This is a genomic window from Longicatena caecimuris (assembly GCF_004341945.1).
In the GTDB taxonomy this organism is placed as follows: Bacteria; Bacillota_I; Bacilli_A; order Erysipelotrichales; family Erysipelotrichaceae; genus Longicatena; species Longicatena caecimuris.
Map to the genome: position 1 here is coordinate 230687 of NZ_SMBP01000001.1, position 85924 is coordinate 316610.

Consider the following 85924-nt stretch of genomic DNA (forward strand, 5'->3'; position numbering starts at 1 on the left):
ACACTTTCCGTACCTTCACCATAGCTGATCACGCCAGCATAGCCATCATAATCCTTTACTTCAAAGCCTTCCTTACGTCCCAGCTCTAACATATAATCCAAAGCTTTGCGGCACCCTTCGCCAAAAGGAGCACCTGCTCGAGCACTTGCTTTATCTTCTATTGAAGCAATGGCAATCAAGCCTCTTAAATCACGAATAAAATCTTCTTTATATGTTTCCAATTCCTGTAACCAGTTCATGTTTTTCACCTCGCATATTATTTTATCATAAAGCGAATTGAATACCTACGCTTTTTTTCATAAATTTTCATTAAGATGACAAATTGGTTGTAACCTTTGCAGCCCCTTTTTTTGCTGCTTTGTACCTATCGTGTAAGAAATATCCATCCACAAAAAAAGGACAAGTGTATAACACTGTCCTCACGTATTCACCTTATGATTCTACAGCCGGTGTTTCTTCTTTTTTTGTTTCAACCGTTTCTTCTGCAGGTACTTCATCTTTTTTCACAAGCTGTTTTTCTTCTTTTTTAGGTCTTGGCAATAATGCTTTCGCACTGACATTGACACGTCCGCGATCATCGATTTCCATCACCTTAACTTTTATGGTATCACCAATATTCAGCTTGTCTTCAACCTTTTCAACACGCTCATGACAAATCTTTGAGATATGCAATAAGCCATCTGTACCCGGGAACAGATTTACAAAGGCTCCGAATTTTTCAATACGTACAACCTTACCTTCGTAAATATCACCGACTTTTGCAACACGTACAATGTCACGGATCATATTCGCAGCTTTGGTAATAGCCTCGCGGTTCATATGATAGATGACCACATGTCCATCGTCTTCAATATCAATTTTGACCTCATCGCAAGCTTCGATGATCTTATTAATCATCTTACCATTAGGTCCAATGACTTCGCGAATCTTTTCTGGGTCAATATAGAATTGTTCGATCTTAGGTGCATATGTACCAACATCTTCACGTGGTTTATCAATAGCAGTCATCATATTTTCCAGAATCTGTGCACGCGCACCTTTGGCCTGTGACAAAGCTTCTCGGAAGACATCTTCTGTAATTCCAGCAACTTTGATATCCATCTGCAGTGCCGTAATACCTTCACTTGTTCCCGCTACCTTAAAGTCCATATCGCCAAAATGATCTTCCATACCCTGAATATCGGTCAATACGGTATACTTCCCGCTATCCTCGTCCATGATCAAGCCCATTGCAATACCCGCAACAGGTGCCTTAATAGGAACTCCAGCAGCCATCAAAGACATTGTGCCGGCACAAATAGATGCCTGCGAACTAGAACCGTTTGATTCCAAAACTTCCGCTACTGTACGAATCGTATATGGGAATTCTTCTTCACTAGGCAATACCTGTGATAAAGCACGTTCTCCCAAAGCACCATGACCGATTTCACGACGGCCTGGATTGCCCATTCTTCCTGTTTCACCAACAGAATATGGTGGGAAATTGTAATGATGCATAAAACGTTTATATTCTACATCGGTAACATCATCAATGATCTGATTATCATTCATCGGACCTAACGTCGTTACCGATAATACCTGTGTTTCCCCACGTGTAAACAACGCACTGCCATGCACTCTTGGTAAAATATCAACCTGTGAATCCAATGGACGGATTTCATCAATCTTACGTCCATCTGGGCGTACTTTATCTTCAATGATCAAACGACGTACTTCATTTGCCTCAATGCCATGACAGATTTCTTTTACCTGCTTCAAAGCTTTGGCCTTAGCACTCTCTGATGCATATTCTTTTTCTTCAAAGCGAGCTAGCGCTGCTTCTGTTAATTCATCAATCTTACCATAGCGCTCCAATTTCTTTTCAATAGACACCGCTGCGCGAATATCGGCTTCAAAGTTTTCCCGTACTTCCTGATCAATTGCTTCATCTACAGTATACAGTGTTACTTCCATTTTCTCTTTACCGATAGCTGCCGCAATTTCTTCTTGGAAAGCAACTAATTTTTTAATATGTTCATGACCGAACATGATAGCTCCTAGCATAGCGTCTTCATCGACTTCTTTTGCTCCAGCCTCTACCATGTTTACAGCATATTTTGTACCGGCAACAGTCAAGTGAATATCACTTTTTTCTAATTGTTCCGGTGTTGGATTAATGACATATTCGCCATCTACACGTCCAACGATTACTCCGGCAATCGGACCGTTGAAAGGAATATCCGATACACATAATGCCAAAGATGCGCCGAACATTGCAGTCATTTCCGGTGTGCATTCCTGATCAACAGAAAGCACCGTATTCACAACCTGTACCTCATTACGGAAACCTTCCGCAAATAATGGACGAATCGGACGATCGATCATACGAGCCGTCAATGTTGCATGTTCACTAGGTCTTCCTTCTCTTCTTAAAAAGCCTCCGGGAATCTTACCAACAGAATATAGTTTCTCTTCAAATGAAACAGTCAATGGAAAGAAATCGATCCCTTCTTTTGCCTGTTTGCTGGCAGTAGCTGTTGATAAAACAACGGTGTCATTATATCTTACCAGAGCACTTCCTCCGGCCTGTTTTGCTACTTCTCCAGTTTCTACTGTGAGCACCCGCCCACAGAACTCTAAACGAAATGTTTGTTTAGCCACGTTTTTCACCTCTTAATTTTTCTATCTTTTAAATGATATCATAAATTAAACACTTAGGAAAGAAAAAAAGCCGCAAATTCATGCGACTTTCTGTTTCCTTTACTAATAAATTACTTACGCAGTCCTAAGCGAGCGATCAGTTCTTTGTAACGGTTCAGGTCTTTGTTCTTTAAGTATGTTAATAAGTTTCTACGACGACCTACCATTTTCATCAAACCTCTTTGAGAATGGTAATCGTGCTTATGTTCTTTGAAGTGTTCTGTCAGCTGATTGATTCTAGCTGTTAATACAGCGATCTGAACTTCTGGAGAACCTGTATCCCCTTCAAATCTTGCATACTCTTTCATGATTGCCTGTTTTTCGCTTTTTAATAACATGTTATTTCCTCCTGTATTTTCATAATGTTTCATACTGAGTGAGCCGTCGAGGAATACACGTGCAGACCAAGTATAAAACCTTGTTAATAATAGCATACTCCCTACCGTATCGCAAGTGTTTTTCAATATTTTTACACTTCATCTTATACGTCATTGCATTATTTCTTTGCTCTTTGCAAGTATTTTAATACCCTTTTCTGTATTATCTCTTACCTAAAGTAAAAAACGCTTGATTTTCATGCATATCTTATTTATCCATGTGCTTCATCATCACCTAAAAACTCTACCAACACATCATTTAATAGATGAAAGCCTCTTTCACTTGCCCAAATTTTCTCTTCATCTACTAAAAGCAAGCCTTTCTCTTTTTGTTTTTCGATTATTGACCCATATACTTCGCTGATATCCTTTCCAAAACGCTCAAAAAAAGCTTGTCGGGAAATACCCTGTTTCATTCGTAACGACATCATGATCATCTCAAACATCTGAGCCTTCGTATCTAGCTTTTCATATACTGAAGATGCCCCTTGTTGCAGATAGGTTTCTAAATTGCGTGTGTTTTCATAGCGACCTCGCTTGTCTTTTCCACTTGCTCCACAGCCAATGCCATAAAAATCTTCATATCGCCAGTAAACTTGGTTATGTAAAGAGGCATACTTGGGCTTTGCAAAATTGCTGATTTCATATTGTTGAAAACCATATTGTTGTAACAAGGTTATCGCAAGATCATACATATCCGCTTCTATATCCTCATCAATATTCTGTATACCTTGACGACCAAATTCCGAATGAGGTTCTATTGTCAGTCCATACAAAGAAATATGCTGAATGGGAAAGGATGATACGATGGTATGTAAATCTTCCTCCCACATAGCCAAGCTTTGCTTAGGTAAACCATAGATCATGTCAATAGAAATATTATGAATACCATGTGCATGAATACGTTTTATACAAGCAAGGACATCTTCGCTCGTATGATGACGATGCATCTGATTCAGCAAAGATGGTTGCAAGCTTTGCACTCCCAGAGAAATACGATTCACGCCATAACGCTGACATATATCTAACTTTTCATCCGTTAAGGATTCAACATTGGCCTCGATCGTATATTCGTTTACTTCTTTTGTATAAGGAACTAGTAAGGATAATAGTGTTTCCAGTTGATGCGGCTGTAATGCACTCGGCGTCCCACCACCAATATACATCGTCGTTAGCGGTGATAACTTTTTTATCGTCAATTCCTTTGCCATCGCCGCCAACCATTTTTCGGCAAGCCCAACATGATAACGGCATCGAAAAAAATCACAATAGGCGCAGATATCCTGACAAAATGGCACATGTAAATAAGCAGCTTTGCACATAAGGTTCCTCCTTAAAAAGCAATTAATAGGTCAACATCGTTAATTTCAAATGTTCACTCACATAATGAATGATCTGTGAGCAGGTTGGCTTGGTATTATAGACGCAGATTAATTCCGGACAATGACGATACGCATAGGCAATCGCTGTACGCATACATTTTTCAACACGTATTTGGGTCGTAGCATGAACTTTTGCCACCATAGCGTATAAGGTCCCCATCTTTAACTGTAACGGATCTTCCTGCTGTGAAAATAAAATCGCAGCGGTACGTAAATAATTATAGCCTTTTAAGTGCGCCGGCAGGCCAAGTTCTTCCAGGATCCTGCCAGCCACACTTTCCGAGGTCCAGTTGCCATTTTCCACAAGCTTATGATAGCGATTCTTGCTATGGATGGCTTCCATCAATTCATGAGGATTATAAGGTTTTGCTAAAAAAGTATGTAGATCATATTGTGCCATAAGTTGAAAAACATCGCTATCCATTTCATCAAACATCATGATAATTTGCAAGTTCACTAACGCTTCGCTCAGCGCAATTTCTTCTAATAAATATTTCGCCTTTTGCTGGTCGATGGCATAACGCATGATAAAAATATCTGCATCTTGTTGTATGAGTTCTGTGGCAGACTGTGGAATGGATGTGGTAATACCAACGATTTTAAGATCTTGTTCCTCCATGCTCATATCCATAACTTGTTTCAGCAATACAATGTCATCCAGACAAACATACACTCTTGCCATTGTTTTATTCCCCTTTATCAGCTGTTTATATAATACACAAATTTACGACCGACTTTTTCTTTGGTATACCAACCTAAAGCTACCAAGCCATCCATAGAAGTGCGGGCTGTTTCATAACATACATCATGTTCTTGCATACATTGGGCAATCGTATAATAATGATGTGCTTCATGATGCTTTGCATAAAAGGCGGCCTGTATCAAGGACATTGCCGGACATACTTCTTGTAAAGTTTGAGCATCATAGGTAAGAAATTGCCGGCTTTTCCGTTTTAATGATACCATTCTGTTTGAAATTTGCAACTGTAAATCTTCAAGAAACCTTAGCAGCGCATAGGTCAAATCATGTTCCTGATGTTCGATCAGTATATCACGATATAGCGATTGCAATAATTCCCCATCTCCTAAACCACAAAGTCCTTCACAACGCAACATGAGTTCAGCTGCTCGTAAAAGCGATTCCTTATGTTCTTGCAAGAGAAAAAATAAACGTAATATCACATGGATAGATGTATTACAGATCAGCTGTACATACATTTGAGGAATCGCTATATGAAAGCATTTCACTGTTTCTGATATATCACAGGGCCATTGCTGCTCGATATAAAAGCGCTGTGCCTGTGTTAATGTAGATGAATGTGTTGGTTTCTTATGCCGTTGTTGATATTGCAGAAGTAGCCTTTCACAAAAGGAAAGCTTTTGTATTACATATGGGTTTAAGGTAACATAGTATGGTTTTTCTTTATATGGTGTAAAACGAAAGATTCGTCGATATTCTTGAATTTGTTGCCATACGCTTTCCAATACGACGCCTGATAATTCTTTCCTTAATTCCTCTTTCTTGATATATTGATCTTCACTATATGTCCTTGTTGTTTCAAACATACCATCACTCTCCAAGGCAATAGTGTAGCATGTTTTTACAGGAATCCTCAAAGTTTCGACAAAACTAGCGAAAAACAGACCTTTTACAGCCTGTTTTTCTTATCTTCCTCGTATTATGCATTCACATAAGTGATATGTTTGCTTATTTTAAGATTCATCATCCATGGATAGAACCGCCATAAATGCTTCCTGTGGAACCTCCACACTGCCTACCGCCTTCATCCGTTTCTTTCCTTCTTTTTGTTTCTCTAATAATTTTTTCTTACGGGAAATATCCCCACCATAACATTTTGCCAAGACATTTTTGCGCAAAGATTTAATATCTGCACGAGCAATGATTTTCCCATTGATTGCTGCCTGAATAGGAATTTCAAATTGCTGTTTAGGAATCAATTTCTTTAATTTTTCACAAATAGCTCTTCCTCTTGGATATGCAAACTCCCGATGCACAATGCTGCTTAAGGCATCGACAACTTCTCCATTTAACAAAATATCCATCTTCGCTAACTTATTGGGCTGATAACCGATTAATTCATAATCAAAGGATGCATAGCCCTTCGTACAAGATTTCAGTTTATCAAAGAAATCATAAACAATTTCTCCTAAAGGTAATTCATAAATCAGATTCATTCTCGTATCATCAATATACACCATATCCGTATAATTGCCACGCTTGCGCTGACACAGTTCCATGATTGCCCCGACATATTCTTTTGGTGTCATGATGCTGGCTTTGACAAATGGCTCTTCAATATGGTCGATTTTCTGCACATCAGGTAACAGGCTTGGATTATCAATAGCAAGCATGCTGCCATCTGTCAGATAAGCATGATAGACAACTGAAGGCGCGGTTGCAATCAGATCAATATGATATTCACGCTCAATGCGTTCTTGAACAACATCCATATGTAGTAAACCCAAGAAACCACAACGAAAACCAAAACCTAAAGCCTGTGAAGTTTCCGCTTCAAATTGCAAAGAAGCATCATTTAATTGTAATTTTTCCAAAGCATCACGAAGATCATTATATTTTGCCGAATCAATCGGATATAAACCACAATATACCATAGGGTTCATTTCCCGATATCCATGCAGTGGTGCACTAGCAGGATATTCGACATTGGTTATGGTATCACCGACACGCACATCTTGAATGGATTTGATTGACGCACATAACCAACCAACTTCTCCACATTCCAAACTGTCTTTCTTGACCTCTTTCGGTGTACGTACACCACATTCCAACACTTCATACTCTGCATCACTCGCCATAAAACGCACCTTATCACCAACGCGAATACGACCTTCCTTTACCCGCACAAAGGCAATGACACCACGATAGGCATCATAAACAGAATCAAATACCAAGGCCTGTAAAGGCGCATTAGGATCACCCTTTGGTGCCGGTACATTGGCTACGATATCTTCTAACACATCACGTATATGCAAGCCATTTTTAGCTGAGATCAATGGTGCACAAGAAGCATCCAAACCAATCACATCTTCAATTTCTTTTTTAACGACATCCGGTTGTGCACTAGGTAAATCTATCTTGTTGATGACAGGTAAAATTTCTAAGTCATTATCCAATGCTAAATACACATTTGCCAGTGTCTGTGCCTCAATTCCCTGAGCCGCATCTACGACTAAAACAGCACCTTCGCAAGCTGCTAAAGAACGAGATACTTCATAAGTAAAATCGACATGACCTGGTGTATCAATCAAATGAAAAATATAAGTCTTTCCGTTTAATGCTGTATATTGCAGCTGTACGGCATTTAGTTTAATGGTGATGCCACGTTCACGTTCCAGATCCATCGTATCCAACAGCTGTTCTTTCATTTCTCTTTGCTCAACGGTTTCCGTCAATTCCAAAATACGATCCGCAAGCGTTGATTTTCCATGATCAATGTGGGCGATGATGGAAAAATTACGTATATATTTTTGTTCCACAGGTATCACTCCTAACAACACAGACCTAATTATAACAGAGTTTTAATGGGATGCAAACAGAAATTGTGCAGGCGTTCTTGACGAAAGCGCACAGGCAGTGCTATAGTTATGTTTGTAAAGGATGAGAGAGCATCTCTTACACGAAAAAGAGCCATCTAGCTTGTATGCAGATAGCTCTTTTTTTCTTATTCTAGCAGATGCCTATAATACTCATACAAAGAACTTCCATCCATCATGAATCGATTGATCTATCTTTATACATCACGCACAGGATGAATACATACCCCCTTTGACGAGGCAATGATACATAGATTGTCTTCATCATGGAAGTAACCGGTTTGGACGATAGCAGCAAAAGACATAAGAAAGGTATGTGCCTGTGCCAACGTTACTTGCTTCGGCACGAAAACATCAAGAATATAATGCTGATTATCTGTCAGAAAAGGTTGTGTTTCGGCCATACGCAAACTCGTTTTATAACCATGTTCGTTAAGCATATGGCGCGTATGAGCAAGTGTAAAAGGCAGAACCTCAACTGGCAAAGCATAACAATGACAGTCATCAACCAGTTTTTCATCGTCGCAAATCCAAATCGTCTTATCGGCCCATTGAAATAACATTTTTTCTCTAACCAAAGCTCCACCACCGCCTTTGATGATATCGCCATGATGATTCAAGACATCAAAGCTGTCTACATAAACATCTAATGTTTGTACATACGTATCTGCCAGCAAAGGGATCTGATATTGCTTCGCCCATTGCTGCGTACATAGCGAGCTTGCCATTGCCCGAATTTGTAATCCTTTGGCACATCGTTGTTGCAATGCTTGTAAAAAGTAATTAACTGTTGTTCCACTTCCTAAGCCGATATGCATGCCATCTTTTAGATACGCTATAGCCGCTAGTGCTGCCTGTTTTTTCTTTTCTTCCTTTGTCATAAGATTATTCTCCTTGCGGCTGCATAGTGAAGAGTTCATAACTTGCTTGAGGTCCTTCACTGCCAGATGGATAGATATATACAGGAAGCTGCGCGTTTTCATAACGCTCTTTCAATGCATCGACATAGGCCCAGCTTGTTTCAATTTGATCCCAGCTGGAAAACCAGGATGTATCTGCATGCCAAACTGCCTGCAATAAGCGTTCATATGCTTCTGGTGTATTGATGCGATGAATATCGCTACAACTTTGACAAAAATCCATACTCACTGGCAAAATTTCTTCACTGTTCCCTGGCTTTTTGATGTTAAAGCGTACATAAACTCCTTCGGTCGGCTGAATCTTGATGATTAATACGTTTGGTTCCACATTAGGAAATGGAGCCTTAAAGGTAATGATAACTTCCATTTCTCGTTTATTCAGTTTCTTACCGGTACGAATCAGAAACGGTGTGTTTTGCCAACGTTCATTATCAATATATAAACGCAATGCCGCAAACGTTTCAGTCGTGGAATCATGTGCGACATGAGCTTCTTTTTGGTAACCAAAATATTGACCTAGTACCATAGTATCCTGTATATTCAGCTGATCTACGGGACGTAGTTGTTGTAGAAGCGTAAGCTGCTTCTCATGCAAATCTTCTTGGGTAAAGGCTTCTAAAGGTTCCATGGCGAGGATACTGAGAATTTGAAACAAATGATTTTGAACCATGTCTTTTAATGCCCCGCTTTGATCATAATAGGCACCACGCGTTTCTACTCCGACTTCCTCCATAGCAGATATTTGTACATGGGCAATACATTCATGATTCCAAACATTAGCAAATAATGGATTCAAAAAACGAATCGTTTGAATGTTACGCACCATTTCTTTGCCTAGATAATGGTCAATATGATAAATATGACTTGCCTTGAAGAACGATTCCAATTGTTCATTTAAGCGTTTGGCACTCTTGCGATCTTCTCCAAAAGGCTTTTCTATGACCACTCTGCCTTGTTTTGCATGCGGCACACGAAGCAATCCTTGGGCAATCGTTGAAAAGAATCGAGGAGCGACAGCAAAGTAGAAAATATGCTGTGTATCCTGATGTTGTTTGTAGAAGGCAGCCAGTGTATCATAAGCCTCCTCTTTCGTAAAATCCATACATACATAAGATATCTTTTCACAAAACGATTGAAAAAGGGTTTCACGATATGGTAATCGCGCAAATTGCATTACCCAGTCTTTTATGATCGTACAATACTGTTCATGATCATAGGGTCGTCTGCCAAGCACAACAATCTTCGCATGCTGAAAAGCTTGATTGGCATATAAATTATAAAAAGCCGGTAATAATTTGCGATACGCTAAATCCCCAGTGCCTCCAAAAATCGTAAACGTGACTTGTTCATTCATGATCTCTCCTCCATTCATGATGAAAACTTCCTGACATATCACATCTTTCGAATGTATGTGCACCAAAATAATCACGCTGCGCCTGAATCAGATTGGCACCGCTATGAGATGAGCGAAACATATCCAAGTAACTGACAGCATTTGCCATCGCCGGAATTGCCAGACCCTGTGTGATTGACATGGCTACCATATCACGCAAAGCTTGCTGATGTGTCTGCAATTGTTTGGCAAAGAAAGGATCAAATAGAAGGTGCGATGCTGGATTCTCTTTGGTAAAGGCCTGTTGAATATCGTTCAAAAAACGTGCCTGAATAATACAGCCAGCCCGGAAAATAGCGGCTATCTCACCTAATGCCAGCTGCCAATCATATTGTGAAGAAGCATGTGCTAACAAAGCAAACCCCTGTGCATAGGCAAGTATCTTTCCTGCATATAACGCCTGGCGTACAGTTTCTACAAATGCATCATTTTTTCTTTGCAAAGGTTTTCTGTCGGGATAAAGGATTTGCGCTTGATGACGCTGTGCTAACAAATTTGACATGACACGAGCATTACAGGAAGCCGTAATCATGGAAACATCCACTCCCTGTTTCAATGCTTCTATGCTCGTCCAGCGTCCAGTCCCTTTCTGTGCAGCACTATCTGCAATAACATCTAGCAAATCCTGAGAGGAACGATCATCTGAAGCAAGAAAAATATCTGCTGTTATACGGATAAGAAAGCTCTCTAATTCGCCGGCATTCCATTCTTTAAAAATTTTTGCGATTTCCGTATTTGTATAGCCACCTATATATTTTAATTGTAAATACGCTTCACTGATCAATTGCATATCGGCATATTCAATTCCATTGTGGACCATTTTCACATAATGTCCTGCTCCATTTTCTCCTATATACGTACAACACGGCTTCCCATCACTTGCCTTAGCCGCTATTGTTTCTAAGATAGGGCGTATTTTATCATAGGCCTGCTTATTTCCACCGGGCATAATACTAGGGCCAAAGCGGGCACCTTCTTCACCGCCGGATACACCTACTCCAAAATAATGCAAACCATTTTTGCGTAATGCTTGTTCTCTTCGTATCGTATCCTCAAAAAATGAATTACCACCATCTAAAATGATATCCCCTTCCTCTAATAAATCCACTAACTGTTCTATCACCATATCCACTGCTTTACCGGCCTTTACCATCAGCATTACTTTCCTTGGCTTTTTCAGTGCCGCAACACAATCTTTTAATTCCTTATAAATGTGTATATGAGGATGAGGGTGGTTTTTAGCCATCTGCTCACTAACCGCATAACTACGATTATACGCAGCCACAGCAAAGCCGTGATCTGCCATATTCAACGCTAAACTTCTTCCCATGACGGCTAAGCCGATCACAGCGATATCCTGTTGTTTCATTTAACTTTCCTCCTGTTCAAATACGATACAAACACCTTCCTGTACATGTAATTTTGCACGTAATGGCTGTAATAAACCGCTTTTTTCATCTCTTTCAAAAACACGGATGTCATGACTGAAACGATGTATGACAAAGACAAAACGTCCATCCTTTGACAGTTGCATATCACGAGGATGATCTCCCATAGTCGATAAACGTTGAACGATACGTTTCGCTTTTCTGTCGAATACGATGATCTGGTTGACTTCTCGTAAAGTGATATACAAGAATTTTTCCTGTGCATCTATACGTATAGCGGCAGCTGCTGCTTTTTGATTTTGTGTATCCCAAAGTTTCTGGACAACTTGCACATTCCCTTGCATCTTTTCATTCATATGACACATAAATAACTCATTGCTTAATTCACTGACGACATACAAGTACTTATTCTTGGTAAAGACGCCATGCCGCGGTCCACTATGCGCAGGGAAAGGCAAAATGTGAACACAGGCAAAATCTTTTCGACGATCAAACACATATATGGCATCCAATAATAAACATGGCACGAGCAGATAATTTTCCAGTAATAAAACCTGATGACACCCTGCTGCTTCTTGAATATAAATACGTTTGATCAAAGGCAGATCTTGAACCTTTTTATAAACTGATATCGTACCTTCATGATAATTAGCTGTATAAATATAGCTATCATCCTGCGTAATAAAACACGATGTTTTGGTTTCACTCAAATGTGTCATTGTTTTATCGCAAGAAATGTCCCATAAAGTGATTCCCGCAGCATTTCTATGACATACCGCTGCCAATTTCTTGTTAGCATAAGAGAGATATTTGGCATCTTCAAAGCCAGGAAGCTCTTTGCGCTTTGTGAATTGCTTCGTAGTCTCATCAAAGCAAAACTGTATCAGACATTGGCTTTGTTCACTGGCATAGCTTCCTGCATAACCTTTGATCATCTTACACACTCCTTTCTGTAGTGACTTTACTTTTTAAAGTATCTATCTATATCCTATCATAGTGTCACCACATACACTATTCATATGCTCTGGAAACCTTTACCAGCATCGCATAAAAAAAGATTTCCACTCAAACACAATTGTTGTGCTGAATCGAAATCAATGAATCTTATTATTCGCAGATACAACCGATAAGCTGTTTCCCCATTCCATTATAGAAGGATTTGGCATCTACTTTGGCTTTCCCTTCCATTTGAATCCTATCGACCAGAATATATCCATCTTTTGCCGCAATCGCATAACCATGTTCTAGCCAGCCAATGATTTCACCTGGTGTATAGGAATGGTCACAACGCATCATGCGCACTTTATGAAATTTTATCTTTTTCCCCTTCACAATCGCATTTCCTACTGGGAAAGGTATTAACCCACGTATATGATCGTATACCTTTTGGACATCCTCTTGAAAATTGATGTGCTCTTCTTCTTTTTGAATCGTATATGCAAATGTTGCCTCTTCTTCCTTTTGTTCTACAAAGATGGCACTGCCATCAATAATTTTCGGTATACTTTCACTTAATAAATCAGCACCGGCAACAGCAAGTTTCTCATATAAATCACCGGTCGTATCCTCTTGTGTAATCGCAACACGACACTGTGCCATAACCGCACCGGCATCCATTTTCTTCACCATCCGCATAATCGACATGCCACTTTCCTTATCACCTTCTATAATAGCTTTATGAATAGGAGCTCCCCCACGCCATTTTGGCAATAAAGAAGCATGTACATTTATGCTGCCATAAGTTGGGGCATCCAGTAACACTTGAGGAATAAACTGTCCATACGCACATGTAACAATCAGATCCATATCTAGTTTTAATAATTCTTGATATTCCGAACGAATAGACAATGGTTGATAAATCGGCAAATGGTTGGCAAGTGCACATTGTTTGACCTCTGACATTTTTAACTGCTGTTTTCTTCCGGCTTTTTTATCCGGTTGGGTAACAACTCCAATGACATCATAACCATCTTTTAATAAACGCTTTAACATCACTTGCGCAATGTCCGGTGTTCCCATAAATAAGATTTTTATCATTAACATCACCTCTGCTGTGGGTATTATAGCATGTTTTCAGTTACGTTTCATCTAATTTAGTAAGGAGTCAAACAAAGACGAAAGCACTTCCACTCCACCATGCAACGTATCAACGACAAAAGCACTGCCATACTTCGCCATGCGACTTGCTTTATTATCTTCCTTATCTTGTAAATGTACCTTCGTATTTTTAGGAGTAATCCTTTTATGCTGTGCTATGGTATCCTCAAAAGCTTCAACCTCTGCCTCGATGGAAGGAACTTTTTCATCCTGTTTTTGGACATAGCCTCCTAAGCCTACTAGTATGAGAATCAATATTGCATCCGCTAAAAACCGCTTCATGTTACCATCCCTTCTTCATTAGCTCATCAATACCCTGTGCAACAATACCTAAAGTGTTTTTTACTTCTTCAAATGTATTATAATCACTTCCACATTCCATTAACACGATACCTTTATGGACATATTGATTATAGTAAGCCTCTTGTCTGATCATGACATGCTTCATAATACCATTTTTCCGCTTGTTGACCATGTCGGTTAGTGTCGTTGATATTTTGGTAGCGCTCTTTACATTCGAAGAACTGCCAGCTACGACCATCATTGCCTTTGCATACGTCTTATTGCCAATCTTGATATAGCTATACGCTCTTGGAACACTATCACGATGTAGATCAATGCATAAATCAAAACCACCATAATTCACCAATGCATCATTAAGATATTTATTGGATACGGTATATAGATCATTATAGGTTAACCCATGCGTATTACAATATGCATTAAAATCATTTGTTTCCAAAACAACCTTATATCCCTTTTTTTCTAAATGTCCTGCTAGGATCACAGCTGCATCCATGACTGTTTTACCACCTTGATACTTTTCATCCTGATGGGTATTGTAGATGTATATTTTCTTACCATTTGAAGGGACATTTTGTTTTTTATCCGTAGATGCATCCGAACTATTTTCCTTTTTTTCCTGTTTATTGTCACCAGGTACGATCATAGGATCCTCAAGTGTTGTTTCGACTTTAATTTCATCTTTGGGCAATGTCAAATTCTCGTTATAACTCCAAACATTGAGCTGTTTTTTTAACGAAATATCTTGTGCAACCACCTGTTGATGATAGATCAGATTATGCATGAAATCCTGCGAGTTTTCAAAACAATTTAACAAGCCATCATAAAACGGTGTCACATAAAGAAAGAGAACTAGCATTGCCAGTTTGACTATGATCTTGGCTGTATTTTTCATAAAAAGCACTCCCTTCTCTATACTTTATGAGAAGAAAGTGCGTATCATGTTGGGAAACCATCTTCTAATTTCGACAGTATTTGCTTATAGCTTTAAAAAATCGGGGTGAAGAAAACGATTTAAACTTTGTGATACAATATAGATCAAATGTTTTAATTCATCATCCATTGATTTTGGGGTGACGACAAGATCTAAATGTTTATTGCCATAAACACTTTCCAAAATTGCTTCTCGATTAATTTCCGCTTGATCAAGAGCTTCGTTTAAGATTGCCCCGATACTTGTAACGGTGGCAACTCCAATAGCAATCACTGGCACATGTAAGGAATCTTCATTCAATGCCATGCGATGATTGCCAACACCACTTCCCGGTTGGATCCCGGTATTGTTAATTTGAATGACGCGATTGATACGGTTTAAGTTCCGCGTAGCTAACGCATCGATTGCGATCACCAAATCTGGTTTGTATAAAGCTGTCACACTTTGAACGATCGATAATGACTCCAATCCGGTCTGCCCCATGACTCCTGGCTGCAGCACTGCTACATTACGCGTTCCTTTCAACATTCGCGACGATTGTTGTGCATAAAGATGTGCTGTCACCAGAATTTCATTCGCTACTCCAGGGCCTAAAGCATCACTGGTAATAAAACGATTTCCTAAACCAACAACGAGTATCTTCTTCATCTTGATGTTCATATTGGCACTCATATGTTGTAAGTTTTCCAAAATAGCATCCACCATTTGCTCTCTTATATCGTGATCATACAAATCCTTACATTCAATGGAAACATAATCACCTTTCGCTTTTCCTAATTCATTTTCATCCAGCAATACTTTGATATAATTGCTTTTGATATTGGCATTTTGTTTTTCAATATGTTCATACGTTTTCGATCGGATATCGGCGCTCAATATCTCATCGGCAAAATCGCTACGTATCTGATAACTTTTGCCCATATTCATCACCTCTACCATAGTATGGAAATTTTTATCGTCCTTATTGCTTTTTTAAATTCTTTTTGTTATAATTTACTGGCAATTAGAATTTAGGAGGTGCAATATGCCACAGATCCAGTCTCAGAAAAAACGTGTAAAAACTAATAACAAGAGAAACCTGGCTGTTAACGCTCAGAAATCAGCTCTGAAAACAGCTATCAAAAACGTTCTGTCTGCTGTTGAAGCAAACGACAAGGAAGCTGCAGTTGCTGCCCTGAACACAGCAAACTCTAAGTTAGATAAAGCAGTTGCCAAGGGAATCCAGCACAGAAACTATGCCGTTAGACAGAAATCACGTTTAGCTAAAGCAGTTAACTCCATTGCTGCATAATGTCGATCGTAAGATCGATTTTTTTTATTCTCGAAAAAGAGTTGTACTTTTGCTATCCAGTTTAGTAAAATAGAACTAATGAGGTATGATAAAATCTCATTTAAGAGGAAAGCAATCAGTGAACTCACATCTTCATCTTTTATAAATGATATCAACCGTTATCAACCGCGGTGAGAAAGGTTGATAGAAAGGAAATGTATATTGTAAGTATGACTGCTTTGATGCGTTATGTACAATATATCAAGTGAACGTATATGAAAAAATTAGGCGTCCTATTGTTGTGTGCGGGTTTATTGCTAAGTGGGTGTTCATCAGCTGTTAAAGAGCCAATAGCTGCAACAGCTGAAACCATGAAGATGTATCAATGTGGCAGAGATCATCTGGATAAGAAAATACAACCTTCTTATGATGCTGTCTTACAAGGATATAAAAATTTAGATAAAGAAATTATCTTAAAAAATGTTACGATTTCTGACGTGAATGATATTCATGCAGCTATTAAGATGGATCATCCTGAACTTTATTATCTTGAAGACAGTTTTGATTATGTAACAGATAAAAACGAATATGAAAGCAAAGCTACGTATTTATTCTTAAAACCAAGTTATCGTATGATCAAAAGTGAAATCGAAAGTCGTGATAAAGAAATCAAGCAAGTAACAGAAAAAATAATCAATACTGCAAAAAAGAAAAAAAGCGATTATGAAAAAGTAAAATATGTATATGATTATTTAATCGATCATACCTCCTATGATGAAAAAGCCAAAGAGAATCAAAATATATTAAGCACCTTTCTTGAACATAAAACGGTTTGTGCCGGTTATGCAAAAGGTATGCAATATTTATTGAATCAGATAGGTGTTCCCTGCACGTATATCACCGGTTTTACACGACCGGACAAAGGAGATGTATCTCATGCGTGGAACATGGTAAAAATGGATGGCAATTACTATTATATGGATGTTACCAATGGAGATATGTTAAATAATACAAAAGAATCACGATATATGTATTTTGCTATGACCAAGAAACAGATTCTTGCGGAAAATCGACCATTCACAGATGATTATATGGAAGACACACCTTCCCGCAAAGATTCTTACTTCATGAAAGAAGGAGCTTATTTCACTTCTTGTGATAAGCAGCAGATGACAAAGCTTATCCAAAAAAGTGCAAACAAAGGATATCGTTTGGTTTTCCAATGTTCCAGCAAAGCATTAGGTGAACAACTCGATCAGATGCTGACAGCGAATAACTTTATTTTTAATATGACTGGATATGATTATTATGCTTATTATCGTTACGAAGATACCAACACTTATATTTATGTACCAGATCATCAAAAGCTTTAATCCTTCTATTACACATTCATGATAACACGCATATGAAAAAGGTCCCTACACGCACCGTTTGATGAAACATTGGTGGTTGAAGAGGACCTTTTTTTATGTGATTAGAGAACAACGCACAATACTAGCAATAGAAATCAAAATAAGCGAACTATATCATTCCAGGTTGCTAGCACCATGATACCTACGATCATTAATAAACCAGCCATCATGATAACCGACTGCATACGCTCACTCAATTTTTTCCCTATCAGTGTCTCGATCAGAATGATGAATATACGTCCACCATCTAAAATGGGAATCGGAATCAAATTGACAATACCTACATTTACTGATAATAAAGCAATTAAGGCTAAGGTTGATAATAAACCATCCTGTGTTGTCTGTGCCGTAATCTGGAAGATTCCGACCGGACCACTCAGATTATTTAAACCGACGCCACGAACAAGTTTTCCCAAGGAATCCATAATACTGGTAACAGAGCTAACCATCCGCTGCGTTCCATATGGAATAGCTTCCCAGAAAGAAATTTCTTTAGCGGCACTTTGCGGATAGCCAATACCTAAAATATATAAGTTTTCATCTTTATGAAAGGCGGCTGTTCCTTGTAGGGTTACCTGCTTTCCATCCCGTAGGACGGTATAGGTAATTTCTCCTGGATAATATTGCAAAAACTCCATGATTTCACGTGTAGAATCAGGTGTTAATGTTTCCTTTTTACTTTTGTTTTCTAAACGGATGATTTCATCCCCTACGTGAAAACCGGCTTTCTGTGCAGGTGAATTTTCTACAACACTTGCCACGATTGGCTTTGGCGGTACACTTACACTACCCTGATATGCAGTGATACCGATAAAGATCAGCCATGCCAACAATACATTCATAAAGGCTCCGGCAGCCATCACGATGACCTGTTTCCAAGGCTTAATTCCATTTAAGGTTCGCTCAAAAGGAATATCTAATTCATCTTTTTCATCACTTTCTTCATCTTCTCCAGCCATGGCCACAAACCCACCGATAGGCAAAGCACGAATAGACCAAGCAGTTTCTCCTTTCTGCTTCTGCCACAGCAAAGGACCCATACCAATCGAAAATTCTTTACAATATACACCAAACTTCTTAGCCGCTAGCAAATGTCCAAACTCATGAACAATGACAATTGCGCCTAGAATTAATACAAACCACAATAAATTTACAATACCACTCATTCCATAGCCCCTTTCCACATATCTTTTACAAACCGTCTGGCGGCTGCATCACTTTCTATAATATCTTGCAATGTTGGTTCAGCAATAAAACGTACACCTTCCACTGCCTTAATTACGGATGTTTCAATATCCAAAAAGGCAATTTTCTTATTTAAGAAAAGACGAACGGCCTCTTCATCTGCAGCATTCATAATAGCACCGAGATTTCCACCTTTTTTGCCTACTTCAAATGCCAATTTTAATAAAGGATATCGTTCCATGCTTGCCGGTTCAAAATGCAAGGTAGCAAATTTGCCAAAATCGAATGGTTCATCATTATACATCTTCAAACGTTGCGGATAAGAAAGGGCATATTGAATTGGCAGACGCATATCCGCTGTTCCTATTTGCGCAATAATAGCATGATCCTGAAACTGAACCATTGAATGAATGGCACTTTCGCGATGAATGAGTACATCGATTTTTTCATAAGGGATATCAAACAAATAATGTGCTTCTATCACTTCAAAGCCTTTATTCATCATGGTAGCAGAATCAATCGTGATTCTTCCACCCATATTCCAGTTTGGATGATGCAAAGCTGCTTCTACACTGACGTCTTGCAACTGCTCACGCGTCAGATCACGGAAACTGCCTCCACTAGCAGTGATGATTAACTTATCAATACTATCATGTGTATTGCCTTGTAAACATTGGAAAATGGCAGAATGTTCTGAGTCAATCGGATATAGAGGAACCTGATGTTTCGCTAATGCCGCTTTCACTAGCGGTCCTCCTGCTACCAAGCTTTCTTTATTCGCCAATGCGATAACCTTATGATTTGCGATTGCTGTTAAAGCCGGCAACAATCCACGAAAACCAACAACAGCATCCACAAAAATATCATATTCTGCTAAACCGGCTAACGCTTGCAGACCTTCATCGCCGCTGTACCATTGTTTATCTGGATATTCTAGTCGTAAGACTTCTTTTACTTGTTCATCTGCTACACAAACATGTTGAATCGATGGTATCTTCGCTAACAGCATTTTTAATTTTTCGATATTTTTACCGACGCTTACCGCCACAATGGAAAATTCATCCTTGTGATGCAATACGACATCTATCGTTTGGGAACCAATGGAACCACTTGCTCCTAATAAAACAATTCTCTTCATAATGTTAACACCACCAGTATTAAGTCAAAACAAATAAAATTAAAAACCAAGGAATCTACTCTATCTAATACACCGCCATGCCCTGGTAACAAATCAGAAAAATCCTTAATCCCAAAATTACGCTTGATCGCGCTAAAAGCTAAATCACCGATTTGTCCGGTAATCGTCAATATCAAACTCGCTGCTAAGATTTGTGGCAAAGTCATCGTATCAATTAAAAAGTATGCGAGGGCAAAAGATAAGGCAGCCCCCAATAACCATCCCCCAAAGGCACCTTCCCAAGTCTTTTTAGGAGAGATACGAGGGTTCATTTTATGCTTCCCTAAAAATCTACCACAGAAATATGCACCGGTATCACAGCCATAAGTGGCGACAATGATATACCAGACATATAACGGGTTGCGATCGTATATATGCAAAAAACCTCTAGCAATTATAAAGAAAAAAGTTATATAGGCGATACATAAAAATCCATCTTTCGCATGAAAGCGTTCAGTAAAAACAGGAAGGGATAAAAAGCAAAGGACAAAGATTCCTAACAAAGGAAATAATAAGGCATCTTTTTTGATAAACGTTAATGCAAATACACAGGCGATTGCCAAAGGTTTTATCAGCAAGGGCCATGTTTCGTCCTTCTGCTCACGTAGTGCCATCAATTCCAAACCACCCGCAATAATGATAAATGATAATAAGGCATATAATAATACACCACCAAACACCAAAGGAGGAATGACACAAGCGATGATAAGAAAAGCTGTTATGATTCGCGTTTTCATACTCATAAACCTCCAAAGCGGCGATTGCGATGTGTATATTCATCAATCGCTTCTACTAGACAGTCACGGTCAAAATCCGGCCACGCAACTGGTGTGAAAATCAATTCGGCATAAGCTAGTTGCCATAACAGAAAATTAGATATGCGAAGTTCCCCACTTGTACGAATCATTAGATCAAGTTCTGGCATACCTTCACTCATCATATAATGACCAAACGCTTCTTCATCAATTGCGGCATCAGCTATACCACGTACTACATCAGCCGCATAACGTTGTGCCGCCAAGGTGATTTCTCTTCTTCCGCCATAATTTACGGCAAGACATAAAATAAGTCCGGTATTATCTTTTGTTTGTTCCACTGCCGTAGTAATAACAGAACGTGTCTCATTAGGAAAACGCTCAATTTCACCTAAAAAGGTAACGCGAATATTGTTTTTCTTTAACTCTGCTAAATAGCGTTGAAAGAAAAGTTTAGGCAGTTTGCAAAGATATTCTACTTCACTCTCTGGACGTTTCCAATTTTCTGTAGAAAATGCATAGCAAGTTAATGCTTTTACCCCTAACTCATTACATGCTATCGCGATTTTTCTTATATTCTCCGCCCCCTGCTTATGGCCAGCAGTTCGCGGTAACCCTCTTTTTTTCGCCCATCGGCCGTTTCCGTCCATGATGATGGCAATATGCTGCGGGATGATTCTTCCTTCCATGTCCAGCAACCTCCTATAACTACATTGTATAATTTAACTCTGATATTATATCATAAAAGATAGAAACATTGTATCTATGCGCAGCATTTCATCTAAAAAAGTGTCGAAAACTGCATCTTTTCTTTCAATCTGCAAACAGTCATAAACGGATAATTTCGGATTATTTAATTGTCGCGTTTTCTTATTAAATCACTGAACTTCAAATAATCACAATGTTTGTTTACACTTATACATGAAAAAAAGGAAAGCTATCCGCTCTCCCCTTCGTTACAATTAAACCTTCATAATTTCTTTTTCTTTTTCACTGACTTCTTTTTCAATTTTCTTAGCAAATTCATCTGTTAATTTCTGTACTTTTTCCTGCATTCTCTTCGCATCATCTTCTGTTAATTCTTTATCTTTTTTGATTGCATCATTTGCTTCACGACGCACATTACGAACAGCAATCTTTGCTTCTTCTCCCATCTTATCTGCTTCTTTTGATAGTTGTTTACGACGTTCTTCAGTCAATGCTGGCACATTCAAACGAATGACCTCACCATCACTTTGAGGCACCAATCCGGTGTCACTTGTCGCAATTGCACGTTCAATATCTTTTAAAGTAGAACGATCATAAGGTTTGATCATTAATTGACGTCCTTCTACGACCTTAATACTAGCAACCTGATTGATAGGTGTTTCACTTCCATAATATTCAAAATGTACATGTTCTAACAAAGATGCGTTTGCTACTCCTGTGCGAATCGTTTTTAAATTTTCGTCAAGCTTCTCTACTGCTTTCTCCATTTTGTGTTTCGTTACATCTAACAGTTCCATAGTTTCGTGTCCTTTCTTTTTATCTATGATCTTTTGAAATTACTGTACCCGTAATGTCTCCACGAACAGCTTTCAAAATATTTCCGCTTTCATTCATATTAAATACTACTAGATCAATATCATTATCCATACACATACTGGTAGCTGTAGTATCCATGACCTGCAATCCTTCCTGAATCAGATCCATATAAGTTAAAGCATCATATTTAACAGCCTCAGGATGTGTTTTAGGATCCGCATTGTATACTCCATCTACACCGTTTTTGGCCATCAAAATGACATCAGCACCGATTTCACTGGCACGCAATGCAGCCGTTGTATCGGTAGAAAAATAAGGGTTTCCTGTACCTGCGCCAAAAATTACGATGCGCCCTTTTTCCAAGTGACGTAATGCACGACGCACAATAAATGGTTCTGCCACTTTTTGCATCTCAATAGCCGTTTGCACACGCGTAGGCACGCCTTCTTGTTCCAACGCACTCTGAACAGCCAATGCATTTATGACCGTCGCAAGCATTCCCATATAATCCGCCTGTACACGCTCAATTCCCATCGTTTCTGCCATTTTACCGCGAATGAAATTTCCACCGCCAACAACAATGGCTAAATCCACACCAAGCTCATGAATTTCTTTCAATTCTTTTGCCAACGCTTTTAAAATTTGTGGATCAAATGAATTACCAGGTGAAGATAAAGCCTCACCGCTTAATTTCAATAATACTCTTTTGTACATGTCTACTTCCACCTTTACTTTTGTCGTTTTTTTAACTCTCCACTGTATATTATAAAGAAAAGATTTACAAAAAGGAAGAGCTATTCTCCTTTTTTTCATTTTTCTTTGGATACTTACAGACAAGACTATCATCTTACTGAATAAACTGAAAACCAATCCTCATTTGCGAGCACAGTAAGATCCAACTATATTCCATATCTATGGTAATTGTGTCTACATATCGTCATTCTTTTTTAAGGATATCCCCTTAAAAAAGGAGAAGTCCAATGACCTCTCCCTATCGTTAATTATCCACCAAATGCCTGGCTCATTACTTCTTCAGCAAAGTTATCCTGGCGTTTTTCAATACCTTCACCAACTGCATAACGTACAAAGTTTACAACGTCACAGCCATTTTCTTTCAGGTACTGTGCAACCTTCATGTTTGGATCCAAGAAGAATTCCTGTTCTACCAAGCACAGATCTTTCAAGTTCTTGCTGATCTTACCTTCAATGATACCAGCCAATACTTTTTCTGGTTTGTTAGCCAATTTTTCATCGTTTTTAACGATTTCAGTCTGTACTTTTCTTTCATGTTCTACAACTTCTGCAGGCATTTCATCACGGTTTACATACTGTGGAGCCATACTTGCAATCTGCATAGCGATGTTCTTAGCAACAGCTTCATCAGCTTTACCCTTTAAGGTAACAAGTGCAGAAATCTTTCCGCCCATGTGCATATAGCAACCGAAGAATTCATCATCTGCTTTTTCAACTACTGCGATACGACGTAAAGAAATCTTTTCGCCAATCGTAGCTGTTGCTGTTGTTACAGCGTCTGCAACAGTGCCTTCACTTGCAGCACATGCTAAAGCAGCATCTAAATCAGCAGGTTTGTTTTCAATTAACACAGCCTGGATTTCATCCAACAGACCTAAGAACTTTTCATTCTTAGCAACAAAGTCTGTTTCAGAGTTTACTTCAAATACAACACCGGTATTTCCATTGACAGCTGCACGAGTCAAACCTTCCGCAGCGATGCGGTCATTTTTCTTAGCAGCCTTAGCAATACCTTTTTCACGCAGCCAGTCGATAGATTTTTCCATATCTCCATCACAAGCTGTCAATGCTTTTTTACAATCCATCATACCTGCGCCTGTTCTTTCACGCAGTTCTTTTACCATTGATGCAGTAATCATTTTTCTATTTCCTCCTTTTCGTGATTATTCAGCAGTATTAGTTTCTGCTGGTTTTGCTTCTGTTGCAGGTTTTGCTTCAGTAGCTGGTTTTACGTTTTCACGTTTCTGATAAGGAGCTCTGCCTCCACGTCCACCATTGCGGTTACGATCGAAATTGTTACGACGGTTACGACGTTCTTCATTTCTCTGACGACGACGTCTTTCATTTTCAGCAATCTGCTCTTCAACATTGATGATAACATCTTTCATTGTTACATCTTCTTCGTTTTCATCAACACTGTGTGCTACGCTTAACAATCCGCCTTTTGCTTCTACGATTGCATCTGCCATCAATGTTGTGATTAATTTTACAGAACGGATAGCATCATCATTTGATGCAATTGGGTAATCTACCATTTCTGGATCACAGTTAGTATCTACCATAGCGAATACAGGGATACCTAATTTCTTAGCTTCTGCAACAGCATTGTGTTCTTCCTTAGGATCGATAACAAACAATGCGTTAGGCAGTTTCTTCATTTCCTTGATACCACCTAAGAAGTTTTCCAAACGTGCTTTCTGTTTCTTAACCTGTGCGATTTCTTTCTTAGGATACAGATCTAAAGTTCCGTTTGCTTCCATTTCTTCGATTTCTACTAAACGTTTTACACGTTTCTGGATCGTACGATAGTTTGTTAATAAACCACCTAACCATCTCTGGTTTACGAAGAAACTTCCAGAACGTAATGCTTCTTCTACAACTACAGCCTGTGCCTGTTTCTTTGTACCTACAAATAATACCTTACCGCCTTTTTCAGCGATTTCTCTCATTGCAGCATACGCAGTGTCCAGCTGTTCTAATGTTTTTTCTAAGTTAATGATGTATACACCATTTCTGCTTGCGTAGATGTTTGGTTTCATCTTTGGATTCCATCTACGTGTCTGATGACCAAAATGTACACCAGATTCCAATAATTTTCTCATTGATACTACTGACATGAAAATATCCTCACTTTCCGTTTTTATCCTCCATCACTTCAAACTGCAGCAACTTATCATTGACGCTTACTTAACGCATCTAAAGCACGGGCTGCGGAATCCATGATGTGTGTTGTATGCGAACTTCGTCGCACCGTTGTTTATTATAACATAGAAAAGCCCTAATTCAAGGGCTTTTTTTATTTTTTTACAGAAATTGGTGCCATTGTTTGCTTCACCATTCATAAATATGATCTTACTATGTGTTTTCTTTGCCGGCACGAGGATGTGCATGCTCATATGCACTTTTTAAGCGATCCTGTGTCACATGGACATAGATTTGTGTCGTAGATAAGGAAGCATGTCCCAACAATTCTTGCACAACACGCAAATCAGCTCCATTATCCAATAAGTGTGTGGCAAAGCTATGACGAAACATATGCGGATGAATATGCAGATGCAGATGGCACTTTTTAGCAGCCAATTCCATGCGATATTGCACACCGCGACTTGTTAATGGCTTGCCCTTCTGATTCACAAAGACATATTCATGTTGCAACGTATTCACCCATTTTGGGCGTACATGTTCAATATAATCAACGAGACGTTCTTTTGCCAGATCATAGAAAGGAACCAAGCGTTGTTTATCTCCTTTACCAACGATATGTAAGATATTGTCATGGAAATCAATATCGGATAAGCGTAGATTTACTGCCTCACTGACACGCAAGCCACTGGCATACATCAATTCAAATAATGCACGATCACGAACATCTACCGCTTCATGCAAATCAAACGATGCTAGAAATAATGCAATTTCATCATAAAATAGAAATTCCGGGATCCTGCGTGTTTGCTTGGGTGCTTTGAAATATAAGAACGGATTGTTTTGCACCCCAACATACTCATTCAAGTAACGATAATAGGAACGCAATGAACTTAGCTTACGGGCAACCGTGGCATTTTTCATCGTTCCCTGTCGGCCATCTCGCTCACGCAGATGACTCACATAATTCATCACGATAATGCGATCTACATCATCTAAGCTCATGATATTCTCACTTTTTAGAAAATCCAGAAATTCTGTAATATCACGCTGATACGCATCCTTGGTATGTGCACTCCCGCTATTGACCGTATCTAAATAGTCTAAAAACCGCGTCAGATAAGATTCCATCAGTCAAACAATTCCCGATAGCTGTCAATAACTGCCAATGCTTGTTTGCCAAAGGCTTCTTTACGATCTTTTTTCTTCACCTTGGCTTCTAGCTGCATGATGCCAAAATTCGCATTCATCGGTTGGAAATACTTTGCGGATGCATGCGTAATATAATTGACCATAGAGCCAATTACACAGGTGCTTGGTAAGGTAATAACTGTTTTCCCTCTGATCAGATTTGCCATGTTTAAGCCCGCCAACAATCCACTGGCAGCACTTTCTACATAGCCCTCCACACCGGTCAATTGCCCGGCAAAGAACAAATCATCCCGCGTTATATGCTGATAGGTAGGACGCAACACCTTTGGGGCACACAAATATGAATTGCGATGCATGACACCATAACGCACGATGGACACGTGTTCCAATCCCGGTATCATGGATAAGATACGTTTTTGTTCGCCCCATTTTAAATGTGTTTGAAAACCAACGACATTATACAAGCTGGCAATCGCGTTATCCTGTCGTAACTGGACCACTGCATAAGGCAAACTACCATCCGGTTTTTCTAAACCGACAGGCTTCATCGGTCCAAACAGCAACGTTTTCTCGCCACGGCGTGCCATTTCTTCAAACGGCATACAACCTTCAAAGAAGGTTTTATCAAAATCATGCAGTTCCGCTGTTTCCGCATGTAATAAAGCATCACAAAAAGCATCAAATTCTTCTTTGTTCATCGGACAATTAATATAGGCAGCTTCTCCTTTATCATAACGTGATTTTACATAAGCCTTGGAAAAATCAATGGATTCTTTTTCAATGATAGGAGCTGCCGCATCATAGAAATGGAAATAATCCTCATGGGTCATTTCCTGAATTGCCTTACTTAGAGCATCACTTGTCAATGGTCCACTGGCAATAATCACCGGACCTTCAGGAATCTTCGTTATCTCTTCACGAACAACCTCCACCAAAGGGTGTTCACTTAAAATTTTAGTGATTGTTTCGCTGAAAGAGGTACGATCCACGGCCAAGGCACTACCAGCCGGTACACGGTGAGCATCCGCTGCCTTCATGATCAATGAATCCAAATGCCGCATTTCTTCTTTTAAAATACCAACTGCATTTTGTAATGAATCACTGCGCAAAGAGTTTGAGCAAACAAGTTCTGCAAACTGATCACTGTGATGGGCATCACTGGATTTTAACGGACGCATCTCTACTAATTTCACAGGGATCCCGCGTTTGATCAACTGCCAGCAGGCTTCACAGCCTGCCAATCCGGCACCGATTATGGTTACTTGTTTCATTCTGCTTCCACCTCTGTCGCTTTTTTCTTAACTGTTTTTTTCACGACTTTTTTAGCCGTTTTCTTTGGTACTGCCTTTTTCTTGTCAGTTGTTTCCTCATCACTCTTTTTCTTTTTTGGCTCTTTTTTGATATACCGGCATTTAGGATAATTGCTGCAGCCGATGAAGGTTGTGCCAAAGCGTGATTTACGCTGTACAAGTTCATGACCACATTCCGGACACATTTCACCGGTTGGTACAGGTTCCTCCTTTGGCTTATTACTTTTAATATATTTACAATCCGGGTAATTGCTACATGCCAAGAAAGAACCATAGCGTCCTTTCTTCATGACCATCTTACTACCACATTTTGGACAGACTTCTTCACTTTCCGTATTTTCCTCTTCATTTTCACTTTTCGTGTAACGACAAGTAGGAAAATTAATACAGGATACAAATTTCCCATAACGTCCGATACGATACACCAATTCGCTGCCACATTCCGGACAAGTTTCCCCGGTACGTTCCAGCTCCTTTTTCTCCATATGCTCATAAGCATTTTCCAGTAATGGTTCAAATTCATTATAGAATGTTCGCACTTCTTCAATGTTGTTACGTTTTCCTGCTGCGATTTCATCTAAGTGATGTTCCATGCCTGCCGTATACGAAACATTGATGATGTCCTTGAAGAATTCTTGCAATTTGGCATCCGTCAATTCCCCTTGTTCACTAGGGATAAAGACTTTGGTCTTACTGCCTTCACTTGGGCGTTCTAATGATACATAACCTCTAGCTTGCAATGTATCAATAATAATAGCATACGTTGAAGGACGACCTATGCCCTTTTCTTCCATTTCTTTGATCAAGCGAGCTTCACTATAACGTAAAGGTGGTTCTGTGAAGTGTTGTTTACCTTCCAATTCCACATCCTTTAATTGTTCCTGTTCTTGCAATGGTGGCAACATCTCATCTTTTACTGTTTCATAATCGTGATATACTTTCAAATAACCATCAAATGTCAGAATTGAACCATTGGCACTAAACTCACAGCCATTTGAAACAATTTGCGCATTCACGACATCACTTTTGCTCGGTGCCATTAAAGAAGCCAGCGTTCGTGCATAAATCAGCTTATACAATTTGTACTGATCATTTGTTAAATATGGTTTCACTTTTTCCGGTGTATTAAAAACACTGGTAGGACGAATAGCCTCATGCGCATCCTGTGCATTTTCATTATTTTTCTGGCGTGCACGACCTTTATACTCCTTACCATAAACTTCTTCAATATATGATTCAGCATCTTTCACGAACACGTCTGATAAACGCGTAGAATCTGTACGCATATAAGAGATAAGACCTTCACTCACCCCATCTGCTAAGGGCAGACCTTCATAAAGCTTTTGGGCAATCTGCATCGTCTTTTTTGCTCCGAAATTTAACTTTGTGCTGGCCTCCTGTTGTAACGTCGAAGTGATAAAAGGCATTCTTGCTTCTTTTTTACGAACCTTTTTTTCAATAGCGGACACAACAAAAGCAGCACAGCGTTCAATGATAGCATCTACATCTGCCTGTGTTTTTAATTCTGCCTTTTTGCCATCCACTTTATTCAGACTCGCACTGAATTGTTTGCCATTTTTTTCGATATTTGCTGCTAACGTCCAATATTCTTCGCTCTTAAAAGCGCGAATTTCATTTTCGCGTTCAACGATCAAACGCAAAGCAACAGACTGTACTCGTCCTGCTGACTTTGATTTTATTTTACTTTGTAATAACTTTGATAACTTAAAACCGATGATCCGATCCAGCATGCGTCTGGTTTCCTGACTTTTCACCAGATCCTGATCAATCGTACGGGGATGTTGAAATGCTTCTGTTACAGCATTTTTCGTAATTTCATGAAAGATGATACGATTTTCTTCTTCCATATCTAGTTCTAATACATTTGCCAAATGCCAAGCAATTGCCTCACCCTCACGGTCAGGGTCACTTGCTAGAAAGACATGTTCACTTTTTTTGGCAAGATCTTTTAATTCTTTTACGACTGCACGTTTATCAGAGCTTATCTTATACGTAGGTTCAAAGTCATGCTCCACATCAATGCCTAAGCCACCTTTACCTGTTGTCGCAAGATCACGTATATGTCCCTTGGAAGAAACGACATGATAGTCGCCACCAAGATATTTTTCTATGGTTTTCGATTTGGAAGGGGATTCCACGATTACTAAATTTTTCATTTTTAGCCTCCTAGCCTAAACTACACGTCTTTTATTATTTGTTTTTTTTTAGCATTTGTCAAACATTTTATGCTAAATCATGCGAATATCTTGTTCATCTACTAAAATCATTGCGCCTTGTGCAATTAACGTATTGCTTCCTTTTCCTTCTCGTTGATCCATCGGATGTGGTACACAATAAATTGGTATATCCAGCGAAAGCGCCTCATTAACAGTCAGCATTGTGCCACTTCGCATCCCTGCTTCCACAACGATAACAGCATCACTCAAGGCCGCAATTAAGCGATTGCGCCAAGGAAAATGATAGGGCTTTGGCGGTGTATGGGGTGGATATTCACTTAGGACCAATTGCTTTTTGGCCATGATTTGTTGAATATCGGCATTAACTTTCGGATAATACACATCCAATCCACATCCCGTTATACCGATTGTATGCTGAGCAAGAGCTTCGCGATGTGCAATGCCATCGATTCCCTTGGCAAGCCCGCTCACAATGCAATAGCGCAATGCTAAGATTTTGGTGATTTGTGCGCACATCTTACTTCCATAAGCGGTTGGCTGACGGCTGCCTATGACAGCCACACTTCGCTGTTCACATAAAGCAAGATTACCTTCATAAAACAAAATCCACGGTGGACATTGCAGCCTTCTAAATTTGCAAGGATATGTAGGATCGACAATTGTAACATAGGTACATGAACATGCTGGTAAATTCCATGCTTTATTTTCCTTAATGGCTTCGCGCATCTTATACCAATCCCCTTTATACTGTATCGCATAAGCTAAAATTTGTTCTCGATATTGCATCATTTAAACCTCCTTACTTTTATATACGACACAGATAGGTCTTTTTCGTAAAAGTGCTTTATTTTATCAAATAATATAAAAAGAGCCCTATTTTCATAAGGCTCCCATGCAACATAGTTTATAAGATTGCTGTACGTTCTTCATAAGAATCAGCACGCAACATTAGCAACATGCTTATCAATAACAACAAGATAGCAATTACATTAAACAACAAAGTGCTAGTATGCAGATGTTCAACAAATTCGGCCATGATCTTCATGCATGCTCCAGCTATACCGAAGATGTGTCCGGCATGCAGTTCAAATCGTATGGATACATGTTTTTTCGCATATTGCTTGCGTTGTAGCAAATATACAGCAACAACAAGTGATATACAGACAACATCACTCAAAAGCTGATAAGATTTCCCAAACGCGTAGCTTTGTGGGTACAAAACATACAAGAGCTGAAAGATTGTTGCTATCCAAAAGCTACACGCTATGGCAATTCCCGTTTTGCGATATTTCATGTCCTCTTCCTCAGGACAAATTAATTTTTCTTTTTCAAATCTGGCAGAAAGTCTTTTTCTGCATCGTCAATCAGAATTTCACGAGCACTCGTCAACAATGAGGCCATATTCTGTAATTCACTAGGTACAACGATCTTCGTAGCCTTGCCATCTGCCATTTTTTCATAGGTTTCCAAGCCTTTTAAGCTTAAATATTCCTTGGTTGGATTCGCTGTCTTGATCATTTCAATACCACGTGCCTGTGCCTCATAAATACGTTCCATTGCCTGTGCCTGACCTTCTGCTTCAGCAATCATCGCTTCTTTCTTAGCTGTTGCGCGTAAAATGACTGCTTCTTTTTCACCTTCAGCTGTTAAAATAGCACTTTTCTTTTCACCTTCCGCACGTAAGATGGACTCACGACGTTCACGTTCTGCACGCATCTGTTTTTCCATCGCTTCTTGTATATCGCGCGGTGGGATGATATTTTTTACTTCCACTCGGTTGACTTTAATTCCCCAAGGATCGGTTGCTTCATCCAAAATTGAACGCATTTTCGTATTGATGATATCACGTGATGTCAAAGTTTCATCCAATTCAAGATCACCAATGATATTACGTAATGTTGTAGCAGTTAAATTTTCAATAGCCGTAATTGGTCCGACAACTCCATAAGTATAAAGTTTAGGATCGGTAATCTGAAAATAAACAACCGTATCAATTTGCATTGTTACATTATCCTTTGTGATAACCGGCTGTGGAGCAAAATCTTTCACAACCTCTTTTAACGTTACCTTATTAGCTACACGATCAACAAAAGGTACTAAAAAATGTACACCGGTATTCCAAGTTGTATGATATGCACCTAAACGTTCAATTACAAAAGCCTTTGCTTGTGGAACAATACGCACCAAATAGGCAAACAGCCCAATGACAATCAATGCCACTACTACTAAAATAATAATTGTAAAAATATTCATCATTTACCCTTCTTTCTTTTTTATGTTAAACCGCTTTACGAACAAGCAGTTTAGCACCTTCGATTGCAATTACTTTCACTCTTGCAGCTTTTTCAATTGGTGTACCATCTACACTTATGGCATGCCATAAGGAGCCATTCACCTTTACTTCTCCCCATTCATCTGCCATGATCGGTTTTACCACAACACCAAATTCACCAATGCAGCGATCCGCATTTGTGGCAATTGTATTCCCACGTAAATAACGGGATGCAATTGGTCTTACCACAAGCATACTGACAATAGAAACAATAGCAAAGCCGGCTATTTGTACCCATATAGGAAGATTTAACAGACTAAGCAAAACAGCAATGATACCGCCAACGGCGAACCAGATAGAAACCAAGGCTGTCGGTGTGATTAATTCTACTACCAGTGCCGCAATACTGATGCCAATCCAGATTACTACCATGTTTTCTTCACCCCTCATTCTTGTTGATCAGGTCTTTTAAATCTGCTATCAACATATTTTCTTTTTCATCAAAGCGAGCATTGACTTTTAAACCATCCATCTTCTGATGCGTCAGTAATGCGATTTCCTCCATGATTGCCTTGTTTGTGATTCGGGCATAACCTTTACCCAGTGATATTTTATGCAATTGATCCATTTCTACTAAATGCAAATCTATTTCGCGCTTACTTACCGGACGTATTCCCAATTGACTGTTTTCCGCATCAATACCAATCATGCACCATCGCACATCTTCAAAGTAACTGGCTGCGCTACTATTCAGCGTGATATTACTGGGATATAACGTCAAAATCAGCGTATATACATTACCTTTGACCCATGTAAACATCCTGACACCACCTTTCTTATTTATATTATATTATTTTTCTTATTTTTTTGCAACCACTATTCTTACTTTTCTTATTTTTCTTATAATACAAACAATTTACTCACAGTGTTCTCAAAACTTCTCATCTCAGGTGATGTTCTAATGCAATCGTCTAATGCGATTCTATGCTAACCTTAGTAAAAAAGAAGCAGGCACATACTGCTTCCTTATCTGCTAAAGATCAAATACCAATTGTTGCATAGCCGCAACCGGACCATAACTTTTTCGATAGATATCGTTAATCACTCCATAAGTATGCATTGCCTCAAGATGCCCTTTCGTAGGATATCCTTTATGCTTTGCAAAACCATATTGTGGATACTGTTTATCATACGCGCACATAATACAATCCCTTGTGACTTTTGCCAAAATACTGGCAGCCGCAATACTAACACTTTTCTGATCTCCCTTTACTAAAGATATAACATCCAATGACGCATTGGGCAAGGGCATGGCATCTGTCAAAACACCATCAGCATCATGAAAGCTGTTCGATAATTCCAGCATCGCCAACTGTGTTGCTCGATAAATATTTTGTTCATCGATTATTTGAGGAGAAACAATCTTAATATGATATTCACTAGCCAATTGAATGATTTCTTGAAACAAGGCCTTGCGTTTCTTCTCACTGAGTTTTTTTGAATCATAAATACTTTCATGCGAAAAACCAACAGGAAAGCTGACTGCTGCTACAACCAATGGTCCAGCAATAGGACCACGTCCAGCTTCATCAATACCAATGATTTTCTTTTTACCTTCTTTCCACCAAGCTATTTCATAAGCATTCTCACACTGCATCTGGAACCTCCCAGCTAATTGGACCAAGCTTATCATCACGCAATTCACGCAAAAACGTTTCAATGGTGCGCTTTTCATCGATTTCATGATTACGCATGTAGCCACGCTTTTGCGCAATTCGATTTAACATTTCATAAGGGTCTGAGCACAATGCGATATCATAACGTTTCGTTAATGCTTGCGCATGATGCTGCAACAGATAGCGCATAGCCCAAGCTGCAATTTCCTCTAAAGGCAATATTTCATCTCGGATAGCACCGGTGATGGCCAACAAGATACCAACACGTTCATCTTCAAACTTCGGCCATAAAACACCTGGTGTATCTAATAATTCCAAATCTTTATTGATTTTTGACCATTGCAGCGATTTCGTAACACCCGGGCGATCTCCGGTAACAGCAATTTTTTTCTTTGAAATCTTATTGATAAATGTAGATTTTCCTACATTGGGAACACCAACCACCATAGCACGCATCGCACGCGGTTTCATGCCTCTTCGTATCATACGCTCAATTTTCGCCTGCATCAGTGTCTGTACAGCTTTTACGATCTTTGGCGTAATATTTTCAGTTATGATATCCAAAGCTAAGACCATTGTGGACGCATTGCTCAAAGTCTGAATCCAGGCCTTTGTAATAGCCGCATCAGCCTTATCTTTTTTAGAAAGAATGATGAGTCTTGGCTTTTGCTGAATCAATTCTTCAATCATCGGATTCTTGGAAGCATTAGGAATACGGGCATCTCTTAATTCAATAACCAAATCCACCATCTTCATCTTATCTTGCATTTCACGTTTTGCTTTGGTCATATGACCCGGAAACCATTGTATTCTTATCTTATCATTTTCCATAATTTACATACCTCGCTTGTTCAAAAGGATAATAGACAAACATGCCTTTCGCAAGTATTTGACTTCGCTTAAAAGGCCCCACACTCTCTGAGCGTGAATCCAAAGAATTAACGCGGTTATCACCAACCAACAAATATTCATCTGCTTTTAATGTATGCTTAGGATAATCTGCTGTAAACATACCTTTTTCTTTCTCAATACGTTTTCTATACGTGTTGTCTAAAAAGGGTTCTTTAACCTCTAAATCATTGATAAACAGTTTGTTATCTTTATATTCTACGGTTTCATTGGGCAAACCGATAACACGTTTCACCCATAAATCATCATCAGATGCATGTTTTACTACAACGATATCAAAACGTTTGATATCGCTTAAATAAGATGCTGCAACATTGATAAAAACCTGTTCCCCATCCTTTAAGGTCGGATACATAGATTCCCCCACGATTGTCTTACCTCGCAACACAAAGGTAAACATCAATAAGACGATCAGCATACAGACGGCAAACATTCTCACAGTATCTATAACTTGATAAAATCTATCCCATTTTGTTTTTTTCTTTTGCATGAACTCACCTACTTTGGTATATGTATCTTATGAAAAGGGAAAATGACCAACGCATCCTTTCCTTTGATCTGGCTGCGTTTAAAAGGTCCAAAGTCACGCGAATCACGTGAATTGATCCGATTGTCTCCCATTAGCCAATACTCATCTTCCTGTAAACACACTTCGGTAAAATCTTCCGTAAATGCATCGACAGTATCACGTATGCCATTTGCCCATTCATTATCTAAATACGGCTCATCTAATGCCTTATCATTCACATATACTTTATCATCTTTACAAGATATGCGATCCCCCGGTAAACCAATTACGCGTTTAATGATCATGCGATGCATCTGCTTATTCTCATAAGCTATAACGATATCCCCACGCTCTATTTCTTGAAATTTTGCACTGAACGCATTGCTTAGCGCAAAGTCGCCTTCTTCAATCGTAGGAAACATGCTTTGTCCACTGACGTGAATTGGTCTTACAGCAAAATTAATGGTTAGGTATACAAGCACGAAGCATGCCAAAAAAATCTTCAATAACGATAGAAGATTACTGCCGATAACTCTTCCCAGAGTCTCGTCACGTTCTTGTCTGTGTTTGCTGTTCACAGATTTGTGCATTGCGACTCCTCCACAATCTATAAAAGAAAAAGCCGGAACATATCCCGACTTTTCTCATTCTTAACGAATTTCTTTAATACGAGCAGCTTTACCTGAACGTCCGCGAAGATAATATAATTTATTTCTTCTAACCTTACCGTGACGGACAACTTCAATCTTCTCAACAATTGGAGAGTGGATTGGGAAAGTTCTTTCTACCCCAATCTGGTTAGAAATCTTACGAACTGTAAATGTTTCAGCGATTCCTCCACCCTGACGTGCGATTACCAGACCTTCAAAAACCTGGATACGTGATTTGTCGCCTTCTTTAATCTTAACGTGTACACGAACGGTACTACCAGATTTAAAGAAAGGGATGTCTTTCTTCAATTGAGATTTTGTTACTTCATTAACTAACTGTAAATTCATACTCTCGGCGCTCCTTTTCTACAATATATTTACGTTGGGCTCATAAACAATTAAGACGTCCAGCGGAACCTCGTTTGCCAATAGGCTTATTGATTATAGCACACTTTCGTTTCTCTTGTAAATAGGAATTTGTAAAATTTTACAGTCATTCATGAAGACACTGCTCTTTGGAAAGTTCGGGTTCTTTCCCTTATAATCATACCATTTTTCATGCCCATCTGAAAAGAAATTACATAAATTTCGCAAATTCTTTATATTTCTTAAGATTTATCATTTTTTGTATGCAAATCTTCCTTTGCTTCTTTTCGCACTTCTTCCATCAATTCTTGTTCTTCTTTAGTAAAAACACGTGTAGCCAGCAAATCCGGACGGCGCTCCAGCGTTTTCTTTAAAGACTGTTTTAGCCGCCAGCGTCGGATATTCGCATGATGACCACTCAGCAATACCTCTGGCACCCGCTGCCCTTCAAATTCAATCGGACGCGTATATTGTGGATATTCTAAAAGACCATTTTCAAAAGAATCATCCGCATGACTATCTTCTAAAATCACACCATCCAGCAAGCGAATGATGGCATCGCTCATCACCATTGCTGCAGGTTCACCACCTGTTAAGACAAAATCCCCTAAAGAAAGTTCTAAATCGACATACGAGCGAATGCGTTCATCAAAACCCTCATAATGTCCACAAAGAAAAATCAAATGATCATATGTTTTCACAAAATGATGTGCTGTTGCTTGCGTAAAAGTCTCTCCTTGCGGTGATAACATCACCACATAGGAAGATGGCGTACGAATATCCTTCAGGCAATCAACAATCGGCTGACAAGATAAAACCATTCCCTGTCCACCACCACATGGGGTATCATCAACATGGTTATGCTTATCTTTCGTATAAGCGCGAAAATCAATCGTTTCAAAGGTAACCAATTCACGTTCAATTGCCCGTTTAATGATAGAGGTCGTAACAAAACTGTCAAAAAATTCAGGAAACAATGTCATGACTGTAATCTTCATAATAACCCATCCATCAGCTTAATCACAATGCATTTCTCTTCACGCTTAAATTCCTGCACAAATGCTTTTACATATGGAACTAAAAATTCGCGTTCTTCATTGCGAACACGCAAGATGGCATTGGCACTAGTTTCTAACACCTCGATTACATCTCCTAAATATCTTCCCTCTTCATCCAATACTTGACAATCTTGTAATTCAAAGAAATACGCCTCATCTTCTTCTAATGCATGCAGTTGTTCCTCGCTGATAGAAAGAAGACTGCCTTTCCATGTCTCAACCTGATTGATATCATCATATCCTGCAAACTTCACAATCAACAACTGTTTCGCCCATTTTGCATACTCCACGCAGACATCAAGAAGCTGTTGCTGATATTGAATATGAATATGTTTTCCTTTCGCAAAACGGATATCGACAAAATCCGTTGTAGGTTTCACTTTAACTTCGCCACGTAAACCATGTGTATTTACCAGTATTCCTATGTTGATTTCGTTCATATGATCCTCCTGAAAAAAGGATGCTTTCCTGCATCCTAATAAGATTCGAATTTAATTGTAACTCGTTTATCTTCTTTTCTTGATGCCACAGACATCATCTGACGAATTGAAGATGCCATGCTACCGCGTCTTCCGATCAATCTGGCTACATCTTCACTGTTTGCATATACATACAATAAGATTTCATTTTCATCCAATGTATCCATTTTCTTCACAGAAACACTCGCTTTATCTTCAACCATCGGTGTTACAAGATCCAATAACACTTTTTCGTAATCAATCATACTTACTTAGCGTTTTTTTCTTCGTGCAGACGTTTCATGATGCCCTGTTTAGACAGAATGTTACGTACTGTATCAGAAGGCTGTGCTCCATCTTTCAGCCATTTTACAGCTAATTCTTCATTTACTGTGATAGATGCTGGATTGGTTGTTGGATTGTAAGTACCGATTGTTTCAATGATACGTCCATCTCTAGGTGAACGAGAGTCAGCAGCTACTATTCTGTAGAAAGGTTTTCTTTTAGAACCCATTCTTTTTAATCTTAATTTTACCATGTATTTTTCCTCCTATATTGCGTTATGCTTGTTTATTATACCATATTTTTATAAGGTGTCAAGTATTTTTCCTTTACACCTTTTATTTTTTATACATGTTTCATTCGTTCAACAATAAAATATTGCTTTTAGCCAAAAAGCTATCTCTCGGATTGGCATTTATAAGATTCGCATAGCATCTTCTTCCCCTTCCATAAACGCAAGACAGCTTTCCATTGAGTGATAGACCATATCGCGATTAGAATCATCTGTCAGAAATGCCATATGTGGAGATAAGATTACATTAGGATAACTATTTAAAAGCAACATTTCTCGTGAAGGCAACACTCTTCCCTTTTGTTTTTGATAATAAATACCTGTTTCCCCTTCTACCACATCGAAAGCAGCTCCTTGAATCTTACCCTTTTCAATGCCTTTTATCAGAGCTTCATTATCAATCAAAGCGCCTCGCGCCGTATTAATCAAAATCACACCATCTTTCATCATAGCGATACGTTCTTGATTAATGATATGATAAGTTTCCTCATGCAATGGCAGATGCAGTGTGATGATGTCACTTTTTTTCAACAAAGTTGCTAAATCGCAAAACTGCGCATACGGAAGTAGTTCTGGTTTTATATGTCGATTATAAGCCAAAATATCACATTCAAAACCTGCCAAATGACGTATCAGCGTCGTGCCAATATTGCCGCAACCGATGACCCCTACTATCTTCCCCTTTAAATTTCTGCCTTGTACAGATTCAAAGGAATAATCTTGCAATTCCGTGCTCTTCATAATAAGTTTCATTTTTCTAAGCGTCATCAGAATCAGCATAATTGTATAATCGGCAACACTTTCCGGGGCATAATTGGCATTTCCTATTCCCATACCTACTTTTTTAGCAGCTGCCAAATCAATATGATCATAACCTATCGTACGTGTTGAAATGAAACGCACACCCTTACGATGAAAGGATTCAATAAGGGCCGCATCACAAGGTGTCGATAAGATGCTGATACATGGATAACCACATGCCAAATGAGCATTTTCTAAGGTTGGACGTTTACTGCATGTAGCATACGCAATTCCATATTGTTTTGCACATTCTTCAAAATATACACGTTCTTCTTCTCGAAAACCATAAACAAACACTTTCATGAGACATCCTCCTTATAAGAAAGACAAGGTTCTTTACCTTGCCTTATTTAAAATCTTCTGCCTTTTTTTCCTGCACGCATAGCTTTGTTCATAGCACGCATATTTTTCATGCCTCCCATGGCTCCCATATTAGGCATTTTTCCATTTTTTGACATTGACATCATCTGTTTCATCACCGTCTTCATCTTTTCATATTCGGAAATGCAACGATTTACATCAGCCACCGTAGTTCCACTTCCCTTAGCAATACGATTTTTTCTTCCTGCTCTAAGAATATTAGGATTTTCTCTTTCTTCAGGCGTCATACTCTGGATGATAGCCTTGCTTTTTTTCAATTTATTATCTGCCTTTGCCTCATCAATTTGATTTGCCATCTGTCCCATACCAGGCAACAATTTCATCATGCCGCCTAAAGACCCCATCTTTTCTATTTGTTCATATTGAATTAACATATCACTCAATGTAAATTGTCCACTCATCATACGATTTGCTGATTTGGTGCTAGCTTCCATATCCATTTTTTCCTGAGCTTTTTCTACCAGTGAAAGAATATCACCCATTCCTAAGATACGATCTGCCATACGATCTGGATGGAACACATCCAAATCCTCAATTTTCTCACCTAAACCAACAAATTTTACAGGCACTTGTGTGATGCTTCGTACAGATAAAATACCACCGCCGCGAGAATCACCATCTAGTTTCGTTAAGACAAGTCCAGTAACACTTAGCTGTTCATGAAAGCTACTTGCGACATTCACAATATCCTGTCCAGTCATAGCATCAACGGTTAACAAAATGTCATCCGGATGAACAAACGCTTTAATATCAGACAATTCTTGCATCAATTCTTCATCTATATGCAAACGCCCAGCGGTATCAAAGACAACCGTATCATAGCCTTGTTCTTTGGCATAATCCATCGCTTTTTGCGCTGTTTCTAATGCCTTTGTTTCAACCCCTAAAGAAAACACCTCGACATCAATGCTTTCACCAAGTGTTTTCAACTGTTCAATCGCCGCCGGACGAATTACATCACAGGCAACCAATAATGGCTTACGACTTTGTTTCTTCTTCATAACATTAGCGATTTTAGCTGCCGCCGTTGTTTTACCAGTACCCTGTAAACCAACCATCATGACGGTTGTTATGCCCGTTTTCTTATAATTGATAGGAGCTTCTTCATTTCCTAATAAGGCAACTATTTCATCATGAACGATCTTAACGACCATTTGCCCAGGGTTTAAAGAAGTCATCACTTCAGTGCCCAATGCTTTTTCTTTTACACGAGCGATAAAATCTTTTACAACACCATAATTCACATCAGCTTCTAATAATGACATGCGCACTTCCCGCAACATATCATTCATATTTTTTTCGCTTAATTTACCTTTACCTGTTATATTTTTAAACGCCTTTCCCAGACGTTCACTCAAACTTTCAAATGCCATTCTTCTATTTCCGCCTTTCTTCCTGAATTCTTGTTTATTATATCATAGCCAATTCTTATTTGGAAAGGCTATTTCATGGATTCTTTGCGATACAACGCAATATGAAAAGATATCTGTGTCGTCAATTCCTTGCATTGTTTTAATGCCTCTGCTTGCTGTTTAGGAGTTCTCCAATAATATGGAGTCATTTGAAACAGTGCCCAAATATCCTGAGCATCCTGAATTGTAATGGTATCTTCTACAATTTCTTCATGTAGTAAGGTAAAACCGGAATAACCTGTTTCAATTTCATTTTCATACACATCCGTATATAACAATTGTTTCAGCTCATATAGATGCTTTGGACCAGGCCCTACCTTTAAAAAATAACCACCTGTTTTTAATACTCTATAATTTTCTTTGCTATCCACAGGGGCAAAAACAGACACCACCCCATCTGCACAATGCTTGGCTATTGGTAAATGGAAGATGTTACACACCCCATAAGTTACACCACGATGCGCTTTACAAGCCTCATCAATCGCATGCTTGCTTAAATCAAAGCCATAAATTTGTGTGGCAGGCAATACTTCCTGAAAATAATTTGTATAATAACCTTCTCCACACCCTGCATCTATCAGCGTTTCCAATGCTAATTTCTGTAACATTGTCGCTAATCGTTTTTGCAGAATATGATAATAACCATGGGATAAAAAACGGGTACGAGAGCGTACCATCGCTTTATCATCACCGCTTGCCTTATGGGAACCAAGCACCAGATTAACATATCCGCGACGAGCTATATCATAACTATGCCCTTTTGCACAGCGCCATACGTGTTCTTCTTTTTTTAATTGTTCATGACATTTCGGACATATGAGCATTCGTTCCACCTCATTCTCTTTGTCTTAGGATTATATCATAAATACATGGCAAGTGTAAATGTAGACAACATATCAAAAAGAAAAGCGCAATACTCTAAACAAAGAGTATTTGCGCAAATGTTTGGTTAATAATCATTTAAGCCTGGAACGATCATTTCTTCTACAGCTTCTTTTTTATGTTTTTTATGCACCTTTTTGCTCTTAGGTTTTTCACGCATACGCAGTTGATACCATACTTGTGCAGCAATAAACAAAGAACTTCCAGCACCGGCAATTAAACCGATAAACAAAGCCAAACAGAAGGTGAAGATTGCGTTACTACCCAAACCTAGCAGACAGATAACCGGTAATACAGTCGTAAAAGTAGATAAAATTGATCGTGTTGCCGTATTCTGCAAGGCAATGTTCACAATTTCCTTATATTTTACCTGATCCAGTTTTTCATGTCGGTTTTCTTTAACCTGATCTCGAATACGGTCAAAGACAACAATGGAGTTATTAATAGAATAACCAATGATTGCCAACATTACAGCTATGATTTCCGTATTCACCTCTAAACGGAAGATAGCACAGAAACATAAGATGATAAAGACATCATGTATCAATGCAATGATACCACTTAATGCATAATCCCATTTAAAACGCAGGGAAATGTAAATCATAACACCAATCCATGCCAATACAGAAATAACAATAGCTTTTCTTACTAATTCACGACCGATGACTGGTGTAACAGTACTATCGCTGACATCATGTTTGTATGTTGCCTTCAAAGCCGTTTTCGCTTTTTCCATCGTGCTTGTATTAACCGCTTCCTTAACAAAGACATGTGCAATCTCATTCTTATCACCATTGATCTTCACACTGTTCGCATGAATACCCAAAGATTTTAATTGTGTTTTTAATTCATCAGCTTTGATTGCACTGTCACTTTGTACCGTAATTTTTGTACCACTGGTAAAATCAATACCGAAGTTTAAGATACCATCGCCTTTGAAACCATTAAAGCCCATACAGCCAATGGCAATGACCATAATAGTCAAAGAAGTAAAGATGAAATATTTTGCTTTACCAACAAAGTCAAATCCTTTAAAGCGTCCATAATAGAAACGTGATTCTCCGTTAGCAACGCTTGGAATCTGATTTTTCTTGACACCAAACCAACTCTTCTTATCATCCAATTTGCCACTGTCCACGAGCATCTTCAAAAGGAATTTAGCTACAAAGACAATAACCAGTAATGTAGAAATCGTTGACACGATCAACATGGTCGCAAAACCTTTTACACTACCTGTACCGAAGATGAACAGAATCAATGCGGAAATAAAGGTCGTAAACTGAGCATCAAAAATCGTGACAAATGATTTGGAACTACCTTCGTAGAAGGCTGTTTTGACACTTCTGCCACTATATAAAGCATCGCGAATACGCTCGAATGTCAAAATATTAGAATCGACTGCCATTCCGACACCCAATACCAAGGCAGCGATACCTGATAAGGTAAAGACGGCTCCCATTAGGTTATTAATCAAGAAGACAACAAAGACGTAAGATGCAATTGTAATTGCGGATATAACGCCCGGTAAACGATAATATAAGATCATAAACAACATGATCAAAGCAATACCTACAGCACCAGCCATCATGGTTGTTGAAAAGGCATCAATACCATAATCAGCGGTTACCGCATTGCTATAGGATTCGACCATTTTCACAGGCAAGGAACCTGAATTGATAAGATCCTTTAATTCATTTGCCTCATCTTTGCTAAAGTTCCCACTAATTTGGGCACTCGTACTATTAATTCCCTCTTTTACAGATGCCGCAGAAATATATTTTGGTTTCTCTTTTGTTTTTTCTGCTGCATAAGAATCTGTTGCCTGGTCAAAATCCAGCCAAGCTACCATCAGATTTTGACCATCTCCCATTGCCGCAACCTTTTTGGTAACCTCATAAAATTTACTTTGATCTGCCAGTTTCAAACTAACGACGGGATTGCCATATTGATCTGTTGTAACACTGGCTCCTCCTTCTTTTAAAACACTAGCATCCATCAGCAGATTATCATTCACATCACGGAATGTTAAATTTGCAGTAGATGAAATTACCCTTCTTGCCTGGTCGGCATTTTTCACTCCAGCTAACTGTACACGAATACGGTTATTACCTTCCACCGTAATATCTGGTTCATTAACACCAAGCACATCGACACGTTTGTTTACAGATTCTGCCACTGCGCTCATACTTGGCATCTTTTTTCCATCCAGCGGACTTACTTCATACAGAATTTCAAATCCACCCTGCAGATCCAAACCAAGCCTCATGTTATCTTTGATCATTCCACTGCAAGTGACAATGACTGCCAAAATTGTCAAAACCGTGATGCCAAAAACAACTAAACGCGATTTTTTCATTGCTTATCTCCTCCAAATAAATCTTCAAAGTCATTAATCTTCATTTTTGCGCCAAGTAAAATGGCCTCATTAGATAAATATGCGACCACATCATTAGCACTCAGCTGCATGACATCATTCACCGCATCATGCACACTGTCTACTTTCTCATATTTCCATTTTCCAATTAATGCACTTTCTACATGCTGATATGTTAAGGAAGATAACTGTTCTCGTTTGAGTTCATTGGCCTTTAGGGCGATGGCAAGTTTTATGTATTTATCATCAATCAGACTTTGCTCACTCATAGTTTCCTCCTCAATACCATAACACATATTTTACATCATTCCTTTTCATAAGGCAATATGAAATTCCAAGTAGGGTATTTTTCACATCATTTCAACTTTCTAATGAAAGGCCTAAAAAGCAGCAAGAAAGGTCCTTTATATTGCTGCGAACAACCATCTTTCCACGGTATGCACATGTTTTTTGCATACGTTTCATATACTTTGATACAGACAAGGATGATTCTTATGAAAAAAACATTGCTGCGTTCAACGTTTCTTTTACTGTTGGTTTCCGTGATTGCTAAAATCTTATCTTTTCTTGTACGTATTCTTTTAGCTCGCACCCTAAGTGAGTCTGCAATGAATTACTATACACTCGCTTCCCCAACCATGGTCATTATGATTACCTTAGCGCAAATGGGGATACCTGGAGCTTTGAGCAAGGTCATTGCCCAAAGCAAGGATACGCGTAAACCACTTTTAGCAAGTATCTTTGTTTCCATGATAAATAATATCGTAATTATCGCCGCCTTTTTCATTCTTCTTCCTTTTCTATCTTTCTATATTTTAAAACAGCGTGAAATATTACCGGTGTTATACGCCATTTTACCATTAATTCCCCTTGTGAGCATATCCGGTATATTAAAGGGGTATTTATTCGGGAAGCAACAGCACGTTCAAGCAACTGCCTGTCAATTATTTGAAGAAGGTTCACGTATTCTCTTTTTGCTTGTTATGTTCTCTATGGATCACACGTTAACTAATGTCACAATGGCAAAAATCGCCATGTATTCAATCAGTGTCGGTGAATTATGTAGCAGTTTGTATATGCTGTTTGCTCTGCGTCAGCATAAACATGATATCCGACAATTACCAACCTTATTTCACACATTGCATCGTCAGCAATTTGATGAAGTATTATCCATCAGCATCCCTATGACTGGAAGTCGTTTAATCGGATCTTTAACCTATTTTTTAGAACCCATTGTCATGGTAATCGGTTTAAGTGCCTTACAAAGTGATACGATGATTCATGCCTATGGACAATTGAATGGCTATGTTTTGCCAATCATCACGATGCCTAGTTTTTTAACCATCACCTTAAGTAATTTTTTACTTCCTTCTTTTACGTATCATTATACCCGTGGACATGAAGCGACAGCCCGTCATCAATTTTCTTTTATCTTAGCAAGTTGCTTTATTGTCGGTGCTATCTGCAGTTTCCTATGCTATTTTTTTAATGAAGAATTGTTATTGCTTTTTTACCACAATACACGCGGTGCCCTTTTATTAAAACAACTCGCCATTCCCTTTGCACTGTATTCGCTGCAGCCTCCTTTAAGTAGCATGTTGCATGCGATGTCGCTCAGTAAAAAAACAGTATTCGATACCTTTGCAGGCTCCTTTACCCGCTTATGCTGTGTCGCCTTTTTATCACACATCCTGTTCGCCGATGCATTAAGCATAGCAATCAGTGCTGGTATGCTGGTCACGACTTGTCTTCATGCCATTCGCCTATGGTTCGCTTTTACCAAAAGCAAATAATTATTGCATATTATAAAAAAGATAGAAACATGGAAAAATTTCTATCTATACCATCTAATTTCTTATGGCGACATGATAAAATCAAAACATCTTATTTTGGGAGTCTATTTCCTTCTTAATGATAAAAAAAGCATTTTTCTGCCAGATGCATAAAAAGATATCTTTAACATCTTGAATCCCTTCTTCTTTCATACAGGCTTTCAGCCATTCACTGTCGCGATGCAGATCCTTCAGTGCTTTTTTATTGATAATGCCATCACTGATCAATGGATCCGGATGCTTGACTTTACAGCTTTTTTTCGGCAACACACTTAATTGTCCATTATTTTCCAATACAGCAAAAGCCACTTCATCAGGCGTACATAGATCATGCGAACGTATTTGACTCATCAAATCGTCAATGTTATATCGATTCTTACGCATTGCATCTTGGTTGATGTGTCCATTATGTATTAAAATAACACTTTTACCATCAAAAATATCACGTACTTTTTTGCTTTTTAATAAGATCCAGCTGATAATGATTTGTAAAACGGCCAAGGTAAAAATGGGTACGAGTGATTTGAGAATACTTTCATGTGATTCGGTAATAGAAATAGCAAGCAATTCACTCATAACCAAATAAATAACAATATCAAATACAGATAATTCACCAACTTCACGCTTTCCCATGATTCGTAAGGCAATTATAATGACAAAGTATACGACGAGACATTTTATCATCAATGTGATATATTCTTGCATTTTTCATCCTCCTTGCATAGTCCGACAAACTTTTTCATACATTACAATGAGGTGATTCCCATTGAAATCAAAGTTACAGACTTACCTTCAAAGTGCCGCTATTCTTTTAGCACTCACATTGTTATTTTCTCTTATCTTTGCCGCTTTATACTATTTTACCTGGATTTCAGCTGAAACTTTTCATATTCTGAATTGGATTGGCGGAGCTATTGCTTATGGTTGTGGAGGTGTCTGGTTAGGCATCAAAACAAAGAAAAAAGCGCTGTTCAGCGCTTTAGGAATGATTCTTTTATTTTGCATACCCGTCTTTTTATTAAGCGGCATTTCTTTACTGTCCATTATAGAAATGCTTTCCAAAGCTCTGGCTTTTATCGCTTGCTGTATGCTGATGTATGCGAAGACACAAGCGAAAGCCTAATTATAACTTGAATAACCCTTCTTCCATATCATAACCCAAATGACGATATGCTTTATCCGTTACAATGCGACCACGGGGTGTACGATTTATAAAACCGATTTGTAATAAATATGGTTCATACACATCTTCTAATGTCATAGCTTCTTCACCGATACTGCTAGCTAAAGCTTCCAAGCCAACCGGACCGCCTTTAAATCGTTCAATGATTCCTTTCAAATATTTATGATCAACGTTATCAAGTCCTAAATGATCGACCTTTAACTTATCAAGGGCCATTGCAGCGACTGCCTTATCGATGATGCCATCATTCATAACTTGTGCAAAATCACGCACTCTGCGAAATAAACGATTTGCGATACGTGGGGTTCCACGTGAACGCAATGCTATTTCCAATACGGCTTCCTCTTCAATTTCCGTATCCATGACACGGCTTGTACGCCATATGATCTGTTGCAATTCATCTAGACTGTAAAATTCCAGCTGCGATACTATACCAAAACGATCTCGCAATGGTGCTGTTAGATCTCCAGCTCTAGTCGTTGCGCCCACTAAAGTAAATGGTGGAAGATCCAAACGGATAGAGCGTGTCGTACTGGAATCTTTACCGACTACGATATCAATACAATAATCTTCCATTGCTGGATAGAGCACCTCTTCGACTTGTTTGGGTAAGCGGTGTATTTCATCAATAAACAAAACATCTCCTGCTTCTAAAGTTGATAAGATAGCAGCCAAATCTCCACTTTTTTCAATAGATGGTCCACTGGTTGTTTTAATATGCCCACCCATTTCATTTGCCAAGATATAAGACAATGTGGTTTTTCCTAATCCTGGAGGCCCATACAATAAGACATGATCCAAAGCTTCATTGCGTTGCTTCGCTGCCTGAATAAATACTGCTAGATTTTCTTTTAACTGCGCCTGCCCGATATATTCCTTTAATGTGGAAGGACGAAGTGTATCCTCTTCCTCAACTCCCTGCATTTCATTTGAAAGCACACGTTCCATGCCTTATACTCCCTTTCTTTTTGCCAATATAGATAATGCCTTTCGAATATATTGATCACTAGTCGTAGACTCTTCCATAGCCATTAATTCTTTTTTCACACTGCTAATTTCAGCATTTTTATAGCCTAAAGCTTTTAATGCCTCTATGGCATCCAACAGTTGGGCATTTTCTTTTGCCTCAATTTCAGTTACTTCTTCGACCAATTTATTCTTCAGATCCAAAACAATTTGACTTGCTGTTTTAGCACCAATGCCTGGTAATCCTTTTAATGTTTTGACATCATTATTTTCAATTGCCATGATCATATTTTTAGCAGGACAAACCGCCAACATACCCAATGCTGTTTTAGGGCCCACACCTTTTACACTGATCAATTGCAAAAACAAATCATGTTCTTCCATACTTGTAAAACCAAACAGCGTAATAGCATCCTCTCGAACATGCTGATAGGTAAACAAGGTTACTTCTGTATTCAAACGTACAGCCTGTGGATTTGCGATATATACACGATAACCAATGCCATTGTTATCTATGATCAAAGAATCATTGCTGTAGCTGTGAATCGTCCCACGAATAAATGCTATCATTTTTATCACCTTGTTTTATTTTATCATGCCTAACGCTAAAAAAAAAGAAGGAGTATGAGATTCCTAATGATTCTTCATCAGCCAACCACAAAGGAAAATATCAAAAAACAATGAAAGAGCATTTAAGCTCTTTCATATAATCGTAAACCATTCGTGATTTGCTTAATAACATGTAAACGCAATAAATAAAAGAATCCGACCTGTGGAAACCGTTACTCTTTGTCCATTGCAATTACCTGCTCAATAAAGGTAGGATCATACTTCTCCTTTAACTCCTTTTGCATAGTGATTGTTTCTGTTGCAGAAGATTCATTCCCTGTAGCATCCATATCATAATATTGTGTACTCTCTAAAAACAGACAATACAAACTTACCGCTTCTAAGTGCTGTTCTTCCTTCATGTAAAACGTATACGTGTCTAAAAAACGCTTTACTACGTCGTTTTTATGAATAATTGCCACAACTTGATCATGTTCATAAAATGAATAAAAATGTTTATCTGCCCCTAGCCCTGTTTCATAGATTTGGTAGGTTTTTTCCGGCGTTATAAGTTCATAATATTCCCATCCTGTTTTTACAAAAAGAATTTGTTTTGTAACATGTAGTCTGCTCATGCATTCAGCATATGGCATGCCATCTTTACGAATAACAACTTTTTCAAAACCTTCTGCATTTAGCTCATAATCATGACCAAGCAACTGCATCGTTCCTATCCACGCTTCGGGTAAAACAGTAGTACCTATAAGCTCACCTTTCCGTGTTATCTCATGTTTGCTTAATGGTAAGCGCTCTTTCTGCTCAAAATTTACAATCATAATTTCCTCCATTTTATATTTATATCTGTATTGAGTATATCGTAAACGGTTACATTTTACAACTAAGATTGAAATTAAAATCATGAACAGGTAATTTTTTTGCAAATCTTCGCATCTATCGTTAATTTTTAGAAGGTGATTGGTTATCTTATAATCCCTTTGATTATTTTTGTGAGATGGTCTGGGTTTTCCAGCATTGGCATATGACAACTATCTTTAACAAAAAAGAGTTGTAGTTTCGCCAAAGTATCCGCATCTAAACAAAGATCGTGTATACGATCAGGATATGCAGGCAAGCCACGATCACCATAAACACCATACACCAAGCAGTTCGCCTGCTGCACCAAATAAGCATCATCAAATGTTTCTTGCAGTTCTTTATTTAAGGCATCTAAGTAATAGATGGATTCTTCTTGAAGCATCGACATAAGTTCATCTTTTACTTCACTATTTTTTGCCAAAAGCAAATTGCGATAAAATGCCGCTGTCGGACGTAAATTAGTTTCTATGAAAATAATCCCTTTCACTCGCATTTGAAAGTCTGCACAAAGCTGTAAGGCAATCTTGCCACCCATACTATGTCCTATGATATAATCATAAGATGCTTTTCCATAGCGATCATAAACATCTTTCGTGATATCCATCACTTGTTTTGCCTGTAACAAAACATCATGCGAATACTTTACAAAAACATTGTCTTCTTCTTCCCAATCCTTTATCATGTATCGCCATATTTCCTTTGTACATTTTGCCCCAGGTAACCATAAAATTTTCATACTTCCTCCTTGGCTTTGCAATCATTTTTTAATTTTTTATAAACGGTAAGATACATCGTCAAATAGCTGCAACCACCACCAATAAAATTGGAAATCGGTTCAGCCAGAAACACTCCCATGACCCCCAATTGGTCAACTGTAGGCAGCCATAACGTTAACGGTATAACAATTATAACTTTGCGGAATAAAGAAAAAAAGATAGCTTGTCCACTTTTATTCAATGCCACAAAAACACTTTGCCCACTAAATTGAAATCCCATCATGAAATAACCAAAGTAATACAGTTGGATTGCCGGTATGCCCCATTTTACAATCACTTGATCACTAGAAAAGATATGGAGGAAGAACGTAGGTGTCAAATAGACAAATAGCCACATGAGCAGCATATACGCAACAACAACGACACTCATAAAGCGAATTGCCTTCAAGACGCGCTCATCCTTATGAGCTCCGTAATTATACCCTAACACCGGCTGTGCAGCATTGGTAATTCCACTTGCAGGTAATGTGATGACTTCACGTAATGAATTTATAATGGTCATGATACTGATATACACATCACCACCATACTGTTGTAAACTGGCATTGCATACCACCTGTACAGCACTATTGGTAATAGCCATAACAAAGCCACTCATCCCTAGCATAAGGATCTTTTTTACGTAGCACAATTGCAATTTCAATGCATGTCGCCTCAGCATGATACCACTTTGTTTATGCGCAAGAAACCATAAGATGCAAACAGCCGATGCTAGCTGCGAAAGAACGCTTGCGATTGCTGCCCCCTTTACCCCTAAATGAAAACTGAAAATACATATCGGATCCAAAATGATATTGAGTACAGCACCCAATACTACACTTAACATCCCTATCTTTCCAAACCCTTGGGCATTTATAAAACTGTTCATGCCTAAGGATATCATGACAAAGAGCGAGCCAAACATGTAAATGGTAATATAGTCATCTGCAAATGAAAAAATAGCATCACTTGCCCCAAACAAATATAAGATATCTGTTTTAAACAACAATACAAAAAGGGTTAAAACGATACCAAATACCAGTAAAAGCGTAAAGCTGTTTCCCATAATTTCTTCTGCTTTTTTCGTATTCCCACGTCCTCGCTCAATCGAAAACAAAGGAGCGCCACCCATCCCTGCCAGATTTGCAAAAGCAATGACTAAGGTGATGATGGGAAACGTAATGCCGACTCCGGCAAGTGCATGATCGGCTACATCAGGTAAACGGCCAATGTAAATACGATCAATGATGTTATATAAAACATTGATAAATTGTGCAAGGGTCATAGGCAAAGCCAGTCGTAAAATATGACGGGCTACACTTCCATTACCAAAATTTTCTCCCCCTTTGTGCTTGATCGTTGCTTCTATCTTGCCACGCATAAATCGTATCTACCAACCGAAAGGCTTTAAAAAATGTTCTTCCATATACCATGCAAAGCCATCTTCATCATTGCTTTTCTTTGTTATATCATCCGCAATCGCTTTCGTATCTGCACTGCCATTGCACATACATACACCTAAACCACTGCATGCAAGCATATCATTATCGTTACTTGTATCACCAAATGCCACCACACTTGCGAAAGAAAGCTGATTCATCTCACAGTATTTCTTTAGCGCAAAAGCTTTTGAAACGCGATGATCAGCAAATTCCATTAAGGTTGACTGTGTTTTAAAGCCTTTATAAAACGGTGAAGGATGCTGGGCAACATAGCGTTCAATTGATGGCATAACCTCTTCCGTTACGCGAAACATGATCTTTGCATTCTCTTTTTGATACAGCTGTTCAGGCGTATCCATAACAACAATCTCTTTGTCACTGCTTTTAGCAGAATGTTGCATCATCGCATCATTGCGTCTACACAGTAAATAACCATCATGATAAATAAAGTAGTTTGCATCAAATGGCTCCATCAGCTCAATGATTTCTTTAATCCATTCGGACTTTAATTTATAATAGCCAAATTCTTCTTGTCTTTTTTCATCCCATAATTCAGAACCATTCATACCAATCAAAATATCAAAAGGATAAGAAAATCCCCATTTCTTTGCATTACGCTTTAATTCATCCAACGGTCTGCCAGAAGCGATACCGAATAATACTCCATGTGCATGTAGACGATCAATCACCTCTTTGGTCTTCCATGTCAATCGGCGATCTGTTGTCACCAAGGTACTATCAATATCACAAATAACCAATTGTATATTTTCCATACTACTGCCCCTCTCTTAGAACGTATACTCATTATACTACAAAATGTCAATGGATTTAAATTGCATCCAATAAAGCCCATAAACAATTTAATGAAAAAACATCTTTACTAACACCATAGCCAAAGCTAAGAATAAAAGCAGCTAATGGAAGCATGAGAGCAAGGAAAGCGATAAACCCATCGTTTAATATGGAAGGCAATGTTCCTTGATAGGCAAAATACATGGTTAAGCCAATTAGCACTGCAGACAACACCATAATGCAAGATAAGCGAAATTGCCATTGTTTCACATAAGCACTCTTTACCTGTAAAAAACTTTGTAAATTTTCATATTCACCCTTCTTTCCCAGAGTGATAACACCAATATCATCCACCTTGTGAAGATCAATCGTTTGTTGTGTGAATAATAAAATATGTTTCTGGCGCTGTTTTTTGGCTTTTGCATAACGCACTAATGCAGAAAGAATGTCCTCACCATAAACAACATCGCAGATATACCCATACGTATCCAGATGTTTTGCTTCTTCCAATTCCCAGGCATCTTTTACACAAAGGCGCATTTGCATATGCTTACTTGCAAATAATGCTAACAGCCCTTCCATCGCCTCATCCTGTAATGTTTCATAATCTATATATACATATGATTTTGGTGCAAATGCTATCATAAGAAACCCTCCCTTTATAGTTCCCATTATATGGGATTCAGTAAAAGATTGCAATCGTTATCTTATATTTCTTATTTATCTTATATTTTTGGATATAACATTCTAAAACAAAAAAAGCCGTACCTTCGTACGAACTTTTAAAAGTTAATGTCAAGAGAAACCGGACAATGATCAGAGCCAAATACATCCGTATGAATACTTGCTTCCTGTATCTTATCTTTGGCATCTTCACTCACTAAAAAGTAATCAATGCGCCATCCGGCATTTTTCTCGCGCGCTTTAAAGCGATAGCTCCACCATGAATATATGCCTTCCTGCTCTGGATATAAATAACGGAAAGAATCGATGAAGCCACTCTGTTGAAGCGTTGTCATCTTCGCTCGTTCTTCATCAGTAAAACCGGCATTGCGACGATTGGTCTTTGGATTTTTTAAGTCGATTTCCTTATGTGCTACATTCAAATCGCCACAAACAATCACACTTTTCTTTTCCTTTAATGCATTCAGATATGCGCGGAAATCATCTTCCCATTGCATACGATAGTCCAAACGCAATAAACCATCTTTTGAATTCGGTGTATACACACAAACCAGATAAAAGTTTTCATATTCACAGGTAATGACACGTCCTTCATGATCATGTTCATCAATACCCAGATCATAGGTCACCGCTATTGGCTTTTCTTTGGTAAACACCATTGTTCCACTATATCCTTTTTTATCTGCACTGTTCATATATTGATAATATCCGGGTGTTACAATATCCAATTGCCCCGGTTGCATCTTCGTTTCTTGAATACAAAAAATATCTGCATCTATTTCTTGAAAGAAATCCATAAAGCCCTTTGTCATACAGGCACGGATTCCATTGACATTCCATGATACCATCTTCATAAACATCTACCTCCATCACATAGCATTATGATAACGGATTTCATAGAAAATTACTAGTAGTTTAACCAAACATCTTGCGTTTCCATGTTACCTAAATATATTTTCTTTCATATGAAAAAGTCAGTGATGTAGCAAGACATGAAAGTCTGCAGATCATCACCGACATTCTGTTTATTCCATAAATTCAAATTCAATATTACAGATGACAACGGTATCGCCGTCCTGACATCCCGCATCACGCAATGCTTGGTCAATCCCCATCTTGCGCATCTTACGCGCAAAACGCATGAAATCTTCTTCATTATCCAGTTTGCTCATCTTAAAGCTTCGTTCAATCTCATCACCAACGATTTCCCAATCACCATTTCCAAGATTGCGAATTTCGTACGCTGGTTTTTCGGGTTCAAATTTATATAAGACACCTTCGGCTTCCTCATCCACTTCTGCATCATTGAATAATGGAAATTGTGGTGTAGTTTCTAATAAATCAGCTGCCCGATATAATACCGGCTCCAAACCTTCCGCGATAATCGTCGTCGTTTCAAAAACTTCTACCTCAGGATAGGCCTTTTTAAAACGTTCTAGATTTTCTTTTGCTTTCTCTAGATCCATCTTATTCGCCAAAACAATCTGAGGACGTTCCATCAAACGATATTCATAGTTTGCTAACTCTTCATTTATGATCTTATAATCTTCTAGCGGATCACGGCCATCATGGCTGCCCATATCAACTACATGGATAATCACGCGACAACGTTCAATATGACGCAAGAATTGATGCCCCAATCCTTTACCTTCACTTGCACCTTCAATCAAGCCCGGCAAATCTGCCATAACAAAACTACGTCCATCCGGTACTTGAACCATGCCTAAATTCGGAGCTAAGGTCGTAAAGTGATACTCTGCAATCTCTGGACGTGCCTTTGATACAACGGATAAGAGTGTTGATTTTCCTACAGATGGAAAACCGACCAAACCAACATCGGCTAGCACCTTTAATTCTACTTGGATATCTAATTCTTCTCCTGGCGCACCTAGTTCTGCATATTGAGGAGCCGTATTTTTACTTGATTTAAAATGAAAGTTTCCTTTGCCCTTTTTACCACCTTTGGCAATAACCTCTCGTTGTCCTTTATGGGTCAGATCGGCAATGATCCTACCACTCTTCATATCTTTTACAATCGTTCCTAATGGAACTTTAACAACACAATCCGCACCTCGTGCTCCATGCATTTTCTTTGTTTTTCCCTTGCCTCCTGGCTCAGCCGCAATCTTTTGGTTATAACGAAGATCTAACAATGTTGTTTTCCCTTCATCTACCATGAAGACAACATCACCGCCATCACCGCCATCACCACCGCTTGGCCCACCATAGGCAACATATTTTTCTCTACGGAAAGCAACGATACCATCACCGCCTTTTCCCGCTTTTACATGTACTTTTACACGGTCTACAAACATTTGCACACCTCCTTATCTATTTTTTAAACAAACTTTATTCAAAAATAAAATCCCCATGTGGGGATTTTTTATTCTTAAGCCTGTGGGTAAACTGATACTTTTTTCTTATCTTTACCTAAACGCTCGAATTTTACGATACCATTTACTTTTGCAAATAAGGTATCATCTCCACCTCTCCCAACGTTTGTACCTGGGTGAATTTTCGTTCCGCGCTGACGATAAATGATAGAACCTGCGTGGCAGTATTGTCCATCAGCTAATTTTGCGCCAAGACGTTTTGACTCAGAGTCACGACCGTTCTTTGTAGAACCAACACCTTTTTTAGATGCAAACAACTGAATATCTAATACGAATTTCATACTCACACCTCCTGATCATGTATTGAAATATAGTTATGATAATTTTCTTCCAGAGTTTTTAATTGAATCAGCATCGCTTCTAGTAAAAGCTCTGCCGTTTCATCTCTCTGTTTTAAACTGATTTTTACATATGCTTCTTTCATGACAAGTTCGCACACGTCATGTTTCGTCATTTGGTCCAAAGCATTCAGCATTCCTACCGCGATAGAACTAACTCCGGCACATACAAGATCTTGACCATGTTCGCCATATTCTGCATGATTATGAATCAGCACTTCCTGTAGAAAATCCGACTGTCGTTTAACCTCGACGTTTACCATATTCTTAAGCCTCGATAGATTCGATTGTTAATTTTGTATATGGCTGACGGTGACCCTGTTTACGATGAGAGCTTCCTTTTTTTGCTTTGTACTTGTAAATGATGATTTTCTTAGCTTTGCCCTGTTTTTCAACTTTAGCATTCACCTTTACACCTTTTACATATGGAGTACCAACGCGCAGTGCACGGTTGCAGTAAGCGACAACTTTGTCAAATACTACTGTTTCTCCTTCAGCTACATCCAATTTTTCAACGAAGATTGTTGCACCTTCTTCTACACGGATCTGTTTTCCGCCTGTTTCAATAATTGCGTACATAATCGCACCTCCTTCTTGTTTAAGACTCGCCATGCAAGGTGATGATTTCTCATGCTTAAACCCTGTTTTGAGCGGTTGTAAATCCAAAAGAGGACATACAACATAGATATGTTATCATAAACTCTAATAATTAACAAGAGTTTTTTTCTTTCATGCCTTCCTAATTTTTTCTTTCATTCTTTACTTATCAATTCGATATGACGATGTTAATACGCATGCAATCCATTTTGAGATAATTCTACAATAGTTGCAATCTTTTTAACAAACATAACAAACATTGCGTTTACTTCTGTATCGCCAATCCTTTACTTCCTAACGAATGAAGCTAGCCTTATTCCTCATCCTTCTGTATACGTATTAGTTTCTTGACCAAGCAGGAGGTTTCTTTATCAACAACTCCTTCCACATACAGATAATTCCCCTTGATTAGATCATCAGCATGTAGTTCATAAATATTTGGCATACAAACCAAATCAAACTTCCCTGTTTCATCAGCTCCTACCACAAACATCATTAAATGACCATTCTTTGTACGGAACTGTTTGGTACGCTCAACCATACAAATGAATTTCACATAAGAATGCAAATGTGAGGTCAATGCAATTAAAGGCACCAAACCTTGCTGCATTTTATCACGCAATGCCGTAATCGGATGAGCAGATAAGTAAAAGCCTAGCATCTCTTTTTCACGTTCAGCGCGCTGTGCCGCATTTTCTTTTAAAGAAGTTAATGCCGGCTTGCTTACTAATTCAAAATCAAATAATATTTGATCTTGATCCTCAATCTTCACCAGATCTCCATAACGTATTGCATCATCTAAAGATGCTAACAAAGAACTGCGATTGATCTTGAATTCGTCCAATGCCCCGGCAAATATCAGCATTTCCATTGTTTTTTTACCAAGCTTTTGCCCTTCCATACGCGCCACAAAATCAAAGAAATCTTTGAAGTTCCCACGTTTTTGACGTTCTTCAATTAGGACATTAGATACCGCATTGCCAATACCTTTAATACCAACAAGAGGAAAGCGCAATGCATTGCCTTCTATTTCATACTGGTTACTGCTTTGATTTACTGATGGCAACAATATTTCAATATGTCGTTTTCTTGCTTCAAAAACATATTCACTCGTCTTGGTTTCTGAACCTATCACACTATTCAACAAAGCGGTAAAGAAGTACAAAGGTGCATTGGCTTTCAAATACGCCATCTGATAAGCAATCATACCATAAGCAACAGAATGTGAACGATTAAAACCATAATTCGCAAATTTCATGATCAATTCATAGACACGTATTGCCAAGCTCTCTTCATAACCTTTTTGTTTAGCACCTTCGACAAAATCTTCTCGTAAACTTTGTAATTCCTTACCTTTTTTCTTTGATATCGCCTTTCGCAAGTTATCCGCTTTGCCAAGTGAGAAGCCAGCCATTGTTTGAGCAATCTGCATGACCTGTTCCTGATAAATCATAACGCCATAAGTGTTTTCTAAAATCGGCTTTAAATCAGGATGTAGATAATCTACTTTTTCAGGATGTGTACGGCATTCCAAATAGCGAGGTATATTTTCCATCGGTCCAGGTCGAAAAAGTGCTACCGTAGCCACAATATCTTCAAAACAAGTCGGTTTCATCTTACGGATTAAATTTTTCATCCCTTCACTTTCTAATTGAAAGACTCCGACCGTATCTACTGATCGAATGAGCTGATACGTTTTCGCATCGTCTAAAGGGATATGCATGATATCTAAACGTTTCTCTTTCGCATTAATCTGATGGACAATTTCATCAATAATGGTCAGATTACGCAATCCCAGAAAGTCCATTTTGATAAGTCCCAATTCTTCCAAGTACTCCATCGTGAATTGTGTGGCACACATTCCTTCATCTACATCAATTAATGGACAAACATTAGAAATATCCTCATTGCTTAAAATTATACCGGCAGCATGCAAAGAGGAGTGACGCGGCAAACCTTCCAATTGCAAAGCAATGGCAAACAGCTTCCGCATTTGTTCACCGCTGTTGATCATTTGTTTGAATTTCACACGTTCCTGATAAGCATCCTGTAAAGTTACTTTGGGCCGATTTGGTACTAATTTACATAACAAATCAATCTGTCTTGGGGCAACTTGCATCGCTTTTCCTACATCGCGAAGTACCTGTTTTGCAGCCAAGGTATTAAATGTAATAATATGTGACACATGATGTTCTCCGTATAAATCATGCACATAGGCGATCACTTCATCTCTTCGATCATCTGGAAAATCGGTATCGATATCCGGCATAGAAACACGTTCAGGGTTTAAAAAACGCTCAAACAACAAATGGTAGCGAATCGGATCGGCATGAGTAATTCCTAAACAATAGGCGACTAATGAACCGGCAGCACTACCACGGCCTGGCCCAATGTAAATATCTTGCGTTTTTGCAAAACGGATAAAATCCCAGACTATTAAAAAGTAATCTGCATATCCCATAGAAATGATAACATCCAATTCATAACGCAGACGCTGTTCATAAACAGATGGGATTTTCTGATATTGCATCCTTTTCTCAAGTCCTTTATGACAAAGCCTGCGTAAGAATTCCTCACTGCTCATACCATAACGATTTTTGAATTTAGGTAAAATGGCCTTTGGAAATTTCATTTCAACATGACACATCCGAGCAATTTTATCACTGGCTGCCAGATCATCTTCATCGTATAGTTCTACCATTTCTTCTTTCGAGCGGAAATATCGCTTTGGGCTATAATTCAGCATCTTATCATCTAAAGATACCCCTTGATTGATAGCACATAGTGTTTTATAGCTTTCTTCACCTTTCGCTTCATCAAAATATATACGAGATAAAGCCGTCGTTGGTATTTGCATCTGTTGACATAATGCTTTTAAAAGTCGGTTCTTTTGTCGTAATAACGGGCTGTCGTTACGAGAGATTGCTACATAGAAAGTCGCGAAACTTTCCTTACACCGTTGCAAAAAGGCTGCCAAATGTTCCATCTCTTCTTTTATGAGATATGTTTCCATCTGATTTTGGTCACCATTTGTTAAGACGACACAATCTTTCGTATACGTTAACAACTCTTCCATTGTTAACTGTTCTTTCCGTTCTTTTGTATTTAGCATTGTAGATAATTTCATCAACGCTTGATAACCATCATCATTTTTGGCCAATAGTATAAAGCCAAATATTCCCTCTTCTTCAGCCACCTCTACTTCCATACCAAAGATTGGCTGAATATCAGCTTTCTTAGCCATATGATAAAAGGCCATGGCTCCATGCATAACTTCTTTGTCACAAAGTGCTACCGCATGATAGCCATACCGCTTAGCACTGTCAACGATCTTTTGTATGGTCATCGTACTTTGCAGCAAGGTATAACAGCTGCGCACATGCAGATGTACACTCATGACATCACCTCTTTCATTCTTATATTTTATCATGTATAAAAGAAAACTTGAACCTCTTCCACAGATTTCCTAAAGATTACATTGAGAATATCATTTCCCTAACCATTTAGATTCCCTTTTCATTACATGTATGCACATACTACGTCCTTATAACGTAAGGAATACACATACTTATCTCTACCTTTTCATTTGGCAGGGAATTTCATCATAAGTTCACTCATAAAATGGTAGTTAAATAGTTTCTAAAGTACAGAAAACATGAAAAAAGTCTTATAACTATCGTTATACTACTACATAACAACAGTTTCAAGACTTTTTATTTATTCATCAATGCGTTTTAATAATTCCTGTAATAAGCGATTAATGTCATCCTTCTTTAATCCCTTAACCCCACAGGCAAAGCGATGTCCACCACCATGATAAGTATTGGCAATATCATTGATCGTTTTTTGGCGAGAGCGCAGGCTACCATTATAGATTGCGTTACCATCAGCATCTCGTTCTTTTTCAATAAATAAGGCCCATGCTTCAAATTCCTGTACACCACCCATAACAAATACTTTTTCCTTCGCCTCATCAAACGTCAGTCCATAATGCTCGTAATCTTCTTTGGATACGATCATATAGGCTAATTTCTCTTCTAAGACACTGCAATTCGCACGAATATAATTTTCATAACGATATAGACGCAGACTTGTCGAAAAATTGTCTTCATTTGCCTTAGCTACATCCACACCACATGTTAATAAATAAGCAGCCACGTGGAACGTATCTGGTGTCATGGTTGAAATAGAAAAACGTAAAGTGTCAGCAATTAAACCACCATATAAATATTGTGCACACAGTGCAGATATACGAATACCTTTTTGCATAAACATATCTGCTAATATTTCACATGTAGCACCTTTCAGATCCTGAATAATTTCTACATCGGCAAATGTTTCGACATAAATATGATGGTCTATTTTCAATCGATAGGCAGCGTTTAGAAAGCGTTCATCATCCACGCGGGCACTATTCGCCGTATCCAAGATAATAGCGAGACTTTGTGTTATTGTTCCATCATCTACAACATCCATTGCGGGAAAATTGCCGTCACGTGAACCGCTTCCACTCGACCCTAAAGCATATACCTGCTTTTTGGGATATGTATCTTGAATCCACTGTTTGAGACCAAACTGTGAACCCAAGGCATCACTGTCTGGAGAAACATGACGATATATCGTGATAATGTCATATTGCTCAACTAAATCAAACAGTGCTTGATACATCTTATTCACCTAACAATGCAAAGGTATCACGCGCAATCATCAGTTCTTCATTAGTAGGAATCAACCACACCTGAACCTTACTTTCTGGTTTTGATAATAATAGCTCTTTTCCACGGCTTTTTGCATTCAATTCTTCATCTAAGACAATACCAAATGCATCCTTCAAACGTTCGCATACCAAACGGCGAATATTCGTATCGTTTTCTCCAATACCACCAGTAAAGACGATAGCATCCGCACCACCAAGCTGTGCATAATAGCCACCTACTGTATTGATAACACGATTCACATATACTTCCGTTGTTAAGATGGCACTTTCATTGCCTTCCTTGCAAGCATCTTCAATATCACGTGCATCAGAACTAATGCCCGAAACGCCTAGCATACCTGATTGCTTATTCATAACCGTATCCATTTCATCAGGAGTTAATCCTTCTTTTTTCATGACATACGTAACGATAGCAGGATCAATATCACCGCAGCGTGTTCCCATCATCACACCAGCCAATGGCGTAAAGCCCATGGATGTATTAATAGATTTTCCACCATCTACAGCAGTAATCGATGCGCCATTTCCTAAATGACAAGTAATGATCTTAGTATCCTTCACATCCTTGTTCATTAATTCTGCACAACGTAAGGATACATATTTATGAGAAGTTCCGTGGAAACCATAACGACGAATCTTATATTCATCATAATAACGCATTGGCAATGCATAAATATAGCTTTCTTTTGGCATTGTCTGATGGAATGCCGTATCAAAAACGAACACATGTTTACAGCTTGGCAGGTTTTCTTTGAATGCGTTATACCCAACTAAACCAGCTGGGTTATGTAATGGTGCTAAGTCATTTAAAGATGCAAATTTAGCAACTACATCATCTGTTACAGGTACACTTTCTTTAAAGATTTCTCCACCATGTACAGCACGATGACCTGCGCCAACGATTTCATCTAAGCTATTGACAATCTTATATTCTACCAAAGCTTCCAACAATAAAGCCACTGCTTTTGTATGATCTGGGATAGGCAATGTTTTTTTAATTTTCTCACCATCTACTTTAATGGTAAACATCGCATCTTCAAAACCGATTTTTTCGACGATACCACTCGTTAATACCGTCTCAGATGGCATTTCAAACAACTGGAATTTTAATGATGAACTACCTGCGTTCACTGAAATAATTTTAGACATTTCTGCTTTCCTCCTGCTAATTTTCCAATTTTTCTAATTCCTCAACCAGTGTACAGATTTCTGCATCACCGACTGCTTTTATTTTATCATAGATTTTGATTCTTGTTTCATAATTTTGCACAAGATGAAGTTTTTTCTCATACTCCTGTAAGATCAAAGAACTGCGTTTCATATGATCACTTACTGCTGAGCGCGAAATCGCTAACGTTTCCGCAATTTCCGAAAGTGAAAAATCTTCTTGATAATATAATTTCATCACTTCTGCTTGTTTCTCGGTTAAAAGTGTTTCATAAAAATCAAGCAGTGCGTTCATCTCTTCGGTTTTTTCGATCATTCTTCTAATAATCCTTCACACATGCTATATAAGTAAGAATCAATATCGAACGGACGAAGATCATCCACCGTTTCTCCTAAACCGATATATTTTACAGGCAGACCTAATTGTTCACGTATCGCAATGACAATACCACCTTTTGCCGTACCATCTAGTTTCGTCAAGATAATCCCTGTCACATTGGTCGTTTCTAAGAAAATCTGTGCCTGTGAGATACCATTTTGTCCGGTTGTTGCATCCAACACCAACCATACTTCATGCGGCGCACCAGGAATTTCACGTTCAATAACACGGCGCATTTTCTCCAGCTCTTTCATTAAATTCGCCTTATTCTGCAATCTTCCTGCTGTATCTCCAATCAAATAGTCAATCTGATGTTCTTTCACATAGCGACACGCATCCACTAAAGCTGCACTTGGATCTCCGCCTTCGCGTCCCTTGATACAAGGCACATCTAAGCGTTGGGCCCAGGTTGCCAATTGATCTATCGCTCCTGCGCGGAATGTATCCGCTGCCGCCAAAGCAACACTACTTCCTTCTTCTTGAAAACGTTTGGTCAGTTTAGCCGTGGTGGTTGTTTTCCCACTGCCATTTACACCAACCATTAAGATCACCGTAGGACCATCTGTATTTTTATGAAAAGGAGCGTCCTCTTTTGCACAATACATATCTCGCATAACTTCAATCAGACAATCGGTGATTTCATTAAATTTCTTCAATTTCCGATCCATTGCACGATTTTCTACTTCATCAACAATTTTCTGAGCTGTTTTTATACCGATATCTGCCTCTAGCAAGACAATCATCAATTCTTCTAAGAACGCTTCATCAACACCAGCAAATCCCACTGCTAAACGGCGAATACGTTCAGAAAACGATTTTTTTGATTTATTTAAACCACTTAGATAGCGATCACCATCCTTCTTGGATGAAAATGTATTTTTTAATTTTGATAAAATTCCCATTATGCACTCACCTCTTCTTTATCAATCATATGAATTGCATCCTGCAGCTTAACTTTCAACAGCTGCGACACACCATTTTGTTGCATGGTAACCCCATATAATGCATCACATTGCGCCATTGTTCCCGGACGATGAGTCACTACGATAAACTGACTCTCTCCTCGGAATTGCCCAATGTATTTGGCAAATCGTTCAACATTCGCCTGATCAAGAGCAGCTTCTACCTCATCAAAGATGCACAGTGGCATCGTTCTCGCCTTTAGGATAGAAAAGAGCACACAGATCGCAATCAAACTCTTTTCACCACCAGAGAAAAGGCGAATATTTTGTACGGTCTTTCCTGGAGGCTGGACATCAATATCGATGCCGGTATTTAACACATCCTGTGGATCCACCATGAACAATCTAGCTTTACCACCGCCAAACAAGGCTCGGAAAACATCATTTAACTGCGCATTGATCTTATCAAACATCTCTTTAAACTGTTTGATCATGATTTCATCCATCTCATCGATTGCGGTAAGAATCTTATCCTTTGCCGCCAATAAATCTTCGCGCTGTTTCGATAAAAAGGTAAAGCGTTCACTCACCTCTTCATATTCTTTCGGCGCATCTAAATTTACATTTCCTAACGCCGCAATTTCCTGGCGCAACACGACAACACGTCTGCGAGCTTCCTCCATATCTGTATCTAATTTCATGCTCTGCGCATATTCAAACGTCATTTCATAAGTAGAACTCAAACGCTCCATACTTGTTTCTAACCGTGTTTCAGCTTTAGCTTGTGCGACTTCTACTTCGCGCATTTCATTCTGTAACACATTAAGCTCTCGACGTAATTGGCGAATCTGTCCATCCTTACGTTCCACTTCGTTTCCGGCTTTTAAACGACGTTCACGCTTGCTCTTCATCTGTGAGGTAATATCATCAATCTTAGAATGCACCGCGGAAAGCTTGACGACGATATCATCTTCCATCAGCGCACTATCTGCTAAATCTTCCTGCGGGGCAATTTGCTCGTAATCCGCCTTTAAACGATCATATTTCGCCCATTTTGCCTTAACGATAGGATCTAGCTGCGCACTGGATATCTGCATCTGCACAAAATCGGTACGCAAGCGTTCTTTTTTGCTTTGCAAAGCTGTTAGCTGATTCTTTAAGCCATCAACTTTCATGCTTTGACCATCTAGGCTTTGCAACACCTGATTCAATTCTTTTTGTATCGTTAAAGGAGTTGCTTGATTACGAGTACGTCCACCTGTCATACTTCCCCCTTTATTAACGATATCTCCTTCAAGCGTTACAATCTTATAGCCATAGCGCAACACCTTGGCAATCTCATTCGCATTCACCAGTTGGTCCACCACAATGACATTCCCAAACAATGCATCTCGCAAGGTGTTAAACCGTTCTTCATTTTCAACAAATTCACTCGCGATTCCTAAGAATCCTTCACAGTTTTCAGCCAACATGCGATGTTCTTTATTCATATAGCGTGGTTTCATGACAGTTAAAGGTAAAAAGGTTGCTCTACCTGACTGATTTTTTTTCAAAAAAGAAATTGCATGCCGCGCAGATGCCTCATCTTTTGTTACAATATGATACATTGCTCCAGCCAATGAATTTGAAATTGCCGTTTCATAATTCATCTGCGGTTTAAACAGTTGGGATACTACCCCTAAGATACCATTTAAATTTGCATCTAGTACTGCCTTGACCGCCTGTTGATGATTAAATGGCTGACGCGCTAAATTTTCTAATACATCCTTACGATTCTGCAAGCGATTCAAGATGGCATTCGCCTGTTGATTTTCTTGCAAACAATAAGAAATATCATTATCACATTTCGTCATTTCTTCCTTACGCAATGCCATATCCGTTTCCAAGTCTTGTAAACGGCGAGAACGATCCTCATATTCATAATGAGCCTCTTCCATCATTGCTTTTAATTCTTTCGCTTTCTCTGCATTACTGGCAAATTCCAACGCATATTTACGCTTTTCATCCATTTCGATCTTCCGCGTTTCCAACATACGGGCATCTTCACTTAATTTCGTAAAAGTTTCCTGTAATTTGGTGATTTCACGATCCAACTGATACATCTCATTCCGTAATTCACTATTTTGATTATCTTCTACGGAAATCGTTGTCTCATGCATCGCTTTTTGTGTGTCTAAATCAAAAGATTTCTTTTTCAGCTCTTCCATCTGCGTGTGCAGTTTTTCAATCTCATCCACTAACACACTAACCTCAATCTTTTCTAGTTCACTTTTTTTCTCAATATAAATATTCGCTTTCTTTGCCTGCCGCTTTAAAGGATTCACCTGACGTTCCAATTCCATAATGATATCTTCTAAACGAGACAGATTTTCCTGTGTTCGATTTAATTTGCCTAACGATTCATTTTTACGTTTCTTATACTTAGCCACACCGGCTGCCTCTTCAAATAAAGCTCTTCGCTCTTCAGGCTTTGCATCCGCAAAAGCTGAAATATTTCCCTGTGATATGATAGATAAAGAATCTCTTCCTAATCCAGTATCCATCACAAGATTAACGATATCTTTTAAACGGCATGGTGTCTTATTGATGAAATATTCGCCTTCACCGCTTTGACGATGCAAACGACGGGTAACCTCAACCTCTTCAAAATCGACATTCATAATGTGACGCGAATTATCGAAGACTAAGGTCACTTCGGCCATATTTACCGGTTTTCGTTCTGTAGAGCCATTAAAGATAACATCGCTCATACTTGTCCCACGCAGTGATTTTACGCTTTGCTCCCCCAACACCCAGCGAATGGCATCATTGATATTACTTTTTCCGCAGCCATTTGGCCCTACGATACCAATGACATCAGAATCAAAGGTGATGATGGATTTATCCGCAAAGGATTTAAATCCCTGCAGTTCTATTCGTTTTAAAAACATAGGTGCCTCCATTCAAAAAGTCACGTATTGTCTGATAAATAATCATTACTAAAATACGAATCTGCTTTTTTATACCGTTTTCTATTATATCATGATTTTTCCCTTGTCTTACAAGATATTTTAAGATTCCCACATTTTTTCAATCAGCACTCTTACGGAAATGTGTTTCATATAGAGGACACTTCTTTATATGAGCGCTAAATAAATATTTCTTCGACAACCTTCGTTGAGCTTTTTATACAATTGTGCTACAATAGGTAACAACTTCATGGGAGGTGATGCATTCATGGAAGAAAAATCCATGCGTGATATGTATAAACTGGGATTAGGAGAAGAAGTTGCCAATTGTGTGACCCATGGAATCATGGCATTGCTTTGTCTTATCGCTCTTCCTGCCGCAGCTGTATACTCATATGAACTTGGTGGAACCTTGCGTTCGACAGGTGTTTCCATTTTCATAGTTTGTTTGTTTTTGATGTTTATCGTTTCTACCTTATATCACTGTATGCCTTTTGGTAGCGATCATAAATATGTTTTCCGTAAGCTAGATCATATCTGCATTTATTTTGCGATTGCCGGTAGTTATACCCCTATTGCTTTATGTGTCATCGGCGGTTGGGAATGTATTGCCATTCTTTGTATTGAATGGTGTGCCGTCATCGGCGGTGTCTTATTAAAAGCATTATCTTCAAAATCTTATCCGAAATTGTCTATGACGATTTATATGATTATGGGATGGACAGCACTCTTATTTATGCCTGCAATCATCCAGAATGTAACGCCACTCTTTCTAGGGTTGATCGTAGCTGGCGGTATCATGTATACCATTGGCGCCTTCTTTTATGGCAAACCACAACATAAATATTTTCATTCTTATTGGCATATTTGTATTAATATCGCCAGTATTTTGCATTTCATAGCAATTGTCTTTATTATGTAGGAAAGCATCTGATTCATTAGAAATCAGATGCTTTTTTAATATTTCTTAATGCTAATTTTTCCCTTCTGCTTAGCTGTTTTATTGCATATTCTCGTTTACGAGCACTGGCTGCATCCTCACAGGATTCAAAATAATACAACTCCAATGGGCGATGTGCTTTTGTATACTTTGCACCTTTTTTCATAACATGATCATAAAAGCGTTTCCGTAAATTGGTTGTCCATCCACAATACAAGGATTCATCACAGCAACGCAGTAAATACACATAAAAGCCATCTTCATATGGAATTTTAGGTGATGGAACGGACAAAATCGCGGGCTTTTTGTAAATCCGTTTCATCTGGATGAGTTCTTCCCTTCTCATAATTTTTAAGCTGTTCCTGCATATGTACATCATCGGGATGTTCTTTTATCATTTGACGATAACGTGCAATCACAGATTCTTGTACTTTCCCCTGGCATAAGAAATGCCCATACAGTTTGGCATCTTGAAAATGCGTTTCAATGCGTCGTTTGACCATGGTATAATACTCGGAATTATCAGCAGCCCCTAATGTGCCAAATAAGACAATTTTAGCATTTTGCACATGCTCTGCCAACTTTGCGCTGGCTGCATCTAAATCACCTTTATCCACCCAATAACCTAAATAAAGCATATCAAAGTTTTTTAACATGGATACTTTGACATCTTGAATACTCAGTAATTCTGCATCTTCGATTTCATTAGCAAATACTTCTGCTAATTTTCGTGTGTTTCCAGTAGCACTGGAATAAACAATCAGTGACTTCATCTTAAAGCACTTCCTTTCTTAACGAATCGGTACGACGCTTGCTAAACCGCCAAGACTTGTCTCCTTTAATTCTAAAGCAATCTTACGTCCAGTATAATTCATGGTGTTTACGACCATATCGAAGCTGACCTTATGTTCTCTGACATTGCAGATGCTTTGCGCTAAAATAGCTGCATCCATTGCTCTAAGAACTCCTACAGCATTACGTTCAATACAAGGAATCATAACATATCCGCCGACAGGATCACAGGTTAAACCAAGATGATGTTCAATGCCGATTTCTGCCGCATATTCTATTTGGGAACTGCTTCCTCCGCGAAAATATGCCACCATAGCCGCCCCCATTGAAACAGCAGCACCAATTTCTGCCTGACATCCTCCTTGTGCACCAGATATCGTCGCATTTTCCTTAATTAAATTGCCGAATAAACCAGCAATTTTCAAACCATTACGAATGCATTCACGGGAATACCCCAAATTTTTATGGTAATAGTATACCAAAGAAGGTAAGATACCACTGCTGCCTAGCGTTGGTGCCGTAACGGTAATACTGCCACCAGCATTTTCCTCACTGGCACTATATGCATATGCACACAACAATAATTTTTCTTTTTCCACAGCACTTTTGCATTCATCTGCCTGTTCCTTTAATTCTTTTGCTATGCGTTTTAAATGCAGATCGCCTGGTAAGACATCTTCTTTCTGTAAACCACCATCAACCGTTTTGATCATCTGATCCATGATCTTATCCATATAATCGCCTAAGGGATCAAACATATTGACATACTCCCATAATTCCATTGCATGGGCTTCACAATATTCTAAAATATCTTTTAGAAAATGATGCGGATAAACATCCTTTCCTTCATTACTTGTTTCTCCTTCAACACGAATTGCTCCACCACCAATTGAATACACAATCATATCCCCAATTTCCTGATTCTTTTCATCAAAAGCAATCAAGCGCATAGTATTGGGATGCTTTAAATCTTTTTTATTCTTGAAAAACACCAAACATGCTTTAGGTTTCATCGTTTCCATAATGATAGCATCTGTTAAATGTCCCTTTCCCGTCAAGGATAAAGAACCATAGAGTTCAACTTCATAATGATGTGCCATAGGATAACGTTTCTGAAATAAACGGCAGGCACGCTGTGGTCCTAATGTATGTGAGGAGGATGGTCCTGGACCAATCCGATATAGTTCTTTTAATGACTTCATATTAAGCTCCTTGCAATTCTAATAAAAACATTTCAAATCCCATTTTTTTATCCAGTAAACCGCCTTTTAATTTCTGATCCAGTGTTGCTAACTTTGCCAACATGCTCATCAGATAAGAAGCGGATAAATTCTGCACACTCTGCATAGCTAATTTTATACGGTATGGATGTGCATGTAATATATCTTTGATCCCATCTTTGGATTCCCCTTGCATCATCAAGGTTTTTACTTCAAACAGAAAACGAAATTGAGATGCTAACAGGGCAATCAGATAAATGGCATCAGTATTAACGACACACAAATCGCACCAAATGCGAAAGGCTTTACGAACATCCTGCTCCACCACCGCATTGACCAACTCAAAAACATCCTCTTCTAACGGTCTGGCTACTAAATGAGCAACCACATCCTGCGTGATATCACCACCATAAAGCTGCAATTTATCAAATGCGGAATGAATGGTTTCCATATCCAGTGGTAATCGTTTCAATAATTCTTGCATGGCCTGTGCATCTACATGCAACTGTCGGCGCTGTATTTCCTCTTTCACACAACTTTGCTTACCGAGATCATCCAGCTTGCGAAATTCTAATACCTTCCAATTTTTTTGAATCAGCTTAATGATTTTTTTGCGTGTATCTAATTTCGCGAAATCACCAATCAGAATTAACACCGTACTTTCCATCGGTTGTTTCACATAATTTTCTAATCCATTGGGATCAATTCCTGTATCATTGGCAGCGGATAAAAAATTTGCATGATAAACAAGAATAATCTTATAGGCAGAGAAAAAAGGAATCGTCATAGCATCCTCTAGGATCGTTTCCAGATCACATTGCAAGGCATCGTATTGAACGGTATTTAATTCATCGCCATCTGCTATATATTCTTTGATGATCGTTTGCAATGTTTTTTTCAAACGAAACTGTTCTTCTCCATACAAGACATAATTCATGCTTATCACCTAGGTAATATTATACCAAATTGCTGCTCAGCCGTCTTGAAAAAACGAAAATATTTACAAATTTTTATTGTAACCCCACCATGTCTTGCACTTATAAGTGGTAAGATACCTTCTTTTTCCATAGCATCCAACACTTCTTGATGAGGATGTCCATAAAAATTATGTCGGCCACTGGATATTAGTGCAAGGGCTGGATGCACTTGATGTAAAAAAGCTGTTGCAGAACTAGTCTTACTGCCGTGATGCCCTATCTTTACGACATCCGCCTCTAATTTAGGATATAGCTGCAATAATTTTTGTTCGCCTTTTATACCTAGATCACCCATAAATAAAAAGGAGGTATCATACAGACGCAGCATCGTAACAATACTATTATCGTTTTCATCTTCACCCTCATAATCTAAAAGAAAAAACTTCATCCATGGTGTTTCCTGTTGTTTTGCCAGCTGTTTATGATCGATAATTTCATCAACATGCATTAATTCTTGCAACTGTGCAACACCACCACTATGGTCCATATCGGCATGTGTCACAATGATCTTATCAAGATGATAAATCCCTTGGGCATGCAAATACGGAACAATAATCTCTTTTGGAATATTTTTCTTTTTATGTCCCATAACATCAATCAAGATAACTTCTTTGTGATAGGGAGTAATAATAAGTGTACAATCGCCTTGTCCAACATCCAGCATCGTAACCGAAGCAAACGGCGAAAGGTAGGGACGTAAAAAAAATATAACAAGAAGCAAACATAGGGTAAGACTATCCTTCCAATGTACATAGGAAATATACCGCATTGCTGATAAACACCATAAAATTAACCAAAGGATAGATACACTGCCATACAACGGATAAGAAATCTGCTGTATTAGGCGCAATGCTGCTAACATCCATTGTATCAGCAAAAACAGGTATTCTGTTGCCGGTAGGATAAGCAGCCATGCCAGTACATAGAGAATAGCATAGACTTTACGCAGAAAGGAAAACAGAGCCATTTGCAGCGGATCACATGTATGATAAAACCACATCTGTGCTGGAAAAAGCACCAACATGCCAACTATTTTTTTATTACGCTTTGCGACATGAAACATAAAAACCAGGCGAAAACATACAGGAATCAGTAAAGCAACCTCATAGGCCATAGAAGGCGCTAACAAAATGGTAAAAATCATTGATATACCAAGCGTATCTTTCTCATCAAAATTGGTAAAAAGGCCAGAGATAAGCGAAGAGCAAACTACGCGTAAGATAGAGGAAGATAAAACAGTAAGATAACTCATCCCCATCATTAAAAGAAGTGTAAGCCTATGGGCTTTGGCAAATCCCCATTTGCGTGCCATTCGCTTTGTAAGAAACCGTGATAAAAAAGCAATATGCATACCACTGGATAGCAATAAAAAAGATACTTCTTCTTCATGAATACCATACAGCATGGCTTTTAAAAATTGCTGAATCGCAACATCTTTTGTTTCAATATTGGCATATAATCGATGACGTAACGTAGTCCCTTCTTTAATAAGAGTATAACTTTTTACATTCATACAATATACCATTCCTTTACGTTTTGCCCATGTCGCAAAATGAAACTGTCCCAAATTATGTATACTATCGATTTTCTCATAAGTTCCACGCAATTCTACTACATCATCAAAAGATACCTTTTTCAATCCATATAGTAAAAATCTTCCCTCTTTGTTAGCCCCAATCATATATCCTTGTTTGATTTCTTGTATCTTCACGATACGAGAAGAAATTTCATGCACATCAGACAAACGCTGAATTCTTACAAATACCAGCAAACAAAACACCAGACATATGATTTCTCCTCGATGAAATCGTTTATGAAGAAACCATAGAGCACCCACCAGAAAGAAGAAACTGCTGTATACGGGCAGCCAGCTAAATATAAGGACAATACAGCCAATACATAACCATATGCCCTTCATAAACAAATATGCTCCTTTATTTTATCAAACAATTTATCCCCAATTCCCTTTACCTGTTTCAAATCCTCTAAAGTCTGAAAAGGCATTTGTTTTCGATATTCAACGATACGCTGTGCAATCGAAGGACCAATCCCCGGCAAAGTGTCCAACTCTTCTAGCGTTGCGGCGTTGATGGAAATCTTTGTGATCCTATGTTTTGAGGGTACAACAAGAACACCGTGATGTTCTATACCCATAGTCAGATTTAAACCACTGATATCTGCTTGCTTGGTTAATCCTCCACTTGCTTTTATGGCTTTTTCCACATTCGCATGACGCTCTAATTGGTAGACACCCGGATGCTGTACTTCACCTTTCACTTCCACACTTTTTACAGCACTTTGATAATTACGAACATCTATGACTTCATAACGTTCATAATAAAACAAGAAAAATAAAATACTAAAAAAGATACCTGTCTTTTTCATATAGATCCCTCCATTTAGCTATACGACACAAACAGGCTTTTTCCGTAATAAATTATAAAAAAGATACCCGTATATCTAAAACAGGTATTCTCAATCTTTCAATAGTATGATATAGAAATAGCATTATTATCAAAACGTTCCTATACGCTTAAATTCTTTTATGAAACATAAATGAACCATCTTTTCTGCAGTACTAAAACAGCATAAAAAAAAGCAGAAAACCTGCTTTTTCATACATCGATTACTTCAAATTAACGATTTTAACCTTATAAGGTTCTTCCACATTAGAAACCTCAACAATATCACCCAGCTTATTATCCAACAAAGCAACTGCTAAAGGGGTAATATTGGACAATTTTCCATTTAGTGGATCAGCTTCTATAGAACCAACAATCGTATACGTTTCCTCTTCCTCACTAGAAAGATCTTTAATTGTTACGGTAGAACCTAAACCTACTGTTTTACTACTTGTTTCTTTATCGCCTTCAATGATTTCGGCATTGGCAATCATTGCTTCAAGCTCACGAATTCTAGCTTCTACACGTGCCTGATGGTCACGAGCAGCATCATAATCGGCATTTTCACTAAGGTCACCCTGTGCACGAGCTTCCTGTAATTCTAAAATGACTTCATCACGTACTACATGGATCAGATTATCCTGTTCCTTTAAGAGTTCATCTAACCCTTCTTTGGTTACATAAAACTTTTCGTCTGCCATATTTTCACTCCTATCGTCGCATGGTATTATACCACGTTTTCCTGAATAATACTACTTATTTTCGTCATCAACAAATCAATCGCCACCATATTGTGACCCCCTTCTGGGATGATGACATCTGCATAGCGTTTGCTTGGTTCAATGAACAGATTATGCATATCTCTTACCGTACTTGTATATTGTTCAACAACTGACTCTAATGTCCTGCCTCGCTGTTTTACATCACGCAACAAGCGACGTATAAAACGAATATCTGCATCAGTATCAACAAAAATCTTAATATCGCATAAATTACGTAAATCTTCGTTTTCCAAAACAAACAGTCCTTCAATGACAATAACATCACTTGGTTCTATATGCTCAATGCTATGCGAGCGGGTATGTTGAACAAAATCATAGGTTGGTTTTTCTATAGCCTTGCCCATAGTCAGCTCTTTCAACTGTTTTACTAATAAAGTATTGTCGAAAGCAAAAGGATGATCGTAATTCGTTTTTACACGCTCTTCCATCGTCTTCTCGCTTTGATCTTTATAATAATCATCCTGTCGGATAATGACGACGGACTGAGTGTTCTCATAACGATCTTTCAACTGCTGTGAAATCGATGTTTTTCCTGAAGCACTGCCTCCGGCTATTCCGATTACAATCGTTTTTTTCATCACATACACCTTCTTATTTATTCAAATGGAACTTTTCTTGATTCTGTAACTGTTCCTCATAAGATTTCGCATAATGAACTTTACCATCGCCATATACATCCGCAACAAAATACAGATAATCACTCTTTGTCGGATGCAAAACGGCTTGTACTGCATCTTCTCCCGGATTTAAAATCGGACCGATCGGTAAGCCTTTATACTTATATGTATTGTATAAGGAATCAATATCCGGATTCACTTCACAGTCTTCTCCACTTGTTAGATCATCATACAATGCATAACATACGGTAACACTGGATTGTAACATCATATCTTTATCTAAGCGATTAAAGAAAACACCGGCAATCAATTGCATATCCTCTTTCGTACTTGCCTCATATTGAACCATACTGGCAAGAGTTAGGATTTCATGCATAGTGAATTTACTGGAAACAATATCCTTTTCATATTTCTGATAGATTTTTTGAAAATGATCCAAAAATGTTTTGGTAATTTCCTTTTCATCCGCATCCTTTGCAAACGTATACGTTTCCGGGAACAAATAGCCTTCCAGTTTCACTCGTGTCTTATCGTTTAAGATATCCTTTGTCAAAAAAGGATATGTCTTCATAAGTTCTTTAAGATAGGTATCATCATTCCACAGTTTTAACAAATTCTTTGCATTTACACCTAGCTTGTGTTGCAATGACTGTGCAATATCTTTCGCCCACATACCTTCCTTAAACGTAATCATAACTTCATTTTGCTTTGCTTTTTTAACATCATTCAAGTTTTCTAAAATCGTTTCTGTATCCCAAGAACGATCCAATGTAAAGACACCAAATTTGATGTCATTCAAGCCTTGCAGTTTCATGCACAGCTTTGCTGCCTGTACATCCTGTATCAATCCAGCTTTTTCCAACTTGTCTAATACAGACGCATTACCTTCGCCTTCTTTTACTTCAAAGATGACTTTTTCTGGTGTGGTTGATAGAGCTTTTAGCTTTGCGGTATACATAGAAAAGGCTGTGACACCAATAACCAAACAGATAATAACAAGGATGGCAGGTATCAGAATCTTCTTATTCTTCAGCGCCTTCATCTTCTTGGAACGCTCCTATCACTTCTTCGATCATCTGCCATTCCTCATCTGTTTCAACCGGCATCAGATTGCCTTCATCATCATAAGCAGAGGCAAAAACCTCTTCTCCTTCATCTTCAGGATCCGCAAACACTACATATTTGCGTCCTTTTTCCTCATCTTCAAATGTGAATAAAATTTCCATTTCTTTTTCATTGCCACTTTCATCTGTGACAAACATCGTATTTGTTTCTAACATTATATCCTCCTGTAGAAAGGGGCTTTTACAGCCCCTGATGATTTCTATCTAGATAGCCTTGTAAAATCTGAACAGCAGCCATCTGATCAATAACTTTCTTGCGCTTCTTGCGGGATACATCTGCACTGATAAGAATGCGTTCAGCTGCAACAGTTGTCAAACGTTCATCCCAAAGTATCACTTCCACACCTAAGGTTTCTAGTTTTTCTTTAAACATGATGGAAATCTCCCCGCGAATACCGACATCTCCATTCATATGCTTAGGCAATCCCAGCACTGCCTTTTTTACCTGAAATTCATCGATGTATTTTTTTATCTGCGTCAAAGCGGAATCATAATCATCCTGTTCAAAACGTATGGTTTCGACGGGACGTGCTATCATCCCTAAAGCATCACTCACACTGACCCCCAATGTACGTGAACCAAGATCAAGTCCTAAGATTCGCATCAATGCTGATCATCTTCCAGATAAGCGCGCACTAACTCTTCAATAATTTCATAGCGCTCTACGCTTTGGATAATGCTGCGGGCATTGTTATGGGAAGAAATGTATGCAGGATCATTGCTGATAAGATATCCGGCCAGCTGGTTCACCGAATTATAGCCACGCTCATCCAACGCTTCCTTCACGACACGTAATACATGCTTGATATTGTCACGCTTTAAATCATCTGATTTAAAAGACATCGTCTCTGTAATATCTCTCATCGTATTACCTCCTTTTTTTATCTTTCTTTCATTTTATCCTATTTTCTATAAAATTGAAACCCTAAGACAGTTTATTTTTAATGAATTCCACGGCTTCATCCACTTTCGTCACATCTTTGCCACCGGCCTGCGCAAGATCTGCTCTTCCTCCGCCTTTGCCATCACAAAGCATTGCTGCCTCTTTTACCAAATCGCCACACTTAATGCCATCAGCCACAGCCAATTTATCTGCGCCAGCAACAAATACAACCTTATCGTTGCAAACACTTGCTAAAAAGACTATTACATGTTCTTTTTGTGCTTTGATGGTACTAGCGATATCTTTTAACGCATTAGCGTCAGCACCATCCATGCGTTTGATCAATACATGACGACCATTGCACTCTTTCACCTCATGGATCAATTCATTCGCCTTCAGTGTGAACATCTCACTTTGCAAAGCAGCCAATTCCTTTTTCAGCTGCGCATTTTCATGCAACACTTGTTCTACTTTCGTATCTACATTGACAATACTCTTCATCTTCAGATCATCTGCTATATGACGCAGTGTCTTTTCTTCCGCAGCAAACTCTTCATAAGCACTATAGCCCGTCTTTGCCGTAATACGGCGGATACCGCTACCAATACTTTCCTCAGAGATAATCTTGCATATACCAATTTCCTGTGTGTTATTTACATGACAGCCACCACAGAATTCTTTTGACACATCGCCCATTGTAACAATCCGGACAACATCCCCGTATTTTTCATCAAACAATGCGGTAGCTCCGCTTTGCTTTGCTTCTTCAATCGGCATTTCCACCTTACTTACAGGATGATGTTCACTGATAAAGCGGTTTACCAGTTGTTCAATTTCCTTTAACTGCTGCACACTTACCTTTTCAAAGTGTGTAAAGTCAAAGCGTAGATATTCATCACTGACAAAACTACCAGCTTGTTGAATATGATTTCCAACAACTTTCTTCAAAGCACTTTGTAATAAATGTGTACAAGAGTGATTGCTGGTGATAATATCACGTTTTTTATTATCCACTGCCAGTTGCAGCTTGCTGCCAACATGCAAACATCCTTCTTCTATAACAACCTTATGTAAATGCTGTTTATGTGGTGCTTTCACAGTATTGACAATACGGCCTAATGCATCCCCCATAAAGCTACCACTGTCCCCTATCTGGCCTCCACTTTCCGCATAAAAGACAGTTGTGTCTAAGATGATATCGCCTTCATCAGATATAGCATCCACTTGCTTACCATCTTTAAATAAAGCTATGACCTGTGCATCACATGTTCTTTCATCATAACCGATAAACTTACTATCTTGTGTAAAGGCCATTAAATCTGCTGACTGACTAGACATAGATTCCACATCTTCACGAGCATTGCGGGCACGCTCGCGCTGTTTTTTCATCTCTTCATCAAAGCCTTGCACATCTACTTGATATCCACTTTCTTCTGCTATCTCGCATGTCAATTCTAATGGGAACCCATAGGTGTCATACAATTTAAAAGCCGTCACACCATCCAATAACTTATTATCTTTATTTTTTTCCATAACATCCAGCAATAATTTTTCACCATCTGCCAATGTCGCATGGAAACGTTCTTCCTCAGCTTTTACCAGTTTTTCAATATAATCAATTTTTTCTTCGATATATGGATAAAAGTCTTTCATGATTTCATAAACAACCGGTACCAGCTTATACATAAAGGCACCTTCAATTTTCAATTTTCTGCCAAAACGAACAGCTCGGCGTAAGACACGGCGTAACACATAGCCACGTCCTTCATTGGCAAATAATGCACCATCCGCTAACGCAAAGGTCACGGTACGGATATGATCCGCTATAACACGAAACGCCATTTTGTTTTCAGCATCTTCATAACGCATGGACGTATATTGTTCACATGCATGAATAAGCGGCAAGAATAAATCGGTATCAAAATTAGTTTCACCATTTTGCACCAAACAGGTCAAACGCTCTAATCCCATACCGGTATCAATGTTTTTCTGTGGCAATTCTTTATAATCCTTGCGTGCAACTCCTTCTTTGGCATCAAACTGAGAAAAGACATTATTCCAGACTTCAATATAGCGGTCATTTTCCATCTCTTCAAAAAACAGTTTTTCACCCAGTCCTTCTGGATCATATGCTTCCCCACGATCATAGAAGATTTCCGTATCCGGTCCACATGGTCCTTCTCCGATTTGCCAAAAGTTATCCGCTGTTTTTAAGATGTGCGAAGGATCCACACCAATTTCGTTTGTCCAAATATCATATGCTTCTTCATCATCAATATACACCGTGATATACAAACGATCTTTATCAAAACCAATATACTCTTCACTAGTTAAAAATTCCCAAGCAAAATGAATTGCCTCTTTTTTAAAGTAATCCCCAATTGAAAAATTACCAAGCATTTCAAAAAAGGTGTGATGACGTGCCGTCTTACCGACATTTTCAATATCATTTGTACGAATAGATTTCTGAGCATTGGCAATTCTTGGACATTCCGGTTTCACTGTTCCATCAAAATATTTCTTTAACGCCGCAACTCCGGCATTGATCCATAACAAAGTTGGATCATTGTGAGGAATCAGACTAGCGCCTGGTTCAATCATGTGTCCATGTTTCTTAAAGTAATCAAGAAACAGTTGTCGTATCTGGTTACCTGTTAAATTTTTCATGTCAACTTCCTCCTTAAGCATAAAAAAACGTTCCTTATCCAGGAACGCAATCATCATTACGCGGTACCATCCCGGTTCACTTTCACTGAAAGCACACCTTACTTATCATCGTTAACGCCGATGTTCTCGCGAAAAGCTCCAAAGCAGCCTTCCATCCATCCTGACACGAAAACTTCCACCTTCCGTTTTCTCTCTATGCCGCAGCAGGGATGTACTCCTCTTCTTCTACGCTTTTTTATTCCTTCGCTATTATAACAAATTCTTATTTTACACGCAAGCCATTCTCACACGATTATCATTCATCATGAATTTCGTCACTGTATACTACCATCGCAAATATCATGGTATTGTCTCCTCTGCCATTACTTCATCAAAATCTCGCCAGATATCTTCCCATTCTCCTACCTTATCACTTGTTTTCGAATGCAGATAGCTGCGGAAAACGATTTGGGCTACAGCCGCAAAAATAGGGGATAATATCACACCTATGACACCAAAAAAAGCATCCGATATAAAAATAAAGACAAACGTTAACAGCGGTCGTACGTTCATAGTGCGATTAAAGATCAAAGGCTGAATAATATTAGATTCTATCTGTTGAATACTCCAGACGATGAAAAACATCATCCATGGGTAATGGTCATAATGTAAAGCTGCTACGGCTGCTATTAAGATAAGCCCTAAAGTAGCTCCAACATAAGGAAATAAATTTAACAATGCCAAAATCATAGCATAGAGTAAAGCATTTGGAAAACGATAAAGACTTAAGACAATCCCGACACTGACAATAATGAATAAAAGATCTAGCATGGTGCCTGCCAAATATTGATAAATGATATTGCTCAGCGTATGATAAAAAGTCGCAACCCGTGTTACATTTGGTACTATTTTCTTTGCTGTACGTTTCCAAAAATCCATATCGATGGAAATAAAGAACGCAATAATATACGCAATACCATAGTCCGTTAAAGTGTCAATGACACTTTTTGCTGAATCTATTGCTATTATATACCCTTCCTGCATATAATTTTGCTTTAGCGTATTCAAATTGTCATACGCAATATGATGTTGTTTTAAAAAGCCTTCCAACTGTTGCAGCCATCGTGGGACAAGTTGTGCCAACTCGAGCGCCTGTTGATACAACAAAGGTAATAAAACAGCTAAAAATGCACCGAGAATCGCCAACAAGCCAATATAAACTAACATTACACTGACCTTTAAAGAAAATCTTTGTTGCACTCGATCAATGATTGGCTGAAGGAAAAAAGCTAATAATACACCACTTAGAATAGGTAAAAAAGCACGATAAATAGCAGCTAACCATGCATCTAATGCCAATTGTTTAATAATTAATAGCAAAAGAAAGATACATGCTAAGCAAGGAAGAAGCTGTTTCGCATGAAACAATATTCGTTCATATCGTTGTTTCATAAAAGAAAAACCCCATTCGTGGGGTTAATCCAAATCCATACAATCACAAATTTGATCCATCGCCTTATGGTAATTCTTTTTCATTTTCTTCTCAGCTTTTTTTGACTGATGACAAAGATCCTCAATTTCCTCATCTTTCATATAGCCAAGATATAAACCCATTAAAAATCCCATAACGGCAGCACCTAAACATTTGTTCATGCGTATCACTCCTTCTTACACATCTAGTATGGTAAGCTTTGATGAAGTTATGCATGAAACAATTTGCGAATCCGCATTTCTAAGGTGCTATTACGCTGATGACGTTCTTTGCGTGTTACCGCTTTATGTAACATATCACGCTCTCCCAATAAAACAAGACTTTTCTTCGCCCTAGTAACTGCGGTATATAATAAGCGCTTGCTCATCATATAGGCATATTCTGAAACAATTGGCAAGATAACAATGGGATATTCACTGCCTTGTGCTTTATGAATGGAAATACAAAATGCATGGGTAATATTATATAGCTGTTCATTGCTATATTCCACCATGATACCATCAAAATCAACAAGTAATTGATGCTTCTGTCCTACACTTTCAGAAGCATAAGCGATATCTACAATTTCTCCAATATCACCATTATACACCTCATCTTCGGGCTGATTTTTCAGTTGCAAGACCTTATCACCCACACGAAAGATGCGATAGCCAACTTTTAGTTCTCGTTTATGAGCTGTTGAAGGATTCATCATTTTTTGTAAAGCATTATTCAAAGCATCAATTCCGGCTACCCCTCCATACTTTGGAGCCAACACCTGAATATCCTTTGGTTCATAGCCTTTTTCTAAAGCATTGGCAACAATACGAACAACCAAGTCACGTACTTCATAATTCTGTGCATCAAAAAAGGCAATGTCTTTAGCATGATCTAATACTGTAATATGTTCTTCTCGTATTTCATGAGCAAGCGCAATCACATCACTTCCCTCACTTTGACGAAATATTTTATGCAAGCGAGTGACGGCAAATTGTTCACAAGCAATCAGATCTTTTAATACGCTACCACATCCAACACTTGGCAATTGATTCTCATCTCCGATGATCAAGATTTTCTTTACTAGTTTTGAAGCTTTTAAAAGATTATAAAACAACCATTGATCCACCATGCTGAACTCATCAATGATCAGCAAATCACATTGCAATGGTTCTTTTTCATTCACCAAGAAGGTATTCGATTCTAAATCCCAACGCAATAAACTATGAATCGTAGTAGCATTACAACCACAAAGCTCACTCAAACGTTTAGCAGCTCTTCCTGTTGGTGCACATACAGCAATTACATCATTTGGATAATGCTGTTTATAAAGCGTTAAAACACCTTGGACAATCGTTGTTTTACCAGTACCAGGTCCTCCTGTCAAAATTGAAAAGGAATGCGCAAAAAACGTAAGAATGGATTCTTTCTGTCTCTCCTCATATTGTATGTGTAATGTTTGTTCCAACTCTTCCATGTCTTGCATGAGTTCTTCTTTTAAAGTTGGTTCTTGTTCTTCAAAAGGAAACATTGCCAAAAAAGCAGCAATACCTGTTTCACTATCATACTGTGTATGGTGATAGATTCGCTCCTCTTCTCTATGTATGAGAAATTCTTTTGCCAATTCATCTAAGTAAGAAGACAAATCTACATCTTTAAACTCTTTTTCAACACGCTTTGTCAAATCCTCAGTAGTCACAAAAGTATCGCCACTCGCCATGCACATCTCCAATATCATAGACAATATAGCAGCTTTGATACGGTAGGGATGATTTAATCCAAAAGATAGCTCCTGTGCTAATTTATCAGCAGTCTTAAAACCTATACCATCAATTTCTTCAATCAAGCGATAAGGGTTTTCTTTAATAAGGGCAACCGCCTCTTGCCCATACTTTGCCTCAAATTTCATGATATTGCGGACACTGATACCAAAACGAGTAAAGAAAAAAGTCGTATCATCAACATCATCATGTTCATGAATTCCATCTAAAATAACTTGGCGTTTTTTAGGCGTAAAGGATGGTATCTGTAATAAGACTTGCTCATCCTCTTTGATTCGTTCAATGACATTTGGCCCTAAAGTCTCTACTAAGAGCTTAGCGCTCTGTTTTCCAATGCCCGGGAATAAAGAACTTGCAAAAAAACGAATTAAACTCTCATCATCCTGTGGCATGACTTTTTCATATGCTTTTACCTGAAACTGCATACCATAACGAGGATGATCTACATAACTGCCATGTAGACGGTAAATAACTTCTTCCTGTAATTCTCGAAAGAAACCTGTAGCGATAAAATCTTCTTCATTCGCATCATAGGTTATAAATTTACCAACAGCATATCCATTTGCCTCATTATAAAATATCGTATGCAGCAGTTTTGCCTCTAAAATCAGTTCTTCTTCCATTATGGCCTCCTTACATTATAATGTTAAAAACAAAGAAAGGATAGCAAGAATATTGTTGCACATATGTACCCCTGTACTAACGATAATGGAATTGCTTTTTTCATACCCATAAGCTAAAACAAGACCAATACCAGTATATAGAAACAGATATGTCACATCCGTGAAATTCCCTTCGATAAGAGAATCCATGATATGGATAAAGCCAAAGAGAAAGGAGCTGATCAACATTGCCCAACTGAAAGATACACGTGAGCGTAAACATGTAAAAACACCACCACGAAAAATGGTTTCTTCAACGATCGGCGCAAAGATCACACTAGAAAAAATCGTAAAAGCCGGAGCAACAATAGCGTTCTCGGCAATAACTTTTTGATTTTCACTATCCCCTGTCTGAGTGATGATACTTACCAAGATATTTAATATATAATTTGCCATAACCGTAAGAAATACAAGTGCAAAAATCATAGGTAAATATTTTTTCCAATTCGCTTTGAATTGTAAAATGGAATCCAGCCAAATCGGCTTTGCGACCCAAATAACAAAAACCATAATCATGACATAAGACACAACGGAAATAGGAATGTTAAAGGTTGTTGCTTGCGGATCCACCATTAAGGTTAAAACCGTTAATATCCGTGGTAACAAATACGTATAACCAACAAAATAGAAAAGTAATAAAAAGATACAGCGCGTAGAGGAAAGATGTTTCATATTAGTTTTTTCCATGGGCTACATGCTCCTCTATTTTTTTCTGCATACTGATACCATCACAGAAAACCTCTTCAATGACACCACCGCCTAAGCATTCTTGACCATCATAAAAGACAGCTTCTTGTCCACAGGTAACACTAGCCACACCTTGTGGATAGCATACAAGAACGGTTGTTTCATCAATAAACTGTAAAGATATCTCATGATCTTGTTGACGATAGCGGAATTTTGCAGTACATGCATATTCGTTTTCTGGTTTATGCGGGCGCAGCCAATTCACGCCAGATACAATGCAACTAGTAGAATATAACCAGTCTTTTTCATTTCCATTGGTCACATACAAAATGTTTTTATGTACATCCTTACCTACTACAAACCATGGGCCTTTATTACCACCAATACCTAATCCTTTTCGCTGCCCTATCGTATAATATAAAACCCCGATATGACGACCAATTACTTCTAATGAATGAATATCAACGATATCACCATCTTGACTTGGTAAATAATTTTGTAAAAACTCTTTAAAATTACGTTCTCCAATAAAACAAATACCCGTAGAATCTTTCTTAGTAGCTACACTTTCTAATTCAAGTTTCTGTGCAATTTCACGAACATCTGCTTTATTCAAATTACCGATTGGGAATAATGCGTGTGCTAATGCATCTTGAGAAACCTGGCAAAGAAAATATGTTTGATCTTTATTTGAATCAGCGCCACGTAACATACGGCTATATAAAGGTGTGTGTTCCACCTGTGCATAATGTCCCGTTGCTAAAATATCAAACCCCAGTTTTCTGGCATATTTCATGAATGCATCAAACTTGATATATTTATTGCATAAAATATCTGGATTGGGTGTTCTCCCTTTTCGATATTCATCCAAGAAATACGTAAATACATTATCCCAATATTCCTTTACAAAATCCACCCGCAATAAAGGAAGTCCTAGCTTATCTGCGACAGCTTTTGCATCAAGGTAATCCTGCTCCTGCGGGCATACATCATCTTGAATCGTAGGATTTCCCATAATATCATTATTGGCAAATGAATCCCAATTGCGCATGAATGCACAGGTTACATCATAACCCTGCTCTTTTAAAATATAAGCGGCAACGGCAGAATCCACGCCGCCTGATAAACCTAATAATACCTTTTGTGCCATTTTCATCACCATTTCTTTTATCTTTATATATTAAGGATTTCAATGAAAGTTATACCACATTAAACGCGAAAAAGCCAGTCATCCTTGTAAGATATAAATTTTCTGACAAACTATCATAAAATTTGGTTATTTTTTACGAGTTTTCCAGATAAACATTAAAATAGATTGTACAGTATGTGAAATTATGTTAAAATACTAACACATAAAAATCTTATGATAGAATATTTATGTTACTATGAAAGACGAGGAGAAAAAAACGTATGAAAAAATTATTAGCTTGCTTATGTGTTGTCACTTTATTAGCCGGATGTGGCGGAAGTGGTAACAAATCAGAATCAAAAACTTGCAGTATTACACAAAATGGTATGACGTTAGCTGCAACATTCAACGCAAAAGATGATGAAATCAAAACTGCTGACATGAATGTAACGGTACCTGCTTCTGCTTTAGGTGGTGTTGATCTTAGTACACTGTCTGATGATCAGAAAAAAATGATGCAGACACAGTTAGAATCATCTTTGGGAATTAAAGAAGATGATGGTATGAAAGTATCTTTCGACTTTAAGGATAAAGATATTGTTGTAAAAATCAATATGGATTTCACAAAGACAGACAGCAGTTCACTGAAGAAATTTGGCTTTGGTAGTGATACGGACATGTCTTTGAAAAACACTGTAAAACAAGCAGAAAAACAGGGAGCTACTTGTAAATAATCCATTCACTATAAGATAGTCTCAAAAAGATTCCCCATGAGGAATCTTTTTTCTATTTGTTAAATAACTATTTACCAATGATCATTGAATAATCTTCTAACTCTCATTTGAAAACTTAAATCAATACCGTTCAAATTTTTTATATTGCAAACTCATAATAATATGAGAAGGGGTTCCTCACATAAGAAATGTGTTTAGCTTTCTTTCTCTATATAGAAAAAAACCTGTCCTTCTCAGAACAGGTCTTCCTACCTGGCAACGTGCTATCTTTACTGGAGCTCGTCCAGCTATTGTCGCCGCTGAAGTGCTTAA

At 38.4% G+C, this 85924-nt stretch carries 88 protein-coding genes and 2 other annotated features (1 of these 90 only partly in view); of the genes, 6 read left to right on the forward strand and 82 right to left on the reverse strand.

Annotated features, from left to right (window positions below):
* From pepV to gpr, 15 genes are all read right to left on the reverse strand, one after another.
* Positions 1-239, reverse strand: partial view of a dipeptidase PepV gene (gene pepV, locus EDD61_RS01175; protein WP_008688606.1) — the beginning only. 1153 nt of this gene lie to the left of the window's left edge; only the first 239 of its 1392 coding nucleotides appear in the window; its start codon is at positions 237-239; the stop codon falls past the left edge of the window.
* A gap of 193 nt (positions 240-432) precedes the next feature.
* Positions 433-2640 carry a polyribonucleotide nucleotidyltransferase gene (gene pnp / locus EDD61_RS01180; RefSeq protein ID WP_008688607.1) on the reverse strand — a complete coding sequence of 736 codons (2208 nt, stop codon included), beginning with the start codon at positions 2638-2640 and terminating at the stop codon, positions 433-435.
* A 110-nt stretch (positions 2641-2750) separates the two neighbouring features.
* Entirely contained in the window at positions 2751-3017 is a 267-nt protein-coding gene (gene rpsO, locus EDD61_RS01185) for a 30S ribosomal protein S15 (RefSeq protein ID WP_008688610.1), read from the reverse strand.
* Between the two features lie 251 nt (positions 3018-3268).
* A complete protein-coding gene (gene hemW, locus EDD61_RS01190; RefSeq protein ID WP_132223389.1) occupies positions 3269-4378 on the reverse strand; it encodes a radical SAM family heme chaperone HemW in 1110 nt (369 codons plus the stop codon).
* A 22-nt stretch (positions 4379-4400) separates the two neighbouring features.
* Positions 4401-5120, reverse strand: a complete 720-nt coding sequence (locus EDD61_RS01195; RefSeq protein ID WP_008688616.1) for a sporulation initiation factor Spo0A C-terminal domain-containing protein — start codon at positions 5118-5120, stop codon at positions 4401-4403.
* A 17-nt stretch (positions 5121-5137) separates the two neighbouring features.
* On the reverse strand, positions 5138-6004 hold the full coding sequence (locus EDD61_RS01200; RefSeq protein WP_132223392.1) for a hypothetical protein: 867 nt from the start codon (positions 6002-6004) through the stop codon (positions 5138-5140).
* Between the two features lie 147 nt (positions 6005-6151).
* Entirely contained in the window at positions 6152-7957 is a 1806-nt protein-coding gene (lepA, locus tag EDD61_RS01205; protein ID WP_008688619.1) for a translation elongation factor 4, read from the reverse strand.
* Between the two features lie 254 nt (positions 7958-8211).
* Entirely contained in the window at positions 8212-8895 is a 684-nt protein-coding gene (rpiA, locus tag EDD61_RS01210; protein WP_008688621.1) for a ribose-5-phosphate isomerase RpiA, read from the reverse strand.
* A gap of 4 nt (positions 8896-8899) precedes the next feature.
* A complete protein-coding gene (zwf, locus tag EDD61_RS01215) occupies positions 8900-10288 on the reverse strand; it encodes a glucose-6-phosphate dehydrogenase (protein WP_132223395.1) in 1389 nt (462 codons plus the stop codon).
* The gene (gene gndA, locus EDD61_RS01220; protein WP_132223398.1) at positions 10281-11696 is read right to left on the reverse strand and encodes an NADP-dependent phosphogluconate dehydrogenase; all 1416 of its coding nucleotides are present in this window, start codon (positions 11694-11696) and stop codon (positions 10281-10283) included. The genes zwf and gndA overlap by 8 nt, the downstream gene beginning before the upstream one ends.
* A complete protein-coding gene (locus EDD61_RS01225; RefSeq protein ID WP_132223401.1) occupies positions 11697-12650 on the reverse strand; it encodes a lactonase family protein in 954 nt (317 codons plus the stop codon).
* Between the two features lie 172 nt (positions 12651-12822).
* Entirely contained in the window at positions 12823-13752 is a 930-nt protein-coding gene (fmt, locus tag EDD61_RS01230; RefSeq protein WP_008688628.1) for a methionyl-tRNA formyltransferase, read from the reverse strand.
* Positions 13753-13803: 51 nt separating this feature from the next.
* Positions 13804-14094, reverse strand: coding sequence for a hypothetical protein (locus EDD61_RS01235; RefSeq protein ID WP_008688630.1), 291 nt, complete (start codon positions 14092-14094; stop codon positions 13804-13806).
* A 1-nt stretch (position 14095) separates the two neighbouring features.
* Positions 14096-15010 (reverse strand): stage II sporulation protein P, encoded by a 915-nt coding sequence (locus EDD61_RS01240; RefSeq protein WP_132223404.1) that lies wholly within the window; start codon positions 15008-15010, stop codon positions 14096-14098.
* A gap of 84 nt (positions 15011-15094) precedes the next feature.
* Positions 15095-15970 (reverse strand): GPR endopeptidase, encoded by an 876-nt coding sequence (gpr, locus tag EDD61_RS01245; RefSeq protein ID WP_008688634.1) that lies wholly within the window; start codon positions 15968-15970, stop codon positions 15095-15097.
* Between the two features lie 103 nt (positions 15971-16073).
* Between gpr and rpsT the strand changes: the two genes are divergently transcribed.
* Positions 16074-16340: a 30S ribosomal protein S20 gene (rpsT, locus tag EDD61_RS01250; RefSeq protein WP_008688635.1), complete on the forward strand. Its 267-nt coding sequence runs from the start codon at positions 16074-16076 to the stop codon at positions 16338-16340.
* A 254-nt stretch (positions 16341-16594) separates the two neighbouring features.
* Complete coding sequence (locus EDD61_RS01255; protein ID WP_008978306.1) at positions 16595-17692, forward strand: transglutaminase domain-containing protein; 1098 nt, start codon at positions 16595-16597, stop codon at positions 17690-17692.
* Between the two features lie 134 nt (positions 17693-17826).
* On the opposite strand, the gene rseP is transcribed toward EDD61_RS01255, so the two are convergent.
* The 30 genes from rseP to EDD61_RS01405 all read right to left on the reverse strand — a co-directional run bounded on the left by rseP (position 17827) and on the right by EDD61_RS01405 (position 44517).
* Entirely contained in the window at positions 17827-18897 is a 1071-nt protein-coding gene (gene rseP / locus EDD61_RS01260) for an RIP metalloprotease RseP (protein ID WP_117547628.1), read from the reverse strand.
* Complete coding sequence (gene dxr, locus EDD61_RS01265; protein ID WP_008688640.1) at positions 18894-20054, reverse strand: 1-deoxy-D-xylulose-5-phosphate reductoisomerase; 1161 nt, start codon at positions 20052-20054, stop codon at positions 18894-18896. The genes rseP and dxr overlap by 4 nt, the downstream gene beginning before the upstream one ends.
* Positions 20051-20830 carry a phosphatidate cytidylyltransferase gene (locus tag EDD61_RS01270; RefSeq protein ID WP_020990775.1) on the reverse strand — a complete coding sequence of 260 codons (780 nt, stop codon included), beginning with the start codon at positions 20828-20830 and terminating at the stop codon, positions 20051-20053. Before EDD61_RS01270 ends, dxr begins: the two co-directional genes overlap by 4 nt.
* Positions 20831-20832: 2 nt before the next feature.
* Positions 20833-21537: an isoprenyl transferase gene (locus tag EDD61_RS01275; protein WP_008978303.1), complete on the reverse strand. Its 705-nt coding sequence runs from the start codon at positions 21535-21537 to the stop codon at positions 20833-20835.
* 273 nt (positions 21538-21810) lie between these two features.
* Positions 21811-22353 carry a ribosome recycling factor gene (gene frr, locus EDD61_RS01280; protein WP_008978302.1) on the reverse strand — a complete coding sequence of 181 codons (543 nt, stop codon included), beginning with the start codon at positions 22351-22353 and terminating at the stop codon, positions 21811-21813.
* 19 nt (positions 22354-22372) lie between these two features.
* Positions 22373-23086 carry a UMP kinase gene (pyrH, locus tag EDD61_RS01285; protein WP_008688644.1) on the reverse strand — a complete coding sequence of 238 codons (714 nt, stop codon included), beginning with the start codon at positions 23084-23086 and terminating at the stop codon, positions 22373-22375.
* 287 nt (positions 23087-23373) lie between these two features.
* A complete protein-coding gene (gene tsf / locus EDD61_RS01290) occupies positions 23374-24264 on the reverse strand; it encodes a translation elongation factor Ts (RefSeq protein ID WP_132223407.1) in 891 nt (296 codons plus the stop codon).
* 24 nt (positions 24265-24288) lie between these two features.
* A complete protein-coding gene (gene rpsB, locus EDD61_RS01295; protein ID WP_008688646.1) occupies positions 24289-25242 on the reverse strand; it encodes a 30S ribosomal protein S2 in 954 nt (317 codons plus the stop codon).
* Between the two features lie 238 nt (positions 25243-25480).
* The gene (gene xerA / locus EDD61_RS01300) at positions 25481-26398 is read right to left on the reverse strand and encodes a site-specific tyrosine recombinase/integron integrase (RefSeq protein ID WP_008688647.1); all 918 of its coding nucleotides are present in this window, start codon (positions 26396-26398) and stop codon (positions 25481-25483) included.
* Positions 26398-27690 carry a methylenetetrahydrofolate--tRNA-(uracil(54)-C(5))-methyltransferase (FADH(2)-oxidizing) TrmFO gene (gene trmFO, locus EDD61_RS01305; protein WP_132223410.1) on the reverse strand — a complete coding sequence of 431 codons (1293 nt, stop codon included), beginning with the start codon at positions 27688-27690 and terminating at the stop codon, positions 26398-26400. Before trmFO ends, xerA begins: the two co-directional genes overlap by 1 nt.
* Complete coding sequence (gene topA, locus EDD61_RS01310) at positions 27687-29906, reverse strand: type I DNA topoisomerase (protein ID WP_132223413.1); 2220 nt, start codon at positions 29904-29906, stop codon at positions 27687-27689. Before topA ends, trmFO begins: the two co-directional genes overlap by 4 nt.
* Positions 29907-29978: 72 nt before the next feature.
* Positions 29979-30716, reverse strand: coding sequence for a DNA-processing protein DprA (dprA, locus tag EDD61_RS01315; protein ID WP_117547632.1), 738 nt, complete (start codon positions 30714-30716; stop codon positions 29979-29981).
* Between the two features lie 115 nt (positions 30717-30831).
* On the reverse strand, positions 30832-31221 hold the full coding sequence (locus tag EDD61_RS01320) for a hypothetical protein (RefSeq protein WP_132223416.1): 390 nt from the start codon (positions 31219-31221) through the stop codon (positions 30832-30834).
* Between the two features lie 20 nt (positions 31222-31241).
* The gene (locus EDD61_RS01325) at positions 31242-32180 is read right to left on the reverse strand and encodes an SPFH domain-containing protein (protein WP_008688657.1); all 939 of its coding nucleotides are present in this window, start codon (positions 32178-32180) and stop codon (positions 31242-31244) included.
* 25 nt (positions 32181-32205) lie between these two features.
* Positions 32206-32631 (reverse strand): NfeD family protein, encoded by a 426-nt coding sequence (locus tag EDD61_RS01330; protein ID WP_008688659.1) that lies wholly within the window; start codon positions 32629-32631, stop codon positions 32206-32208.
* Between the two features lie 7 nt (positions 32632-32638).
* Positions 32639-33019 (reverse strand): hypothetical protein, encoded by a 381-nt coding sequence (locus EDD61_RS01335; RefSeq protein WP_020990774.1) that lies wholly within the window; start codon positions 33017-33019, stop codon positions 32639-32641.
* A gap of 213 nt (positions 33020-33232) precedes the next feature.
* Complete coding sequence (locus EDD61_RS01340) at positions 33233-33856, reverse strand: ribonuclease HII (protein WP_008688661.1); 624 nt, start codon at positions 33854-33856, stop codon at positions 33233-33235.
* Positions 33846-34706 carry a ribosome biogenesis GTPase YlqF gene (ylqF, locus tag EDD61_RS01345; protein ID WP_008688662.1) on the reverse strand — a complete coding sequence of 287 codons (861 nt, stop codon included), beginning with the start codon at positions 34704-34706 and terminating at the stop codon, positions 33846-33848. The genes EDD61_RS01340 and ylqF overlap by 11 nt, the downstream gene beginning before the upstream one ends.
* Entirely contained in the window at positions 34696-35274 is a 579-nt protein-coding gene (lepB, locus tag EDD61_RS01350) for a signal peptidase I (RefSeq protein WP_132223419.1), read from the reverse strand. Before lepB (EDD61_RS01350) ends, ylqF begins: the two co-directional genes overlap by 11 nt.
* 8 nt (positions 35275-35282) lie before the next feature.
* Positions 35283-35882 (reverse strand): signal peptidase I, encoded by a 600-nt coding sequence (gene lepB, locus EDD61_RS01355; RefSeq protein ID WP_132223422.1) that lies wholly within the window; start codon positions 35880-35882, stop codon positions 35283-35285.
* A gap of 60 nt (positions 35883-35942) precedes the next feature.
* On the reverse strand, positions 35943-36290 hold the full coding sequence (rplS, locus tag EDD61_RS01360; RefSeq protein WP_008688665.1) for a 50S ribosomal protein L19: 348 nt from the start codon (positions 36288-36290) through the stop codon (positions 35943-35945).
* A gap of 260 nt (positions 36291-36550) precedes the next feature.
* Positions 36551-37306 (reverse strand): tRNA (guanosine(37)-N1)-methyltransferase TrmD, encoded by a 756-nt coding sequence (gene trmD / locus EDD61_RS01365; protein ID WP_008978291.1) that lies wholly within the window; start codon positions 37304-37306, stop codon positions 36551-36553.
* Positions 37303-37806: a ribosome maturation factor RimM gene (gene rimM, locus EDD61_RS01370; RefSeq protein WP_132223425.1), complete on the reverse strand. Its 504-nt coding sequence runs from the start codon at positions 37804-37806 to the stop codon at positions 37303-37305. Before rimM ends, trmD begins: the two co-directional genes overlap by 4 nt.
* Before the next feature lie 35 nt (positions 37807-37841).
* Positions 37842-38090, reverse strand: coding sequence for a KH domain-containing protein (locus tag EDD61_RS01375; protein WP_008688671.1), 249 nt, complete (start codon positions 38088-38090; stop codon positions 37842-37844).
* Positions 38091-38092: 2 nt separating this feature from the next.
* A complete protein-coding gene (gene rpsP / locus EDD61_RS01380) occupies positions 38093-38362 on the reverse strand; it encodes a 30S ribosomal protein S16 (RefSeq protein WP_008688673.1) in 270 nt (89 codons plus the stop codon).
* A 159-nt stretch (positions 38363-38521) separates the two neighbouring features.
* A complete protein-coding gene (locus EDD61_RS01385; RefSeq protein WP_008978289.1) occupies positions 38522-39502 on the reverse strand; it encodes a D-isomer specific 2-hydroxyacid dehydrogenase family protein in 981 nt (326 codons plus the stop codon).
* 47 nt (positions 39503-39549) lie between these two features.
* Positions 39550-40953: a signal recognition particle protein gene (gene ffh, locus EDD61_RS01390; RefSeq protein ID WP_008688675.1), complete on the reverse strand. Its 1404-nt coding sequence runs from the start codon at positions 40951-40953 to the stop codon at positions 39550-39552.
* A 68-nt stretch (positions 40954-41021) separates the two neighbouring features.
* Positions 41022-41816 carry a putative RNA methyltransferase gene (locus tag EDD61_RS01395; protein ID WP_008688676.1) on the reverse strand — a complete coding sequence of 265 codons (795 nt, stop codon included), beginning with the start codon at positions 41814-41816 and terminating at the stop codon, positions 41022-41024.
* A gap of 125 nt (positions 41817-41941) precedes the next feature.
* The gene (locus tag EDD61_RS01400; RefSeq protein WP_008688677.1) at positions 41942-44230 is read right to left on the reverse strand and encodes a protein translocase subunit SecDF; all 2289 of its coding nucleotides are present in this window, start codon (positions 44228-44230) and stop codon (positions 41942-41944) included.
* The gene (locus EDD61_RS01405; RefSeq protein WP_008688678.1) at positions 44227-44517 is read right to left on the reverse strand and encodes a post-transcriptional regulator; all 291 of its coding nucleotides are present in this window, start codon (positions 44515-44517) and stop codon (positions 44227-44229) included. Before EDD61_RS01405 ends, EDD61_RS01400 begins: the two co-directional genes overlap by 4 nt.
* 225 nt (positions 44518-44742) lie before the next feature.
* Between EDD61_RS01405 and EDD61_RS01410 the strand changes: the two genes are divergently transcribed.
* Entirely contained in the window at positions 44743-46041 is a 1299-nt protein-coding gene (locus EDD61_RS01410; protein WP_132223428.1) for an oligosaccharide flippase family protein, read from the forward strand.
* Positions 46042-46122: 81 nt separating this feature from the next.
* On the opposite strand, the gene EDD61_RS01415 is transcribed toward EDD61_RS01410, so the two are convergent.
* A complete protein-coding gene (locus tag EDD61_RS01415) occupies positions 46123-46785 on the reverse strand; it encodes a DUF421 domain-containing protein (protein WP_008688680.1) in 663 nt (220 codons plus the stop codon).
* Positions 46786-46846: 61 nt separating this feature from the next.
* Here EDD61_RS01415 and EDD61_RS01420 point away from each other — a divergent pair, with 61 nt between their 5' ends.
* Entirely contained in the window at positions 46847-47203 is a 357-nt protein-coding gene (locus EDD61_RS01420; RefSeq protein ID WP_008688682.1) for a DUF3792 family protein, read from the forward strand.
* On the opposite strand, the gene ruvB is transcribed toward EDD61_RS01420, so the two are convergent.
* The 18 genes from ruvB to EDD61_RS01510 all read right to left on the reverse strand — a co-directional run bounded on the left by ruvB (position 47204) and on the right by EDD61_RS01510 (position 66750).
* Positions 47204-48211, reverse strand: coding sequence for a Holliday junction branch migration DNA helicase RuvB (gene ruvB, locus EDD61_RS01425; RefSeq protein ID WP_008688684.1), 1008 nt, complete (start codon positions 48209-48211; stop codon positions 47204-47206).
* 3 nt (positions 48212-48214) lie between these two features.
* Positions 48215-48799: a Holliday junction branch migration protein RuvA gene (gene ruvA, locus EDD61_RS01430; protein ID WP_008688686.1), complete on the reverse strand. Its 585-nt coding sequence runs from the start codon at positions 48797-48799 to the stop codon at positions 48215-48217.
* Between the two features lie 212 nt (positions 48800-49011).
* Positions 49012-49614: a hypothetical protein gene (locus EDD61_RS01435; protein WP_132223431.1), complete on the reverse strand. Its 603-nt coding sequence runs from the start codon at positions 49612-49614 to the stop codon at positions 49012-49014.
* A gap of 143 nt (positions 49615-49757) precedes the next feature.
* On the reverse strand, positions 49758-50390 hold the full coding sequence (locus EDD61_RS01440; protein WP_132223434.1) for an alpha/beta fold hydrolase: 633 nt from the start codon (positions 50388-50390) through the stop codon (positions 49758-49760).
* Positions 50387-51790, reverse strand: coding sequence for an MATE family efflux transporter (locus EDD61_RS01445; RefSeq protein WP_132223437.1), 1404 nt, complete (start codon positions 51788-51790; stop codon positions 50387-50389). Before EDD61_RS01445 ends, EDD61_RS01440 begins: the two co-directional genes overlap by 4 nt.
* Before the next feature lie 9 nt (positions 51791-51799).
* Positions 51800-52624: an HAD-IIB family hydrolase gene (locus EDD61_RS01450; protein ID WP_132223440.1), complete on the reverse strand. Its 825-nt coding sequence runs from the start codon at positions 52622-52624 to the stop codon at positions 51800-51802.
* Between the two features lie 55 nt (positions 52625-52679).
* Complete coding sequence (locus EDD61_RS01455) at positions 52680-53288, reverse strand: hypothetical protein (RefSeq protein WP_008688696.1); 609 nt, start codon at positions 53286-53288, stop codon at positions 52680-52682.
* Positions 53289-53425: 137 nt separating this feature from the next.
* Positions 53426-54181, reverse strand: coding sequence for an exodeoxyribonuclease III (locus EDD61_RS01460; protein ID WP_132223443.1), 756 nt, complete (start codon positions 54179-54181; stop codon positions 53426-53428).
* Between the two features lie 171 nt (positions 54182-54352).
* Positions 54353-55642 (reverse strand): GTPase ObgE, encoded by a 1290-nt coding sequence (obgE, locus tag EDD61_RS01465; RefSeq protein WP_008688699.1) that lies wholly within the window; start codon positions 55640-55642, stop codon positions 54353-54355.
* A 74-nt stretch (positions 55643-55716) separates the two neighbouring features.
* On the reverse strand, positions 55717-56001 hold the full coding sequence (gene rpmA / locus EDD61_RS01470) for a 50S ribosomal protein L27 (RefSeq protein ID WP_008688701.1): 285 nt from the start codon (positions 55999-56001) through the stop codon (positions 55717-55719).
* 2 nt (positions 56002-56003) lie between these two features.
* A complete protein-coding gene (locus EDD61_RS01475) occupies positions 56004-56321 on the reverse strand; it encodes a ribosomal-processing cysteine protease Prp (RefSeq protein WP_008978278.1) in 318 nt (105 codons plus the stop codon).
* A gap of 4 nt (positions 56322-56325) precedes the next feature.
* The gene (gene rplU, locus EDD61_RS01480; RefSeq protein ID WP_008688704.1) at positions 56326-56637 is read right to left on the reverse strand and encodes a 50S ribosomal protein L21; all 312 of its coding nucleotides are present in this window, start codon (positions 56635-56637) and stop codon (positions 56326-56328) included.
* Positions 56638-56649: 12 nt separating this feature from the next.
* Positions 56650-56724 (reverse strand) — a sequence feature (ribosomal protein L21 leader region).
* Positions 56725-56968: 244 nt separating this feature from the next.
* The gene (gene dnaE, locus EDD61_RS01485) at positions 56969-60052 is read right to left on the reverse strand and encodes a DNA polymerase III subunit alpha (protein ID WP_132223446.1); all 3084 of its coding nucleotides are present in this window, start codon (positions 60050-60052) and stop codon (positions 56969-56971) included.
* Positions 60053-60372: 320 nt separating this feature from the next.
* Complete coding sequence (locus EDD61_RS01490; RefSeq protein WP_132223449.1) at positions 60373-61323, reverse strand: DHH family phosphoesterase; 951 nt, start codon at positions 61321-61323, stop codon at positions 60373-60375.
* Between the two features lies 1 nt (position 61324).
* On the reverse strand, positions 61325-62521 hold the full coding sequence (locus tag EDD61_RS01495) for an acetate/propionate family kinase (RefSeq protein WP_008688707.1): 1197 nt from the start codon (positions 62519-62521) through the stop codon (positions 61325-61327).
* A gap of 16 nt (positions 62522-62537) precedes the next feature.
* On the reverse strand, positions 62538-62855 hold the full coding sequence (ylxM, locus tag EDD61_RS01500) for a YlxM family DNA-binding protein (protein WP_008688708.1): 318 nt from the start codon (positions 62853-62855) through the stop codon (positions 62538-62540).
* Positions 62852-63820 (reverse strand): signal recognition particle-docking protein FtsY, encoded by a 969-nt coding sequence (ftsY, locus tag EDD61_RS01505; RefSeq protein WP_008688709.1) that lies wholly within the window; start codon positions 63818-63820, stop codon positions 62852-62854. The genes ylxM and ftsY overlap by 4 nt, the downstream gene beginning before the upstream one ends.
* Positions 63820-66750 carry a chromosome segregation protein SMC gene (locus EDD61_RS01510; RefSeq protein ID WP_132223452.1) on the reverse strand — a complete coding sequence of 977 codons (2931 nt, stop codon included), beginning with the start codon at positions 66748-66750 and terminating at the stop codon, positions 63820-63822. The genes ftsY and EDD61_RS01510 overlap by 1 nt, the downstream gene beginning before the upstream one ends.
* A gap of 286 nt (positions 66751-67036) precedes the next feature.
* Here EDD61_RS01510 and trhA point away from each other — a divergent pair, with 286 nt between their 5' ends.
* Complete coding sequence (trhA, locus tag EDD61_RS01515; protein WP_008688711.1) at positions 67037-67690, forward strand: PAQR family membrane homeostasis protein TrhA; 654 nt, start codon at positions 67037-67039, stop codon at positions 67688-67690.
* Between the two features lie 16 nt (positions 67691-67706).
* On the opposite strand, the gene EDD61_RS01520 is transcribed toward trhA, so the two are convergent.
* From EDD61_RS01520 to mnmA, 18 genes are all read right to left on the reverse strand, one after another.
* The gene (locus EDD61_RS01520) at positions 67707-67955 is read right to left on the reverse strand and encodes a GIY-YIG nuclease family protein (protein ID WP_132223455.1); all 249 of its coding nucleotides are present in this window, start codon (positions 67953-67955) and stop codon (positions 67707-67709) included.
* Between the two features lie 25 nt (positions 67956-67980).
* Positions 67981-68481, reverse strand: a complete 501-nt coding sequence (gene bilS, locus EDD61_RS01525) for a flavodoxin family protein BilS (protein WP_008688714.1) — start codon at positions 68479-68481, stop codon at positions 67981-67983.
* A gap of 18 nt (positions 68482-68499) precedes the next feature.
* The gene (locus tag EDD61_RS01530; RefSeq protein WP_008688715.1) at positions 68500-69702 is read right to left on the reverse strand and encodes an L-serine ammonia-lyase, iron-sulfur-dependent, subunit alpha; all 1203 of its coding nucleotides are present in this window, start codon (positions 69700-69702) and stop codon (positions 68500-68502) included.
* Between the two features lies 1 nt (position 69703).
* Complete coding sequence (holA, locus tag EDD61_RS01535) at positions 69704-70657, reverse strand: DNA polymerase III subunit delta (RefSeq protein ID WP_008688716.1); 954 nt, start codon at positions 70655-70657, stop codon at positions 69704-69706.
* A 5-nt stretch (positions 70658-70662) separates the two neighbouring features.
* Positions 70663-72615, reverse strand: a complete 1953-nt coding sequence (locus EDD61_RS01540) for a ComEC/Rec2 family competence protein (RefSeq protein ID WP_132223458.1) — start codon at positions 72613-72615, stop codon at positions 70663-70665.
* Positions 72612-73082 carry a ComEA family DNA-binding protein gene (locus tag EDD61_RS01545; RefSeq protein ID WP_132223461.1) on the reverse strand — a complete coding sequence of 157 codons (471 nt, stop codon included), beginning with the start codon at positions 73080-73082 and terminating at the stop codon, positions 72612-72614. The genes EDD61_RS01540 and EDD61_RS01545 overlap by 4 nt, the downstream gene beginning before the upstream one ends.
* A gap of 241 nt (positions 73083-73323) precedes the next feature.
* Complete coding sequence (gene greA / locus EDD61_RS01550; RefSeq protein WP_008688722.1) at positions 73324-73800, reverse strand: transcription elongation factor GreA; 477 nt, start codon at positions 73798-73800, stop codon at positions 73324-73326.
* A gap of 26 nt (positions 73801-73826) precedes the next feature.
* Positions 73827-74459: a uridine kinase gene (udk, locus tag EDD61_RS01555; RefSeq protein ID WP_132223464.1), complete on the reverse strand. Its 633-nt coding sequence runs from the start codon at positions 74457-74459 to the stop codon at positions 73827-73829.
* Positions 74460-74472: 13 nt separating this feature from the next.
* Positions 74473-75540, reverse strand: coding sequence for an endolytic transglycosylase MltG (gene mltG, locus EDD61_RS01560; protein WP_132223467.1), 1068 nt, complete (start codon positions 75538-75540; stop codon positions 74473-74475).
* Complete coding sequence (locus EDD61_RS01565; RefSeq protein ID WP_008688727.1) at positions 75521-75778, reverse strand: DUF1292 domain-containing protein; 258 nt, start codon at positions 75776-75778, stop codon at positions 75521-75523. The genes mltG and EDD61_RS01565 overlap by 20 nt, the downstream gene beginning before the upstream one ends.
* Before the next feature lie 25 nt (positions 75779-75803).
* Complete coding sequence (ruvX, locus tag EDD61_RS01570) at positions 75804-76226, reverse strand: Holliday junction resolvase RuvX (RefSeq protein ID WP_008688729.1); 423 nt, start codon at positions 76224-76226, stop codon at positions 75804-75806.
* Positions 76226-76486, reverse strand: coding sequence for an IreB family regulatory phosphoprotein (locus EDD61_RS01575; protein WP_008688731.1), 261 nt, complete (start codon positions 76484-76486; stop codon positions 76226-76228). Before EDD61_RS01575 ends, ruvX begins: the two co-directional genes overlap by 1 nt.
* A gap of 61 nt (positions 76487-76547) precedes the next feature.
* Positions 76548-79229 carry an alanine--tRNA ligase gene (gene alaS, locus EDD61_RS01580; protein WP_132223470.1) on the reverse strand — a complete coding sequence of 894 codons (2682 nt, stop codon included), beginning with the start codon at positions 79227-79229 and terminating at the stop codon, positions 76548-76550.
* Positions 79210-79409, reverse strand: a binding site (T-box leader). It overlaps the preceding gene by 20 nt.
* Positions 79410-79511: 102 nt before the next feature.
* The gene (locus EDD61_RS01585; protein WP_132223473.1) at positions 79512-80603 is read right to left on the reverse strand and encodes an AI-2E family transporter; all 1092 of its coding nucleotides are present in this window, start codon (positions 80601-80603) and stop codon (positions 79512-79514) included.
* Positions 80604-80627: 24 nt separating this feature from the next.
* Entirely contained in the window at positions 80628-80804 is a 177-nt protein-coding gene (locus EDD61_RS13705) for a hypothetical protein (protein WP_008688737.1), read from the reverse strand.
* Positions 80805-80851: 47 nt separating this feature from the next.
* Positions 80852-83023 carry an SF1B family DNA helicase RecD2 gene (gene recD2, locus EDD61_RS01590; RefSeq protein ID WP_132223476.1) on the reverse strand — a complete coding sequence of 724 codons (2172 nt, stop codon included), beginning with the start codon at positions 83021-83023 and terminating at the stop codon, positions 80852-80854.
* Between the two features lie 15 nt (positions 83024-83038).
* Positions 83039-83749, reverse strand: a complete 711-nt coding sequence (locus EDD61_RS01595; protein ID WP_132223478.1) for a CPBP family intramembrane glutamic endopeptidase — start codon at positions 83747-83749, stop codon at positions 83039-83041.
* Positions 83736-84899, reverse strand: coding sequence for a tRNA 2-thiouridine(34) synthase MnmA (gene mnmA / locus EDD61_RS01600; protein ID WP_132223484.1), 1164 nt, complete (start codon positions 84897-84899; stop codon positions 83736-83738). The genes EDD61_RS01595 and mnmA overlap by 14 nt, the downstream gene beginning before the upstream one ends.
* Positions 84900-85159: 260 nt before the next feature.
* Between mnmA and EDD61_RS01605 the strand changes: the two genes are divergently transcribed.
* Complete coding sequence (locus EDD61_RS01605) at positions 85160-85612, forward strand: DUF1307 domain-containing protein (protein WP_008688746.1); 453 nt, start codon at positions 85160-85162, stop codon at positions 85610-85612.
* The last annotated feature ends 312 nt before the right edge of the window (positions 85613-85924 follow it).

What these genes read in the sequence shown, in the direction of transcription:
- rpsO (WP_008688610.1), bottom strand. Translation starts at nt 3,017, where the DNA reads ATGTTATTAAAAAGCGAAAAACAGGCAATCATGAAAGAGTATGCAAGA.
- hemW (WP_132223389.1), bottom strand. Translation starts at nt 4,378, where the DNA reads ATGTGCAAAGCTGCTTATTTACATGTGCCATTTTGTCAGGATATCTGC.
- EDD61_RS01195 (WP_008688616.1), bottom strand. Translation starts at nt 5,120, where the DNA reads ATGGCAAGAGTGTATGTTTGTCTGGATGACATTGTATTGCTGAAACAA.
- EDD61_RS01200 (WP_132223392.1), bottom strand. Translation starts at nt 6,004, where the DNA reads ATGTTTGAAACAACAAGGACATATAGTGAAGATCAATATATCAAGAAA.
- rpiA (WP_008688621.1), bottom strand. Translation starts at nt 8,895, where the DNA reads ATGACAAAGGAAGAAAAGAAAAAACAGGCAGCACTAGCGGCTATAGCG.
- zwf (WP_132223395.1), bottom strand. Translation starts at nt 10,288, where the DNA reads ATGAATGAACAAGTCACGTTTACGATTTTTGGAGGCACTGGGGATTTA.
- gndA (WP_132223398.1), bottom strand. Translation starts at nt 11,696, where the DNA reads ATGAAACAACAGGATATCGCTGTGATCGGCTTAGCCGTCATGGGAAGA.
- EDD61_RS01225 (WP_132223401.1), bottom strand. Translation starts at nt 12,650, where the DNA reads ATGATCAAAGGTTATGCAGGAAGCTATGCCAGTGAACAAAGCCAATGT.
- fmt (WP_008688628.1), bottom strand. Translation starts at nt 13,752, where the DNA reads ATGATAAAAATCTTATTTATGGGAACACCGGACATTGCGCAAGTGATG.
- EDD61_RS01235 (WP_008688630.1), bottom strand. Translation starts at nt 14,094, where the DNA reads ATGAAGCGGTTTTTAGCGGATGCAATATTGATTCTCATACTAGTAGGC.
- EDD61_RS01240 (WP_132223404.1), bottom strand. Translation starts at nt 15,010, where the DNA reads ATGAAAAATACAGCCAAGATCATAGTCAAACTGGCAATGCTAGTTCTC.
- gpr (WP_008688634.1), bottom strand. Translation starts at nt 15,970, where the DNA reads ATGGGCAAAAGTTATCAGATACGTAGCGATTTTGCCGATGAGATATTG.
- rpsT (WP_008688635.1), top strand. Translation starts at nt 16,074, where the DNA reads ATGCCACAGATCCAGTCTCAGAAAAAACGTGTAAAAACTAATAACAAG.
- EDD61_RS01255 (WP_008978306.1), top strand. Translation starts at nt 16,595, where the DNA reads ATGAAAAAATTAGGCGTCCTATTGTTGTGTGCGGGTTTATTGCTAAGT.
- rseP (WP_117547628.1), bottom strand. Translation starts at nt 18,897, where the DNA reads ATGAGTGGTATTGTAAATTTATTGTGGTTTGTATTAATTCTAGGCGCA.
- dxr (WP_008688640.1), bottom strand. Translation starts at nt 20,054, where the DNA reads ATGAAGAGAATTGTTTTATTAGGAGCAAGTGGTTCCATTGGTTCCCAA.
- EDD61_RS01270 (WP_020990775.1), bottom strand. Translation starts at nt 20,830, where the DNA reads ATGAAAACGCGAATCATAACAGCTTTTCTTATCATCGCTTGTGTCATT.
- EDD61_RS01275 (WP_008978303.1), bottom strand. Translation starts at nt 21,537, where the DNA reads ATGGAAGGAAGAATCATCCCGCAGCATATTGCCATCATCATGGACGGA.
- frr (WP_008978302.1), bottom strand. Translation starts at nt 22,353, where the DNA reads ATGGAACTGTTAGATGTAACGAAACACAAAATGGAGAAAGCAGTAGAG.
- pyrH (WP_008688644.1), bottom strand. Translation starts at nt 23,086, where the DNA reads ATGTACAAAAGAGTATTATTGAAATTAAGCGGTGAGGCTTTATCTTCA.
- tsf (WP_132223407.1), bottom strand. Translation starts at nt 24,264, where the DNA reads ATGATTACTGCATCAATGGTAAAAGAACTGCGTGAAAGAACAGGCGCA.
- rpsB (WP_008688646.1), bottom strand. Translation starts at nt 25,242, where the DNA reads ATGTCAGTAGTATCAATGAGAAAATTATTGGAATCTGGTGTACATTTT.
- xerA (WP_008688647.1), bottom strand. Translation starts at nt 26,398, where the DNA reads ATGGAATCTTATCTGACGCGGTTTTTAGACTATTTAGATACGGTCAAT.
- trmFO (WP_132223410.1), bottom strand. Translation starts at nt 27,690, where the DNA reads ATGAAACAAGTAACCATAATCGGTGCCGGATTGGCAGGCTGTGAAGCC.
- topA (WP_132223413.1), bottom strand. Translation starts at nt 29,906, where the DNA reads ATGAAAAATTTAGTAATCGTGGAATCCCCTTCCAAATCGAAAACCATA.
- dprA (WP_117547632.1), bottom strand. Translation starts at nt 30,716, where the DNA reads ATGATGCAATATCGAGAACAAATTTTAGCTTATGCGATACAGTATAAA.
- EDD61_RS01320 (WP_132223416.1), bottom strand. Translation starts at nt 31,221, where the DNA reads ATGAAATATCGCAAAACGGGAATTGCCATAGCGTGTAGCTTTTGGATA.
- EDD61_RS01325 (WP_008688657.1), bottom strand. Translation starts at nt 32,180, where the DNA reads ATGAATATTTTTACAATTATTATTTTAGTAGTAGTGGCATTGATTGTC.
- EDD61_RS01330 (WP_008688659.1), bottom strand. Translation starts at nt 32,631, where the DNA reads ATGGTAGTAATCTGGATTGGCATCAGTATTGCGGCACTGGTAGTAGAA.
- EDD61_RS01335 (WP_020990774.1), bottom strand. Translation starts at nt 33,019, where the DNA reads ATGTTTACATGGGTCAAAGGTAATGTATATACGCTGATTTTGACGTTA.
- EDD61_RS01340 (WP_008688661.1), bottom strand. Translation starts at nt 33,856, where the DNA reads ATGCAGTGTGAGAATGCTTATGAAATAGCTTGGTGGAAAGAAGGTAAA.
- ylqF (WP_008688662.1), bottom strand. Translation starts at nt 34,706, where the DNA reads ATGGAAAATGATAAGATAAGAATACAATGGTTTCCGGGTCATATGACC.
- lepB (WP_132223419.1), bottom strand. Translation starts at nt 35,274, where the DNA reads ATGCAAAAGAAAAAAACAAAATGGGATAGATTTTATCAAGTTATAGAT.
- lepB (WP_132223422.1), bottom strand. Translation starts at nt 35,882, where the DNA reads ATGCACAAATCTGTGAACAGCAAACACAGACAAGAACGTGACGAGACT.
- rplS (WP_008688665.1), bottom strand. Translation starts at nt 36,290, where the DNA reads ATGAATTTACAGTTAGTTAATGAAGTAACAAAATCTCAATTGAAGAAA.
- trmD (WP_008978291.1), bottom strand. Translation starts at nt 37,306, where the DNA reads ATGAAGATTACAGTCATGACATTGTTTCCTGAATTTTTTGACAGTTTT.
- rimM (WP_132223425.1), bottom strand. Translation starts at nt 37,806, where the DNA reads ATGAACGAAATCAACATAGGAATACTGGTAAATACACATGGTTTACGT.
- EDD61_RS01375 (WP_008688671.1), bottom strand. Translation starts at nt 38,090, where the DNA reads ATGATTGATTACGAAAAAGTGTTATTGGATCTTGTAACACCGATGGTT.
- rpsP (WP_008688673.1), bottom strand. Translation starts at nt 38,362, where the DNA reads ATGGTAAAATTAAGATTAAAAAGAATGGGTTCTAAAAGAAAACCTTTC.
- EDD61_RS01385 (WP_008978289.1), bottom strand. Translation starts at nt 39,502, where the DNA reads ATGAAAGTGTTTGTTTATGGTTTTCGAGAAGAAGAACGTGTATATTTT.
- ffh (WP_008688675.1), bottom strand. Translation starts at nt 40,953, where the DNA reads ATGGCATTTGAAAGTTTGAGTGAACGTCTGGGAAAGGCGTTTAAAAAT.
- EDD61_RS01395 (WP_008688676.1), bottom strand. Translation starts at nt 41,816, where the DNA reads ATGCTCATATGTCCGAAATGTCATGAACAATTAAAAAAAGAAGAACAC.
- EDD61_RS01400 (WP_008688677.1), bottom strand. Translation starts at nt 44,230, where the DNA reads ATGAAAAAATCGCGTTTAGTTGTTTTTGGCATCACGGTTTTGACAATT.
- EDD61_RS01405 (WP_008688678.1), bottom strand. Translation starts at nt 44,517, where the DNA reads ATGAGTGAGCAAAGTCTGATTGATGATAAATACATAAAACTTGCCATC.
- EDD61_RS01410 (WP_132223428.1), top strand. Translation starts at nt 44,743, where the DNA reads ATGAAAAAAACATTGCTGCGTTCAACGTTTCTTTTACTGTTGGTTTCC.
- EDD61_RS01415 (WP_008688680.1), bottom strand. Translation starts at nt 46,785, where the DNA reads ATGCAAGAATATATCACATTGATGATAAAATGTCTCGTCGTATACTTT.
- ruvB (WP_008688684.1), bottom strand. Translation starts at nt 48,211, where the DNA reads ATGGAACGTGTGCTTTCAAATGAAATGCAGGGAGTTGAGGAAGAGGAT.
- ruvA (WP_008688686.1), bottom strand. Translation starts at nt 48,799, where the DNA reads ATGATAGCATTTATTCGTGGGACGATTCACAGCTACAGCAATGATTCT.
- EDD61_RS01435 (WP_132223431.1), bottom strand. Translation starts at nt 49,614, where the DNA reads ATGATTGTAAATTTTGAGCAGAAAGAGCGCTTACCATTAAGCAAACAT.
- EDD61_RS01440 (WP_132223434.1), bottom strand. Translation starts at nt 50,390, where the DNA reads ATGAAAATTTTATGGTTACCTGGGGCAAAATGTACAAAGGAAATATGG.
- EDD61_RS01445 (WP_132223437.1), bottom strand. Translation starts at nt 51,790, where the DNA reads ATGCGTGGCAAGATAGAAGCAACGATCAAGCACAAAGGGGGAGAAAAT.
- EDD61_RS01450 (WP_132223440.1), bottom strand. Translation starts at nt 52,624, where the DNA reads ATGGAAAATATACAATTGGTTATTTGTGATATTGATAGTACCTTGGTG.
- EDD61_RS01455 (WP_008688696.1), bottom strand. Translation starts at nt 53,288, where the DNA reads ATGATAGCATTTGCACCAAAATCATATGTATATATAGATTATGAAACA.
- EDD61_RS01460 (WP_132223443.1), bottom strand. Translation starts at nt 54,181, where the DNA reads ATGAAGATGGTATCATGGAATGTCAATGGAATCCGTGCCTGTATGACA.
- obgE (WP_008688699.1), bottom strand. Translation starts at nt 55,642, where the DNA reads ATGTTTGTAGACCGTGTAAAAGTACATGTAAAAGCGGGAAAAGGCGGT.
- rpmA (WP_008688701.1), bottom strand. Translation starts at nt 56,001, where the DNA reads ATGAAATTCGTATTAGATATTCAGTTGTTTGCATCTAAAAAAGGTGTT.
- EDD61_RS01475 (WP_008978278.1), bottom strand. Translation starts at nt 56,321, where the DNA reads ATGGTAAACGTCGAGGTTAAACGACAGTCGGATTTTCTACAGGAAGTG.
- rplU (WP_008688704.1), bottom strand. Translation starts at nt 56,637, where the DNA reads ATGTACGCAATTATTGAAACAGGCGGAAAACAGATCCGTGTAGAAGAA.
- dnaE (WP_132223446.1), bottom strand. Translation starts at nt 60,052, where the DNA reads ATGAGTGTACATCTGCATGTGCGCAGCTGTTATACCTTGCTGCAAAGT.
- EDD61_RS01490 (WP_132223449.1), bottom strand. Translation starts at nt 61,323, where the DNA reads ATGTATCAAGCACTGTTTGATTTAGTTGAGCAATATGACATTATCACG.
- EDD61_RS01495 (WP_008688707.1), bottom strand. Translation starts at nt 62,521, where the DNA reads ATGTCTAAAATTATTTCAGTGAACGCAGGTAGTTCATCATTAAAATTC.
- ylxM (WP_008688708.1), bottom strand. Translation starts at nt 62,855, where the DNA reads ATGATCGAAAAAACCGAAGAGATGAACGCACTGCTTGATTTTTATGAA.
- ftsY (WP_008688709.1), bottom strand. Translation starts at nt 63,820, where the DNA reads ATGGGAATTTTATCAAAATTAAAAAATACATTTTCATCCAAGAAGGAT.
- EDD61_RS01510 (WP_132223452.1), bottom strand. Translation starts at nt 66,750, where the DNA reads ATGTTTTTAAAACGAATAGAACTGCAGGGATTTAAATCCTTTGCGGAT.
- trhA (WP_008688711.1), top strand. Translation starts at nt 67,037, where the DNA reads ATGGAAGAAAAATCCATGCGTGATATGTATAAACTGGGATTAGGAGAA.
- bilS (WP_008688714.1), bottom strand. Translation starts at nt 68,481, where the DNA reads ATGAAGTCACTGATTGTTTATTCCAGTGCTACTGGAAACACACGAAAA.
- EDD61_RS01530 (WP_008688715.1), bottom strand. Translation starts at nt 69,702, where the DNA reads ATGAAGTCATTAAAAGAACTATATCGGATTGGTCCAGGACCATCCTCC.
- holA (WP_008688716.1), bottom strand. Translation starts at nt 70,657, where the DNA reads ATGAATTATGTCTTGTATGGAGAAGAACAGTTTCGTTTGAAAAAAACA.
- EDD61_RS01540 (WP_132223458.1), bottom strand. Translation starts at nt 72,615, where the DNA reads ATGAAGGGCATATGGTTATGTATTGGCTGTATTGTCCTTATATTTAGC.
- EDD61_RS01545 (WP_132223461.1), bottom strand. Translation starts at nt 73,082, where the DNA reads ATGAAAAAGACAGGTATCTTTTTTAGTATTTTATTTTTCTTGTTTTAT.
- greA (WP_008688722.1), bottom strand. Translation starts at nt 73,800, where the DNA reads ATGGCAGACGAAAAGTTTTATGTAACCAAAGAAGGGTTAGATGAACTC.
- udk (WP_132223464.1), bottom strand. Translation starts at nt 74,459, where the DNA reads ATGAAAAAAACGATTGTAATCGGAATAGCCGGAGGCAGTGCTTCAGGA.
- mltG (WP_132223467.1), bottom strand. Translation starts at nt 75,540, where the DNA reads ATGAAGGCGCTGAAGAATAAGAAGATTCTGATACCTGCCATCCTTGTT.
- EDD61_RS01565 (WP_008688727.1), bottom strand. Translation starts at nt 75,778, where the DNA reads ATGTTAGAAACAAATACGATGTTTGTCACAGATGAAAGTGGCAATGAA.
- ruvX (WP_008688729.1), bottom strand. Translation starts at nt 76,226, where the DNA reads ATGCGAATCTTAGGACTTGATCTTGGTTCACGTACATTGGGGGTCAGT.
- EDD61_RS01575 (WP_008688731.1), bottom strand. Translation starts at nt 76,486, where the DNA reads ATGAGAGATATTACAGAGACGATGTCTTTTAAATCAGATGATTTAAAG.
- alaS (WP_132223470.1), bottom strand. Translation starts at nt 79,229, where the DNA reads ATGATGATTGCGTTCCTGGATAAGGAACGTTTTTTTATGCTTAAGGAG.
- EDD61_RS01585 (WP_132223473.1), bottom strand. Translation starts at nt 80,603, where the DNA reads ATGAAACAACGATATGAACGAATATTGTTTCATGCGAAACAGCTTCTT.
- EDD61_RS13705 (WP_008688737.1), bottom strand. Translation starts at nt 80,804, where the DNA reads ATGAACAAATGTTTAGGTGCTGCCGTTATGGGATTTTTAATGGGTTTA.
- recD2 (WP_132223476.1), bottom strand. Translation starts at nt 83,023, where the DNA reads ATGGAAGAAGAACTGATTTTAGAGGCAAAACTGCTGCATACGATATTT.
- EDD61_RS01595 (WP_132223478.1), bottom strand. Translation starts at nt 83,749, where the DNA reads ATGGAAAAAACTAATATGAAACATCTTTCCTCTACGCGCTGTATCTTT.
- mnmA (WP_132223484.1), bottom strand. Translation starts at nt 84,899, where the DNA reads ATGGCACAAAAGGTATTATTAGGTTTATCAGGCGGCGTGGATTCTGCC.
- EDD61_RS01605 (WP_008688746.1), top strand. Translation starts at nt 85,160, where the DNA reads ATGAAAAAATTATTAGCTTGCTTATGTGTTGTCACTTTATTAGCCGGA.